This window comes from Yersinia kristensenii (genome assembly GCF_900460525.1).
Lineage (GTDB): Bacteria > Pseudomonadota > Gammaproteobacteria > Enterobacterales > Enterobacteriaceae > Yersinia > Yersinia kristensenii.
The window spans coordinates 173,015-286,570 of sequence record NZ_UHIY01000001.1 but is presented as its reverse complement, the minus strand read 5'-3'; the positions used below and the strand labels follow the sequence as shown (position 1 = coordinate 286,570).

The window sequence follows — 113,556 nt, the reverse complement described above, 5'->3', positions numbered from 1 at the left end:
TCACCACGGGTGGGTTCTATCAGACGATTGAGAAGGCGTACCAGGGTGGATTTACCGGAACCGGATAACCCCATGATGACGAATATCTCGCCTTCTTCAATGGCCAGATTGGCATCTTTAACGCCAACGGACAAACCAGTTTTGGCAAATATCTGCTCTTTATTCTTACCTGATTCAAGTAGTTTAAAAGCTCGATCTGGATGCTCACCAAATATTTTATATAAGTTCTTTACTTCGAGTTTAATTGCCATGCAGCTGGTGTATTCCTCTGTCAATTTTGAATTATTTTTATTCGATCAATATTATCCTGATGAAAAAATAGAGCGCCATATACCCTAACACAATGAGAATCTGAGACAACCCTCAATATCCTTATAATCAATTGTGCGGCCGCCCTCAGCTCAATATATATCTTTTCAACTGGTTAATTTACTTGCGTTAATATTGTGGTTTTTGATTTTTGATGAGTTGGCTAATATTGCTTGTGAGTACAATGGCTAATTTGTCAGTTAATAGTGCGAATATTACCCATATATCGGCAATATATTTCCTATGTTATTAAGGGGGGTATTCCCTTAAAGGATAGCGCTGAATCCCCCTGATACTCTGGCCTGTAGCCCAATGGGGGATTCAATGAGAATTTAGATTTTACTGGTTGAAACTGGCCTGTTCACCACGGCGGAAAATGGGGTTAACTCCCCTTTGTTATGCGAGTGAACAAGGGGGAGAATATGCAAGTTAAGAAAGCTTAGAAATCCCAGTCTTCGTCCTCAGTATTGACCGCTTTACCGATAACATACGATGATCCTGAGCCGGAGAAAAAATCGTGATTTTCATCAGCATTTGGCGATAGTGCCGCTAAAATAGCTGGATTGACATTAGCCTGGTCGGCGGGAAATAAGGCTTCATAACCTAAATTCATTAATGCTTTATTTGCATTGTAATGGAGGAATTTTTTGACATCTTCTGTCCAGCCGACACCATCATAAAGATCGGCGGTATAGCGCACTTCATTGTCATATAAATCTTGCAGCAAATTGTAGGCAAAATTCTTTATCTCCTGACGGCGGCTAATATCAACTTTCTCTAATCCTTTCTGGAATTTATAGCCGATATAATAGCCGTGAACGGCTTCATCACGAATAATTAACCGAATCAGGTCGGCAGTATTGGTTAATCGGGCGCGGCTTGACCAATACATAGGTAAATAGAAGCCGGAATAGAATAGAAATGATTCCAGAAATACACTGGCAATCTTCTTCTTCAGCGGATCGTCATTATTATAATGCTCAAGGATAATATTGGCTTTCTTTTGCAGCGCGATATTTTCTTCACTCCAGCGGTAGGCCTCGTCTACATCAGGTGTTGAACAAAGGGTAGAAAATATAGAGCTATAAGAGCGGGCATGCACCGCCTCCATAAAGCTGATATTGGAAAATACCGCTTCTTCATGGGGAGTGATTGCGTCTTTGATCAGCGCTGGTGCGCCCAAGGTATTTTGAATCGTATCAAGCAGCGTCAGGCCGGTAAAAACGCGGATAGTCAGCTGTTGCTCCTCGGCTGTGAGTTTGGCCCAAGAGGGAATATCATTGGATAGCGGGACTTTTTCCGGCAACCAAAAATTAGCCGTCAGGCGGTTCCAGACTTCCAAGTCTTTATCGTCTTCAATTTTATTCCAATTGATGGCGCTGACGTGTTTTGTCGTTTTTATTGCATTCATAGACAATTCCTTATTAACCCGATTCTGTTTATTCAGTGATGCGTATTACAGTGAGCAGGAAACACACCCTTCAACTTCCGTGCCCTCGAGCGCCATCTGACGCAGTCGGATGTAATAAATAGTTTTAATGCCTTTCTTCCAGGCGTATATCTGCGCTTTATTGATATCGCGGGTCGTGGCGGTATCACGGAAGAACAGGGTCAGTGACAGCCCTTGATCAACATGCTGAGTGGCTTCGGCATAGGTATCGATGATTTTCTCCGGCCCGATCTGATAAGCATCCTGATAATATTCAAGATTATCGTTGGTCATATAAGGCGCAGGGTAATACACGCGGCCAATTTTGCCCTCTTTGCGGATCTCAATCGGGGAGACAATCGGGTGGATACTGGATGTCGAGTGATTGATATACGAAATAGATCCCGTCGGGGGCACCGCCTGCAAGTTCTGATTATAAATCCCGTGTGCCATGACTGACTGACGTAGTGCAACCCAATCTTGTTGATTCGGAACGGAAATTCCGGCCTCTGCAAACAGCGAACGTACTTTGGCTGTTTTAGGCTGCCAGCTCTGTTCTGTATACTTGTTGAAATAGTGGCCCGAAGCATAAGTTGATTGGTCGAAGCCTTTAAAGTGGCTGCCGCGCTCAATAGCCAACTGATTGGAGGCACGAATGGCATGATAGGCCACGGTGTAGAAGTAGATATTAGTGAAATCCAATGCTTCTTCTGAGCCGTAAAAAATACGTTCGCGCGCTAAATAGCCGTGCAAATTCATTTGCCCAAGGCCAATGGCATGGGATTCCTGATTACCTTTTTCAATCGATGGCACTGAGCGGATATTGCTCATATCAGAGACCGCTGTTAGCCCACGAATGGCGGTTTCAATCGATTTACCAAAGTCTGGTGAATCCATGGTTTGGGCGATATTCAGCGAACCAAGGTTACAGGAGATATCCTTACCAATATGGCGATAGCTAAGGTCGTCGTTGTATTCAGTTGGTGAATTCACCTGCAAAATCTCTGAACACAAGTTACTCATATTGATCCGGCCTTTGATCGGGTTGGCGCGGTTCACGGTATCCTCAAACATCATATAGGGATAGCCGGATTCAAACTGGATCTCTGCCAGAATTTGGAAAAACTCACGCGCTTTGATTTTGCTTTTGCGGATGCGCTTGTCATCAACCATTTCGCGGTATTTTTCGCTGACACTGATTTCAGACATAGGGACACCGTAAACCCGCTCGACGTCATAAGGCGAAAACAGGTACATTTCTTCATTATTCTTCGCCAGCTCAAAGGTGATATCCGGAATCACCACCCCCAGAGACAGGGTTTTTATCCGTATTTTTTCATCGGCATTTTCGCGTTTGGTGTCGAGAAAACGTAAAATATCGGGGTGATGAGCATGGAGATAGACCGCCCCAGCACCTTGGCGAGCACCCAGTTGATTGGCATAAGAAAAAGCATCTTCCAGCATTTTCATGATGGGAATCACGCCAGATGACTGATTTTCAATGCGTTTAATCGGCGCACCGACTTCGCGAATATTGGTCAGCAGGAAAGCGACACCGCCGCCGCGTTTAGATAATTGCAGCGCTGAGTTAATGGAACGGCCAATGGATTCCATATTGTCTTCAATGCGCAACAAGAAGCAGGAAACCAGCTCACCGCGCTGTTTCTTACCGCAATTGAGGAAGGTGGGAGTGGCCGGTTGGAAGCGGCCAGAGATTATCTCTTCAACTAAATCCCGTGCAACTTGCTGATTACCGGCAGCTAATGTCAGGGCAACCAGACAAACTCGGTCTTCATAACGCTCCAGATAGCGTTTGCCATCAAAAGTTTTCAGGGTATAGCTGGTGTAGTATTTGAACGCGCCAAGGAAGGTCGGGAAGCGAAACTTTTTACTGTAGGCTTGTTGGAATAAGCTCTTGATAAAGCTGAAATCATACCTCTCCAGTACCTCTTTTTCGTAATATCCTTCTTCAACCAGATAATCGAGTTTCTCCTGTAAATTATGGAAGAACACCGTATTTTGATTAACGTGTTGCAAGAAATATTGTCGTGCAGCCAGGCGGTCTTTATCAAACTGGATCCGTCCGTCAGCATCATAGAGGTTCAACATCGCATTCAGTGAGTGGTAATCAAGCTCACTGTTGGATGGATCGGTGATTTTCAATTTTGTCGTTGCCAAAATTCAGTTACTCCCTTGCGCACGTTGACCACATCTTCTGCTGTACCCAGTAGCTCAAAGCGATACAGATAAGGAACCTGACATTTTTGGGAGATAATTTTCCCTGCCAGGCAATAGGCGTCGCCAAAATTAGTGTTACCCGCAGCAATGACACCGCGAATCAATGAACGGTTATGGGGATCATTCAGAAATCTAATGACCTGAATAGGCACAGCTCCGACTGGGCTGCCACCGCCATAACTGGGTACCAACAAGATATAGGGCTGCTCCAGCCGTAATTTTTCCCGCGCCCCTGCAATGGGAATGCGTATTGCCGGGAGTGCCAACTTTCCGACAAAACGGTGGGTATTTTCCGACGAGCTGGAGAAATACACCAACGGATTCATTGTGTTGCCCTCATCAGGCACCGATCGCCTGAACCAATGCATTTATTTTGTCAGGGCGGAAACCAGACCAATGCTCATCACCCGCGATAATTACCGGAACCTGCTGATAACCCAAAGATTTTACATGGTTTAAAGCTTGTGAATCTTCAGTTAAATCAATGACCTGATAAGTGATTCCTTGTTTGTCCAATGCACGATAGGTGGCATTACACTGGACACAATCGGGTTTACTGTAAATAATAATACTCATGATTCGCATTTACCTTTTGTGTTGAGGAAAGGTGGAATTAGCCAGGTTGTTCGTGTGCAGTGACGACCTGTCCTTGATTATCAACCCCGATTTCATTCTCGCAGGTGATAAATCAAATACTATATCTAGTGTTTGCTTAATTCAACCACACTATATGTAGTTATTTTCGGTGGAGAGAGGAAATTTAGAGACAAGACTGCCAGCACGGGGCTGGCGGCAGAGTTTGATAATAGTCAACAGGATAAAAATATTTATATCGCCGGGTTTGGGGGGGATGGGTGTTCACTGGCGCAGGCTAACGGCTAATCGATTAAAAGCATTCATTATGCTGATAGCGAAAGTTAAGTCAGAAATTTGGGCATCAGAAAAATGCGCTTTCAAAGCATTAAATGTGCTGTCAGGTGTGCCGCTGGTGGTGATGTGAGTCACCGCTTCCGCCCAATCTAATGCGGCGCGCTCAGTTTCACTAAACAGATTGCTGAGTCTCCAACCCGCGATGACATCCATTTTGGCGTTGTCGAAACCATGATCGCGCAAGAACTTGCCATGCATATCCAGGCAAAATGCACAGCCATTAATTTGTGATACTCGCATAAAAATCAATTCAATCAGCGTTTTTGGCAACGAACTTTTATCAAGTGACAGAGAGGCGCTGACTAATGCTTTGTAGGTGGCCGGTGAGAGTTCGGAAAAATAAAGACGTTGTTCAACCATGATATGTACCTGTGATGTTAGCTATTCAATGGATGCTACTCTAACAACACTATGGCCTATACTATAGGGCCATAAATGACTTATTTTGTTGGGCCATGATGAAAGAATTTTCACATTTATTTAAACTGGATCGCCAACACAATGAACCGATATATCGGCAGATTTATCAACGGATTAAAGATGCAATAGTTCAGGGCACATTGTTGCCGGATACGCGCTTGCCGTCAGTGAGAGTGCTGGCCAGTGAGGTGGGGGTCGCACGGGGAACAGTGGAAAATGCCTATGCACAATTAATTGCCGAAGGCTTTTTACAAAGCCGTGGGCAGGGGGGGACTTATATTTCCGCTCAATTACTCGATGCTCCTCTATCACCCCTAAATATTGTAGAACCGTGCGACCCCCCCATAGTGATTAACCATTCTTTATCAGCCGACCGCATGATGGCGCGGCCCTTCCAACTGGGGCTACCGGCGCTGGATGCTTTCCCGCGAGCGCAATGGGGGCGGCTTATGAGCAAACAATTACATAATCTGACCACCCTCTCTCTCGGACACCCTCCCGCAGCTGGATTACCGGCTTTACGTGAGGCCATCGCCCATTATTTGCAGTTATCTCGGGGGATTAGCTGCCAACCGGAACAGGTATTTATTTGCTCGGGTTATCAGTCTGTACTGGATTTGGTGGTCAATACGGTATTGAATCCGGGCGATTGCGGTTGGCTGGAGAACCCGGGATATCCCGCGACTCAGCAATTGATCCGTGAAACTGGGCTGCTGCCGCACCCAGTCAATGTCGACAGTGATGGTATGGATGTGATGGCCGCAATCAATGATTGCCCAAATGCACGTTTCGCTATCATCACTCCGGCGCATCAAAGCCCACTGGGTGTGGCGCTCAGTTTGGCGCGGCGCATTGCTCTCTTGGAGTGGGCCGAGCAACAACAAGCTTGGATCATTGAGGATGATTATGACAGTGAGTTTCGCTATCAGGGGCGGCCACTTCCCCCATTGAAAAGCCTGGATAGACATGGGCGAGTACTTTATGCCGGTACATTCAGTAAAGTGATGTTTCCTGCGCTAAGACTGGCCTATCTGGTGGTGCCGCCTGAACAGGTGGCTGTTTTTAATCACCGTTGCCAACTGCGTAGCTGTGCCAGCCCACCACTGATACAGGCCAGTGTGGCGGAGTTTATTCATCAGGGACATTTTTACCGCCATCTTAAACGCATGCGCCATTTGTATGCTGAGCGCCGTGAAATGCTGGCAGCCAGCCTAATGCGCCAACTGGCGGGGGTGGTCGAGGTTGAGCAGCAGGCGGGCGGAATTCAATTGTTGGCTCGGCTGGAACGGCGTTTTTCCGACAGCATGGTGGCCGCAAATGCACAACGCCAAGGGTTGGCGATTGAAGCAGTATCAGATTGGGCATTACAAAGAAATAGCCGGGTGGATAATGCACTGCTGATGGGGTTTACCAATTTTATTTCTGAAGCAGAAGTTGACAAACAGGTAGCCAACTTGGCGAAAGTGATTTTAGCGGGAGCATAAGATACCGGCGTTATAAAAAACTAGCCCGCCGTGAATATCACTCGGGCCACCGATAAACAAACAGCAAAACCACAGTAGACACAGCAATGAGGGGAGTGGGCTGTTGGTTTATCGGCCAGCAAAGAGATATCAGCGGCGAGTCAGTAGCACACCCAGTACCAAGCCTATCGCAGCACCAATACCGACACCTCGCCAAGGTTTATCATGGACATAATTATCGGCATTACCGGCAACATCACGGGCATGTTGTTTCAAGCTGGTCGAGCCGCTGAAACGTGCTCGGGCATCGCGTAAAACCCCTTCAGCATTGTGGCGCACCTTGGTGAGTTCCTCTTTTGTTTTGTCACCTGATGAGCGCAAAACTTCGTCGAGAGTATCCGCCAGAAGGGTCACATCCTGATCGAGATCTCTTTCCACTTTTTCTGATTTCTTGAACATTTGATTCTCCGTTCTGTTTGATGAACATTAAGCGTAGACCATCACAGCACCGGTAAATCAGCTTCAGGAGTAATCCGAATAGGTAATATACTCATCATTCTTCAAGCTGCATGCGTGTTGGCTGCTCTCTCGCAACCGAATCATTGACTGGCGTCAACTCATCGGGATTAATGGGCCTCATTCTTGAGGCTCACCCTACGGGCTAGCATGAATGCTGTTCAAATCGGTTCCCGACCGATTTGTTACTCGCTTGCCGCCTTCCTGCAACTCGAATTATGTAAAGTATAAATAGCCAGAACATGCTTTGTACATTTGGTTACTCAGCGAAACCAATGACTCACGGAAAGAAAAAATCCATTCCTCTATGATTCTTCCAACGGCCCCACCGGGGGCTTAGCGAAACAAACTCTGAGGATTTTAAAATGAAAAAAGTATTAGCGCTGATCGTTGCTGCAACCATGGGTCTGTCTTCTGTTGCTTTCGCTGCCGAAACAACTGCGGCCGCTACAGCAGCACCAGCTGCAACCAGCACTACTGCTGCTCCAGCTGCAGAAAAAGCGGCACCAGCTAAAGCAACTCATCATAAAAAACACAAAGCAACTAAACAAACTACCGAGCAAAAAGCACAAGCCGCTAAGAAACACGAGAAAAAAGCACCTGTTCAGAAAGCACAGGCCGCTAAAAAACATGTGAAAAAAGCACCTGCTCAGAAAGCACAGGCCGCTAAAAAACATGTGAAAAAAGCACCTGCTCAAAAAGCACAAGCTGCTAAAAAACATCATAAAGCCGCTAAAAAATCAGTAACTGCTCCAGCTGCATAATAACGCCGGAATGCGGGCGACACTGCCCCGCACAGTCGAGCCAATTCCAGACACCCGGTTAATACCGGGTGTCTTTTTTTATAGGCTAACCATCATGATCAATCGCTATTTGTTTGAACTGATTTTCAGTGTGATGACTCTGTGTGGTGTATTACTCGCCTGTGTGCTGTTTCTCACTGATTCTGTCATTTAGTCTCAAGGCAAAATATGCGGCTGGAGGGAGATTATTATTAGCTGAACGGTTCGTTGATGTCATTTCTCTCTTTCAACTGCTGGTATCGCACCGTTCACCTTTATAGTGATTGATGGCTCTGTTGCTCATAGGTTTTTTGGGGGGACATTTCTGATTCAGCCCGCAAGCTTATCAGCGTATGGTGAGAGCACTTTCTTATTTGTTTGAGCCCTGTCTATGTCTGCTGATTCAGCCCCCGTGGTGGCGAATAGTGCGCCATTGAGCACTCGCCAAATCAATAAACGTATTCTCTCGATTGTTATTTTTACTTTCGTCTGTTATCTCACCATTGGCTTACCACTGGCGGTATTACCTGGATTTGTCCATAACCATTTAGGCTACGGATCATTGCTGGCCGGTTTGGTGATTAGCGCACAATATTTTGCCACTCTGGTCAGTCGCCCACATGCCGGGCGATATGCTGATTTATTAGGGCCGAAGAAAGTGGTGTTATTCGGTTTGAGTTGCTGCGGGGTGAGCGGGATATTCTGTGGACTGGCTTTCTGGTTGGATAATTTGCCATTAATCAGTGTGTTGATGCTGGTGATTGGCCGCTTTTTTCTGGGCGTGGGGGAAAGCTTTGCCAGCACAGGATCAACCTTATGGGGCATGGGCGTTGTGGGGTCAATACATACGGCACGGGTTATTTCCTGGAATGGTGTGGCGACTTATGGCGCGATGGCCATAGGTGCTCCGCTCGGCGTGTATCTTAATCTGCATTGGGGATTAGCGGGTATCGCCTGGCTTATCTGCCTGGCAGTGGCCTTGGCGTTGGTGCTCGCCCGCCGTAAAGCAGCAGTTTCGGTGGCAACGGGTAAGCGCATTGCTTTTCGCGCCGTGCTGGGGAAAATCTGGCTTTACGGTCTGGGGCTGGGCTTCGGTACTGTGGGCTTCGGGGTGATTGCGACCTTTATTACCCTATTCTATGCCGACAAAGGGTGGGGCGGTGCCGCATTCTCTCTGACTTTGTTCAGTGTCGCATTTGTCGGAATCCGGTTGTTATTCAGCAATTGTATTGATCGCCATGGGGGCTTGAAAGTCACTTTGGTTTCTTTCCTGATAGAAATCGTCGGTTTGTTGCTGATTGGGGGGGCGGACGCATCTTGGATGGTTCAGCTCGGCGCGTTTTTAGCCGGCGCGGGTTTCTCGTTGGTCTTTCCTGCCTTGGGGGTTGAAGCGGTTAAACAAGTGGAACCGCAGAATCAAGGAACTGCGCTCGGCACTTATTCGGCATTTCTTGATTTGGGGCTGGGGATTACTGGCCCATTGGCGGGGTTGGCCATCGGCCAATTCGGTATATCAGCGATTTATCTGGGGGCAGCATTGATGGTGGCTTTCGGCGTGTTGCTTATATTGCGGTTATTACAGCAACAACAGCGGCGAGATAACGCTATCCGGTTTGATGGGGGGTAGACTATTCTGAAATAGTCGGTTTGAGCCAATAAAGACGTGGTTTCCCTTATTTATTACGGTAAGGTCGCTCAATAGTAGTTAAAAAGAGGGGAAATAAATGTATTTACGGCCAGATGAAGTGGCTAGAGTCTTGGAAAATGCAGGCTTTGAGCGGGATTATACGGTTGATCAAGCTTACGGCTATCGGAAAGCGGAGCATTACGTTTATGTCAACCGGGAAGCCCGCATGGGCAGAACAGCATTGATTATCCACCCGGCGCAAAAAGAGAAAAGTTTGTTGTTTGCCACGCCCACGGCAACACTTCGTATCAGTGATAAGTATCTCGAGTTTCCGCTTTATCTTGCTGGAGAAACGGAAGATCGCTACGGTATTGCCCACGGTTTTAGCTCTAGAGAAATGTTATTGCGCTACCTGAACAGCATGTTCCCGTAAATTTTCCCTATCTTTGCCGCACGCTATTTCAGTGCGCCGTAATGCCATCATCAATGCAGCACGGCGTCTGCTTCTTGGTTAAATTGCAGATTATAATTGCGGCGAAATTGCGCTAATTCAAAGGCATCTAAATCCAGCTCAGCAAAATAGAACAAAGCCGCTTCAGTATGTTCGGCAGTTAGCATGGGGGATATATGCGAGCGAACCAGCGTATTTCGCCACTGCATCACATTTTCGTCGGAAGGGTCTTTGATAAAGGTTTGGTAGATAAAGACCAAATAAGCCGCTTTTCTGACATCTTCGGCATAACCATTGCTGGTGGAGCGAATGAACATTTGTGTTTGGCGCTGCCCCATCTCTTGTAGCATTGATTCAATATAAATCGGTTTTATCTTCAGTAAATTAGCCAGTGTATCCACGGCTTTGCGGGTATCGGAGGTCATTACACGATAACCCACAATAAAAACCACGATTAAAACAGCAATAATTATCCACGTCATGTAGTGTTTCTTTGCGCCCTAAAAGGTGAAGTTGACAACGTAAAATTATCTGGCTGTTAAATCGCCGTCCTCGATAAATCAACGAAGTGATTATTGATTATTACCACTGAAATTATCACTATTTTTCTGCTGATTATTCAGATGGTGGTTAAACGCGGCGGCATCTTTCGCCAGGGCATCCAAGTGAGCACCCAGCATTTTGATCTGCCTCACCAGCGAATGTTGCTCGGGCAAGGTATTCGCGGTGTTAAGCTTTCTCATTAGCATGTCATTCTTAGCCTGCAATGCTGTTTCCCGTGCTTTTGACTGCTCCAGCTCATGTTGCAGCGCGTTGTAACTGGCTTGCCATGTCTGATGTTGCTTCTCAAAAGTTGACTGCAACTCACTCATTGCATTAAGAAACTTGACTTCAATCTCACGCATTGTCATTGCTTTTCCTTTATGACGGCTTCCGATTTTCAGTGGCAGTATAGCGAAATCTGAGCATAACCTCACCCGCTAGAATGTGTCTTGCATTGCAGGTATCAGCAACATAACTGTGATGTTTTATCACAATTTTTTTCAATCTTTCATTAATCCCTGAAATAAATAAGCCTTGCTATTAATATCTTAGCGTGCGTTAATAGCATTATCGGTTTGTAGCACAGACCTATTTATGTAAGCCATTTAAGTAAAGCAGTTCCTAGTTAAAGCGATATTTTTAGACATCACTTCTCCGACGAATTTCCTTCTTTAGTGCCCCCATAAGTAACTCTTGATAAACAGACCTCAATTGCCACGTATTGGCACAAAATAATGAAGGAAATATCTCTATGTCTACTAAAATGACTGGTTTAGTAAAATGGTTTGATGCAGGTAAAGGTTTTGGTTTCATTTCTCCGGCAGACGGCAGCAAAGATGTATTCGTACATTTCTCTGCAATCCAGGGTACTGATTACAAAACTCTTGATGAAGGCCAGAACGTAGAGTTCAGCATCGAGCAAGGCCAGAAAGGCCCTTCAGCTGTAAACGTAGTCGCACTGTAATTTACACTGCTGTAATACACGTTTCGCTGTAATAGAAAGCCATGTTCTTAATTGAATGTGGCTTTTTTATTATTCCGAATATTTAAACTGCCGCCGATAAACTGCGGGTGTGATGCCCACTATTTGGCGAAATGCATTTCTAAAACCTTCAATAGTCTGAAATCCACAATGTTCGGCTATGTCAGCAATATTGATTTGATCCCTTTCCAATAATTCCTTCGCTCTATGCATTCTTTCGTGTTGTAACCAAATTTTAGGGGTTTGACCGGTTGCGACATAAAAACGCCGCAAAAAGGTTCTTTCACTGAGCGCCAACTGTGCTGCCATCTGATTAATTGACCAATTTTTATCCAGTTTTTCGCGTACTTGTTCCATCAACTTTGCTATATCGCGGTGGGTTTCTTTGACGGCCGGCGTGGGTATAAATTGCTGTTGCCCACCGCGGCGTTGTGGGGCCATCACTAACCGCCGTGCCACCTGATTGGCGATTTGGGTGCCAAAATCACGGGTGATCAGATGTAAGCAGGCGTCGATACCGGCGCTGCTACCTGCCGAGGTAATAATTTGCCCTTCATCGACATACAGTACATTTGCATCGACATGAATATCGGGATAATGCTGGGCCAGATACTCGCTATAGCGCCAATGGGTCGTAGCGCTTTTACCTCGCAATAACCCCGCCGCTGCCAGTACAAAGACACCGGAACAGATAGAAATAATACGTGTGCCGCGTGCGAACGCTTGCTGTAATGCATCAATCAGCGCTGGTGATGGGAGAGCATCGGGGCTGCGCCAGCCGGGAATGACAATGGTTTTAGCCTGTTCCAACAACGCTATTCCTGCATCAACTTGAATGTGTAAGCAGCCATTGGCCGTGGAAATATATTTATCAACACCAACGACTTGATGTTGATACCAAGGGAAGTCAAATTCAGGGCGAGCCAGACCGAATATTTCCTGCGCAATACCAAACTCAAACAAGCACAGGCCGTCATAAGCCAAGGTGGCCACCAGACCGGGGGCTTGCTTCACTCGATGGGAAGGGCCATGGGCAGCTAAATGATTCATTTGGCGGATCTCAATGGTTTATTGTCATTTCTGCCACTGTAATTGGCTTACGTCATTTCATAAAGTGATGTTTCAGAATATTTAATGGAGACATCATATGAGCAGTTTAGTGAGCCAGACTTCCCCCGCCTCTCCTGAACGGGCATTGCAGCACTTTTCTCAGCGTTTGGTATTTGAAACTGATTGTTCGGATGTTTACGCCAGCCAGCAACAGGGGACAGTGGACTTTGTTTTGGTCGATGTGCGCAATGAGGCCGCATTTGCGTTGGCACATGTGCCAGACGCCATCAATATTCCCCACCGATTAATGGATGCGGCTTTGCTTTCTCATTACCCAGTGGAAACATTATTTGTCATTTATTGCGCCGGGCCACATTGCAACGGGGTTCACCGTGCGGCAGTCAAGCTTAGCCAATGTGGTTATAGGGTTAAAGAGATGATAGGCGGGGTGACGGGGTGGCGTGATGAGGGGCTGTCTTTGAATGGTTTGGCTGATACAACCGGCGATACGATTAGCTGTGGTTGCCATATCTGAATTTGCCTTTCTTTCCTGTGTATCATTGCTATTACCGCTATTATGCTTGGCACTCATTATGGGGTAGCTGGTAGAGTAGTAGCGGTTTAGTCCATTGCAGGGATTCTGTATGCGTTCTGTTTATCTGTGGGTGGTTGTGGTTGCTATTAGCATCACTGCGCTGGTATCACAATTCAGCTTCTTTTTCATTGAACCTCAGGTGGGTATTAGCGAGGGGAAAGTGTTGGTGCTCAAACGCACCCCAAAAATGAATTTTATTGATAGTCCTCGGGGTTACTGCCAACGCGAATATCCAACTGAAGACTCCAGACGCTGCGAGTCCAGGGGGTTGGCTCCGCTATTGGAAAGTACTCATGCTATTTATGAGCTGCCATTTAGTGATTATTTTTACGAAATGACGTATCAAACTTCACAGTAAGTTTTTCTATCTCTGACCCTGAACCCCATATATTCGCGCTATATTAAGATGCTTAATATGAGCCACTATTAAATAGTTTCATAATGTTAATATTTATTATCAACAGATTAATCCAAGCGAATTACGCGGAGGGAATTGCACACAAATGCCCTCCTTAACTTGGGAGTTTACCCGTCTTCCCAATATTCATACAATCAGAGCCCGCCTTTTGTATTCAGCCGATCGTTTTAATTTCCTGTGAGCAATTACATGGTTGTTTTTTGTTCAATCAAGCGCCGCAAATAAAAGATAATTGCTTTTAGATTAGGCACTAAAGACATCCCTATGCCCAGGAATGTCTACTTAATCACTCTCTTCTCACTCCGGTTATGATAAGTTTCAATTAACGGATAATCGTGTATGACCGGGGGGGGGTTATTATTTTTTGCTCTTGCTGATCATTTTGAATAAATGAGGGTTCCCAAAGGGATTGAAATGTTATTCATCACTGTGATTAAATGCGTTTAATTAGTAAGCAACCTAACTAATAGGTTGAGTCTCTTGGTTGGGAGTGACTAATAGGCAAATATTATTGTTAATCCACAGAGGAAAGATTATTCCTACCCTTTTGATCTCTCTATTTTTTTGTGACTTTTATAGATGTAGATCAATTTTATTTATAATACATTTTATTTCTGTCTTTGTTTTTTTTGATTTTCCTCATCTAAATCTGACATTTGTCACATAAATGCTTTAATACACTAATAAATTAGGTGAAAATCAGTCGTTAATGCTAATTAATGTGTTCGTTACCCATATTAATGTTTAGTGCTACGCTTAATTACTTGTTGAATCTTTGTCTGACAGGCAATGCCCTATATTCGCTAGCTAATTTATCAAAGGATGATTCATGTCTAAACGTCTATGGCTCCGAAATACCTTGCTGACAGCGGCTTTATTAAGTGCTTTTTCTGTTCCAGTCAGTGCCACAACTCACACACTACAACTGGCTATTGGTGACGAGCCGACCGAAGGTTTTGACCCCATGCTCGGCTGGAGCCATGGGAGTTATCTGTTGCTGCATAGCCCGTTACTTAAACAAAATGAAGATCTCAGTTGGAATAGCTTTTTGCTGAGTGACTATCAAACCAGTGATGACGGTAAAACTTGGACACTAACACTTAAACCCGACCTTAAATTCTCCGACGGCTCACCTCTGACAGCCAAAGATGTGGTGTTTACTTACAATAATGCGGCGGCCAGTGGCGGCAAAGTTGATATGGGTAACTTCCTCAGCGCAGAAGAAATTGACCCTCTTAATGTTCGTATTCAACTGAAAGCGCCCCAAAGTACCTTTGTGAATGTTTTGGGTTCGTTGGGTATTGTTTCAGCAGATAAATACAATGCAAAAACCTATGCACAAAAACCTATTGGTGCTGGCCCCTACCGCTTAGTGAGCTTCCAGCCGGGCCAACAAATGATTGTCGAAGCGAACCCTTACTATGCGGGCAACAAAAATGATTTCGATAAGCTGATTTTTGTCTTCCTTGATGAAGATAGTGCTTTTGCCGCAGCTCAAAGTGGACAGTTAGGTGTCGTCCGTATTCCTCCATCCATGGCGGTTGGCCCGGTTAATAATATGAAGTTATGGGTCAGGCCGAGTGTAGAAAATCGGGGCATTGTATTCCCGACCGTACCGGCGGGTAAAAAGGATGCGCACGGTTACCCGATTGGGAATGATGTCACCGCGGATGTCGCGATTCGCCGTGCCATTAACTATGCCATCAACCGCCAACTGTTGGCTGACCAAATCATGGAAGGTCATGCAATCCCCGCCTATACCGGTGTGCAGGGGTTGCCATGGAATAATCCGGATTCTGCCATCAAAGACGGTGATATTGAAAAAGCCAAACAGATATTGGAACAAGCTGGCTGGAAGCTAAACAGTGCGGGTATCAGAGAGAAAAATGGCGTTCCGGCCAAAATAACCCTCTGGTATACCAGTGGGGATACCACTCGCCGCGACTTGGCGCAGGCGATACGTTCCATGCTCAAACCTATCGGTATTGAGGTTGATTTGAAATCCGGTAGTTGGGAAACCGTAGAACGAAATATGCATGCCAATCCTACTCTGTTTGGTTGGGGGAGCCTCGACCCGATGGAGCTGTATCACCATTACAGCAGCAAAGCGGCAGGGGTGGAATATTATAATCCTGGCTACTATCAAAATCCGGTGGTGGATAAACATCTGCAACAAGCGCTGGATGCCCCAACTTGGCAGCAAGCCGTGCCGTTCTGGCAACAAGTGGATTGGGACGGGACGACAGGTGCCGGTATTCGTGGCGATGCGGCATGGGCATGGTTACTGAATATTCAGCATACTTATCTGGCGAATAAATGTGTCGATTTAGGCAAGGGAGCGCCAGAAATTCACGGCTCGTGGTCGCTGCTCAATAGCCTCGATAGCTGGAAATGGACCTGTCAGTAATGAAAGGGGTTTCGTTATTTACTCTGCGTTTAGCTTGCCTACTGTTGGTCACGGCAGTAGGCACCTTTACGCTACTGAGTTTCTCCCCAGTTGACCCAATCCGCGCCTATATTGGTAGTGATTTGCTGCATGTTCCACCGGAGCAGTATCCACTGATTGCTGCACGTTGGGGGCTGGATTTACCTTTGTGGCAGCGTTTCCTGCACTGGTTTACTCAAGTATTACAAGGGGATTTTGGTTATTCGATGTTGTACAACGCGCCGGTTTCACAGGTCATCGGCGAGCGTTTTGCTACCTCGTTCGCATTGCTATTTTCTGCTTGGTTATTCTCTGGCATTGTCGGGTTATTGATGGGGCTGACCGCGGGGCGCTACCTAAACCGCTGGCCGGATCGTGTGCTTTCAAGTCTGTCCTATTTATTAGCATCATTACCCACTTTCTGGATTGGTTTATTACTGTTGTCATTATTTGCAGTAAAACTGAATTGGGCCCCCATTTGCTGTGCATGGACCCCTGGGAGTAATGCGGAAACCGCCAGTTGGAGTGACAAACTGCACCATCTTATTTTGCCGATGTTAGCCTTAGGGCTATTGGGGGTTGGCAATATTGCGCTACATACCCGCGCCAAAGTCGCTGAAGTGATGAACAGCGAGTTTATTCGCTATGCACAAGCACAAGGGGATAAAGGCTGGCCCTTGGTCAATTTCCATATTTTACGCCATGCCATTACCCCGGCGCTGTGTCTGCAATTTGCTTCGGTGGGTGAATTATTGGGCGGTTCTTTATTAGCAGAAAAAGTCTTTGCCTACCCAGGGTTAGGGCAGGCAACCATTGATGCCGGGTTACACGGCGATATTCCGTTATTGATGGGGATTGTTATGTTTTGCGCCATCTTGGTCTTTTGCGGGAACAGCATTGCCAATGCTCTATTACACCGCTTGAATAGGGGGGCTGCGCGGCAATTATGACTTATAACCCAAACCGAGCTTTATTTCGGCTTTTTGTTTCATTGGCACTATTAGCCATTTTAGTTATCTATGGCTGGGCGATATACCCTATTGAAATCCCAATGGATTTAATGGCCCGCCGCCAGCCGCCATCATTGGCCTATTGGTTCGGAACAGACAGCTTAGGTCGTGACCTGTGGTTGCGTTGTTTTCAGGGGATGACCACCAGCCTGCAAATTGGCTTGATTGCTGCCTTTGCCAGTGGCTTGTTGGCGATGATCACTGCCAGTTTATGTTCAATCAATAAAACACTGGATTATCTGATTCGTGGCTTGGTTGACAGTATGTTGGCCTTGCCGCATTTACTGTTACTGGTACTGATTTGTTTCACTTTGGGGGGAGGAAAGCATGGCGTTATTTTGGCGGTGGCATTAACTCACTGGCCGAAACTGGCCTTGATTTTGCGCGCCGAGATTTTGCGTATTCGCGAAACTGATTATGTGATGCTTTCACATCGTTTAGGTAATAGTAATTTCTACCGTTGGCGTCATCATCTGCTACCGTTATTACTACCGCAATGGATTGTTGGCACGTTGCTGATGTTCCCCCATGCAGTGTTGCACAGCGCGGCACTCAGTTTCTTGGGGTTTGGGTTGTCGCCTCATGAGCCGTCATTGGGGATTTTATTGGCCGATGCACTTCGTTATCTGAGCAGCGGAGCATGGTGGCTGGCATTTTTCCCAGGCCTGATTTTGGTTGGGTTGGTACTAATATTTGACCAGTTTGCCCGATCACTGCAACAACTCTGGGTGAGGATAGCCTGATGTTGAGATTTTCAAAATTTGCTATTGATGTTGCCCATTATCGCTGGCTTGGTCGAAAAAGCTGGCATCCTTTATTGAGTAACATTTCTTTGGAGGTGAACCCAGGGGAGTTAGTCGCGCTTGTCGGTGGCAGTGGTGAGGGTAAAAGCTTGCTATTGCAAAGTGCACTGGGGTTGCTGCCGGAAAACATGCGTTGCCATGGCGAGATTATTCTGGATGGAGAAGTCTTGTGCGCTCAAGACAAAATTGAGCGGCGCGGCAAAACATTATGTTATGTTCCTCAAGGTGTTAGTGCCTTGAACCCCCTGATAAAAGTGGGGTCGCAAATGACCCGCGCAGCCCAACTCAGCGGTGTAAAACTGCGGCTGGAAGATGTCGCGATGCAACTGCAAACCTATAATCTCGCACCGGGGTTGATACATGACTTTCCGCGTCAACTCTCCGGCGGTATGGCAAAACGAGTGCTGACCAGTTGTGCCACCCTGACTAATGCTCGCTATATTTTGGCTGATGAAGTGACTTCATGGTTGGATGATGAACACGCCTGCCAGCTACTGACCCATTTACGGGCTTTTTGCCAGCAAGGGCGCGGTATTTTATGGGTCACTCATGATTTGGCGCTGGCAGCACGGTTTGCCGATAAAATTGCGGTGTTACATAAAGGCGAATTACACGAAACATTGAGTGCCGATGAGCTAAAAAATAGCGGCGGCAGCCCGTGGTTGCAATCACTATGGGCGGCATTGCCGGAGCAGCAATTTGTCAGCCAGCCGATATCACCAGCGGAGGTGGCAGAATATGTTTAGTGTCGATAATCTGACTATTGAGCAAGGGGGAAAACGGCTGTGGGATGCGGTCTCATTTTCGTTGAAACCGGGAGAACGATTGGGGATTTCAGCACCCAGTGGTTTTGGCAAAACCACCTTGGGGCGGGTGTTGGCACAATGGCAGTCGGCAATGTCAGGGCAAATCTTAATGAATAATGTCCCCCTGGCTAAAAAGGGCTACTGCCCGGTTCAATTAGTGCCTCAGCATCCCGAACAAAGCTTCAATCCTTATCGGACAACAGGTGAGAGTTTGCATGATGCCTGGTGGCCTGATGCACACTGGCTTGAGCGAATGGTGGTTAATCCGGTTTGGCTAAAACGGAGGCCCGATGAATTATCTGGCGGGGAATTAGCCCGCATTGCCTTGTTAAGAGCGCTGGATCCTCGAACCCGTTATTTGATTGCCGATGAAGTCACCGCGCAATTGGATGCTCATATTCAGGCACAAATTTGGCAAGTCTTATTGGAGGAGGCGACTCGCCGCCCGTTAGGGTTAATTGTGTTCAGTCACAATAAATCTCTATTGGAGAAAGTGTGCTCACGTATCTGGATACCCGAAAGAGAGCATGAAAAACCACGTTATTCGCGGCCAGAACTGAAACCTCATCTCGGTTTGTCCATGATAAAAACAGGTTGAATTTGGTTATAATTAATAGGGAGTAAATAATAAAGGAATAATGGCTGACTGAATAGGTGGTTTTTATAGACATAAGATTATAAAGATTTTGACCAAGGTCATGTTATTTTCAAATAGTTGAAAACTGTTACCTGCCAGAGAGAGGGAATAACTGTTAACATAACGAATGGATAAAGTTTTATCATTGTGGTGATGTGCCGGTGAATATTAATTTGTAATGGGTATAAAATTAATTCAAGATATATCTCAAATGTTGTCATGTGTTTTTATACACCATTTTACAAGGTTGATACCCCTTGTGATTCATTCTGCCTGCTTTTTATCCTAAAGATTTTTTTAGCATAAACCCTCTATTTAAATACCGTAAAATCTTTATTCGCGACAAATATAAACTCACTCACTATTATCTATAACATGTTGATATTATTGCTTTATTTTCAATATCACCTGTGCTTTGTAAGGCCATTTTTATTAAATTTTCAATTAACAATGAATTTTTCAGGTTTTGGTCTATATTGGTTAGAGATGATTTTTTTATAGCAAAATATTGATTTATAGACATCTCTGCTATAAAAAATAGGCCGAAATTTGGTGTTAAATACAGGGATTTAGTAGCTATGATATTAGCTATAGAACGCAAACGATTAATCGATTTCCCTCTATATTTTTTACTGTGGATAAAGGCAGCTATTCTTTTCTGTTTTAGTAAGAAATTATTAATGAACACTCTTTCACTATTGATTGAGATAACTAAAAGCGGTAAAAAATACCTACCCGAACAAATCATCACACAAATAAATCTGACGGGATAACCCCGCTAAACACAGTTGTGATTATCAACTGTACCGCTGAGGTTATTGGTCGTCTTCAGTAGGTTGTTTTTCTCACTTTCACTTTTTTAACACGATACAGGAGGGCTTATGCAGCTCACCCCAAGAGAAGTTGAAAAGCTCATGATCTACACGCTGTCTGATGTGGCGTTCAAACGTAAAGCGCGTGGCTTGAAACTCAATTATCCAGAGGCCGTTTCTATTATCACAGTGACTGCAATGGAAGGGGCCAGAGATGGCAAATCTGTAGAAGATGTGATGAAAGAAGCCAGTAAAGTTCTCACGAAAGATGATGTGATGGACGGCGTGGCTGATCTGATTCCAAATGTTCAGGTTGAAGCAATTTTTACTGACGGTAGCCGTTTGGTCACGGTGCACGACCCAATTAAATGAATGACGGCAGCATGCGAGTAAAACCTGAACTGAATATTGCAGAGGATTAAAGCATGAGCACGAAAACAAATACCACAAAGGCAAGTACCGCCAAGACAACAAGTACAAAGACGAATAGAGGAACGAAATCAAGTACCGCTTATTCAGAACAAAATACCCCTCTCGGTGGCTGCATTTTAGCCGATACGCCGATAACTTTTAATGAGAATAAGCCCGTTACCAAAGTGAAGGTTCGTAATACCGGCGACCGACCAATCCAGATTGGCTCACATTTCCACTTCTTTGAAGTTAACCGCGCTTTGGAGTTTGACCGTGCTGCGGCTTATGGAAAAAGACTGAATATCTCTTCAACCACCGCAATCCGTTTTGAACCCGGTGATGAAACCGAAGTTCCGCTGATCCCGTTCGGTGGCAAGCAAACACTGTATGGCTTTAACAACCTGGTGGATGGTTGGACCGGTGAAGGCGTGGTGCCGAATAGCGAACGCCCGGATAAGCTCGAAGCTATCCGTCGCGCGGCTGAACGCGGTTTCAAATCGTCTAAATGACACCTACTTCAATAAAAATTATCGAAATTCGCATACGTGTAATTAGCTATATAACGACATAGCGATACAACTACACGCACCGGAAAAAGGAGCGACAGATGCCTCAAATTTCTCGGCAAGAATACGCGGGTCTATTTGGCCCAACGACGGGCGATAAAATCCGTTTGGGTGATACCAACCTGTTTATCGAAATCGAAAAAGATCTGCGTGGATATGGTGAAGAGTCGGTTTACGGTGGGGGTAAGTCATTACGTGATGGGATGGGCGCGAATAACCATCTGACTCGCGATAATGGTGTTCTGGATTTAGTGATTACCAACGTCACCATTGTTGATGCCCGTTTAGGGGTTATCAAAGCTGACGTCGGCATCCGCGATGGCAAAATTGCCGGTATTGGTAAAAGCGGCAACCCAGGCGTGATGGACGGAGTTACACCTGGAATGGTGGTGGGTGTCAGTACTGATGCCATTTCTGGTGAGCATTTGATTCTGACCGCCGCCGGTATTGATACTCATATTCACTTAATCTCCCCACAACAGGCTTACCATGCGCTATCTAATGGCGTGGCGACTTTCTTCGGTGGGGGTATTGGCCCAACAGATGGAACCAATGGGACGACGGTAACTCCTGGCCCGTGGAATATTCGCCAGATGCTGCGCTCAATTGAGGGCCTGCCTGTCAACGTGGGTATCTTGGGTAAAGGTAACTCTTACGGCCGTGGTCCATTACTGGAACAGGCGATCGCCGGTGTTGTCGGCTATAAAGTCCATGAAGACTGGGGTGCGACTGCCAATGCCCTGCGCCATTCATTGCGGATGGCGGATGAAATGGATATTCAGGTTTCGGTGCATACCGATAGCCTGAATGAATGTGGTTATGTGGAAGATACCATTGATGCATTTGAAGGCCGTACAATTCACACCTTCCATACCGAGGGTGCGGGTGGGGGCCATGCGCCGGATATTATTCGTGTCGCCAGCCAACCTAACGTACTGCCAAGTTCGACAAACCCAACCCTGCCATACGGTGTTAACAGTCAAGCTGAACTGTTCGACATGATAATGGTGTGCCATAACCTCAACCCGAATGTGCCCGCAGACGTCTCTTTCGCCGAAAGCCGTGTGCGCCCGGAAACTATCGCGGCAGAAAACGTCCTGCACGATATGGGGGTTATCTCCATGTTCTCCAGTGACTCACAAGCCATGGGGCGTGTTGGGGAAAACTGGCTGCGTGTGATGCAAACTGCTAACGCGATGAAAGCGTCACGTGGCAAATTGCCGGAAGATGCGCCGGGCAACGATAACTTCCGCGTCCTGCGTTACGTGGCAAAAATCACTATTAACCCGGCGATTGCGCAAGGTGTTAGTCATGTCATTGGTTCCGTTGAAGTGGGAAAAATGGCTGACCTGGTGCTGTGGGATCCGCGTTTCTTCGGCGCTAAACCTAAAATGGTTATCAAAGGTGGCATGATCAACTGGGCGGCGATGGGTGACCCGAACGCATCATTGCCGACGCCACAACCGGTATTCTACCGCCCAATGTTTGGTGCCATGGGTAAAACCATGCAAGACACCTGCGTCACTTTCGTTTCTCAAGCTGCACTGGATGATGGTGTGAAAGAGAAAGCTGGGCTGGACCGTCAGGTTATGGCGGTTAAAAACTGTCGAACCATCTCTAAGCATGACTTGGTGCGTAATGACCAAACACCAAACATTGAAGTGGATCCTGAAACCTTTGCGGTGAAAGTAGATGGTGTACATGCTACCTGTGAGCCGATTGATACAGCATCAATGAACCAGCGCTACTTCTTTGGTTAATAAGCGTTTTGGTGAATAAAAGCTTTGGCTAACAGATAAGTCTGGACCCCAATACAGTAATTAAGTGTTCAGCTTGCCCAAGGTAAGTGTCATCTGGCCCAAGGATGGGCCGCGAAAATTGCTGGGATGAGTGGCACAGAAATGGATTTTATTACTTTGGGCAACTGGCTTTTGCCAAAAAGACAGGCAAGGAGTCAATAACATGATTTTGATAGAGCACATTCTTGGCAATGTGAAAAAAGATCCGGTTTGGCAGGAGAAACTCAAAGGAGCCACTTTTGATCTCTTAGTCTTGGATCAACGGGAAGCGCAAAAAAGCCGCTGCCGTAAACTCAGCAGTCAGGGGTTGGATCTCGGTATTTCGCTCGACCGACACGTCGTCCTTGCTGATGGTGATGTGCTGGCATGGGATGAAGAAACCCATGTCGCCGTGGTGGTGCAAATCAATTTGCGCGATGTCATGGTGATTGACCTAAGTGAGCTGAAAAGCCGCTCGCCGGATGAATTGATTAAAACTTGCTTTGAGTTGGGCCACGCACTGGGTAACCAGCACTGGAAAGCGGTGACGAAAAATAATGAGGTGTATGTGCCTCTGACGGTGGCCACCACCATGATGGATTCTGTGATGAGAACTCATGGCTTCCAGCATTTACCTTTCCGTTTTGTGAAAGGTGCAGAAATTCTGCCGTTGCTCAGTAATTCTGAAGCGCGCCTGCTATTTGGCGGGGCTGAAGATACCGATACTCATGTTCATGTCGCCAGTCCTTTGGATGACCCCCATGGTTCCGGCTTACATATTCACGCGATTCATTCCCACGGCGATGGGCATTCACATAGCCACGACCATGACCACAGTCATAGCCACGGCGATCATGACCACGACCATAAACACTGATTCACGCAGGGAGGCACCGCAATGAATGCATCAGATCTCATTCGTATCATGCAATTTGGTGATTCTGTTCTGCCGGTCGGGGCCTTTACGTTTTCCAATGGTGTGGAATCTGCCATTCAAACTGGCGTCGTGCATGACGTGGCGACGTTAAAAGGCTTTGTATTGACGGCGCTAAAGCAGGCCGCCAGTTGTGATGGGATGGGGGTTGTTGCTGCCCACCGGGCAGTGGTGGCCGACTCTCGTGACGACATTATCCGTGCTGATTGGGCCGTGAATAACCGTAAATTAAATGAAGAAAGCCGCTTGATGGCAACCCGTATGGGGAAAAAACTGGCGGAGATGTCAATCCACGTGGTGGAGCATCCGCTGATCAGCTGGTGGCTGGAGCAGATAAAAAGTGGCAATACCGCCGGGACTTATCCGGTCACTCAAGCGGTAGTCATGGCCGCACAGGGGATAGGGCAGCGCGAAGTGGTGGTGATGCACCAATATGGCGTGGCGATGACGATATTAAGTGCGGCCATGCGGTTGATGCGCGTAACCCATTTCGACACACAGCATATCTTGTTTGAATTGAACCACGACATCGAGAAGTTCTGTGATATTGCCGAAATTGGCGATATTAACCAAATGTCTTCTTATGTCCCGATTGTGGATGTTCTGGCGGCGGTACACGTGAAAGCGCACGTCCGCTTGTTTAGTAATTAGATTAATAAGTACGAATTCTAAGTACTGGGTTTTTCTGCTGACCGAGTACAGAGCCAAAACCAGATTTAATTGAGAGGATTACCCCGTGAATAGCCATTCAACCGATAAACGCAAAAAGATCACCCGCATTGGTATTGGTGGCCCAGTAGGTTCAGGTAAAACCGCCATTATCGAAGTTATTACCCCGATTCTGATCAAACGCGGTATTAAACCGCTGATCATTACCAATGATATCGTCACCACCGAGGATGCCAAACAGGTGAAACGCACCCTGAAAGGCATTCTGGATGAAGAAAAGATCCTCGGAGTCGAAACCGGTGCTTGCCCACATACTGCGGTACGTGAAGACCCAAGCATGAATATTGCTGCGGTGGAAGAGATGGAAGAGCGCTTCCCAGACAGCGACCTGATTATGATTGAAAGTGGCGGTGACAACCTGACTCTGACTTTCAGCCCGGCACTGGCAGACTTCTATATCTATGTTATTGATGTGGCGGAAGGAGAAAAAATTCCACGTAAAAATGGCCCAGGTTTGGTTCAGGCGGACATCCTGGTTATCAACAAAATTGACCTCGCCCCTTATGTCGGTGCCAGCCTGGATGTGATGGAAAGTGATACCAAAGTGGTGCGTGGCGAGCGCCCTTATATTCTGACCAACTGCAAAACAGGTCAGGGTATTGAAGAGCTGGTGGATATGATTATGCGCGACTTCCTGTTTACTCACGTACAACCACAAGGAGAGCATGCATGACATCGCAGAGCCAGAATATCGTGGAAACTCCTTCACGAGTTCGCGCTCACGCATTAGGTGTTAACGCGCCGGAATTAGCGGAATATCAAGATGAACCGGCGCAAATGCGTAGCGGGGCCGTAGGGAAAAGTGGCTATCTCAAGCTGAGATTTGCCAAACGTGAACATCGCAGTATTTTGGCGGAAATGGAGCGGCGGGTACCGTCGATGGTGCAAAAAGCGCTGTATTGGGATGAAGAAATGCCAGAGCTGCCATGTGTGACTATGATTTCGACCTCTGGGTGCATTTTACAAGGGGACCGGCTGGCCACTGATGTAATTGTGGAGGCGGGGGCGTGTGCTCATGTCACCACCCAGTCGGCGACCAAAGTCCACATGATGAATGCGAACTATGCATCGCAGATACAGAATTTTACTGTGGAGGAGGGCGGTTATCTGGAATTTATGCCGGACCCGCTTATTCCACACCGTAATTCGCGCTTTATTACCGACACCACCATTCATATTCATCCTACGGCGACTGCGATTTATTCGGAGGTGCTGATGTCCGGGCGTAAATATCACCATGCGGATGAGCGCTTTGGCTTTGATGTTTATTCATCCCGAGTGGCGGCACACAATTTGGCGGGTAAAGAGCTATTTGTGGAAAAGTATATCCTGGAGCCGAAGTCAGAAAGTCTGGATGCCATTGGGGTAATGCAATCCTTTGATGCATTTGGCAATGTGATTTTATTAACGCCCAAAGAGCATCACGATCGTATTCTGGCGCGGGTGCCGGCCCATTTTGATATGAAGGGCGGCATTGCCAGTGGAGCAACGCGTTTACCGAATGATTGCGGTCTGGTGTTTAAAGCGCTGGGTATCGACAGTGCTGGTGTTAAGAATGAAATCCGTGAGTTCTGGAAAATAGCTCGAGAGGAAATTCTCGGTATTACATTGCCGGAAAAATTCTTGTGGCGCTAAGAATTTAGGCCGAGTCATCGGCCTCATGCATTTACAGCTTCAAGTCAGAAGGGTAAAAATAATGAATGCAAAAACAGGTCACCAATCCGGCTGGGCACAACTGAGTGCTTCGAATGTTTTCATTGAATTTATCGACACAACGTTGCGCGGTTGTGCGCAAGTCATGTTCCAGAATAACCCACTGACTGGGCTATTCTTCTTTATTGCCATATTTGTCGGAGCTTATGGTGAAGGAAATCCGGCGGTAGCCTATGGTTGTGTGCTGGGTACCGTGGTTGCCACCCTCACAGGGTTAACCATGCGTGACCGTAAATCGTGGCGCTCAGGATTATACGGTTATAACGGGTGTTTGGTGGGTACGGCCTTACCGACATTTTTGGTCGCCACGCCGGTTCTCTGGGCTTGTATTATTTTGGGTAGTATCGTGTCGGTTATTGTCATGGTGTGTATCGCCGATATTTTAAAGACTTGGAAAGTTGCGGCATTAACCGCGCCTTTTGTTCTCACCACCTGGATGATATTACTGGCGAGCTACGCCTTTGCTGGCCTGCATAGTAGTGGGCTACCGACGCCAACACTGCCCCATCAACTGGTTTTAGAGACCAGCGCGGCTGCGGGTGGCAATATCTTCGTCAGCATGTTTAATGGCATTTCGCAGGTATTCTTATTCAGTAGTTTGATTGGCGGTATTCTTTTTATTATCGGGCTGGCGGTAGAATCGCTTTGGGCGGCAGTTTTTGCGCTGGGCGGTTCGCTATTGGCGCTTTTCACCGCAATATTCTTGGGGGCAAACCCCAGCAGTATTGATGCCGGACTTTATGGATTCAGTGCGGTACTGACGGCAATTGCGTTAGGTTCGACATTTAATAAACCCAGTTGGCGGGTTTTGGCTTATACCATTATCGGCGTTATTTTTACGGTTATCGTACAGGGTGCGCTAAATATCTTCTTGGCCCCGATAGGTATTCCTACGTTGACCATGCCTTTTGTTCTCGCTTCATGGTTATTCTTGGTCCCAAATAAAGAAGTGATGCCAGCACATAGACAATAGCGATTTTATTCTGGAGTACTAACATGACGACTGGGATAGAGAAACGGAGTGCTTTTGGCAATCAGCAAACTAAACGCCGAGCCATTTATTTATTAATTGGTTTACTGGTTATTAATGGCTTGGCATGGGTTTGGGCTTTTACTGAATTTAACGATAATGCGGTGTTGATGGGGATGGCATTTCTGGCCTATAGCTTTGGTTTGCGTCATGCCGTTGATGCTGACCATATTGCTGCCATTGATAATGTCACCCGTAAACTGATGCAACAGGGGAAAACGCCGATTGCGGTGGGAACATTTTTCTCCCTCGGTCATTCGACCATTGTTATATTAGCATCACTCGCCATCGCCGCGACGGCGATGGCATTTAAAAACAATATGGCGTGGTTCCACGAAACCGGTGGTTTAATTGGTACACTGGTTTCCTCCCTGTTTTTATTGTTATTTGGTTTCCTCAATTTAACCATCCTGATTTCAGTCTATAAAAAATTTAAACAGGTCAAAGCAGGGTATGTCTATAAAGACGAAGAACTTGATCTGCTGGTGACTAATAATGGGGGATTCTTGGCCAGAATATTCAAGCGTGTGTTTAACATGGTGAATAAAAGTTGGCATATGTACCCCGTTGGTTTTTTATTCGGTTTGGGATTTGATACTGCTACTGAAATTGGGGTTTTAGGGATTTCAGCCGCCAGTGCAACTCATGGTATGAATTTATGGTCAATTATGGTTTTCCCTATTTTATTTGCTTCTGGGATGGCCTTGATCGATTCACTCGATAATTTTGTCATGATAGGTGCTTATGGTTGGGCTTTCTCTAAACCAGTACGGAAATTGTATTACAACATTACTATTACGGCAGCTTCAGTGATCATTGCATTCTTCATTGGGGGGATTGAAGCATTAGGACTCATTGCGGATAAACTTAATCTAACCGGCGGTATTTGGACACCAATAAATAATATCAGTGAAAACTTAGGTGAGATCGGTTACTGGATTATAGGAATGTTTGTACTGTGTTGGATAATTTCTGCAGTTAATTACTATATTCGCGGTTATGATAAATTAAGTATTACTCGGTAGTTATAATTTTATAATATAAAAAGGCGCTTATCAAGCGCCTTTTTTATAAGAAAGATCTTTGCAGATCACATGTGTTTCTTAGCAAAACCTAAAATATCCTGTTTAATTTCAGAAAGTTTACTTTCAGGTGCTTTCTTACAAACTTCCACTACTTTCGGTGTCACGATAGTGTCAGTCTCATGTAAATCAACATAATCACCTTTCTTATATTGAGTATCATCATTTAATACCCAATAAACTACAGGAGTAAATGACTTAGGATTCAGATCCAGGAATTCTTTGCAGGTCATATCACTCGGGGTAGTCGCTGTTGCGCTAGTGGTTGCTGCAAAGGTGGTTGCGGCAGCGGAAAGTAATAAACCAGTCAATGCAATATTACGAAGTGATTTGTAGGACATGCTTATTTCCTTATTTATCTGTTAAATATGATGAAATATTTAAGATATTTAAATTAAGGGTGATAGATATCACTCAAGTCTACGAACTCCGGTATATCTGATATACCGAGGAACCCTTATATTATTAACCAAAATAGTATTAATGCCAACTACGGGTTTATTATTTTTATCATGCTCAAGTATGGATAACTTTACAAAATGTAAAACAAGTCGTGTGATAATGCCATCTATGAAGATGGCCGAATAATCATTTGATTTTGGTCAAAAATAATCATATTTGACCATGATTTTTATCGTTTTTTATCTATACTTAGTTCACCTATAACAATTTTAGTCACTCTATTGATGAAAATATTACAGGAAATTAAGACTAAGGTATCGATACCACTTTTGTTGGCTATTTTGGTAGCCGTTAATGGGTATCTGGTGTTAAGCCCAGTGCTGTTCCGGGCGTTCTCTCATTCAACAGAGGCGATAAACAATTTCAGTACTTGGAAGGAGGCGTTAAGTTTTCTTGAATTATTTGAAATTCCGAGATTTATGATCGGTCTGCTATTGATATTGATGTCATTTTCCGTCGCGATGAAAATCCGTACAGCATGGTTTCTTACGGTATTATTGTTATTTACTATTGTTGCTATCAATATCTTTATTCTGAAAGATCAGAGTAAACTGACGACTTATTCCCTTATTGTTGTTGTCGCTTTACTATTTTATTGGCGTGAGTTTGATCATTATAGTCTCGGAAGTGCAACATTCTTTGCGATCGCGAGTATTTGTTCATTAATCGTCTATAGCATGTTGGGTACATTATACATGGGCGATGAGTTCGCACCGGCAGTGACCGATTTACCCACTGCGTTCTATTTCGCGATTGTTTGTATGTCCACTGTGGGGTTCGGGGATATTATTCCGCATACCACTGTAGCGAGAATGTTCACTCTCACGGTGATTATTGCAGGTATTACTGTCTTTGCGGCTTCGATTGCTTCGATTGCCGGCCCGATAATCAGTAATAATATTAAACGCATAGTTAAAGGTAGGATTTATCACGTGGAACGTAAAAATCATTTTATTATTGTCGGTTCCAATTCTTTGGCACTCAATGTCTATAATGGACTGCGTGACCGGGGTGATGATGTTACTGTTGTTTGCCCGGTTGGTAGCCAACACAGTTTTCCTCCACATGCGGATGTTATCGAGGGCGATCCCTCTTCGGTAGAAACATTAAAACTTGCGGGTGCCGCCAAGGCAAAATATATTATTGCCTTGTGCAACAATGATGCCGACAACACCTTTACTATTCTCGCGGCAAAAGAAATTGCTGGTGAGGGGACGAAAACATTGGCGTTAGTCAATGAAACACAGAATATGAAGAAAGTGAAACGGGTTAATCCTGATATGGTGTTCTCACTGCCATTATTAGGCAGTGAACTGCTGGTCAGAACCTTAAATGGTGATACAATCAATAACTCTCTTATTACCGAAATGTTCTTTGGTAATTGCCAGAAATTAGATTAAATCTATTCGATTATCAGATGTATAAAAACACCCTCATCATGAGGGTGTTTTTGTTCTGCGGATATATCCTTCTGCATCCTCTTTATTCAATAGCAGCTTGTGGGTCTTTGGGTTTATCTTTAGGACCGACCATTAAACCCAATTCGACAGCAATAAAACCAACAATCAAGCTGGCAACTAAATAACAGATTGAAACTAAAATGCCACTCGGGGTTTTCATCATTTCGACAGCACCAAATACGAAACTGGAAAATGTCGATAGACCGCCCATGATACCGGTACCCACCATCAAGTGTACATATTGGTTAATTTTACCTTTTTTAAAGAAGGAGGTCGCTAACCCTAATAAAAATGCGGCGATGATATTGGCGACAAAGATATCCATCGGGAAGCCATCTACCAATCGTGGCACGGACAGCATGATAAATTCACGACACATAGCACCGAAAGCACCCCCGATAAAAACTAAAATAATAAGATTCGGCATAATCATTCTCTCCGATTAATAAATTAATCCTCTGATCAATAAGCCAGCCATGCACCTAATGCGGCCGCAGCTAAACCGACTAATACAGAAATAAGCAGATATCCAGCAGCAATGGCTCTGCCCCGGGTTGTGGACAATTTTGCCGCATCTAATTGCATACTGCTAAAAGTGGTATAGCCACCTAAAATACCGGTTAACACCGCCGCATTAATTAAATCACCATAACGGTCGCGCCAGTCGACACTAAAAAGAATGCTTAGATAGCCAATCACAAATGCACCCGAAATATTAATGAGAAAAGTGCCGAGGGGAAAATTTCCTTGGTATATTTTACCAACACCGAGCCCTATCCACCATCGCAATAGCGAGCCAATCCCTCCACCTAGCCCAACCCACATTACATCGATTGCAGTCATAAAAAGCCCTCCATCGTTATTTTCTAGAGTGGTAATAATTGTAGTACAAATAGACTCTGGAAGTATTCGGATATATGCATTATAGGGTAAGAATTTATGCAGATAGAGGGGGTTTACTTGCAGTGACAAGGGATAGCGTTAAAATAGAAATGCTGTTTCAAAAAAATACAATAAACGGAGATAGAAGCCATCATGCCTTATAACGCAGATCCCTCCCGATACAACCAAATGCAATATCGCTTTTGTGGAAAAAGTGGTTTGCAGCTTCCGGCACTGTCACTTGGACTTTGGCATAATTTTAGTTTTAACAATACATTAGAGTCGCAGCGAACCTTGCTGCGCAAAGCTTTTGATCTGGGGATTACCCATTTCGATTTAGCCAATAATTATGGCCCACCACCGGGGTCAGCAGAACAAAATTTTGGTAAGTTATTGCAAGACGATTTTAAGCCCTATCGTGATGAACTGATAATCTCAACCAAAGCGGGTTATAACATGTGGCCTGGCCCCTATGGTGCTGGCAGCTCACGAAAATATCTGCTTGCCAGCTTGGACCAAAGCTTAAAACGGATGGGGCTGGATTATGTGGATATTTTTTATTCCCATCGTGTTGATGAAAATACGCCGATGGAAGAAACCGCGTCGGCATTAGCTCAGGCAGTACAAAGCGGTAAAGCTTTATATGTCGGGATTTCATCCTATTCATCTGAACGGACTGCCAAAATGGTGGAATTATTGCAGCAATGGAAGATTCCACTGCTCATCCATCAGCCTTCCTATAATATTCTTAATCGCTGGGTTGAGCAGACGAATTTATTAGATACTTTGGGTAAACACGGTGTCGGCTGTATTGCTTTTACACCTCTGGCGCAGGGATTATTAACCGGAAAATATCTCAATGGTATTCCGGATGATTCTCGGATGAAGAAAGAAGCTGGCGGCTCGCTGAAAGAAAACATGTTGTCGGAGAAAAATTTGCTCAGCATCAAGCGATTGAATGAATTAGCCGAACAACGTGGACAGTCATTAGCGCAAATGGCCTTAAGCTGGTTATTGAAAGACAACCGCGTCACGTCAGTTTTAATTGGTGCCAGTCGCCCAGAGCAGCTTGAGGAAAATTGTGCCGCACTCGGTAACTTGAGTTTCAGTGCAGAAGAATTACGTGCGATTGATCAGCATGTTACTGATGGGCAGCTCAATTTGTGGCAAGCTTCTTCGGATCGTTAATCTATCACGATAAATTTTGTCAGTGATAAATACGAAGCCGGAAAACTTTCCGGCTTTTTTAAGGCGAATTTGTGACAAATAAACTAGTTGTTAGCCGAAAGGCCCACTTTTAACAACTTACCATCACTCTCATCCGTTAACAGATAAACATAGCCGTCAGGCCCGATGCGCACATCGCGGATACGTTCGCCGCGATCCCCCAGCAAGCGCTCCTCAGCAATCACTTTATCGCCATCCAGTTGTAAGCGAATTAACTCTTTCTGTGCCAATGCACCGATAAATAGCGAATGTTGCCAGGTAGGGAAGCGGGCGGCGTTATAAAATGCCATCCCACTGATACCTGGAGATTTTTCCCAGTAATAGACGGGTTGTTCAGTTCCCTCGATATGGGTGCCTTTGGCCTCAGGGATGGGCAAACCCGAATAGTTCATTCCGTGCGTTGCCAATGGCCAACCATAGTTTTTCCCAGCCATAGGGATATTGATTTCATCCCCACCTTTAGGGCCATGCTCATTTTCCCACATCACACCGGTCCAAGGATTCAGGGCCAACCCCTGCGGGTTGCGATGACCATAAGACCAGATTTCTGGTCTTGCCGGTGACTGATTGGCGAGGGGATTATCTTTTGGCACTTTACCGTCGAGGGTCAGGCGGACTATTTTGCCTTGATGCAAGCTCAAGTCTTGGGCAGTTAGGCGCTGATTATTTTCGCCTAAGGTAATAAACAGATGGTCTTGTTCATCAAAAGCCAGTTTGCCGCCAAAATGATTGCCGGTTGATAATTTTGGCTGTTGGCGGAAAAAAACAGTGAAGTTTTCAATGGCGGTTCCTTGCGGATTAAGGCGACCATAGCCCACCGCAGTTCCCGCTTTTCCGTCTTTTCCTTCTTCAGCAAAACTGAGGTAGATACGGCGATCTTGGGCAAATTTCGGTGATAATGCCACATCCAATAAACCACCTTGCCCCTTGGCATACACTGCCGGCACCCCTTTTAAGGGCTCTGACAGGTTTTTTCCTGGTTGCCATAACTTTAGTTGCCCGGAACGTTCAGTGATCAAAATTCCCCCGTCATCCGGCAAAAAGGCCAGTGACCAGGGGTGATCTAGCCCATTTTGCAATTCTGTCACTGCGGGGGTTGGTGCGGCTAGGACTGGTACCGAGATAAATACACTCAGTAAGAGTAATTTGAATAATTGTAAACGCAGCCGAAAGGTCGGTGTTTTATTTCCCAATAACGTCATTACTCACTCCATAAATAGGCAAACACCTGTTAACTTTAGAGTATTAACCAGGAATCGGCTATTTTTGCTCCTAAAAGGATATGCATTGGGTCGAATGAGTCAGAAATAGTGGTGACGAACTTCGCTTCACGAATAAAGGTGTCGCACTGAACCCAGGGAAAAAGTGAGAAAGTTTGGATGAAACGATTATCAAACCAATAAGATTCCCTAATTTATCCTTTTGTTGGTTTCAAGAGATTTTATTGTCTTGCTTTGTTGTTTCATTATCTGCCAATAAAAACTAACCATATGAAATGCAAATGAATTAAACTTAATTCGCCGAGCAAAAAAAATAATCATTTTGCGATAACCATCACATTGTAATAACTAAGAAATGTGAAGGCTATCAATATCAAAAGTCAATTAGAGACGATTATTGTTATGCTTGAATTACTGGATTGTCTGTTAACTCCGTATACTGACGACAACCAGAAACAATGGAGCTGGGCAAGAGGCACGATAAAGTTCAGATAAAGGGAATTCACCATTGCACTGGCATATGAATAACTGTGTCTTTTGAACCTCAAAAGGTGTTGGGTATGGAAAAGAAAAAAATTTATCTGTTTTGCTCTGCTGGTATGTCTACCTCGCTACTAGTTTCCAAAATGAAAGTGCAAGCAGAGAAGTATGAAGTGCCAGTGACTATCAATGCTTACCCGGAAGCACTGGCTGCGCAGCATGGCACAGAAGCAGATGTGATCCTATTAGGGCCGCAAATTGCTTACATGTTGCCAGAAATCACCAAAATGTTCCCTAACAAACCTGTCGAAGTGATCGATTCTGCCTTGTACGGCAAAGTTGATGGTTTAGGGGTATTAAAAGCTGCTGTTGCCGCAATAAAAAAATCAAAACAATAAGGGGAGCACTGTGAGCGCATTTATTAATTCTCTGGAAAGGGCCATATTGCCCTTCGCCATTAAAATTGGCAAACAGCAACATATTAATGCCATCAAAAATGGGTTTATCCGGCTGATGCCGTTAACCCTGACGGGTGCCATGTTTGTTCTTATTAATAACGTTTTCTTAAGTTTTGGTGAAGGGTCGTTCTTTTTCTCGATGGGTATTCGTCTGGATGCAGATACCATCACCACGCTCAATGGTTTTAAAGCAATCGGTGGCAACGTTTATAATGGTACCCTCGGGATCATGTCGTTAATGACGCCATTCTTTATCAGCATGGCCCTGGCGGAAGAGAAAAAAATCGATCCTCTGGCTTCGGGACTGTTGGCGATTGCTGCCTTTATGACCGTGACCCCATACAGTGTTGGCGACGCCTATGCGGTGGGCGCTAATTGGTTAGGTGGCGCGAATATCATATCCGGTATCATTATCGGCTTGGTAGTAGCAGAAGTCTTTGCCTTTATCGTGCGCCGTAACTGGGTTATCCGCTTACCCGATAGTGTGCCGACGTCAGTGTCCCGTTCTTTCTCAGCACTGATCCCTGGCTTTATTATTCTGTCCATTATGGGCGTGATTGCTTATACCCTTGGGCTACATGGCACCAACTTCCACCAGATTATTATGGACACCATTTCGACTCCATTGTCTAAAATGGGCAGTGTCGTGGGATGGGTGTATGTGGTAAGCATTTCAATATTGTGGTTCTTCGGGATACACGGTGCGATGGCATTATCTGCACTGGAAAGTGGCATTATGATGCCATTTGCGTTGGAAAACGTGGCGACCTATACCCAATATGGCTCGGTTGCGGCGGCATTGGCTGCTGGCAAAGAATTCCATATGTGGGCCAAACCTTTTGTTGATTCCTATATCTTCCTCGGCGGAACTGGGGCAACACTTGGGCTGGTTATTGCTATCTTTATTGGTTCCCGCCGTGAAGATTATCGTCAGGTGGCAAAACTGGGCGCACCGGCAAGTATTTTCCAAATTAACGAACCGATTCTGTTTGGCTTACCGGTTATTATGAACCCGCTGTTCTTCATTCCGTTTATTCTGGTTCAACCGATATTAGCCATTATTACTTCCATTGCTTATTACACCGGTTTAATTCCACCCATTACCAATATTGCGCCGTGGACCATGCCTGTCGGGTTGGGTGCTTTCTTTAACACCAACGGCAGTATTGCCGCGCTGTTATTAAGTTTGTTCAACCTTGGTGTAGCAACACTGATTTATCTACCGTTTGTGATTATTGCCAATAAAGCGCAAACCGCGATAGACAGTGAAGTTCAAAGCGAAGAAGAAATCGCTGACAGCTTGAAATTCTAATTGTAAAACCCATTTAGCGTATAAGGTTGGAGGCTGGAGTGAAATATCAATTTCCCGAGGATTTTTGGTGGGGTAGTGCCACTTCTGCAACCCAATCTGAAGGGGCGTCATTGCAGGATGGCAAGAGCCAGAATATTTTCGATTATTGGTATGACATGGCACCAGAACGTTTTCATGGCCAAATTGGCCCGGAAAACACCTCCACCTTTTACGATAATTACCGGCAGGATATCTTGCTGTTAAAAGCCTTGGGGCATAACACGTTCAGGACATCGATTTCATGGTCGAGACTGATCCCAAGTGGTGACGGTGAGCTTAATCCCAAAGCCGTCACCTTTTATAATGCGGTCATTGATTCCTTACTGGCGAACGGGATTACGCCGTTTATCAACCTCTACCATTTTGATATGCCACTGTGCATGCAAGAAAAAGGGGGCTGGGAAAGTCGCGCAGTGGTAGATGCCTATGCGCACTATGCCAAAATCTGTTTTACCTTATTTGGTGACCGAGTAAAACACTGGTTTACCTTTAACGAACCCGTGGTGCCAGTTGAAGCAGGCTACCTGAACGACTTACATTATCCTTGCGTGGTAGATTTTGGCCGCGCGGTAACGGTGGCCTACCATAGTGTCTTGGCTCATGCCAAAGCGGTTGAAAAATATAGGGAACTGAAGCAAGGCGGTGAGATTGGTATCATTTTGAACCTCACCCCGACCTATCCTCGTTCCGACAGCGCACCCGACCAGATGGCCGCAAATCGTGCTGATTTATTGCTTAACCGTAGCTTCCTCGATCCCGTCACTAAAGGTGTTTACCCTGACGAACTGATTGCGTTGCTGCGCGAGCACGACTTATTGCCGCAGATTGAATCTGATGATTGCCAACTTATTACTAAGGGTGTCATCGATTTATTAGGGGTTAATTATTACCAGCCAAGGCGGGTCAAAGCAAAAGATATCCCGACTCCTCAGGGGCAGGTGAAAACGCCGGAAGACTTATTTAGTTTTTATGAGATGCCGGGGCGGAAAATTAACCCGCATCGTGGTTGGGAAATTTATGAAAAAGGGCTGTATGACATTCTGACAGACCTGAAACAGAATTATGGCAATATTCCTTGTTATATCTCTGAGAATGGCATGGGTGTTGAGGGCGAAGAGCAATTTATCACTCCATCCGGTCAAGTTGATGATCAATATCGCATCGAGTTTATTCGCGAACATCTAAAATGGTTGCATCAAGCATTACAAGAGGGCAGTCATTGCAAAGGCTATCATCTGTGGACTTTTATTGATTGCTGGTCTTGGCTTAATGCTTATAAAAATCGTTATGGATTAGTGCGATTGAATATCGCAGATCAGTCGCGAGTCATAAAGAAAAGTGGTTATTGGTTTGCGAATGTTGCAAGGCAAAACGGCTTTAATTAACGGCTTTAATTTACGGAGTAGCAACAGTATGTTTGATTTAGATAAAATCGTTGATGATGTTCAACCTACCGATGAACTGGAAGATGTCGTGATGGGGTTGATTATCAACGCAGGGCAGGCCCGGAGTTTGGCCTATAAAGCGTTGAAACAGGCTAAAACAGGTGATTTTGCTCAAGCGGAAGAGCTGATGGCACAATCGCGCATGGCGCTGAACGAAGCCCATTTGGTACAGACTCAGCTTATTGAAGCCGATCAAGGTGAAGGGAAAACCCGAGTCACATTGGTATTGGTGCATGCTCAGGATCATTTAATGAACGCGATGTTAGCTCGTGAGTTAATTGCAGAGTTGATCGAATTACATCAAAAGGTAAGCTGAACCGCGCAAATATCTGTCCGTTTTTCAAATAAGAGAGTGAAGGTAAATAAGATGGAAGTCAGATTAGTACGCGAAAAAGACTTTTTTAACGGAAAAGAGTTCCATCTGTTTATTTATAACAAAACGGAGAGTGCAACCGGCTTACATCAGCATGATTATTATGAATATACCCTGATATTAACTGGCATGTGTTATCAAGACATTAATGGCAAACGTGTCTTTTTAGAGCGTGGCGATTTTGTTTTTATCCCCATGGGTTCCCATCACCAAAGTTTCTATGACTTTGGCGCTACGCGAATTCTAAATGTTGGGATCAGAAAATCTTTCTTTGAAGAGCACTATTTCCATTTGCTCTCCAGACCTATCGTTGCCTCACAAGCCTATCGGCTAAAAGGTGATTTTCTTTCTTATATTGAATCAGCGATTTCTGCGCCGCACTTTAGAGAAGATGAATTAACCGAGTTAGTTGAGCTGCTGACTTTTTATGTCACCAACCGCATTAGTCATTATAAAGAGACTGAGGTTAATGACGATATTCCGCTGTGGTTAAAAACCAGTATCGACAAAATGCATGACAAATCGATGTTTGGCGAAAAAGCACTGGTGAATATGATTGAGCTTTCGGGCAAAACTCAAGAGTACCTGACTCGCGCGACCCGGCGTTATTACCAGAAAACGCCAATGCAAATTATTAATGAAATCAGAGTTAATTTTGCCAAAACCCAGCTTGAAATGACGAATTACTTAGTTTCAGATATTGCCTTTGAAGCAGGTTACAGCGATACCACGTTATTTATTAAAAACTTCAAAAAACTCACCTCTTTTACGCCAGGGAACTACCGCAAAAAATTCAACTGCGTCAGAGATGGTTTATCCGATTAGTTTCCGACCAGATATCTGTTGTTGGAATGGCCTTACAAGGTGCTCTCAATGGAAAAGTTACTTATTGTTAATGCTGATGATTTTGGTCTATGCAAAGGCCAAAGCTACGGGATCATTGAAGCATTTCGGCATGGTATTGTCTCATCAACTACCGCAATGATGAATTGTGCAGATATCTATCATGCAGCAGAACTGAGCCAGCAAAATCCTGCATTACCAGTGGGCATGCATTTTGTGCTGACTTATGGCCGGCCCTTAACGGCGATGCCATCCTTGGTTGATGACAACGGTGAGTTGGGCAAATGGTTGTGGGCGCGGGCTGAAGCGGGCGAGTTGAATCTGGATGAAATTGCCCAAGAATTGGCTGTTCAGTTTGATAAGTTCATTACTGTGTTTGGCCGCCCACCCACTCATATTGACAGTCATCACCATGTCCATATGTTGCCGCAGATTTATCCGTTGATTGAATCTTTTGCTCACGAAAATTCATTGCCATTAAGAGTCGATCGTCAAGATGCGCAACAGCAGAATACTGTGCTTCACCAGCCCCGCAGCACAGAGTGGTTTGATGCCGGTTTTTATGGCGAGAATTTGACGGAACAGTCATTTTTGCAATTGTTAGACTATGCAGACCAAAATACAATTAACTCTGTTGAAGTGATGTGTCACCCGGCGTTTATCGACAAAATCCTAATGACCAGTGGCTATTGTTATCCACGACTGACCGAGTTGGATATTCTTACGTCACCAGCATTAAAACAAACTATTGCCGATCGTGGTTATCGTTTGGGGTCGTATCTGGATTGTTAAATATCATAAATTAACCGTACTGAGCACCTTTTCAAGGCCTCCATTAAGGGGCCTTTTTACTGTGCTTTTCATGGAGAGTTAGGCGAGAATGACATTACCTAACTGATTCAAATAGGGAGATTCAGATGAACATGTCTATTGCGATCCAGAATAGTAATCCTGACAAGACAATATTCAATGCACGGCTATAATGGCGAAATATAGCTTGGAAAAGGTGGCCTGCCGCTGCCCAGCAGACGTTTCCAACGGTCCCAATAATAGCCAGTAACACACTTACAGAAATCACCCAGAGAGCATCTTTCGTATAAGGCAGCACAAAGGTTGATAGTGCTGTAATGCCATACAGAATGATAAAATTGTAGCCAGAAACTGTTTGATAGACCTTTTGGAGATGGAGATGTGGGATCATTTCTCGCACTTTTGGTAGCCGACCAGATAATATAATTGGCCCCAATCAACGTTAACCAGTGTGAAACTGAAGGGATAATGTTGATGAGTGTCCTGTGAACAGAGCGCAAATCAGCATGATAATAAGAAAGCCCACGCTCATTCCTGCCAGTACTCTAGCGCTTCATTTAAAACCGAAAGAATGTGGGTCAATAACTCGTCTATTTTGTGAAGACATCTACTCACCTTTCAGGTTCAACATGATGAGTCTCTGCATGTGATATTCCGCAAAAATAGTAACACCTGCATTAGTAATGTTTTTCATTTTACCTTTTGTACGGCAGATATGAGGGATTACTTCACCTTGATAGTTACTTTATTGACTGGACGACTATCTTGAATTATTGTTCTTCTTTTTTATATGGTTTATAAATTATGATAAGAAGCTTGCAAGCCTTGAGGTTTTATGCTGCGATAACGATTGTTATATATCATGCATGTCGGCAATATAATATTAAGACTGGCTCTTATTACTTAGATCTTTTGTTGAAAGAAAAATTAGCATTTGGTGTTGATATATTTTTCGTTATAAGTGGATTTGTTATTTATTATTCCTTCATTGGTACCAGTAAAAAGTTTTATGATTTTCTTTTTGATAGAATGGTCAGAATTGCTCCAATGTATTGGCTGTCAACTTTGATTTTTAGTGTGATGCTTCTTTTGAATCATTCCCTTTATCCAATAAGTGAAGTGAATATCTATACTTTTATAAAAAGTTTATTTTTTATACCTTTTGCAAATTTACAAGGGACTTACCTCCCGATCCATAGCGTTGGTTGGACGCTGAATTTCGAAGTTATATTCTATGTTTTTTTCTCACTTTCCATTTTAATTACCAGAAGATGGGTTGGATTGTGTTCTTTTTTGTTCATTATTGGCTTGTTCGTTATAAGTGAATATGTTCCGGCTATGACATTTTACCATAATACAATTGTGTTTGAATTCGCACTTGGGATGTTTGTGGCATTTTTAAGAAAACGTTATACCAAAGAGTATAGCACTAATACGTTATATATCTGCGCTGTGTTGGGGCTATGTTTATCTGTCATGCTATTTGGCAATATAGTGGATCGTCTGCTTTTCTGGGGTATTCCCGCATTTATTATGGTCCTGACATTGGTGTTTTTCGATAAACAGATAAAAACAAGTGCTTTATTGATGTTATTGGGGGCATCTTCATACTCCCTGTATCTACTCCATAGAATAGTTATTTCCATGATGATTTGGGCCTTTGGTTTTTCTAGTTATTCCTGGCTGTTCATAATTTTTTCTATAGCGTTAAGTTTGTTGGTTTCTATTTATAGTTTTAAGTACATTGAAAAAAATATAACTATTAAATTAAAAAATAAATATTATAAAAGAACTATATTAAGGTCGAATTAATATTAAATAGTGATATTTCAAGCTTTAAAAAATCTGCACCGCACGAGTGTTATAAAATTAGTCGCGTGCAGATGTGAAATAATTTATGAATTGTTCGTAAATAAGCTTTACAAGAAAAATTATTGATTACCCCATAACTTGATATGTAGCGTAAATACAATCATCATACAGGGTAAGGTCTTTATCTATGGTTTTCGCTTTTTGTACTTCGGTGTGAGTGAGGGGGCGTGTAGTCCGCGCCATGCAAGGTTCTTCCCTGTAATTGGTATACGTTTATTGGTATACATCTTACCGTATACCAATTCGTATACCAATAGACGCCGGTTTCAGGCGGATACCCTCGGACTATTACAGACACAAAAAAGCCCGCAAGGCTGGTTCCATGCGGGCTTAGTAGACTTTACTATACTTCGGTAAAACTAAAAGTGCTGGGGGAGTCTGAATTGGTGTTGTAATTCATTGAAATAACTTAGGTAACCTCTAATTCAACTTTTCTTTGGTGCCTATACAGGTGCCTAAAAGTTTTTTCACCCCTTTTTGATGAGAAAAATAAAGCGAGATAGGGAGAAAGACTTGCGCTATTTATGTGTGCACTAATCCGGTAGCTCGCCTGGCTCTGAGTAAATCGATAGTAGTCAGGAATGGTGTCTGCTCTTGCCAGGTGAATCCTTTACGGTCGATGCGCACCAGTTCATAGCGTTCCACCAGGAAATTCACCGCATCAGCAAGTGTGATACCCGCCTCGATATGTTCCTGGATGGCTGAATCATCATGGAATGGTGTGTCGTTGAGCGTAAGACCGTAATGGTGTTCCAGTAGGTACGTTAACAGTTGCTGCCAGACCTGAACGGGCGACAGGCGTGGCGAAACCGGCACCGTGGCCGGTACAGTTGAAATATGCATGAGTTGAGTCCCTGATAAAGGAAGAGGAAGGTGTTACCTGGTTACGGCTGACTGGGGATAAATAGCGATGTAAACGTAACCATGAGAGCCGAGAGTGTCAGCTTCACAGGTGAGTCCATTGTGATGCAGAGTGACGCAGTGTTGACAGCGGGGATCAAGCTCTCCAGTGGTGAGCATCCGCTCTAGCTGTTTCATCATCAGTGGAAACACCTGGTCCAGACGCAATGCTTCATCGTCACTGAATGAGCCATCAAACCCAGCCCGATCAGTCAGAAAGTAGAGACGGTTGCCTTCCTGTACCAGTCGAGCGCCGAAGCACGGCGTGATATTACGTTTTAATCCCCACTGAAGGCAGGATGCGTTCTCCGCTGATGAGCCGGATAAGGTGGTCGATTGCATTAACATATTCCTTAATGACTGAGAGAAGTGATTAATTCATCGTCACGCTGCGAAGGATGGCATATGGGCCTGCGCGATCCTGACGACGCTCAACAAAAACAGCGAGTACACCGCTGATATCCTGAACTTCACGTCCGTAGTAATGGCAGACACTGCCATGCCACTGGTAGTGACCTGTACAGAAGGCAGATAACCGGGATTCGGGATGCTGACGATAAATATGCATCGCCTGGCGCTTACTGATGATTTTCATTCTGCACCTCACAACCAACCACATTCAGCAAAAGACACCACTTCGTTCCCAACAACCAAATGATCCAGCACTCGCACTTCTACCAGTGCTAACGCTTTCATTATTCGCTGGGTGATGTGTTTATCCTGCTGACTGATTTCTGTCGTACCAGACGGATGGTTATGCGCCAGAATTACTGCAGCGGCGTTGTGCTTCAGGGCTGACTTCACCACTTCGCGCGGATGTACTTCGATATGGCTAAGCGTGCCGGTAAACAGCGTTTCTCGCTCCAGCAAACAATGCTGATTGTCGAGATACATCACGATGAAGACTTCCCGCTCCAGGTGAGCCATCTGCAGTTGCAACCAGGTTTTTGTGAGGCTGGTGGAGGTAAATGACTCACTCGGTTGACGCTGGTATTTCTCCAACAGACGTAATGCTCGCCGGATGACTCGCTGCTCGTTTGCTGGAAATACGGGGGATAAATTGATCGCAGGCATGACTGCTCCTTAGAAGAAAAAGCTCTTCCTAATCTTCGGAAAGGCGTTAAGAGAAAATAGAGGAAGGATTCATAAAGCAAGCTGCAGCATATTCTCGGCCATCACCCAAAGGGCACGATTGAGTTTCACATCACCGTCGATACCTTTAACGGCGCGTGTATGTGCCCGTTTACCTTTGGTAGTTCGCCCAGACAGTCCACCTTTAATCAGGTTTTCCTGAATACGCTGGTAAGTGGTCCAGAGATCGTTACTTTCATCCTGCCAGCGGCGCGGAGATAGTATCTGCGATTCCGTCACCGGCTGATGTTCTTCACCAAAGCGATAGGTTAATGCTGCTTTCGCCATTGCCTGCTGTGCCGGTGGCGGTAACAAAAGCGACTGCATGGCATCGCGCTTCTCTTCCACCCGGTCAAAAATCCCCAGTACTTCGTAAGCCCCTTCAATGACTTTCTCCACCACGTTACCTTTATGCGGCACGCGTACTTCCCCAAACGACTCACCACAAATCAAACCATTCTGACAAACTGAACGAAATAATCCCGGTAGCATCTGGTATGAACTGGAGCCGTCGTGGCTATTAAGGAGGATGATTTCTGGCACCTGTTTGCCAGTGATCTGGCCTTCGCGACGCAGGCGCAGCATGTGTTTGGTGTGATCTCGCTTGCTCTGGTCCCGAACTCGGGTCTGGCAGGCAAAGAATGGCTGGAAGCCTTCGCGTTGTAGGTTATCGAGCAGGGAAATAGTCGGGATATAGGTGTACCTGTCACTGCGGGATTCATGTTTATCTTCGCTGAAGACACTCGGCACATAGTGTGCCAGTTCGTCACGGGTTAACGGGCGGTCGCGGCGAACAAGATTGACTGAGCCGAAGCGGCTGGCTAAACGGGTCATAAAAACTCCTGTAGAGAATGGGCATAAAAAAAGCCACCCCGAAGGATGGCCCTGTCTGTTATTAATGAGTCTGATTAGGTCGCTGGCGGTAACGTTGGTTGTAGCGCAGGTGGCACTGTTCTGCTGAGTCGTGTCTTTCGGCCCGGTAGAGCTGGAGTTGCGCCAGTAACGGGGCTTTCCGTGACTGGAGATAAGCCAGGCACCATTCCCTTCTGACAACCAGTCTGACCGGTACGGGCAGAAGCTCATAAGCCTTACTGAACACCGACTCGATAAATACATCGTCACTGAGTTTATCTTCAGCAATGTTCAGCAAGCCGTTGATAACGATAATTTCGAGCAATCGCTTATATCGTGTAGTACGGGATTCTGGCACTTCTGTCGTTTGCTCACTGACACTTTCTTCAACCCGCTCAACCGGATTATCAGTGGAGGAAACATTTCGCCGTATACTGAATTTCTCTTTCAGTCCTTTGAGTTTCCCCTGGGTATTTTCAGACATATAACTTTGATCCTCTGAGCGCTCAGAAAGGGTGATCAGGCGAGTGTGGCGAGTTTTTTAATGATGCGTATCAGACTCAGTGTGGTGAGGCTGGCTCCCAGAGCTTTAACCGCAACAGAATTGCTGCGCATCAATGTCACACCGGCAACACTCAAAACAAGCTGCCAGGTACAGTCCACGGTTGGTGGCGTTTCCTGCTGTAATGTTTTTCCCACTGAACCTCCATTAGCTGAATGCCGAATAAAAAGTTATCTCACTGATAAGGTTATTTATAACCATTGGGAACCCAATGGCCCTGCTTACGGATATCAGTAATGATGTCTCCCTGGTTGATCGAAATAGTGCGCCAGCCCGGCTCGTTGGCGGACGGATTACCGTAGGTATACCCCACTGACATAGTGAATGCTTCACCCGTCGTGGTGGTTAAATCTGCTTCATATGCCGCTTCGGTATTTTGTTTACGGATGAAACGCACGGTATTAATGGCACGACAACGCAAAGTACTTTTGGCATGTTCAAATGAGTTATCCGCCATCTGGCAACCTTCAGATTTAATTTCATCCGTCAGGCTTGTCGAAGCATTAAAGTTTTTAGGGGCAGGAACGAAATTAGCCATATCGCTGCGCATTGTTGGCGGATCTGTCTGAAGCACAAGATAAACAGGACAATCTGATTTTCCGACTTCACAGGCTTTTGCGACGTAATCACGTACCAGCCAGCCTTTATTGCCGAAATATTCAGCACCGCTCTCGTCTTTACATTGTGACCACGTGGCTTTTTGTCCCATCATCACGCCGTCTACCAGGACGCAGGTAACGGCTTTTACAGGCTTCCCGTCCCAGCGAACAGCGTCAAAGGGTTGAATGCCGGTATGATTCACATCAAGCGTATAAGCCTGCGGGTTCTTCGCTATCCTGTCATTTGCCTGTTTCAGTTGATTACTGCCTTCCTGAGTCAGAAAGAAGGTATAGCGTTCGGGATGTATGTCGCCGTGAATTGTCATTGCAGACGAGACCAAAGGAATAAACAGTGCTGCGGAGCTGAGAGATAAAATAACGAGTTTACGCATAAGGTTTCCTTTCAGTTTATTAATGATTAATACAGTCCTGCCAGGTGGCATCAGCCAGCGCCTCATTCAGCCCTTTGGCGATGAATTGTTTAGATATAGCGGCATTCATAGAGGTCATTTTTATAACGTCTTTTTCACTTGTCGCTTTTAGCGCAGTAAAGGCCGTTTCATCCAAAGGATGGTTCGTACCATTGATACTGACTCCAGGTTCAGAAAGTCCTGTTTGTGACGAGACGCGGTAATCCTCTGCAGGCATGCTGTAAGCAGCAGACAGCTTTCCGCTTGTGCAGGTCAGTGTGAGTACTTCACCTGAAGCATTTTGAGTATTGAGTTCAAACTCCATGGCACTGATGTTTCCGTACCAGTCACCCCATTGCTGGTCACCCTGTACGGCGCTGGCACTGTGGCTCAGCAGCAGTAACCCAGCCAGAGTTGCGTAATGGTTTCTGAGCATTCAGTTTCCTTTCCTGATGATTTACATACAAAAAAGCCCGCTTCCGTTTTAAGGGGAGCAGGCTGATCGTATTGATTAAATGATGCTGCGGATAATCGTTAATACAGATCAGTTTCCAGGAATTGATCGTTATCATCTATTAAAATATCGATCAATCAATCTTTATCAATAGGTTTAAGCTATCTAATGTTGAGTATCGATCGGTGCGACAGATCAACAAGTTGCAGCAACCGAATGACATTAGTCAGACTGATTCATTTGGGTGATATAGGTTTGAAATGATCTGTAATACAATTTTATCCGTCGAATAAATCACAAATCATCATAATGCTGATTACTCATTTTAAAGTATCTAACTTCAGAGTGATTATTGACTATATTATGTAAGTTAATTGATGTTATTAAGTGTTTCTTTCTTCTATAGCAAAAATGCCTGTCGGTTAATATTACATGTCTGATTGGTATTATAATAATAAAGATGACTTAATACAGTTAAGTCAATAACATTGACTATTTCCTAAAATGTAAATTTGAATGTATTAATTAACTCTTCTTGCAGATTGTATTGAGATGAATAACACAAGGATTGAAGTATGAGCAACGATATGGGTTACAATCAGCATCACATCAACCGTATTCATGAAACACTGCAGAATTCCTTACGTGAGTACCCAAGGACGTTTATCCTGAATATTATTCTGAGGTTTCCTGATGCTAATTACGAAAGTTATAAGACAGATCATCAATTGATAACCCGCTTTATGGAGTCGTTAAAATCACAGATTAAACAAACGCAGAAGAGAAAGGTAAAACAGGGTAAACGAGTTCATCCCCGTAACGTTCGTTATGTATGGGCGAGAGAGTTCGGTGAAGAAAAAGGAAAGAAGCATTATCATGTGGCATTGATGCTGAATAACGATGCCTATTACAGTGCCGGTACCTATTATCCGATACAGGGACATTACGTTCACTGTCTGGGATTGATGATTATGGAGGCATGGATCAGAACGTTGAACCTTCACGCATATCAGGAGTATCAAAAAAAATATTATCCCCTGATAGAGTTTGTACATGAAGGTGATTTTAATTTGAATGCAAATGGGGAACATTTTGCCTGGCATTACGATACTATCATGAGAAGACTGTCTTATCTGGCTAAGCGATTTAGCAAAGATAATTCTGACAAACACAGGAATTTTGGTTGCAGCCAGTCCTGAATCATTGAGAGGTCCAATCAAAACCACAATCTGACACGGCTGTAGCAGCGCTGTAGCGACACAGGCTATAACAATAGAGCAACTTGTCTGAGCTGTAATGCTTCCTCGCTAAACTGTGTTGAAGTGATTCCGTCTGTCCCGTGCTGGGTGATTTGTGAGCAAAAGAGCAGGTTTCATTTGCGGGTACTTTCCAGAATGCCGCTACAGTTCGCTACAGTAGCGGTTGTAGCAGAGGAGCAATGTATCACTGTGTATTTTTCAGATGGATAAGGCTCGCGATCTCCTCCGGACCACGAGCCTGTGTATTGTTGCGTTATCCAAAAAAATAGTGCTCAGGTATGAGGTAGCTATTCTGGCTAAGTAGGGTTCTGAGGCGAAGGTGGCTGTTTATCATCATAAAATGGCATATAGCGACCATCGTTCATGCGCCAGGTAATATAAATCGCCGGGTTTTCAGGGGATTTAACAATATAAGCGAAAACACCTGTGTTCATGATGGCATTCAGCAATGGTTCCAGTCTTTCGCTGCGGCGAAATTTGTTCGGACCATATTTAATGACATCGTTCTTTTTGAACGGTAAGCCATTAGTGGACCTGAATTTATGATAGATCCACTGAGTCAGTATTTGCACGTCCTGCTGGAATTTATACTCATCCGTGAACTGATAAAACCAGGCCGCGGTATGATTGAGATACCAGTTCATCATCGCTGATGCCCGCGAAATAACATCAAGAGTAATAATGTCGTCGTCTTGGTTGGCGAAGTAATTCAGCAACGCAGCGATACGCAACGCATTCGTACTGGCTTTAAGTACCATGGGTTTGATATATGACCAGGCACCACCCGGGAGTATGTATCTCAGCCAGTTTTCACGCATCGTCTCCCAGTGGACTTCAGCTTCAGGTGAAAGCTTGAGAACCTTTTTCTTACCTTCACCTGAATTAATTTGTTTAAGCTGTTGCCCGAGTAATTTACCAATCAGGTCGTGAAAGCAGGTTAAAGCACTTTCATCACGGTAAGCGGTAGCCGGACGATAATGGTGGCTCAACACACAGGAACTCAGTGTGTTGTTTGGGGTGATATTTGAAAAGAGAAAGCGGGATAAAAAACCGCTCTCTAATGCTTTATCACCATCCTTTTTCATGTAATCGAAAAAAAGCGAAGGCTGTAACATCAATGACACCGTCAGCGTGGGTTTAAAGCACTGGGTGGCACGCTGATGACGATTATGCTCATACACATCGCCATCCCAGGCTTTATTGAAGAACGCCAGATTATCTTTAAGACGTGCGTCAAAGAAGTTGCTTGCTTCATCAGAAATCAGACCTGCGCAGGGATAGGCATTCAGGCCAGCGATGAGCGCGGCAAGCGAGGTGTCATTGTAGACCAGCGTCGAAAGTAGAGGCTTGACGGGTTCAACCGATGCGTGAGATTTCAGGGCTGCCTGGGCCTCGTCTGTACACTGGTCTTTTTTAACTGCATCGCGCAGCTTACTTTCCAGCGCCTTCAAACTGGTTTTCCAGACGACATAATCTTCGCGCCAGACAACCATGTTTACCCGATGCGATTCGGCCAACTCAGCCCTGAAAGCATCAAAGGGTTTCATTACCTGTTTGCTGACGGACGATTTGCCCGTTCCTGAATCAGCGAGCGTCAGGATGTTGAGTGAACAATGCTCCTCCGTGCCCGTGTAGGGATTGAGTACATTGATATGCGAATGGCAGGCCAGCGATACTGCCGCTAAAACAGCGTTCACGGCCAGTACAGTCGGTACTTTTCCACCATCCTGAAGATAGTTGATGGCGTTTTGCATTATCAATGGCAATGCATCAACGGGGAAGGGACTGGCAGAATTAACCAGTGGAAGTGCAGGGGGTAAATATGACATTTCAATTTCCTTTTTTTCAATCCAAATAACGCAGGGATGACATCACCGATGCGACTAACCCTGCCGGGTAAGGGCATGCGGTGAATGTTTTTTTATGTGGTATTTCAGGATGCTCCTTCGACAGTCGCCTGCAGAGGAGAGAGAAGATCAGAGCAGTGCGTGTTTGCGCTGCAAAACCCAATCGTCAAGTTCGGATTCGAGCCAGCCAACTGATTGTTTACCTAGAGGGTAGGGTTTCGGGAATGCTGGGTCATGACGTGGGGATTTGGCATTGAGCCAGTCATAGATGGTGGAACGAGCGATGCCGAGTTTGGCCGCAACTGCTCGCATGCGCAGGATTTTTACCGTCCGGGTGTAGGTGGTCATCTTTCTACCTCATTGAACTGTAAGGATGTAAGTTATTTGTTTAATAACGGCTCTCCGTTATTCAATACCTGAGCCGACTGGCTGGTATACGATGGATTGTAATGAAGTCGAATGGTGTCTAAAATTGGCAATTACCACTTACTTTTTTTGACACTAACTTATGCCAGCCACAACATCTGTACAGAAAGCAGCGTTTGATGCTATCGACAGTCTTCACTTTAGTCAGGTGGTGATGAGTCTCATATGCGCAGACCCCGTTGCAGAAGAGTGGTATCGCCGTATTTTTCGCAGAATCAACAGTATCCTTCAGAAGGCAGGGATCACTGGAAAACAGGCCCAGATAGCCAGGCATTATTTGCTGGGTGCTCTTGAAATCCACTTGTCTATTGATAGCAACTATTTTTCGGATAAAGTTGAGCACAATAATAAAGGTGTTGATGGTGGTGCACCTTATAACAGAGAACTTCACGAGAAATTTGTTGAACACAACCGAAATTATAGTATCGCTATACTTTGCAATATTGCTGATTTTAATGGTGTCGACAGAGAGTTCTTTTTTCAGGCAACGGAGGAGTTATTTAATGATAAGATATTATCTACCATGCCGCGTTTTATCAGATATCGTCTTACCGAATGTTGCTATGCGCTGGAATATCCTGATGCTCCTCTCTTTTTTTATCGGGAGTTGGTGACTCTGGGTATTGTTTTATGTGGAAAATACTCACATCATCGTGACCGGTTTGTGAAGAAGTCTGATTCAGAATTATCACATTTGTTCATTCGTGCAGGCTTACTTTTTGAGTTTAAGATGCTGCAAAGAGCAGTGCAGGTGATAACCTCCCTCAATAAAAATGGTACTCTTGTTTTACCCGCTGCAGATCTCCGAATGTCCTTTACAGAGCGAAAGAATATTGCTGATTACTATAAAAGACTTGTTGATGTTTGGTTGCTGGAAGATAAGCCTGGTTCATTTGTTTTTTTTCAGTGTAAAAGTGATGTTTCGGATTTAGATGTTAAAATACTTCTTAAAAATATGAGCAGATTTTATTTTCATAAACGAATGTTTGATGGTACGCAGGGAAGCTGGCTGGGAACACTGGGAGCATTTGATATTGAGGTTAGCCGTTGGGTAGAACCAGAGCTTGCGATTTATTACGAGGGTAATAATAGTCTTACAATTTCAGAAGAAATTAGATCTAAGTTTATGGAGTTTGGTTTTAGTGTATCAGCTAGAAATTTGTATTTGCGGCATAAAGCGGTAAGAAAAAATAGTTACTCTAAAATCCGATATTATTATGCCCTCTTATTGAATCAGCCATGCATCTTCCCTTGGTATCTTAATGACAATAGTTGTTACGACATGGCTCTGGGGTTTGATGGTTCTGAAGACTTTGTTGAATAAATAAAATTTAAGGCGAGTTCCCTGTAACAGATCATCGTTCTTGCAATACGCACGCTTTCTGGCATCTCCGCCTTAGTCATTTCGTTCAGCGCACACTCCATACCCAAAAACCTCTGCAACCTGACCGTCGTAGTCACGCAACGTCAGTGTTCCGCCGAACAACTGTTTTATGTGTCTGCTGGTACTTTATCAGCGCCTTCTGGCGCTGGGATAGGATCACTCTCAGGAAGGATTTATATTTGAACATAGTTCTTGAACAAGTGGGTTTACGTCATTACGCAAATCTATAGGCCATGCCGATTGCTAACCCTATGCCCAAAAACACTGTGACATGAATCAGTTAGAGTATATTTAAGGATTGGCATTTTTTAGCGAAGCGGTAATATGACTTGCCGTGTCAATTCTTTCTAATTGTGCCTCAAGAGCATCAAGGTTGAAGGACTCGGGCTTGCGGCGTGGCGCTAAGCTGCTACAGGTTGGCGCATCCCTATACGGATTGAGAGGAGCCACAATGTCAGCAGCAGACGCCACTACATCATTATCTGGGCAGATATCCCTTCGGTTTGTTGAGCTTTGCCAGTTCCGCCGACTTGGTAAGGTCCAGCTTGAGATTGATCCTAAGACTACTATTCTCGTCGGTGCTAATAATAGCGGCAAAACATCAATTCTGGCAGCGCTGCGCCACTTCCTCGCAGATGGCTCGTCATTTGGTGCTTTCGACATCAGTGTTTCTCAATGGCCAAAATTGCGGGAACTTGGAAGAGCTTGGGACGCATTAGAAGAAGACCCATCTACGTCTGGCGCATCCGAAGGTGAATGGGAAGAGCAACTCGGAACCTTACTTTCGGCGATGCCAACGCTAGATCTATGGTTCGATGCTAAGGCCGGTATGTTCCACTATGTCTCCCCGTTCTTGTCAAAATTCAGTTGGAAGGGGGGTGGGGTAGGTGTCCGATTGCGTCTGGAACCTGCTACGAACATTGAGGAGCTGAAGCAGTTGGCTTGGAAGTATCACCTGACGAGAATACCTGTGAAGGATATGGGAAAGGATTCGCTTGCGTGGCCGATTGATCTTCTTGATTTTTGGCTGCGAGAACCTTCTCAACTCGGCCAGGTTCGGGCCTATAAGTTAGATGCCGATAACAACCCTTTGGACGGAATAAAGACCTACGTTAGCCAGGTACTGGATGCTGACTCTAGCCCAATTGATCGTAAGCACCTGCAGAAACTTATAAAAGTAGACTTTGTGGCTGCACAGCGTGGCCTTGGTAGTGAGGAAGCTGATTCCCGATCTGCTTCTGGCCCCCATCGCATAGGTTTATTCTCCAACCAGCTTCTCAAATTTGCTCGACAGCACCTAAATGTGGCTGCAACAGGTCATGGGCACCGAGCTGACCTCATAAAAGCTGTTGCTGAGGCGCAGCAGGAACTAGATAAAAAGATCCATGAGGCTATAGGACCTTCGGTAGAAGAGGTTAAAGAGCTTGGGTATCCAGGCTTGCATGATCCCCAAGAGATTCGTTTCCGAACGCGCATACAGACAGCTGATTTACTCGACCATGGAACCGCTGTTCAATACAGCATGCAGAAGGATTCGTTAGAAGAGCTTCTCCCGGAATATTCCATTGGTCTCGGTTATCAGAATTTACAATCGCTTAGTTACCAACTTGTTTCTTTCAAAGCTGCTCGCCTAAATCCTGAAAAGGGCGCTCCAGTACCTGTTCACCTGGTTATGATTGAGGAGCCCGAGGCTCATTTGCACGTCCAGGTACAACGTATATTTCCTGGCAAGGCACATAAGTTAATAAGCCCTAACGGTAGCGATGAGTTAGGACTTAAAAGCCAATTGATTATCAGTACTCATTCTAGCCATCTAGCACATGCTGAGAATTTTGACCGGCTACGATATGTTCGCCGCATTGCTAAGAGTGATGAACAAACCATGCCTACCACTGAGGTGGTCAATCTTGGGCAAGTTTTTGGTGATGATAAAACGACCCGTCAATTCGCTGAGCGTTATTTTCGCGTTCAGCACACAGATCTTTTATTCGCCAATGCTGCAATCTTTGTCGAGGGGGTTGCTGAGCGTATGCTGTTGCCTCTTTTCATTGAAAGAGATTTTGCAATACTCAACAGTCGCTATCTGTCCTTCCTTGATATTGGTGGTAGCCATGCTCATCGGCTAAGGTCTCTCGTTGAAAGACTCCGTATTCCTACTGTAATTATTACAGATATCGATCCTGTTGAAGAAAAACTTGGTAAACCTAAAAAAAATGGTGAACCAGCTAGAACCTTGGTTGCTGTGGCTAATACAGGACAGCCCGGGCTGCAATGCGGAAACCCGACTCTTCGTGGATGGCATCCTAAGCTGCAACAGCTTGAAGATTTCAAGAATCCGAAAGATGAGCATCTTGTCTGGAACGAAATTGCCGAATGTTCTGTCCGATTCGCATGGCAATTGCCTGTAGCCGAAGCCGATAGTCAGTGGCCGAGTACTTTTGAGGATTCGCTTATCCTAAGAAATATTCCTTGGTTTAAGGAGTTGATGAATGAAAAGGTCGATGACGAAGGCAAGCAAATAACGCCGCCGAAAGGCGCGCTGGGCTCAGTAGCAAGACAGGTTGCTGAAAATGATAATATTCCAGAACTGCTCGCGGCCCTGCATAAATTAATGCATGGGTCTTTTAATAAAGGAGACTTTGCCGCAAGCATCTTTGAAAAGGTCGCTGCGGAAGAGCCGATTGTCTGTCCTAAATATATCGTGGATGCATTGGAATGGCTCCAGACACAGCTTGAGCCAAGCAAGGAGGTGATACCATGACTAACTCACCAATCCTTGACAGCAATGATCGCGATGCAGGGGTAGTAGAAGAAATTTGTGGCTATCTTACAGATATTCCACCTCGTAACTACTTCCTTTTTGCAGGGGCTGGTTCTGGTAAAACACGAACATTGGTGGAAGTTTTACGTCGCCTTACTGGTGTGTCCAAGCATGAGAAAGGGGGGCAATTAGCACGGTCCCTGAAGATGTATGGGCGTTCGATTAGAGTTGTGACCTACACCAAGAATGCTGTCTCTGTAATCAACGGACGTCTTGGGGACAATAATTTAGTCAGTGTGTCTACCATCCATTCGTTTTGCTGGGAATTGATTAACGGGTTTAACGATGACATTCGTGAGGCTCTTATTGCATTAAAAGAAGCGCAACTTGCTAGAGACACTGCAGAGGCGGAAGCAAAACCGAGAGGTATAACTCCAGCTAAACAACGCGCTCTCGACGAAATTATAGATGAAATCGAAATTCTGCGAGCGACAGAAGTATTCATATACCATCCCGACCGTAATACGTATGGTCCGGGTGCTTTACCACACAATTACGTACTGGACGCGACTGCATGGTTGCTTCGGAATAAACCGACACTTCAAAGTATTCTCAAAGATCGACATCCAATCATACTTATTGATGAGTCGCAGGACACGATGAAAGGTGTACTGGACTCATTGATGTTACTTGCCGAAAAGCGGGAGCGAGATTTGACTCTTGGTTTGCTGGGAGATCATCGACAACGAATTTATACAGATGGTCATGCGGATCTTCCAAGCATTGTTCCGGAAAACTGGGCAACGCCTGAGTTACAAATGAATCATCGTAGTCAGCGACGGATAGTCACACTGATTAATAAAATCTGGGAAACTGAACTGGAAGGCAGGACGCAACCAACAAAGGGTTCAGCACAACATCCCCGAACGGAAAAAGCTGGTGGAACGGTTCGGCTCTTCTTGGGGGATACATCACGAAGTCCAGAAGATAAAGTGCTTAGTGAACGCTGGTGCGCTGAGCGAATGTTTGAAATTAGTGGCTTAGCAGATTGGAATCAAGGGCAATATCAGTTGCTTGCGCTTGAGCATAAGCTTGTTGCCACTCGTGGCTCGTTTCTTGATGTTTATGAGGCAATGGTTCTGTTAGATCCTCATGCAGCAGCGCCATCTGGCAGTGGTGATAATAAGGGGCCTTCATCTGTACAAACATTGCTTAATGAACTGGCACACTTGGAAGCCTGTATAAGCAATGACGGGATTCTAAATGAGTTCATGGCAACTGAGGTTTTTAGACGATATGGCAGGTTAGATAATATTCCTCAAGACTATGAAGCAAGAGCCGCACGTACTGACGAAATACTCAAGGCGGTAAATATATTTGCGGCGGCTTGCGCTCAACCAGAGTCAACGGTTGCTGATGTGTTAGCGCCAGTCTTGTGTGCAAGCTTGTTCGAGATAGATCATCGCCTTCAGGAGGCTTATGCCGATAAGTCACCAACCCCCCCAGCTCCTGGACGAGGTGAGGATGAGTCAAAACAAACAAGAAGGCGCCGTGGATGGTGTGCACTGTTTGCTGCTCCATGGAAACAACTTAAGTGCTATCGGAATTACCTTGCTGGGATTTCAGAGCTTGCAACACATCAGGTAGTTAAAGGCTCTGAGTTCAAGCACGTCATGGTTGTAATGGATGATGAGCTTGCCGGAGGGTTCCTCATTAAATACGACAAGGTTTTTGGCGGTATGGAGCTAAGTAAACGGGACAAAGATAATGCTGAAGCTGGCAAAGAGACAACCATCGACCGGACTTTACGATTACTGTACGTAACTTGCAGCCGTGCGCAAGAATCGCTCGCCTTAGTGCTTTGGTCGTCCGATCCAGCTGCAGCAATGGCTCGAATCGAGGAAAGTCAGTGGTTTGCAGAAGACGAGGTACAAATCATCCCATAGCATCGCTTAATCACATTCACAATGTCATTCAGTTTTTAGGTCGTCGGTGTTGCTGATGAATGTTAATATTACTCTAAATTTTCAGTGCATTGTTTGTATCGGTTATTAAATGTTAAGGCTACGCCTTTCCCAACTGATGACCTGCACTTCAATCGGCGTGACGACATAGCTCATGTGGTACGGTTTAGCCGCATCGTCAATAGCTAGATACACAATAGAGAGAAAAATTTCAGTGTCCAGACTGACTGATTTGCTTGCCAAAGCAAAAGCTAAAGATCCGGCATTAGGGGCTGAACTAGATCGAGAGTTCAAAATTTTGTCGGCGCGCCTCCCCTTCGGGCTGAACTTCGAGCGACATAGCCCTGAAGCTGTTGAGTTACCATTACGACCTGTCCGAAAAGGTGACAAGGTGCGTATTCTGCCGGAGCGTGGATCGATCAAGAAAGGTGATCAGCGGCTTTGGCAGGTAAAGACTGTTAACAGGGCCAACAAGACTGCATTATTAGAACTTTTGGATACTGCCGAAGCCGAAACTAAGGCTGTAGGGCTGGGTTTTCTGGTCGTGGTAGCTGAGTTTCGCGATACTATCTATCCGGGACTAATTAGTACCGGCAAAGTGCTCCGAGGTGGCCATAAGCCATGCCATACAATCATCAATGGTGAGAACTATCACGTTCTCAAAGCATTAACCTACACTCATCGCGGCAAGGTAAATGCGATCTACATTGACCCACCATACAACACAGGGGCAAAGGACTGGAAGTACAACAACGATTATGTTGCTGGTGATGATCTGTATCGGCATAGTAAATGGCTCGCGATGATGGAGCGTCGCCTTTTATTAGCTAAAGAGCTATTGAATCCTGCGGATTCAGTGCTGATTGCTACCATTGACGAAAAAGAGTACTTGAGGCTCGGGTTGCTTTTGGAACAGGTGTTTCCTGAAGCACAAATAGAAATGGTTACAAGCATTATCAGTGCAAAGGGTGTAGCGCGGGTTGGTCAGTTCTCTCGGGTCGAGGAATTCATTTATTTCGTAAGGTTGGGGGGCTCCAGCGTCCAGCTTGGCGAACAAAATATGCTAGATGATTCTCGCTCAGCCGCTGCACAAATCGGGCGTGATATTGATTGGCTTGGGCTTCGCCGCCGCGAACCGACTGCTAAGCGAGGTGCTCGTCCAAATCAGTTTTACCCTATATTTATTGACGAAGTATCAGGCTTTATTGATTCCATTGGCGAGCCACTCACTGATGATGTGGATCGCATGACGGTACAGCCTCCAAAAGGAACAATTCCCATCTGGCCTTTAAGACCGAAAGGCGGCGAAGGACTTTGGGGCATTACTCCTGAAACAGCCAAAAAATATCTTCGGAATGGCTTTATACGTGCACGAAACTACAAGCCGGAAAGCGGACAAGTTGCAATTCATTATTTACCAAGTGGTACTGTCGATGCTATTCGGGATGGACGAATTGATATCATTGGGCATGATCCAGATGGCGCTGTAAGGGCGGTCCATCGAGAGCGTAAGGGAGTAATTCCTAAGCGAGTGTGGAACATGGCCTCCCACAATGCAGAGAATGGCGGATCGTTGATTTTATCCAAATTAATTCCTGAACGCCGTTTTCCTTTCCCAAAATCTCTGTATGCAGTTGAAGATGCTCTCAGATTCTTTGTTGCCGACAAGCCTGAAGCTGTAGTTGTGGACTTTTTCTCTGGCTCTGGAACTACAGTACACGCCGTTATGCGTTTGAACCGGCAGGACGGAGGTCGTCGCCAGTGTATAAGTATTACCAACAATGAAGTTAGCGCGGATGAACAAAAAAAGCTTAGAGAGTTAGGTTTAAGGCCGGGTGACCAAGAGTGGGAAAAATGGGGCATCTGTGATCACATTACCAAGCCTCGTGTTGCTGCTGCTATTACGGGTAAAACTCCAGATGGTGAACTGATAAAAGGGGACTATAAATTTACTGATGAATTCCCGATGTCTGAAGGCTTTGAGGAAAATGCTGAGTTTTTCACCCTTACCTACGAAACCCCGGTATCTATAAGTTATAACCTAGCATTTAATCGGATCGCGCCGCTGCTATGGCTTCGTGCTGGTGCTAAGGGAATTCTTATAGACAAACTGCCGGATGATGGTTGGGCTATAGCTGATACTTATGGATTGCTAAGTAATATTGACGCTGCTACGCCGTTTATCAGGGCTTTGTGTGGGAGAACCGAATTAATCATTGCCTATATCGTTACTAACGATGACCGTCGCTTTCAGGCGATTGCTAAACGTTTGCCAGATAGCGTCGAGGCAGTCCGCCTTTATGAATCGTATCTCACCAATTTTAGCTTCACCAATGGGGAATAACGGATGAAGTTCACCCTCAAAGATTATCAACGCGACGCAGTCCGTGAATCCTTAAATAATTTGGGCAAAGCTCGCCGATTATGGCATAGCGAATTCGACAGGACCGCGTTCTCACTAACTGCCGTAACCGGTGCAGGTAAGACAGTCATGGCTGCTGCTACGTTTGAAGCGCTGTTTCACGGTGACGATGAGTTCAGTTTTGACGCTGATCCTGGTGCAGTAGTTATTTGGTTCAGTGATGACCCTTCTTTGAATGAGCAGACTCGTTTTCGCTTTATCGAAGCCAGCGATCGTATAAATTACACAGATCTCGTGGTAGTTGAAAATACATTCAATAGGCCTAAGTTTCAGCCGGGGAAAATCTATTTTCTCAACACCCAGAAGTTGAGTAAGAACAGCTTGTTGGTTCGAGGTCATGACCCTGCAGAAATGGCTGCCAAGTTAGATGAGACGTTCCCTGAAATGCGACCTGACCTGCGGGCATACACGATTTGGGACACAATCCAGAATACTATTGAAGACCCAGATTTAACGCTCTACTTGGTACTGGATGAGGCGCATCGTGGTATGGGCGCGCAGACTACTGCCAGCCAGAATGCCAAAAGTACTATCGTCCAACGGCTTATCAATGGTGTAGGTAGCGTACCCGGTATTCCAGCGGTATGGGGTATTTCAGCTACAGTGGAGCGGTTCAACAAGGCGATTGAGTCGGCTGGAAAGCATATTAAGCTGCCCAATGTGGAAGTAGATGCGGCGAAAGTACAGGAGTCTGGACTTATCAAAGATACCATCTTGCTTGATATCCCTGACAATATTGGCGATTTCGATACCGTACTGGTGCGTCGTGCGACCGATAAATTGAAGGAGTCCAGCCTTGCCTGGAGCACATACTCCAAGCAACAGCAGGAAGCGTATATTGTTGTTCCTTTGATGGTCTTGCAAGTACCGAATACACCTGACCCAGATGAGATCGGGAGGGCATTGGATACTATCTTTGAGCGTTATCCCGAGCTGTCTCCTGCCAGTGTGGCACATGTTTTCGGGGAGCATACCACACAGCGATTTGGTAACCGCGACGTGCCCTACATAGAGCCGCAACGGGTTGAAGAATCAACGTGGGTGCGGGTATTAATTGCTAAGGACGCTATAAGTACTGGGTGGGACTGTCCACGTGCCGAGGTTATGATTTCTTTCCGCGCAGCCAGCGACAAGACTCATATCACACAGTTATTGGGGCGTCTTGTACGTTCGCCTCTTGCTCGTCGTATCCCAGGTAATGATCGTTTGAACGCGGTAGATTGTCTATTGCCAAAGTTCAATCGTAAGGCTGTGGAGCAGGTAGTTGATGAATTGACGACCGGTAGCGAAGCGGCAACGCCAGGGCGCGTCTTGACAGATTACATTGAAGTGCTGCCGAATCCTGCTGTTTCATCTACCGTGTGGGATGCATTTGAAATTTTACCGTCGCAAACGCGCCCCCAGCGTGGTGCTAAGTCAGCGGTCAGGTTGACGGCGTTGGCTCATGAATTGGCGTCCGACGATATTTTATCCGGTGCAGGAACGCTTGCTCATGCCGCAATGCATGCCATTCTGGATAAGTTTCAGTACGAAAATGAGGACAAAATTAAGATCAAGCGGAAGTCTGTATTGGTTGTAGATGGCAAGACAGTGAAGGCAGATATGCTAGGGCAGGGGCGTAGCCTGGAACAATTCTGGGAAGATGCTGATGTGGCTGTGATCGATGATGCATACCGCCGAGCTGCACGTATCTTTAGCCCAGCTATTGCCCATTCGTATGTTGATCATTTGGCTAGTCAGGTAGCCGATCGCAAAAATGATCCAGAAGCATTTCTAGAAGCAATTATTGAAGGACGTGTAACAGTTGCTGGTTTGGGACTGGTGATGGAAGTACAGGCTTATTTCGATACCGAGGCCGAAAAGCTTGCGAGGAATTGGCTGTCAAAATATGACCAACAGATCAAGACGCTAAGCGATGATCGTAGGGAATCCTATCGACAGATCATCGAAATGAGTACAGAGCCACAGGATGTTGGATTGCTGAAGCCTGAGGCCCGTTATGAGGCGACTAAGGCGAACGAAAATGGAAATGTGAAAGTGCTGCCTGTTTGGGATAACCACTTGTTGTGTGGGCTCGATAGAAAATACCCGGCTGAGCTGAATGAATGGGAGCGAACGGTTGTTGAGACTGAGTCCGGAAGAGCTGAATTCTGTTACTGGTATCGTAACCCGCAGCAGCCAGGACAATCTTCGCTTGGTATTGCCTACGAAAAAGCCGGGCAATATGGGATTGTTCGCCCTGATTTCCTGTTTTTTTCCGAACAAGATGGCTCTCTCGTTGTAGACCTGGTTGACCCGCATGGACTGCACTTGAGTGATGCGCTTGCTAAGTTACAAGGTTTGGCGCTGTACGCCGCAAGCCATCCCAACGTATATAGACGGATTGAGTCCATTGCTCAGGTGAAAAACAACGGAAAATTACGTGTCCTCAACTTGAAGAGGCAGGAAGTGCAAGACTCAATTGCTGCCGCTCAAGATGCTGAGGCTTTATTCAGTAGCGGGCTTGCAGATGACTATATATGAGAAGGATTTGAGCGATAGACCTGAGTTTCCGTACTGGGACAGTTATTCTCGATTCGCACGCTACGTTAGCACGGTCAATCGTTACATCTTAAGTGAAGAACAGAGAACATTCCTTGATACGGTTCTTGCGACGATTAAGGGGCGTGACGGTGAGCTGAAAGAAGGGCATGTGTTCTATCGTGCTCAGCTTGGGATAGATCTGTGCGACCGGACCGATAGTGACGGTAACTGGATTGGCGAGGATATATGGGGTTTCGGAGCTTCACGTATGAAGCCTCTTACTGACCGAGCCATCGAAGGACGTGCAAATTCCTCGGGTATCCCGGTGCTATATGTAGGTACAACAGTGAAGACTGCGATTTCCGAGGTGCGGCCTTGGATTGGTGCTGATGTGTCGGTTGCTGTGTGCAAGCTCTCGCGTCCATTGCGGACTCTTGATCTTTCACTAGGACATGGTCAGTCATCACTTTCTGGGCCTATCTTAAGGCACGTGCTGGGCGGACGGGAGCCAACAGCACAGGAGAAAGAGAAAGCTGTCTGGATTGAGATAGATAATGCATTTTCAACTCCTGTCACACAGTCGGATGACCGCGCCGATTATGCGCCGACTCAGATACTGGCTGAACTGTTTCGTAGCGTTGGATATGATGCAATTGCATATAAGAGTCACTTCGGAGACGATGATAAGCAGTTGGGCTATAACATCGCGATCTTTGATCCAAGTGCGATCGAAATTGTCAGCTGCGCTCCCTTTGAGGTAAAAGTAATCAATATTGATGCCTGGCAGAAAGGTAATCCGTGGTTCAAATCTTCTTAAGCCTAGCTCGTGCTCTGTTAAAATTATCAGTGATTGCTGGTTACTACTCTTCTTCGTTAACCGCTACCTCAACCTATTAATAAAATATTGGCACTGAGCTCCCTCCCACATGATTTAGGGCGGCATCGAGCGGACGTTGGGGCGTTCCGCTCACGGTCAGGGCATCTAAAGATGTCTACAGATATGGGGTGATTTCGATTTGTAGTGAAGGATAAGTAGATAAGAAAAGTTATTGCTTTTCTTGGCTTAACTATTCCTTTACATAAAGAGTAAGAGAATAATTCCCTTTCCTACTTTTGTAAGAATTACCAAGTTTCGAAAAACCAAATTGGTTAAACAAATATTGCATCGCGGTATTATTTTCACGAGTGGTAGCAAAGCATGGCTTGTCAGACAACAGTTGACAAATTGACTCCATCAGAATGCGCCCATAACCTTTACCTCTTGCTGCGTTTGCAACATACAACCAGCCCGCCTCAAATTCATACCCTCCTTGCTCAGAAGTGCCAGACTTTTCAAAAACGCTTGATTTATATCCTGCATTTGGATGTTTAATTGCTCCAACTGCAACAACCACGTTATTGTTATCATTGATAAAGACAAGCTGCTCGGCGCGCAGAATTCTTTCTCGAAGGCCCGCCAATTCGACTTCCCCACCCTCGATCACTAGTGCTTCAAATGATGCGATCTCAACAACACTGCAGCTTTTGGGGCTTTTGACTATTTTTTCCATGTTCATAACTCTTCTTTAAACACAGGCTGACCACCTATCAGCCTTAGCATTAGGCATTTCTATATAAGAAGTCAAATACCATAGACAACGTTCACTTCTGGAGCATACATGACTGTCAGATGGGGTCATGGTCATATTAACTATTGGTCCACAAGCATCATCCTACGAGCCGCATTCCTTTCATCCCCCCTTCAATAATACTGCCACTATCTGCCGCGTTAACAAAATCTGCCCACCACTGCATCATCGGACGACGTTGCTCAAGATAGTCGCTGCGGTTATAAGCGCGACGTACCTCATTCTTATCCACATGGGCCAATGCCGCTTCAATAACGTCAGGTGGAAAACCCTGTTCATTAAGGGCCGTACTAGCAATAGATCGCAGTCCGTGTGAAACAAGCACCCCACCAAAACCTGCACGTTTTAGCGATGCGTTAACGGTCTGGCTATTCATTGGCTGGTTGGGTTTGATACGGCTAGGAAAGATAAACTCCCGGTTGCCGCTTAACGGCTTCATCATTTCCAGAACAGCCATTGCTTCATCTGACAATGGAACAGTATGGTCGCGGTTCATTTTCATGCGTGCTGCAGGAATCTTCCACTCTCGCGCTTCTAAGTCTACCTCTTCCCAGCGGGCTTCAGCTGCTTCAGCAGGGCGGGTGATAGTAAGAAGTTGCCACATAAACAGGCATCGTGTTGGTAGGATAATGTTGGCGGTACGCATTGTCTGCATGAGTTGTGGTAGCTGGTCTGGACGGATACTTGGCATGTTCTTTTTCTGAGGCTTCTCGAATGCCTTGCCAATATTGACGCTGGGGACAGCATCAATCAGGCCTGTGTTTTGAGCATAAACCATGACCTCATTGATTCGTTGGCACAGGCGACGGACGGTTTCCAGAGCTCCTCTGGCCTGAACCGGTTGAACGGCCTGAACCAGTGTATGAGCTTTAATATCTGTAATACTGATATCGCCAATCGCTGGTAAAACGTCTCTCTCCAGCGAGCGCCAGATATCCTCTGCGTAGTCCTTGGTCACACTGGCTTTCTTCACATTCCACCAACGTTCAGCTACGAGTTGGAAAGTGTTGGTTTTGGCTTCAAGCGAACTGCGCAGCTGTTCTTGGTGATGCTCCTGCGGATCGATTTGTTTTGCGAGGAGAACGCGAGCCTCTGCCCGGTAGCTTCGAGCATCGGCAAGTGTGACTGACGGATAGGGGCCGATGCTCTTCTTCGCACGCTTCTTGGTGACTGGGCGTATGTAGCGAAACTGCCAGATTTTACTGCCACTTGATTTGATGAGTAGCTCAAGGCCATCGCCATCATAGAGAACGTAGTCCGCTTCCTTGGGTTTGGCGGATTCGATTTCTTTGACGGATAAAGGTTTGGTTTGTCTTGCCATTGCCGGATTTCCATAGTTTTAGGCACCTCAAAAACAATAATGCTTTATGAGGTGCCTAACAAGGTGCCTAAAAGGTTCGGATTTAATTAGTTTGCTTCAGACTTCCCAGGACAAATTGCAGGCACAAAAAAGCCCGCAGGGCTTATGCCATGCGGGCTCTTTAGACTTTATCGGATGACTCTGGTAATCATCGATTGAAGATTTTGGTGGAGCTGGGGGGATTTGAACCCGCGTCCGTAATCTCTTAACTTATTGTTAGAGAATGCTTATTTTTATTATTTTTCTGGCGCGTATCCTGTGCGGCTCCTTTGGTGTACTTCCTCAGTCATCCCACTGTATTCCTTCAGGAACGAACCATAATGCCTGAAAAGCATCTCCGGCCCCTTGTGGCCCATTTGTCCTGCTAACCAGAATAAATTCGCGCCCTGGCTAATATGCATCGTGGCAAATGTATGTCTGGTCTGATAGGGATTCCGGTACCGGACGCCAGCCCTTTTTAAAGTTGGTATCCATGCTTTTTTTCTGATCGCATCAGCACCGGTCCAAGCCTCATTCGTTTTCGGATCATGGAAAACATACTTGTTGAGCATAAATGTAAATGGTTTTTGATTTTTGACAGCTAATAATGCATCAGAATCTAATTCTATTTTTCTTCGCCCCGCCTTAGTCTTCGTTCCCTTAATTACCCCTTCAACACTGGCCGTTATTACATGGGCTGTATTGCCGACGAGATCGAGATCTTGCCACCGTATCGCGCAGAGTTCTGAACTTCTCATTCCAGTATGCAAAGCAAATCTAAAAAGGTTTTCCCATTGAGCATTCATCGCCGTGGATAGAATGGCTTTCGCTTCATCAGGTGAAAGCGGATCAACCACATATTCACTTTCTGATCTGACATCTTCGCCCTGGTAGCGGGATGCTGAAACAAGAGAAACAGGGTTAGCTGGCAGCAAGCCATCCGTTACCGCTTCATCTATTGCAGAGCCTAAAAATGATAATCTATTGCGGATAGTTTTCAGCGCTACCTTTTGCCCTTGTATCCAATTTTTAACAATTGCGGGCGTAAGATCAGAGACATTAACTTCATGTAGGCTGGATAGGGCGCTCAAGCACTTCTTATAACCGGCGATCGTAGCAGGTGATAATTTGCGGCTTTCACAAATTGAAATGTATTCGTCTAAATATTTTTTAATGTGCTTTGAGCTTTGGTTATTACCGAATACGTTTAATCGGACAGAACGGGGAAATTGGTCGGCATAATTAAATGTGCCTCGTTCTATTCTGTTATGTATTTCACCCAACAGCCTTTCTGCATATTTGATATTTTTTGGTGTTACTTCGATATTAGAAAGGGGTTCACGGCACTTAACCCCTTTATATGTAAAAGTGATATTGATTGTCTGCCCAGTCTTGTGACTACGAACAGTTATGCCCCTTGGGAGCTTTGCCGATCCCCTCTCGCCCACTTTGAAACCTCCGTAAGATCAATCCAACGTTCTTTAACACCACCAACTTTTAAAACCTGCTTGCCCTCACGCCAGACTCCACGCTGAACCCGCTTATTGATGGCTTCAACCGTCTCCCCGGTGGTAATGCAATACGCACTAATGGGGATGCAATCGAGACTAATCATACGAACCTCCACACTGTTTTAAAGGCCCGCCGCACACAGGCCGTGATTAAAATCATTCTGTTGCTGGTGGATCACACTGCACCGGCTCAGCGATAACGCCATGACGGTTTAATACACTAATAATTAATTCCCGCTTACAGCCGATCGCTGGTATATCGCGCAATTCATTTACCAGCATTGAGTAAATATGGCGTGGTATTTCTGCTGGCTTGGCTGCTGTGAATAGCAAGGTGCCCTCTGGCGCGTCATTAATCCAACCGAGGGTTTTATTGCCGTTACAGCTAATAACTTGGCCGGTGGGTTTCTGCTGTTTCAGAGCCGCAAGTTGCTGTGCCAACTCCTTGCTATGAGCAAACAACTCTTGTGCTGTCATTCCGTTATAAGTAGGCTCCAGCTCCAATATAGCGACTCGCTCACGCAGTGATAGCAGTTGTCGTGCTATCTCCGCCTCTCGACCAACAGGGTAAAACTCCGTCATATTATTTTCGAAAGCGGTAATCAGGTACCGGAGCTGCTCGTCAGTTATCTCCGTTGGATATTTCAGCTTATCTTTACTCAGCATATGCATCCCCCAGCACCGCTCGTTTAGCGGCAATTGCTATTCCAGCTCGTGAGCCATACGGATCAATGGCTGTGTTATGAATTCCGCGCAAAACCTCTTTCATATCTTTTATCTGTGCTTCTGCTGCTGCCAGTTGATCTATCAAATTTTCACCTGGTTTTTGAAAGCACACCCAGTTTGTATTTGCTCGCTTACCCGATGGATGTCCAAATATTGGCGGTACCGGCGACAGTTTAATAATGTCGCGGGTAGGGATATGCACTTCATTCCACTTAAAAATGAGAGCCCCCCCGGCACGTAATACGCGGAACGCCTCAGCAAAGCCTTTGGTAAGGTCATCTTTCCATGACTTATGAGGATGCCGTATTTCTTCCCCTGCCAACCCTCTGGCCCACAATGGGTAAGGTGAGGTGGGTCGAAGACAACGATCTGGAAAGTATTATCGGCAAACGGTAACTGACGAAAATCAGCAATAAGGTCTGGTGCAATCTCCAGCTTACGGCCATCACATAAAGTGTGACTTTCGGCACGGATATCTACGAATACAGCGCGCGGATCGGCACGGTCAAACCAGAACATGCGGGAGCCGCAGCACATATCTAAAATCGACTTATCCATCATGGCTCCTGCTTACGGAGTGAACCTTTGTATTCAGGCTCTGGTTTAAAACTAGGCTTGCGGATGATGTTCTTTAAAATCTCCGTCCAATTCTTGCGGCAGTTCACCACCCAGCGGCCATCATCAGTATCAAAGAACCCCTTTCTCACTGGTTCAGCCAACTGCTCTAATACCTCACACGGAATGGCGATAGCGCTACAACCGCAATTGTAATAGCCAAGGTTAGAAAGAATTTTTTCTTCAGAGTACCGGCCCGCTGATTCAATTCGGCCTCGATAACCTGAGTCATTTTCAGCCCATAAAATAACGTATGAATCGCTCCGCTGATTGTGGTTAAGGCTGATAACAAAATATTCCTGATTAGGTTTCTTCATTGGTTTCTACCTTATCGCCTAGTGGCCACACGCAGACGTTCAAAAATTGCTGCTGCAAAAAATCTTTCTTCGCCAACATCACATGCCGCAAAATATTCATGTGCTGCTGTTACTGCTGCTTGATGCTTAGTGAGAAGCACCATTTTTAATGCTTCAAGATGGCTGCGATCTTGGTGGGCTGCTAACGCTTCCGGATCGAATTCGATAGAGCGTAACCAGTAGCAAACTGGCCCGTCCTCAGTGTCATGAATTGAAGCCAAAAACCAACCATCTCCCGCAGGTGGTTTGGGTTGCCACAAACTGACATCACAGCCAACGGAGTCGAATGCCGCCTGCAGCTCTTCTGCATTTTCTTCGTTTTCCATCCAGCTCATCGCGCCAGTAACACGGTTACGCATTTTCCACGCATAGAATTCACCTTCAACGCCGAACTCATTACCATTTGCTGGCTCAAAGAAATCTGGATGAGTCCAGAAACCCAATGCATCACGGGAGACTTGTACCGCTGTAATTGTCTTGATCATCACTGTTTCCTCGCATAGAGAACGCCATCCACCGGAAGGCATTCATATTCAGGTGGTAGACCTTGTTGCTGGATGTCTGCCATGCAATTCTTATCATCTGGATAGACATAGCCCTGAGGCTCGTATTGGCACGGCTGGAATGTGTAGCAGACGAGTAGAAATAGCCCGTACATCATGATGCTATGACCCCGGTTAGCTCATTGAAACGCGCCAAGAAAGCGATCCGCGCATCCCGTGGAGACATTGGCACTATTGCCATTTCTGCCGGGGGAATACCGGCCAACATTGGCCACTCTTTATCATCATTGATTTCCAGCTCCTGCCGTTCAGTGGCTAACATGACCAGATCGCAGTAGTGAACAACCTCGGACATTTCGGCGGGTAAGCCAAATGCTTCACGAACGACGATATCAACCTGCTGCTCAATTGCCTGGTAATCAGGTAGTAGCCGCTTAAGAGGTGAGGGGATATCTTTGCAATATGCCTCGGTTGCATCGTGCAGCAGGGCTTCAAGTGCAAATTCTTCCGGCACAATCTGGCTTATTAACAAGCAGTGCTGGGCTACAGAGTAGAAATTAGGTAGGTGACCAGCAAAACGGCATTCATGTGATAACGCCTGAGCGATATCTTCAATACAAATGCTGCTGGCCAGTGGTTTTAAATAATCAAAGTCCAGCCCTGAATAAGTCGTAATATAGGACATAAATATACTCCACACGGTTTTTAGGTAATACCCCGCAAAATACCCCATTGCTGGGATATTTGAAGTGATACTCTTTAATTAAGGCTTAATTAATTACGCTTTGAATTTACCAATAAAGGTTTCAACTTCGACGCCTTTAAATTTAGCAGTAAGCAATTCAAGAAACTCTACGGCAATCTTTTCTTCTTCCGCTTCTAATTGAACAATACGCAATACTAAAACGGGAACATTGCCACCAGTGAGAATGCTATAGCGTAATTTAAAACGGCGTTCGCTTAATCCCTCATAGGGAATACATTTAAATTCAAATGCTGCGGGCATGACATCTTTGCTTTTGGCTTCAACACTTTCCATTACAGATCGTTTAGCGCTGAAATCTTGGTCTTCATGATCAGCAGAGCTGGTTTGTTCGATGGTAATGCGTCGAACTGCACCAACAGCTTTCTTTATATCCAGTACCACGCCATCAGCATCAAAGGCCAGCAGGAACTCACGGTAATCTTCCAACCATTCAGCAAGTTCTTTCTGAGTCTGTTTGCGACCATCAATATTAAGCAGTTCACGGAATGGGGCGGTTTTCTTGAGAGACAGGCTGGCGGTGTTATCGGCATGGCCGGGATTTTCCAGCGTGCCAATATTGAAGATGGTTTCTGCGCGCATTTCATCTGCATCAATAAAGCAGCGAACACCGTCACCCGCATAGCCAGATGAATATTTTACATACTCATCAATACTGCTGGTTTCCATTACACCACGAAAGCGGTAACGCTCTAGATTAAATTGCTCAAGACTTTTAACGGCAACACCAGCAGGTAATGCAATGGTATCGCAAGCTGTGGAAGATAATTGTTTTTCAATAATTGAAGTTAAAACCATATCGCGAATTTGGGTGATGGCTGATGAATCTAATTGTTGAGACATATAAAGTCCTTAAAAAATATAATTTGGTGATGGCGATTAAATTAATTAACGGTCTTTAGTTTTCCGTCAGTCTCGCCCTGAATTGTGAATAACTGGCCCTGATCTTCCTGCATAATTGCCAGCTTACCGCCTTTGCCAACATACATAGGCGTTTCGGTTGTATCTTCTTCGGATGATTTACCGCGTGGCGTTGGGGTGGTGAATTTAAGTTTATGGGAGATCATAACGCGCTTTTCGTCTTTTGAATTACTCATGCGAGATAAATCAAACTTAATAGTTACCTCTCCTTTACCGCCATTATTTAGAACGCCTAGCGCGGCAGCATTTAAAGCAGCAGATATTTTATTTTCGAAAATACCGGCATCCAGTTCACCAAGAAATTCCGGTACCACGGTTTTTCTTTCTTCACTCATTGGGGTGATCCTCAGTAATGCAGTTTGCACTGCGTTGTTTACTCCACACACAGAGAAGCACTCCGATCCGGGGGCTTTATACTGTACAGGTTTAAAGGAAAACCCGTCCGGAGCACTTCTCTCTGTGTGAAAAGGGCGGCTGGCCTAATCTGGTGTTGGCAGGCGCAGCCGCTAAAGACACAGCACTGATTAACAACAACGGTAAGAGCACTCAAAACCTGCCGCCGATCTGCCCACAAATACGGTTTGTACCAGTTCCCTGTTTTAGCGTCCTGCTTTGGGCACTTCCCCAGCCACTGGTATTCGTAAGTTCTATGCGGGTTCCATCAATGCTCTTACCGTTGCATCCGATTCAGCCCTTAGTGGCCATCTTGATAAATTCAGCTTCATACTTCACGAACGGCACATAGAAGATTGTCAATTCACCGGGCTTATCACTTTGTTCGTAACCAGCGGGTGAGAAGATTTTGTCGAACTTAACCGCGGCTTCCCGCACTGCTTGTTCTTCACCTTCGAGGCACATCAAGACGCGCATTTTGCCGATTGTTATTCCTTTGGTGTCGCCTTGGTATCTGTAGCCTTTCATGCCTGTTACTCCACACTGTTAACCCTACGAATAAGTGCCGGGATTTTTAACCACGCCCGGCGCGTGGTATCTTGGTGGTGCTTAATCAACCAAGAAGGAACTTTTATGAACTCTGAAGACAGTCAGACGATCAACCACTTACTTATTGAAATTAAAAAGCTGAAAGAGCAAGTTGCAGACCTTCAATTTCGCGCTGATAAATCATTTAACGAAGAGATTGCATTAATGATGGTTCTCTCCGCTACTGCCTACGCGTTAGATAACAACGCTAAAGAAAGGGCTAAACTTGCTTTCGAATCGATAAAGAAAAGCAGTGCTGACAAACCCGATCCGGTTGAGATTGCTTCGGCGTACGCTCAGCTTCTATTCGCCGATCAACCCAATCCTTCACATAACTAGCAAGCTTTTCAAAACCATCAAGGGTAACTTGGTCTATCGGTTGCCCTTTCTCAAATCGAACCGTTATTGTCTTCTGTGAAATTTCCCGATCAAAATTAACAATTTCAGACTTTTCGGCGGTATTCTGATTCGCCTTATCAGCAATTATTTTCACAGATAAGGCGATGCAATCAGAACATATCGCTGCGAACTTACTCGCTACCAGATAGGTGAGTTCTTCGCTGGGCTTTTCGCAGAAAGAGCAAAAGACTTTCGCATTACCTTTTTCATTCACTCCGCCAATGTCCATCAAGCCACCTCGTTGTGTGTTCGCTGTTGATGAATCAAATCATGCTACTTAAAGTAGTTAAAATCAACTACAAAAAGTAGAAATAATGAAAGTTTTCAATGTAAATAAGCTTACTACCTGATTTTTAGGCATAAAAAAACCGGCATAAGCCGGTTTTTATTTGAAAGGGAGGGAATTCTAAGAGAAGTCGTTAAACTTGAGGGGTAAGTGCTTTATAAGTTTACCGAAAAAATAAAGTTCATTCATTTCATTGGCTTCAATGAAAAAAGGTGGATATTTGTCGTTATCAGAAAGAACTGATAATCGTCTCCCTTTCACCTTTTGCAGTCGCTTGACGAATGTTGAGTCTTCGAAATTGAACACATAAACACCATCACCATTGAAGTGATCTATTTTTGTGTCAATAAACAGTAAATCGCGTGGGTGCAGAGTTGGCATCATACTGTCACCATCAACATTCATTAAATGTATTCCATCCAATGACTTACGGCCAAATAGCTCATATATTTTATCTTCAGGTATTTCAATAGAGCTTATCACTGCGGGAAATTCATTGTTGATATAGCCATGACCAGCTGAGGCGAAAACTTCAAGTTGCCTTAGTTTTACTACTTTCGAGTCAGCTTCTGTATCTCTCCCAGTCATGGTTCCGTAATCTAGGAACGCTGGAGAAACGTTCAAGTGATCCGCAATCTTCAGCATCTTCTCATCTCGCGGCTTAGCGGTACCCAAGGTATAGCGCCGCGCCATCTCATAAGAGACACCACTTAGCTTTGCCAGGCTACTGACGCTGATTTCATGCTTGCTCATCAGTGAGTTCAGACGTGCCGCGAAATCATCGTACTTAGTTTCATTTTCTACCATGAGTAGAAGATTACAACCGCTACTAATATTAGTCATTTCTATTTTCGGTTGTTGATTTTAGCTACTTTAAGTAGCATTATCCCTTTTGTGGAAACTATAGGAGGGCGTAATGTCCAGTAAATGCAAAAACATCACTGACCGGGCAATTAGAGCTGTTGGCTCATTGTCTCGCGTATCTCGGGCTTTCGAGTTCAAGTCTGTTCAGTCCGTCGCTAATTGGATTATCAATAACCAAGTACCTGCTGACCGGGTAATCCAACTCTGCGCCATGGGAAAGTGGGAAGTGACACCTCATGAATTGCGCCCAGATATCTATCCAAATCCTCGTGATGGTATGCCGCAGACGGATGCAGCTTAACCAATTTATTTAATCGGCATCACCACCAAAGAGAGAGAAACATTGTGGATAACAAAGACTTTCCAACTCAGCCGGATATTAGCGACGCGATACACCAGCTGATCACTCAGACGCCGGGCAAGTATGGCGCGATGGCTAAACAGTTATGTCCACTGTCCGGTACCGAGAATGCGCTTCGTAACCGGGTACGGCAGCTGGCGGGGCAGGTAGTGCCGCTGGGGATGGCAGTAGAAATGGAATCAATCTCTGGCCGTTCCGACATTACCGAAGCCATGTGCAAGCGAGCTGGTGGTGTGTTTGTGAAGCTGCCGGAAGTGAATGACATTGGCAACGACGAGCTACTGATCAAATTTAACGATCTGCTGGTGGCTTTGGGAGATTTTGGCCGTGCTCATAACGAATTTACATCAGATGGCATTTTAGATCGTGATGAAACTAAGCGGCTGAAAGCTAAGGGGTATAAAGCGCAGTCGATTATTGCAGAGATTGTGGCGGTGACGGTGATGTTATGGGGTGACGCCCCAGTGTGCGGCACTGAGGCGTCGGGTGCATTAACTAAACGTGTGGAGTAACTAACGCATGAACATTGTAACTGCTAAACGATCCACCCCGCAACTACGCTGCTTGCCTTTGGTTGGGATGTCTCCGTTTCGTTATGTGCTGAGAATACCGGGCAGTTGGCATCCTGTCACCCACAGCGCGGTTACTTATGTTGTGGATACATTTCAATTTTTGGCGCTGCCTGCGCCAAAGGCCTTGATATGAGCCGGATATTTGATGTTATTCAGGCTCTCTCTGGGCAAAAGAATGTCATTGTCATTCCTGCACCTTATTTGGATTTTTTCAAAGGTGATCAGCAGGCCCACATGTTAGGGGCAATTTTAAACCAGTTGGTTTATTGGTCTGGCATACCATCTAGCCTCAACGATGGTTGGTTTTATAAGAGCTATGACGAATTAGCTGGAGAGATTAGGGGCGTTACTGCTGATCAGGTTCGCAAGGCAACAAACAAGCTCATCAGCAACTACCTCCCCGGTGTTATCGAAACTGCAACGCGTAAGGTAAACGGCACGCCGAAAAAACATTATCGACTTGATGGCGATGTATTAATTGCCAAGATATTCCCGCCAGCCGTGGAAGTGGCAGCATTGCCGAATGGAAACGGCAGTATCGACGAATCAAAACGGCAGAACAGCCAAATAGATTCGGCAGAAAAGCCACTCGGAAACGGCAATGAAGCCGAATCTTATCTCTATACAGATCAGTACACAGATCACTACTTACAGATCAACAAGACTATTGGTCAGTCGCCTGCGGCAACCGACCCACAGCAAGTTGATTCTTTAAAAATCGATTATTCAGCGGTGTTGGAGGCTTACCACGCAACGCTGCCAGAAATGCCTGGAGTGCTGGATATGACGAAAGACCGTCAAACAAAGCTTCGTGCTCTCTGGAAAAAATACGATCTCAATCTGGAAAAATGGTCTGCCTATCTGCGTTACATCTCAAAGAAATGCCGTTGGATGCTGGAGGACCGCCCTGACACATCATCGGGTAAGACGTGGCGCCGCAAGAACTTTGATTATCTGATTACTGAAAAATGCTATCTGGCCGTGAAAGAAGTGCGGGCAGATGATCTACCAAAAGTGCCGAAGATGGACACGGTTACTAGGCAAGAAGCGTTTGACCGCCTGATATTACGCCACGGCAAGGCACAAAACACAGTAGAGAAAACAGCACTTTCCATGGCTGGCGGTCTTGGTCGTATGAATGAAACCTCAGCACGAATTGAATGGAACGGCATCTGGGCCAAGGCACTTGATCAGGTCAGTGAGAACGAACTTCGGAGGCTTGCATCATGACATATCAAATTATTTATGCAGATCCGCCGTGGACTTACCGTGACAAAGCTAATAGCGGTAAGCGTGGTGTAGATTTCAAATATCAGACCATGGATCTTGCTGATATCTGCCGTTTGCCTGTGTGGGAGCTGGCGGGTGATAGTTGTTTGTTGGCTATGTGGTGGGTACCGACTCAACCACTTGAGGCTTTAAAGGTTGTTGAGGCCTGGGGTTTTAGGTTGATGACTATGAAAGGCTTCACCTGGCACAAGACCAACAAATTAAAAGGGAACAGCGCTATCGGAATGGGCCATATGACCCGCGCCAACAGTGAAGACATGCTATTTGCAGTAAAAGGGCGGTTGCCTGAGCGTTTGAATGCGGCAATTTGCCAGCACCAGACCGCGCCACGTGGTGAGCATAGCGCTAAACCCGATATTTTCCGCGATCTGCTTGTTTCTTTGTTGGGTGATGTTCCCCGCATTGAACTGTTTGCCAGAACACAGGCCGAGGGCTGGGATAGTTGGGGTAATGAGTGCATCAATAGTCTGGAATTAACTCCTGCCACTATTCTGACTGCACCACAAAACCAGCCACAAAATATTCCTGAAATTATTCCGGTACCGGAAACCGGCAACACCGTCTGGCCGGTCGAAGTGAATCTGTATTTCAGCAAAGTGCCTGGTGCTGTCGCATTACCCACTGACCTACAACATAAAATCTTAGGCAATATCAATCGCATGAAATTAGACGGTATTCCGTCTGACGCCATCATTGCCGCCGCCACAACACTCACCGCCGCTATGGGAGCAACAGCATGAAAGAAATCATCGTAGATAATTTTGCCGGTGGCGGTGGTGCTTCTACCGGGATCGAAATGGCAACCGGCCGCAGTGTTGATATCGCCATCAATCATGACCCGAACGCTATTGCTATGCACACCACCAATCACCCCGACACGCTGCATTACTGCGAATCAGTATTTGATATAGACCCAATAGCAGCGACCGCCGGCCAGCCAGTTGGTCTTGCGTGGTTCAGTCCTGATTGCCGCCATTTCAGCAAGGCCAAGGGCAGTAAGCCCGTTAAAAAAGAGATTCGTGGCTTAGCGTGGATTGTCGTGCGCTGGGCTTTGTCGAAAAAGCCTCGAGTAGTGATGCTGGAAAATGTCGAAGAGTTTAAAACGTGGGGGCCGCTGATTACTGCTGAAGATGGTACTGAACACCCTGATCCGGCCCACGCTGGTGAAACATTCGCTGCATTCGTTGGCATGCTGACCACGGGCATTGATGCCGATCACCCAGCGTTATTGGAGTGTTGTGAAGTATTAGGTTTTGATATCAATAGTATAGATGCTAAACGACTGCAGTCTGGTTTGGGATACGTCGTTGATCACAAAGAACTTCGGGCCAGTGATTATGGTGCACCGACCATTCGTAAACGCTTCTTTATGGTTATGCGCTGTGACGGGAAACCCGTGGTATGGCCGGAGCCAACTCATGGTGATCCCAAATCTCTGGACGTTCAAAGCGGACACCGCGCACCGTGGCGAACCGCCGCTGAGTGTATTGATTGGTCAATTCCTTGCCCGAGTATTTTTGAGCGTAAGAAGCCGCTGGCCGAGAATACTTTGAAGCGTATCGCGCGCGGCATTCAGCGTTTTGTTATCGATAACCCCACGCCGTTTATCGTGAAGTGCAACCATACCAGCAGTAAAACTACCTATGACTGTTTCCGGGGGCAGGCGCTGGATCAGCCATTGCAGACCATTACTAAAACTCATGGTTATGCGGTTGTGACCCCTCATATCACTAAATTCCGCTCTGGCGCCACAGGGCAGGAATGCGACGAACCACTGCCAACAATCACCGCTGGTAGTTCTATTCGCCCTGGTGGTAATGGTCATGCGCTGGGAATGGTTGAAGCAAAGCTGACCCCGTTCATTGCCCGCATTGGTCAGACTGGATTTGGTGGCGATCGCATGGTGTATGAAGCGGGTAAACCACTGACGACAATCACAAGCAAGGCTGAGCATCTCCTTGTTGCCCCAATCATTGCCCGTGAGTTTGGCAATAGCGTGGGGCATGCGGTTGATGAGCCAAGCGGCACTATTACGGCGGGCGGCGGTGGCAAGTCTCGTCTTGTTTCTGCGTTCTTAGCTAAACACTTCGGCGGCAACTATACAGGCTCAGGCGCTGATCTGAATCAGCCAGCCCACACGGTAACAACTGTTGATCATCATGCTTTGGTCACATCCAATCTCATTAAGATGCGCGGTACAAATACAGGTCAAAAAGTTACAGAACCGCTTCAGACTGTCACGGCCGGTGGGAATCATTTTGGGGAGGTTCGCGCCTTTTTACTGAAATATTACGGCAACGAGAAAGATGGAGTTAGCCTGGGTGATCCCCTGCATACTGTTACGACCAATGACCGGTTCGGGTTGGTCACGGTTGAGGGTATTGATTATCAGATCGTCGATATTGGCATGCGTATGCTGCAACCCCATGAGTTATACGCCGCGCAGGGCTTCCCGACCTGGTACATCATCGACCGCGATTACACAGGTAATAAATATGCAAAAGACAAGCAGGTTGCCCGCTGTGGTAATGCGGTGCCACCGCCGTTTGCTGATGCGCTGGTTCGTGCCAACTTGCCAGAAATGTGCGTAGAACGTAAAGAGGTGGCGGCATGAGGGCGCTATTAACTCCATTCATTCAGCGGGAGCTGGGCGTGGTGATATTGAAGCCTGGAGTTGATTTATTGCCGTATATGTCCGGGCGCTTGCTGGTGGCCACCGAGCCGGAAGAATTTAAATCTCTTCCCTCTGGGGCGCTGCCGGTAGCCATTCAACAGTTAGCTAATGATCCGCGACTGTTACCATTCTTTGAGCATGAACGGGTTATCAATGCTGCTGGTGGACATCGATTGCTGGCGACGTGGGTTAAGCAGCTGAAAGAGTGCCAATGGCATGATCCGGATGATACCCACGTTCAAAATCTTACGACATTGAGTTATGGCCAGCGTTCAATTCGTCTTTGTTGGCATCATGATAATAAGTTGAGAGAGCATACACTCCCACGATTAGAACAGTTAGCAACCAGCAATCTCATCAGCTGGATAATATCGACAATATGTAGTCATTTTCGGCTTCCCGAGGGCCACCAGCTAACAATGCCTGAGCTGTGTTGGTGGGCTGTCGTTAATGAGGTTTCCGACCAGCTCCCTGACTCAATTGCTCGAGCAAGTTTGCGGATGCTGCCAGCGGTGATGAAATCAGGGCCAACGAGGGAGAGTGATATCACTTGGACGCCAAACCCGACACAAATCATTGAAAACAAAGTTGAGCAGGTTAAGAAAGTACTGGCACTGAAAATTGATGATGAGCCACCAGCAAGCTTTATGCGTATTCCTAAGCGGTACCGGTGGGAAAGCGCCAAGTGGCTCAAGTGGGTTAAATCCCAGCAATGCTGTGGGTGTGGTAGTTCTGCTGACGATCCCCATCACATCATCGGTCACGGTCAGGGTCAGGGTGGTATGGGTACCAAGGCTCACGACCTATTTACCATCCCTTTATGCCGTCTCTGTCATGACGCACTGCATGCTGATATGCATACGTGGGAAGCGGAGCACGGTAGCCAGGTTGTGTTGTGGTTTCATTTTATGGATCGGTCTATATCGATCGGGGCAATGGCCTAATGGTCTTAATTGTGTGGAGTAAAACTATGAATTCAGTAAACGGTATGCGGACCGGTTACAGCAGTTTGGAGACGTTAGCATGAGAGATATTTCTATAGTATTAGAGCGTTGGGGCGGCTGGGCTGCCAGTGATAACAGTGGGGTAGATTACTCTCATATTGCTGCGGGTTTTAAAGGCTTATTGCCATCAAAGTCACCGAGTAGGCTTTCATGCTGTGACGATGATGGAATCATCATTGATAGCTGTGTTGCAAGGCTTAATAAATTCAAACCAGACGAGTATGAGTTGCTAGTTATGCACTATCTATACAATGTATCACTCAGGTCGATTGCACGTAAGCGTAAGTGCTCAGATGGCACTATCAGAAAAGAGATGCAATTAGCCGAAGGGTTTATTGGTGGGTGTTTAGCTATGCTGGAGATAACTCTCAACCTAGATATCTAAGTGTCGGTTGTCTCAGTAATGGAAGGTGAGGCTATTCTTATTTTTCCTGAGTTATAGTCTTGCCTTAGAGTGGCAATTTGCATTCTTGTTGCAGAGTATATTTTTGTAGCATTCGCTCTAGTTTCCTCATCAGCATACTTATCATTTATAATGGATTTTTGCTCTTTCATATCACGCTTGAGTCCCGCCCTTAGTTGTAAAACTTCATGTGGCTCAATTAATCGACAATAAAGCTGCATATAAATAAAAGAAATTAGCGAGCTAATTATTGGGACTAATAATGTAACCACTTCTTGTTGAGGGCTATCGAGAAATCTAGTAAGTCCAATTAATACAGAACCTACAGCAGCAGTACCCAATACGCCATTCCGAACGCTAGTTGCAGTTTTATCGCCTAGGTTAGAGTTCAAGCCTTTCTCCTAGATATTTCGTCAAGTTGTTGAACTATTGGAGTATTAGAAGAAAGGTCTAAAGTTATTTCGCTAACAACCTCGCTGTTATGTATGTGTTTCACAATCAAAATCTGGTTTTTTCTCAATTTTCCCGTGAGGTAGTATGCGAAAGCATTCGCTAATTTCCACAAAAAAGGGGATAGGATGAGTAACCCTACCCACGTCATTGCTTGAAATAAAATGCTAATTGCTTCGCTTTCGCTCACTTAAACCATTTTCCTATCATGTGACACCCTGTGTCGAATTACGCGGGTGATAATGTATTCTGTTCGTTGCGATCTAGCCGTATTCTTAGTAACTATAGATAGTGCAACCTCAAACATATCACCTTTGGTAAAGCTTTTTTCACTATCGTTAACTCTAGACATGAAAGATGCATCTTCCATTTTCACAGCTAGTTCTTTTCCATCGTATAGCATTTTCCAGCCACGATTTGAATCAAAGTTTACTTGCGTCAATAAAATATTGGTAGTGATGTTTTCAATTTTTTCATTTGATAATGAGGCTCTTGGCAATGGCGTAAACTCTTGAGTTTCATCACCTTTTACTTCGAATGTTTCTTTTCCATCCATTTCGATTTTAAACGTTGGTTTTTTCTCTGAATTTAATGGTTGGGTGATGATTTCATTCATAGCTTGTCTAATCACAGGGTCAGAAACCAGACGAGCCACTGTTCTATTACAGACAATCTCTTCATTATCAAGAATTAGAGTTGACTCATCTGAGCTGGATTCGGTTCGTATCTCTAAAATACGCTTATCTTTAAGTTTTCTTGCTACGCCGAATGCTGAACCGTGAGCTACAGCTATAGATGCTGCACTGATACCTAAATATTTTAGGACTTCCAGAGCACCAGAACTTTTTATAAGTAATGCGAATTCTATGATTAAAGAGCCTGCTTTAGCTGGGGCTCTAACTTCAAGTTCGAGAGTGCTTTCATTATTAATTAAATCATCTGCACGATTAACCATTTTAGCGAATTCAACTATAGACATGCCCAAATCATAGGCATTCATTTTATGCTTACTTAAATCTGAGTCTTTATCTGCTCCGTAATGCACACTAAAGTTTTTAAAGTCTTGCTGCTCAGTCATTTGTGGTTTCCTTTTCACCATTTTATTTTTGGATGCCTTAACCGACAGCAAAATCCAATACTCAGCATGTCAGCCGTTTATCCCAGAGACTTAACTAATATTTAAGTAAAAGAAGAATACAAAAAAGCTAACGCGTACGCAAAAATGATTGTACTGTGATAAGGATAGTTACTTTGTTACGCAGCTTACATAATTATAAAAGACCTCGCTTCGGCGGGTTTTTGTCATTTATGGAGAGTGAATTAGTCGCTTTTAGGGATAATAAAAGCTGTAAACTAACTAGCGGCATGAACTGAGCAAGGAAACGGCATATGGACTTCAAAGATGTGATAACACCGTTAGTGACGTTAGCTGCTGTTTGGTTGGCAGCAAATTTCACTTTACGCAATGAGCTACGAAAAAAAGAACTCGAAATCAGTGCAGCGCATCTGGAAAAATTGTCAGAAAATTGTGATAGCACACTGCGTCAGTGGGTCCATTATGCCGGTTGCATTGCCTGTACGCTTGATGCGCATATGCTTATCACTCCGGGCAATGAACCATTCAGAATTAATGTTTTAAATGATCTGTTAACTCAAATTGACGATAGTTCGCATGGCTTAGATCTAGAAAAAATACAGTGGTGTCGTCATGGATTAGAGTTCCACAGAGAAAATGAGTGGAAACGCTGGAAAGATGTTGTACCACCGCTCAAGGATAGAATTTATGACTTTTTCATGATTACAACCCCTGGCAATGAAAATCTAGTGATGCTTGATAAAAACCGTACAAGGGCTGAAATTGCAGAATTTACAGCAGATCTACGGGTTCGAATAAAAGACTTAGATGTGCAGCGCAAAGAGATTGTATCGGCTATGGCTAATGATTTCCGCCTGTTAACTCAACCTGCCCCAAGTAATATATACGATTTGGTATTTAAATGCCGAAAACGTCTATTAGACTTTTTTAAGCGATAGTTTCTAAATTTAATTATTTATTCAAGGCTCACTTCGGTGGGCCTTTTTCCGTTTTAGCCCACCAGTCACCCAATCAACTCCACACACATTACTGCTAATGAGTGGCTGCACTGGTGGGCTAAATACCAGCAACTAACAGAGGCCGAATAAGATGGATGGTAATGCAGAAAAACCACTCAGGGTCTACGCCATAGCCTTTACCAAGAAAGCTATAACGTTATCAACCGATGACCGCGAGGATTTTTGGCTAGAAATCACAGGCGGCATCGGCTGGATAAAGTTTGAAAAATTGCGTAATGAGAATGAATTTACGAAGAATGGAGCGCTGTTTGTAGCCAAAGGGCTGCGTTCGGTAGCTGATTCAGCCCCTTGCCCAGTAGTTCAAGCACAATGTGTTTTGTGGCGTCAGCGGGAAGCTCTTTTATCCGCTGCAAATAGCCTTTCCTTTCTTCTGGGTCAGTCACGTTCTGATTGATAAAATCTCTGATAACGGCAAGGGAATCATCATGCAACTTCACCGTAACAACTTTCAACGATGCAGAAATGCTACCTTCTTCACTTAATAGATTTACCGCATCTTTGGTGGCTGTAATGAGTTCAATTACTGGTATTTTCCCAGCCAACAGTTGCATTACTCCACCAGAAATCAAGCCTTCTTCGTTCAAGTAAGCGATGTTCTGGAGTAATTTTCGCTCGTCAGTTTCTAGCAGGTTTTCAGGGATATATCTTTTATCTATTGAGTCAGGGTAGTGGTTTACAGCCAGCTCTAGTAATTGCAGCTGTAGCTCTCTGTCGAAGTTGGACATTAATTAGATTTCCTTCTTGGTTGATTAAGCGCCACCAAGATACCACCATCACCTGAGGTGGATAAGTAACAGGCAAATAATTGTGAGGCTGCGCTACTGCGTGGCCTTTTCTATTTATAACCCCCGACAATGCCGGGAATAATATTCCCCATTGGGGAGGTGGTATGAGAATGCATAACGAACTGCATACATGGGCAGACTGGATAGAACTGTTTAATGCCTGGTGGCGCGGCGATGTCCCCATGGGGGGGGTGTTGCTATCAGTAGTAATGGCTGCTTTACGTGTGGCGTATACCGGTGGTGGATGGAAGAAAACGTTCTTAGAGGGGCTGACTTGTGGCGCGTTAACGCTTACCGCAGTAAGTACTCTGGAATACTTCGACCTGCCACAGCAACTTACCTTAGCCACTGGTGGGTTAATTGGCTTCATTGGCGTTGAGCAGATACGTGCGTTGGCGCTTCGTTTTGTTGGCAACCGTATTGGCGGCACTGACGACAATAAACCTCAGGTATAAACCATGACCCCTTATCAATTCAGAATGGCGGCTAACATCAGCGTCGATTGCGCTGCGCGTTGGATTCAGCCTATTACCCAAGCAATGAAAGAGTTTGGCATTACCACTACCGTACAACAGGCGATGTTTATTGCTCAAGTTGGCCATGAGTCAGCCAGTTTCGCGTTGCTGGGAGAATCGTTCAATTACAGCATTAACGGTTTGATTGCGACGTTCGGCAAGCGCCTATCTGCGGATCAGGCTTCAGCATTGGGGCGAAAACCGTGTGAAGTAGCGGTACCACTTAATCGGCAACGAGCCATTGCCAATCTGGTTTATTCGGGCCGGATGGGTAATAAGGCTGTAGATGATGGCTGGAAGTATCGCGGTCGCGGCTTAATTCAGATTACTGGCTTAGATAACTACCGGGCATGTGGTACCGCGCTGAAATTGGATTTAATCAGTAACCCTGACCAACTACTGACGGATTTAAATGCCGCTCGTTCTGCCGCATGGTTCTGGCAATCCCGCAATTGTGGTCAATATGCTGATGATATTCAGCGTGTGACACAGCTTATCAATGGCGGCAATAACGGGATTAATGACCGCAAAGCTCGGTTTGAATTGGCTAAGCGGGAATTGCAGCTATGACCACTTTGCGTACGGCGCTGGTGGCTTTGATCGGTACCGCGTTCCTTTTTCTGCTTCTTAACCGTAATCACTTGGCTAATAAGGTGGATAAAACGGAAGCGGAGCTGGTGGCCGAGCAAGCAACAAACACGGCATTGGGTAACATCATTGATGCTTACGGTGCTAACGATTCAGCCAACCGCGCCGCAACCGCCCGCCAGTTGGAGAACGAAAGGAAACTACGCAATGAAAGTGATGAACGGCTTAAGCGGTTTCTGGCGGTCTCGTCAGATGATAAGTGTGCTATTCAGCGCATGCCTGACGCTAGCATTAACATCATGCGCGAGTAAGTCGGTATCACGGCCACCAGCTAGTTGCCCCGTATTACTACCGCCTGAATCAGCATTAACTGAATGCGAAGTACCAGAATTTGTCGGTACCACTTGGGGCGATAGTGGGCTGTATGCACTAGCCCTTAAGCGTGAGTTGCGGATCTGTAAGGGTCGACTCGATGAAATCATTAGCTGGCGGCAGAAAGCGGGGAGAAAAACGTAATGTATAACTTACCGGGTTCAGGGGCTTTTATTGTTCTTGGCTGCATCTGCGCCGTTGCTGGCTGGGGAGTGATTGAAGTCGTAGTTTGGCTATTTAGTCACATTAATATTGCTTGGGGCTAAGTATGGTGCGTGAAAGGTACATGCTTAACCCGACATATTAAGAAATACTTCATTATAACTAATGATATCGATCAAATAACTTTCATCTGATTGTCTCTTGTATCAACCCATCTGGCAGTATTGAAATTGCTGAATAGTCAGCATACCTGATGGGAATTAATAATAATGACTAAGTATTATGTGAACAAAAATAAGCAAGACAATGGCGATAATGAAGTACATACAGAGACATGTAATTATTTACCTACGATTCTAAATAGAGTGTATTTGGGTTCATTTGATACTTGCACGCCCGCTGTAAGTGAAGCAAAGCGTCAGGGGTATAAGGAGGCAAATGGCTGCTATTACTGCAGTAGGCCTTGCCACACATCGTAAGATGATTAAATCTTAATCCTAAAGGTCACTTCGGTGGCCTTTTTTATTACCAGAAGCAGGAGAATAAGTATGCTTACAGTAAAAGTAATGTCACCCAATGGCGGTGAAGAGATTCATTGTGGTTTAAGTGTTGGGTTTAACCCTAATCAACAATCAATATCGGTTGCCGGGTTGGAGAGAAATATCGTTCTGCATCCTAATGATGTTGCATACGTTATGAATAGTAACGGGAAGACAGTATCTCAGTACCGCCATATGACCCGCAGCCAATAGCATTACAGGTGGCATTCATTGAGTGCCATCGATAATGCACAACCTAAGCCACTGGCCCTATAAGCCGGTGGCTTTTCTATTGGAGCTACACAATGAAATGTAAGCAAACTGGCTCGATTTACACATCTTCAATGCAAATTGGCATTAATACAGATACCAGTCAGATCGATGCTTTGATTGTAAAGCTTGAGCGAGCTGTTGAATTGCAAAAGCAGTTAACGCAAGAGCCACAGCAAAGCAAGAAAGTTACAGTGCCTGACGTTATTCATGTTACCTCCGGCAGGTTTGGTGTTGTTGTTAGTTGGAATGTTTGGTGGCCCGGAGCGGTTCGTGTTCACAGCGAATATCGAAAAGGCGATGGAACAATACAGATGCTCAGTCAGCCTATCTCGAAATCATGGCAGAGCTATTTAGTTAATGGCCTGCGTGCGGGGCAAGACATTGAGTGTCATGTGCGCTTCTATGATAACGATGGTAAAGAAGTATTCCGCAGCACCACAGTAACGGGCAAGTCTAGCGCTGATGCCTGTGAAATCCTTAATGCAGCTCCCACTGGCGGTTATGTTGGCAAAGGCGAAACGTACAACATTCGGATGAGTATAGGTGTTGATGATTGCCTGGTTAGTGGAGCGATTCCGGCCGCAAAGATTGAACCGTCACTAATCAGTAATGAGCAGTTGAAGAAAGATGTCGCGGCGATTATCAGCACTGTAATTGAGAATCAGAAATGCATTGAGCGTGTAAACCATCAGCGCGAGAAAGACTTTGTTGCTTTATCAAAAGCTGTGCGGGCAGTAGAGGAAAGTATCACTATGCTCAGCCACCGTGACTCATTCATCAGGTAACCCAAACACATTAAATGATAACGATTATCAAATAAGTCAATGTGAGCCCCGAAATGGTGCATAAAAATACAAATGAGAACCATTATCGAAAGGTACTCCCGGAGGGGGGCCCTACCACGGGGAGTGGGACTCGCGGAAAACGGCTAGTTTTTCAGTTTTCATGGTGACAGCAGCAGATGTCCTATCTTCATGAAAATTAAAATAAAACTCAACTTTCAGGTGACAAAATCAAAAGCGCACTGTCATCTGACCAGATTGTAATCATTTGAATTTATTAAATAAATACCAGTTTCACCTGACAGGATGAGGTGTCAATGTCCAATATCAGCAATCTGGGGGACGCTTACAACTGGAGCGTAGCGAAGATTGCTGAGGCTTTTGGGCTGAATCGCGGAACGGTGAGAAAGCGGCTTCTCGATGCCAATACGCCAATCGCTGACACAGTGAGAGGCAACCCCGTTTATGCACTGAAAGATGTCGGCCCTATTTTGTTTGGCGAGATTGAACCTGTCGATCCTGACGGTTTTCAAAATCCTCAGAAAATGGGACCTAAAGATCGTAAGGATTGGTATCAGTCGGAAAATGAGCGAGTGAAGTTGGAAGCAAGCTTGCGTCAACTTATCCCTGTTAGTGAAGTTCATACTGAAATGGCTTTGTTAGTGAAGTCTGTCGCCCAACTTCTGGATACCTGGCCGGATGTGCTTGAGCGTAAAAAGAGCTGGTCACCTGAACTGGTGAATGAAGCGCAATCGCTGGCTGATGAGCTAAGGGACTTAATGGCCTCATCGGTTTCACTGGCAGAAACTGAGGATGAGCATTAATGAGTTATGCATCAGCGGCAGCTATACGGCGTGATGTTTCTGCCCTACTAAAAGCCCCCCGGCGCATTCCGGTTGCCGAGGCCGTGCAAAAGTATATGCGTGTTCCAAAGGGCGGGGGTAATTCAGTGCCTTGGGACCCATCCATGACTCCTTATATCATTGAGCCCATGAACTGCCTGGCTTCACGTGAGTATGACGCAGTTATTTTTGTCGGCCCTGCGCGAACGGGTAAAACCATTGGGCTAATTGATGGTTGGTGTGTCTATTCTATTGTCTGCGATCCCGCTGATTTTCTGTTGGTGCAAATGACAGAGGAAAAGGCGAGAGAACACTCAAAGAAACGCCTCTCCCGAACCTTTCGGGTTAGTCCGGAAGTTGCAAAGCGCCTCAGTACGAATCCCAATGATAATAACGTCCACGATATTATTTTTCGTGCAGGTAATTATCTGAAGATAGGCTGGCCCTCAATCAATATCCTGTCATCGTCAGATTACCGGTTTGTTGCGCTGACTGATTATGACCGCTGGGTAGAAGATATTGGTGGGGAAGGTGATGGTTTTACACTGGCCTCAAAGCGTACTACCACATTTATGAGTTCCGGTATGACGCTGGTGGAAAGTTCGCCAGGCAGGGACATTCGTGATACTAAATGGCGGCGAACATCTCCTCATGAGGCTCCCCCGGCAACCGGTATTCTTTCGTTGTATAACCGTGGGGACAGGCGGCGTTGGTACTGGCCCTGCCCTCATTGCGGCGAATACTTTCAGCCTAGTATGCAAGCGATGAATGGGTTTCGTGACACACCTGACCCTGTAAAAGCCAGCAGAGAAGCGCACTTGGCTTGCCCATCTTGCCAGGGAGTTATCACATCAAACTTAAAAGATGAGCTAAATAAAAAGGGTATTTGGTTGCGCGAGGGGGAACACTCCGATTCTGATGGAGTGATTACCGGAACCCCGCGACAATCGCGCATTGCTTCATTTTGGATGGAAGGCCCCGCCGCAGGTTATCAAACCTGGGCACAAATGATATTCCGGTTACTGACGGCAGAGCAGGAGTTTGAGGCTACCGGTAGCGAAGAAACCCTGAAAGCCGTCACCAATACTGACTGTGGTATTCCATATCTTCCCCGATCCAGCACCGAGCAACGCAAGTCTGAAACCTTAATGGCCCGCGCCAGTAAGGTGACGAAGCGAACTGTGCCGGATGGGGTGCTATTCCTTGTGGCTACTGTGGATGTTCAAGGGGGGAAAAATCGCCGCTTTGTGGTCCAGATAGTGGGCTATGGTGCGCATGGCGAACGCTGGATAGTTGACCGCTATAACATCCGTCAGTCGATGCGAACGGGGACTAACGGTGAAAGTCTGCCAATTAACCCCGCAGCTTATCTGGAGGATTGGGATCTGCTGCGTACTGATGTTCTGGATAAATGCTGGCCGATGGATGCCAATCCATCCATCACCCTGCCGGTCTTGGCAATGGCTGTGGATTCCGGTGGTGAAGATGGCGTTACCGGTAATGCTTATGAGTTCTGGCGGCAATGCCGCCGCGATGGTGTCCACAAGCGTGTGTACCTTTTCAAAGGGGATAGCCAGTCTCGCGGTAAGTTGATCACTAAAAGCTTCCCCGACAATACCGATCGTCCCAATCGACGAGCGGAGGCGCGGGGTGACGTTCCTCTGTATCTCTTGCAAACAAACCTATTAAAAGACCGGATCAGTAACGCGTTATCGCGTGAGACGCCGGGGCCTAACTATGTTCACTTTCCTGACTGGCTGGGGGAGTGGTTTTACGACGAACTCACATATGAAGAGCGGGGGCAGGATGGCAAATGGAGCAAACCCGGCAAGGGCGCAAATGAGGCATTCGATTTAATGGTGTATGCCCATGCACTGGTAATACTGCGAGGTTACGAGAAAATTAACTGGGAAAAACCGCCGCCATGGGCTCAGCCTGTTGAATCCAAACCTCCGTTATCTGTGACTGAAAGACCGCCACCCCAAACATCCCGAACTAAGACAACAAAACCTAAGAAATCACCAGCCCAGCAGGAGGGCAGTACCTCTGCATGGGCGTCATCTACATCCGGAGGCTGGTTGTGAATCAGGCAGAGATTGAAAACATGCTCCAGCAATATCTAACCGCTGAAAAAACGGTATTGGAGGGTAAATCCATCACCTTTAATGGCCAGTCAATGACGATGGAAAATTTGAGTGAGATTCGCAAGGGCAGAGAAGCATGGGAACGCCGTCTCGCTAATCTTCTGGCAACTCAGCGTGGACGCCCTATGTATAAAGTGGCGAGGTTTCCATAATGGGTATTTTTGATGATGCTATTGGCCTGTTTTCTCCGGGCTGGAAAGCCGCCCGTTTAAAGTCTCGCGTGGCTATACGTGCTTATGAAGCGGTATTACCCACTCGCACACACCGCGCCAAGCGTGAAAACCGTAATGCTAACCAACTCAGCCAGATCGGGGGACGTTCGCTGAGGGAGCAGGCGCGGTGGCTGGATAACAATCATGACCTTGTGATCGGACTGCTGGATAAACTGGAAGAGCGCATCATTGGTGCCAAGGGAATTATTGTCGATCCCCAGCCTATTCTCCGTACCGGGTTAGTAGCTGATGATCTGGCAAAGAAAATCAGGGCTGCATGGGCGGAGTGGTCTGTCTCACCTGATGTGACCGGGCAATTTACCCGCCCCGTACTGGAGCGCCTCATGGCCCGCACCTGGCTCCGTGATGGTGAAGTGTTTGGGCAATTTGTCAGTGGAACTGCTCAGGGGTTAACGGCAACAGCCAGTATTCCTTTTTGGATTGAGGCGCTGGAACCTGACTTTGTACCGCTGGAAATGAACGATACCGGAAAAAATGTTTGTCAGGGTATTTATCTAAATGGCTGGGGGCGACCCACTAAATATGTTGTGTATAAATCCCTCGTCACGACAGGCATTGCGTTGGGTAACACGAAAGAAATAGCGGCTGATGACATGATGCACCTGAAATTTATGCGTCGCCTGCATCAGGTCCGTGGCAACAGCTTATTGTCTGGCATCCTGATCCGGTTGAGTGCGCTCAAAGAGTACGAGGATTCTGAGCTAACCGCCGCACGCATTGCTGCTGCATTAGGTATGTATATCAAAAAAGGGGATGGTCAAACTTTTGACGACACGAATACCAGCAGTGGCAGAGAGTTAAACATTGTTCCTGGTATGTTGTTTGACGAACTTCAACCCGGTGAAGAAATCGGCATGATCAAGTCAGACCGACCCAATCCCAACCTTGAAAATTTCCGTAACGGCCAACTAAGAGCTGTTGCTGCTGGGAGCCGAGGCAGTTATTCCAGCATCTCCCGCAACTATGACGGCACATACAGTGCCCAGCGACAGGAACTGGTGGAATCTTTTGAGGGCTACAGCATATTGCAGGATGCCTTTATTGCAGCAGTCACCCGTCCCATGTACCGCAATTGGCTGAAACAGGCCATTGCCGCTGGCGTTATTAATGTTCCGCCTGATGTTGACCCGGCTACATTGCTGAATGCGGTATACAGCGGGCCAGTTATGCCATGGATTGACCCGTTGAAAGAGGCTAACTCATGGCGCGTGCTAATTCGCGGTGGAGCGGCAACAGAAGCTGACTGGATCAGAGCTCGCGGCGCTAATCCGGGGGATGTGAAACGCCGTCGCAAGGCGGAGATAGACGAAAATAATGAATTGGATCTCAGGTTTGATACTGATCCGGCTAATGATAAAGGAGATGCCCGTGGGCAAGAGCAGCAGAAAGAAACTGATTGAGGCACCGCAGGCGTCTGGCGGAGATAAAAGCTGGTTCCGCATGAAGGCGAGTGGTGAAAAGAGCGCGGATATTTATATTTACGAGGAGATCGGTTACTGGGGGGTTACCGCTCGCCAGTTCGCCAGCAGCCTGAAAGCGTTGGGTGATATCGACCATATTAACCTGCGCATTCATTCTCCGGGCGGTGATGTATTTGAAGGCATTGCTATCTACAACCTGTTAAATAGTCACCCCGCTAGTAAAACGGTCTATATCGATGGACTGGCCGCGTCTATGGCCTCGGTGATTGCGATGGTCGGCAACCCTGTCATCATGCCGGAAAACGCGATGATGATGATCCACAAACCCTGGGGCATTACCGGTGGCGACGCTAATGATATGCGCGACTATGCCGACCTGCTCGATAAAGTGGAGGGTGTGCTCATTCCCTCTTATGCCAAAAAAACCGGTAAAACCCCGGAAGAACTGGCCGTCATGCTCGGTGAAGAAACCTGGTTAACAGCACAAGAATGTGTTGAGCACGGTTTTGCCGATCAACTACTTCCGTCGATGCAGGCTATGGCCCGCATCAATTCAAAACGTATTGAGGAATTCGATTCTATGCCAGCCTCTCTGAAGAATATGATTATCACACCCAAAGCGACCGTTACGCAGCCTGTCGCACCCACTAATCCGATAGCACCCGCAGCAACGCTGGATGACAATGCTATTCGTGCACAGGAGCGCGAGTCACAAAAACAACGCATCAACGGGATTAAAGATCTGTTTTCTATGTTCGGTGGACGCTATCAGGAACTGCAGTCCGCGTGCGTCGAAGATATTGATTGCACTCTTGAACAATCCCGAGAAAAGTTGCTGGCATTGATGGGCAGAGATGCCACGCCATCGAATAAAACCCCTCTTGCCAGCCAACATATCTATGCCGGTAATGGTAACTTTACTGGGGATGGTATTCGTCAGGCGTTGATGGTGCGTGCGGGATATGAAGAGCGCCAAAAAGACAACGCATATAACAGTATGACGTTGCGTGAATTGGCCCGGATGTCCCTGACTGAGCGGGGCGTTGGTGTTGCATCTTACAACCCAATGCAGATGGTGGGCATGGCCTTTACTCACAGCACTTCTGATTTTGGCAATATCCTGATCGATGTGAGTAATAAATCCATCCTGCAGGGCTGGGAGGAAGCACCGGAAACGTTCGAAGAATGGACCCGCAAAGGTCAACTTTCTGATTTTAAAACGGCACACCGTGTTGGGATGGGCGGTTTTCAATCGCTGCGCAAGGTCCGTGAGGGTGCAGAATATAAGTATGTGACGACTGGCGACAAGCAGGCCACCATCGCGTTGGCAACTTACGGTGAGTTATTCTCTATCACCCGTCAGGCTATTATTAATGATGACCTGAACATGCTGACAGATATTCCAATGAAGTTGGGGCGGGCGGCGAAAGCCACCATTGCGGATCTGGTTTATCTCATTCTGACGACTAACCCCAAGATGACAACCGACAACACCCCTCTGTTTGATAGTAAGCATGGCAATCTTACGAGCGGCGGGATTGACGTGGCTAATCTTGATAAAGCCCGTCAAATGATGCGCACACAGAAAGAGGGTGAGCGTCACCTGAACATTCGTCCGGCATTTATTCTTGTTCCAACCAGTTTGGAGTCTACGACTAACCAGGTCATTCGCTCATCCAGTGTCAAGGGGGCGGATATTAACGCGGGCATCATCAACCCGGTTAAAGATTTTGCCACCGTCATTGCCGAACCTCGTCTTGATGATGCCAGCACCAAAGCTTGGTATCTCGCGGCGGCACAGGGAACCGATACGATTGAAGTTGCGTATTTATCCGGTATGGACACACCATACATTGATCAGCAGGAAGGCTTCACATCAGACGGTGTAACGACCAAGGTCCGCATTGATGCGGGTGTTGCACCTGTTGATCATCGTGGCTTGGTGAAGTCCAGCGGCGAATGATCGCGACATTTTATTAATCCGGCCCTGTTGGGCTTTTTTTATACCTAAAATTCGGCCCCTCGGGGTCGTAGGGATAATTCAAATGGCTAAAAATTATGTTCAGGAAGGCATGACTATTCCAATCACCAACTCTGGTGCGGAGGTTATCACCAGCGGAGATCCTGTTGTTATTGGCGATATTGTTGCCGTGGCGCTGGTTGATATTGGCCCTGCAGTCACCGGCGATGGCTTGGCCGAGGGGGTTTTCCTATTGCCTAAATTGGCTGCTGATATCATTCCAGCAGGAAAAAAGGTTTTCCTGAAAGCGGGCAAGATTCAACTTGCGTCCACTGACGCAGTTGCTGCGGGTTGTGCCTGGGCCTCAGCAGCAGCGAGTGAGACCGTGATTGCGGTAAAAATTAATGGCTAACGCCTTTGAACGGCTGGTGGAAAAAATGGATCGGGCAACGCTGGACAGGATGGGAAAACCAGTCCTGATTAATGACGTGGGGTTTGTTGCCGTTGAAAGTCATCTTATTCCTGAAATGGGTCCTTTGACTGGAGACGGCATATCACTAGTCATTTTCTCTTCTGACTATAAACCACGTCGTAACGACCAGACTGTCTGGGATGGAAAATCCTATATTGTCACCCGCTACCAGTCTTTTAATGGCAAACCGCAGATCTGGTTGGAATAACGGGAGACGCCATGAAAGTTCAAGGTTTGGATCAGTTAATTAGTAATCTTACTGAACTCAGTAAAACGGCGGTGCCTCGAGCCACCTCGCAAGCGGTTAACCGGGTTGCTGCGCGGGCAATTAGCCGCAGCAGCTCTAAAGTTTCAAAGGGTACGAGAGTACCGTTAAAACTGGTACGTGGGCGGGCTAAACTGAAAAAGGCCAGCCCCGGACGTCCGATAGCCACAATTCGCGTGAAACGAGGTGATTTACCCGTCATTAACCTTGGTTCGGTGCGCATGCAGTTATCTCGTCGTGGCGGGGATCAGGGCGGTGCAGGTAGCGTGTTAAAAGTAGGGCGCCTCTCATTTTCAGGGGCATTCTTACAGCAACTCAGTAATGGGCGATGGCAAGTGATGCGTCGAACGACAAAAGCCCGCTACCCGATCGAGGTTATCAAGATACCGATGGCCGCGCCGCTGACTCAGGCATTTCATGATGAAACAAAATCCCTTCTGAATAGTGACTTACCCAAAGAGTTGTCTGCTGCGCTGAATAATCAATTACGCCTGGTAATTAAACGATGAATAGACATACCGCGATACGCATGGCGGTGCTGGATGCACTGAAAAAATCCATTAATGATCCCAATGTCACTTTTTTTGACGGCAGGCCGGGCTTTCTTGATGTAAAAGATTTACCTGCAGTGGCCGTTTATCTGACTGATTCTGAGTCCACGGGAGAATATATCGATGGTGACCACTGGCGGGCAGTCTTGCACGTGGAGGTTTTTTTAAAAGCACAAAGTCCTGACTCAGCGCTTGATGAGTGGATGGAAACAAAGATTTATCCCGTGATGGCAGATATCCCGCCATTATCTCAGTTGGTCGAAAGCCTTTCGCCGCTCGGCTATGACTATCGACGCGATGATGAGGCACTGACCTGGGGATCATCAGATATCAATTATTCCGTAACGTATTTTAAATAACGTTTTCCCTTTATTGCACCCGCCACTGAGCGGGTTTTTTTATGCCTGGAGTCAATATATGACCAGTATTTATGAAAAAACGCAGGGCACAGTATTTAGCATTTCTGCTGCGGTAGCGACCGAAGCAAACCCGGCAAATGCTACCTGGCTGTCAGCATCGTGTTCAACAAAAGAGCTGAGTTTCACCGGAGGGCAGAAAGATGACATTGAAGTGACGACACTTTGTTCGACCGAAAAAGAAATGACGAATGGACTTTCATCACCAGCCGAAATGAGCATCAATCGAAACTGGAGTGCTGGCGAGTTGGCGCAAGAGTCTTTAATGGAAGCCTATGAAACGGATGAGCGCCGCGCTATCAGGGTTGTATTCCCATCGGGTAACGGATTTGCCTATCTTGCTGAGGTTCGGCAAAACAGCTGGAGTGCCGGGACGTCAGGTGTGGTTTCCGCTTCTTATACTCTGCGCATTATTGGTAAGCCTGTCCGCATTATGGCTTCTGATGTCGTTCCCGTCACTGGCGTAACCCTGACGCCGACTAGTGGCAGCGTGGCTGCGGGTGGGACAGCGACATTTAACGTCAATATTACCCCGTCAAATGCGACAAACAAAGGCTTCACTTTACTCTCATCCGTTCCGGCCCGAGCGACAGCGATGGCCAGCGGTATGACGGTGACAGTAACAGCCCCTACCGGGGCAACTGCAGGATCAGCCAGCATTACGGTTACGACTTCCGATGGCAACAAAACCGCGACTTACACAGCTAACGTCACCGCTTAACAGGAGAGCACTAAAACATGTCAGTCAAAAAGAAGTTTGATCTCAAATCACTGGTATCTGCAGCACATGCTGGATTTCGTACTAAAACGGTATCAGTCAGCGAGTGGGATGGGGTGAGTGTCGTACTACGAGAACCCTCTTTAGAGGGATGGGGCCGGTGGCGCGAGATTATGGCATCACCGGAAATAAAGGAGGGGGGAGTCCAGCTTTCTATCTCAGAAGAAACCCAGCGCAATATTCGTGCTGATGCTGTGATGTTTATTGATGCGTTATTGGACGAAGACCTGCAGCCAGTTTTTGCAGTGAGCGAATTGGAAACCGTGATTTCATTTTACGGCCCAGTGCATGCCCGTCTTTTGAGGATCGCGATGGGGTTGGCAACATCTTCAGAGGATGCTGAAAAAAAGTCATAGAACCCGGCACCCAATTCATGATGAAACTCGCACTTCGTCTGGGTAGGACATTGGGTGAACTCCAACAAACGATCGGGATGAGTGAACTTCGCTTGTGGGCTGCATATGACCGTATCAGCCCGATCGGTGATGAGCGGGGAGATTTTCAAGCAGCACAAATCACGGCAGCGGCCTATAACGCACAAGGGGGGAGAAATCAGCTCAGTATTGAAGATGTGTTATTGGGCTGGGGTAAGTCGGAAAATAAAATTGACGACGACGGATCAGAACTTGAAGCGTTTTTAGGTCAGTTGGCTGAGTAATTCACCCGCTTCGGCGGGTTTCTGGGAGGAACTATGACAGTTCTGGGTGATCTGATCGTCAACCTGTCGGCTAACTCAAGTTCATTTCAAACCGAGATTGCAAGAGCTTCTCGTCTGGGTGCTGAATATTACAAAACAATGGAGGGCGGCTCTCGCAAGGTAGAAGCGGCTACGCGTCAGAGCAAACGCGCATTATCCGAACTTAACAATGAGTTGGCCACCATAAGAGAATCAGCACGCGCCATGGTGGGTGTGCTTGCCGGTTCGTTCGCGGTGAGTAGTCTCATCAACACGGCTGACCAATACGGGCAAATTTCATCACGCATCAAAATGGCTACCGGCTCACAAGAAGAATATAACAGCGTTCAGCAACGCTTGATGGAAATTAGTGACCGCACCTATAAAAGTATCGAGGAGCAATCCGAGCTTTATATTCGCAGTGCCAATTCCATGAAAGAGCTGGGCTTCTCCACCGCCAGTACCATTGATTTTATTGATTCAATTTCCAGCGCGTTAACTATTAATGCCGCAAGTGCAGAAAAGGGCGAAAGCGCGATTAATGCGCTGTCAAAATCCATGGTGAATGGCAAAGTTGCCGGTGATCAGTGGCATGCCGTCATGGAGATTATGCCGACTGTTATCGGTGATATTGCCCGTTATTTGGGTACCACTGAACTTGAGGTGAAAAAACTTGGCGCGGCTGGAAAGTTATCAATGGATACCTTTTCCAAGGCGGTAATTGCGGCAAAAGACCGTAACGCTGAACTTGCCGAAGCGATGCCGACCACGGTCGGGGATGCCATCACTAAGCTGTCAAACCACTGGAAAGCCTATATCGGTGATGCCAACACTGCAATGGGTGTGACGGCAGCAATTTCCGGTGTGATTGGTACTGCTGCGGATAATATCGATGTACTAGTTGCTGCCGGTACCGGGCTGGTTGGGCTTGGTTTGGCGCGCTATTTCGGCGGATTGGCCAGCAGCGTTAGCAGCGCGACCGGCAATCTGATTACCGCAACCCGTGCACAACTTTCCCTGGCTGCGGCACAGGTTGAAGGTGTTCAGGCTTCATTGTTACAGATCCGGACTGAGCGAGAATCAGCGGTAGCAGTCCAGAAATCGTTAGTTGCTCAACTACAGCTGGCGCAAACAGAAAAGGCTCGCGCTGTTATTCGTGCACAGTTGGCAACCAACTCCGCTGCTGTTGCGGCGGCATCACGCGCCGAAGTCGCTGCAACAGATGCTCTTGCGGCGGCGCAGGGGCGCTTAAATATCGCTTCCGGGCTGGCAAGTAAGGCGCTGGGCTTGGTGGGTGGCCCTGTGGGGGCCGCAATGCTAGCAGCCGGAGCAATTTATTATTTCTACGAAAAATCAGAACAGGCCAAACGGTCAGCGACAGAGCTGGCGGGTGGAATCGGTGGTCTGATTGATAAAATGCGGGAGATGGGGAATGTTCAGTTAGCCGCAGAAATCGGCAAGCTGAATAACTCATTACCGGCACTTTCTTCCGTTGTTGCTGATGCGCAAAAGAATTACGACAAAGCCACTGAAGCCGTTGAGCGCAACAGTCGCCAGATTTATTTATGGGGGAAAGGCTCTGTAATTGGGAAGCAAGCAGCTGAAGAACTGAAAACCTCGATTAATAATCAAGCCATTGCACTCAAAGAGTTAACGGATGCGGAAGAGAATAAAAGCAGGGCGGTAAACGGTGCTAATGTCCTGAGCGCTCAGCTAAATGGAACGCTTAAAGAGGGTGTAGGCATCCTCAAACTGGAACAAGTAGAGATAGGTGTCGCAGCCGGAATGATGGCTCACTTCACCAACTCTATAAATGTAGCGACTCAAGCCAAAGCCGCTTTTAACTCGACCAGTCTGATTATTCCTGTCAGCGAAGAGCTTAAAAACGCGCAAAAAGTGCAGGATGATAAGCTCGCTATATTAAAGCTATCGGGCAGGGCGCAGGCGACTGAAATCGCCAGGCAGGAAGCTGAACGGCTCAAAATCACCGATCCCACTGAGGTATCAAAGTTCGTAAGCGGTGAACTCAGGAACTACGATCAGTCCGAGCAGAATAAGGCAGATGAACAGGCTAAAAGCAAAGCGGCCAGTGCCACTAAAACGGCTGAAAGCGCAACAAAAGCCTATGAGCAAACCATTGCCAACCTGAATAAAGAGATTCAGGTTGAGTCTGTTCGACTCAAACAAGGTGAAGCGGCTGCGTCATTATTTGCCGCATCAATTGAAACCGGCGCGAAATATACCGATGGCCAACGTGTTGAACTGGAACGGCTGAATAAAACCCTCGCAGAGTCAAAGCAGCGCTGGGAAGATCATAATGCAGCGATTGCGTCAGACCCTTACCGCAGCGCCGCTGAGTCACAACGTCAGGCACAGGAGCAGCTACAACGGCAGATTGCCGGGGGTGAGATACAAAGCGCCGAGGAACTTTCCCGCCGTAAACAACAGATCCACACGGACTATCTGACGGCGCTGGCCGACGCTAACCAACGTTACGCCGTCAGTGCCAATGATGAGTTAGCCGGTAACGTCGATCCGGTGCAAAACCTCAGTAACCAATTGGCAAAGCGTCAGGCGCTTATTGAGACTTATGCGGCGGCAGGTGTTATCACCGAACAGCGAAAAAACCAGCTTATTCTTGCTTCCGAGACAGAAACCCGCGAACAGCAGTATCAGGCATCATTGCAATTATTCGCCTCGCAAGGCGACCTGCAGCGCATGGCTGTTGATCTGTTTCAGGACTCACAAGACCGGTTATCCAATATGCTGACTGGGTTAGTGAATGGCACTCAGTCCACTAAAGAGGCGATGTCTAATTTATTCGCGTCATTGTCTCAGTCGATAATCAAAAACCTTGTTGATATGGCCGCGCAAGCCCTTATCACCAGTACGATCATGCAGACGATTACGGGCGTCTCTGGCGGGTTGTTGGGGGGCTTTATGGGCGGCGGAGGTGCGGCAAGCAACGCATTCTCCGGGGGCGCTTATAGCGGATTGTCATTTAATGCCAAGGGCGGTGTTTATGACTCGCCGAGTCTGAGCGCTTACAGTGGCCAAGTTGTCAGTTCGCCCACCTTTTTTGCATTTGCAAAAGGAGCTGGTGTGATGGGGGAGGCGGGGCCAGAAGCCATTATGCCACTGACTCGATCAGCCGATGGTTCGCTAGGTGTTCGTGCCTTAACAACCCGCCAACCTGAGATTTCATCAACTGCGGGTGGCGGAGCGCCACAGGTTTACATTGAGATAAATGACAGTGGTACCAGCTCACAGTCTTCATCTGGATACGAGCAGTTTGGCAGTGAAATTGGCCGTTTCGTCGAAAATAAATACAGAGAGTTGATACAAAAAGATTTAGGTCAGCGAGGCGCTATTACAACTGCCATCCAAGGGGGTAGATAGTGATAAAGGTATTCACGTTCTGCCCCCGGGTAGAGGCTACGGCAAAAACCGAGTTTCGAACCCGAGAGATTCAGTTTGGTGACGGGTATATCCAGCGGGCCGGTGATGGGATAAACACCAAATCAACGGAATGGACACTCCAGTTTGTTGGGGATTGGGACTACATCAAGCCAATCCTCGATTTTCTGGATGAGCATCAGGGACACACCGCTTTTGAATGGACTAACCCCATGGGTGAGCTGGGCCTTTATGTTTGCAAGGCATATGACCCGACAGCAAAAGGTAAAAACTCAGCCGGTAAACCGATGTTTCAGCTCAATGTCCCCCTCGAAATTGCTTATCATCCGTAAGGTTTAATATGGGTATAAAACACGATTATCAAACGCTAGACCCCGGCAACGAGGTATGGCTTTATGCGGTTGATTGCTCGGACTTTAATGGTCCTGAACTTTTTTTCCATAATCATAAAATACCGTACACCTCTCAAGAATTACGAGCGGCAGACGGGGATATCACCAAACTTCCAGTAAAGTCTCTCTGGTGGCAAGGGATTGAATACTTACCGTGGCCAGTGGAATTGACCGGAATAGAAATAGCCGGTGACGGCACAGCTCCCAGGCCTTCACTCAGGGTGGGAAATATTGATGGCACAATCAGTGCGATGTGTCTCGCATATCAAGATCTGGCACAGGCCAAAATTAAGGTACACAAAACCTTTTCTCATTATCTTGATGCTCGAAATTTTTTAGAGGGCAACCCCTCAGCCAGCCCAGATGATGAAACTCTTTATATCTACTTCATTGATCGTAAATCTGGCGAAGGCACTGATGGTATCCAGTTCGATTTATCCGGCCCTTACAATCTGCAAGGTATTAAAATTCCCCGAGAGCAAATTCAGGGGAGCGTTTGCCGTCATTGTATGCGGGGCTGGTATCGAACGGGGCGGGGCTGCGACTATGCTGGATCGCTGTACTTTGATGAAGATGATAACCCAACCGATGATCCAAGTCGTGACGAATGTAGCGGATCGCTTCGGGCCTGCAAACTTCGCCATGGTACTGAACCTTTGCCTTATGGTGCGGAGCCGGGTTCGTCGCTCTTAAGGAGATAAGTATGCAGAAGAAAACCCAGGCAGCGATTTTTGCGCATGCTGAGAAAGACTACCCCCGCGAGGCTTGCGGTTTAATTTGTCGCAAGGGGCGGACGGAGAAATACTTTCCGTGCCGCAATCAGTCCACTGAGCCACGCGAAAATTTCATTTTGCACCCGGAAGATTACGCCGCAGCCGAGGGCTGGGGGCGTGTCACCCATATTGTTCACAGTCACCCTGATGCAACAACCCAACCCAGTAATGTTGATCATGCCCAGTGTGACATGTCCGAGTTACTCTGGGTTATTGTCAGTTGGCCGGAAGGTGACTTACGAATAGTTGAGCCGATTATAGGGCCGCGACCACTCGAGGGGCGTCCGTTCGTGCATGGGGTGTGGGACTGCTTCAGCATTATTCGCGACTGGTACAAGCTGGAACGAGGTATTGATCTCCCCAATTTTGAACGCTCACCCTGCTGGTGGGAATCCGGTACCGAAAATTTGTACATGGATAATTATAGCAACGCGGGGTTTGTGGAGATTGACGGCGAGTTATTGCCTGGTGATGTCATTATCATGCAAGTAAGCGCGCCAGTTCCGAACCATGCAGCAATCTATATCGGCGATGGGATGATGATTCATCACATGTACGGGCATATGAGTAAAAGGGTGCCATTTGGCGGGTATTATCAAGATCGCACTACAGTAAAGTTGCGACATAAAGCCCTGATGTTATGATTATCAGTAATTAACTGATGAGTGTAACGATATGAAAAATATATTTATGGTAATTCTTTTGTTGGGGCTATCGGGCTGCGCTACAACCGCTGTTAAACCAAGCAATGCGCTACAAGCACCCAAGGAAAGAGTATTTTTATATCAAAACTTGCTACCAGGTGCCTCGCAACTGACAGTGGTCAGAGATAGTGGTTTCCTTGGTGGTGGATGCTATGCGGCAGTATTCCTTAATGGAAAGAAGGCCGCAAGTTTAAATCCCGGCGAAAAAGTTAGTTTTTATTTGTTGCCTGGGGAGTGGATGATTGGGTTTCAGGGAGAAGGTAAAGTCTGTATCGCTGACGAACTCCCAACAGAACAGGAGATTAATTTAAAAGCAGGACAAAGCAAAGGGGTTAGGCTGTTTTCTGACCCAAGCGGAAACTTAGATATAAAACCCATAAGTTTGAATTGAAACTAAGCCGCCGAGAGGCGGTTTTTTTGTGCGTGGAGTAATAAATGCGAAGAAAAATAACTCTCGGTGGAGTTTTAGGTAAGAAATTCGGGCGGGAATATAACTGGGATGTATCCAACCATAAAGAAGCAATAGAAGCTCTAAGTTTACAAATTAAGGGATTTAGGCAGTTTCTGCTTGATAGTGAATCCAAGGGGCTTACATTTGCGGTCTTTAATGGGAAACGGAATATTGGTGAGAATGAATTAAGTCTTAACGGTAAAGAACCTATCCGTATTATCCCCGTTATTATTGGTAGTAAGAAAGCAGGTGTATTCCAAACAATACTTGGAGCAGTTCTTGTCGCCGTGGGTGCGGTTATGACTTGGATGTCTGGTGGTACTGCAAGCCCTTTAGCCGCTGGTTTTTTTAAAGTCGGTGCAGCAATGATGCTCGGTGGTGTGGTGCAAATGTTATCACCGCAACAGGGCGGACTTGCATCAAGGCAATCAGCAGAGAACACCCCAAGCTATGCGTTTGGTGGGCCTGTGAATACAGTGGCGCAGGGAAACCCTATCCCCATCGGTTACGGTGAGCGAATTATCGGCGGTGCCATTATTTCAGCCGGTATCTATACCGAAGATCAGATGTAACTACTAACTTTAATATTGAACCGCCTCCGGGCGGTTTTTTTTCGCCTGGAGAAAAGTATGTCGGCAATTGTTGGTAAAAAGGCGGGTGGTTCAGACAGTCATACTCCGGTTGAATCACCGGATTCATTAATTGCTACTTCATTTGCAAAGATGCTGCTGGTATTGGGCCATGGTGAGTGGGTTGGTGGGCTGGATAATACTCGTATTTTTCTGGATGGGACGCCAATCGGCAATGCGGACGGCAGTGTCAATTTTCCCGGTGTGCAGTGGGAGTTTCGCCCTGGAACCCAGCATCAAACTTATATTCAGGGAATGCCAGATGTTCAGAATGACATTGCTGTGGGCGTTGAGCTGAAATATGAAACTCCATGGGTTAAGGCAATCACCAATACTGATCTCTCTGCCGTGCGCGTTCGCCTGTCATGGCCGGTATTGCAGCAACAGCTCGATAATGGCGATGTTGTTGGATATCGAGTGGAGTACGCGATTGATTTAGCAACCGGTGGCGGGGCTTACAATGAGGTTTTACGGTCTGCGGTCGATGGTAAATCAACAACGGGGTACCCACGCTCTCACCGTATTGATTTGCCCGCGTCAACAGAGGGTTGGCAGATCCGCGTTCGGAGGATAACACCAAATACTACAAATACAGCCCGGGTTGCCGATCGGATGTTAGTTGATGCCGTCGTCGAAATTGTTGACGCAAAATTGCGCTACCCGAATCTGGCGTTGCTGTATATCCAGTTTGATGCAAAACAGTTCCAGAACATCCCGACAATAACGTGCAAACCAAAAATGGACATAATTCGCGTCCCATCAAATTATGATCCTATTAACAGAACTTATTCCGGTGTTTGGGATGGCACATTTAAATGGGCATGGACCAATAACCCAGCCTGGATTTTCTATGACCTCTGCATTAATGAGGAATATGGGCTGGGCCAATGGATTAAGGCAAATAATCTCTCAACCTCAAAATGGGAATTGTACGAGATAGCAAAATATTGTGATCAGCTTGTCCCTGACGGTCGCGGCGGTACCGAGCCTCGCCACCTATGTGATGTTTATATCCAAGGGCAAGAAGATGCAATTAACGTTCTGAGTGACATCATTAGTATATTTTCTGGCATGTTCTATTGGGCTGGCGGCGAGATCAGGGCGCTGGCCGATATGAGCCGTCCGGTTGATATGGTTTACTCTCGCGCTAATGTGAAAGATGGTTTTCAGTATAGCTCGGCCAGTGAGCGAACCCATTACAGCCAGGCTATGGTGTCATATTCAAACCCTGACAACCGTTATCAGGATGATATTGAACCTGTCGTCGTTCGGTCCCTAGTTAGGCGTTACGGTACTTTAAATGCTGACATAACGGCAATAGGCTGTACTCGGCGCAGTGAGGCTATTCGCCGGGGTAAGTGGGTTCTCTATACCAATGAAAAGGATAGGGCGGTTTCGTTCACTGTGGGGCTTGAGGGCCGCATTCCCTTGCCGGGTTGGGTTGTTGGGGTTGCAGATCAGCTATTGGCTGGGCGAGTGCTTGGAGGGCGCATAAGTAGCGCAGTCGGGCGCAATGTTACCCTTGATCGCAAGCCTGACGCAAAGCCAGGGGATCGCCTTATTGTTAACCTTCCGAGCGGGGTGGCGCAGGCGAGAACGGTGCAATCAGTGAATGATAAAGTAGTCACTGTTAGTGTTGCATACAGTGAATTACCTGCCGCTGAATGTGCCTGGAGTGTTGATGCCGATGATCTGGCAGTACAGCTCTATCGCGTTGTTGGCATCAAGGACGCATCAACAGAGAAGGATATAGCCTATGAAATTAATGCTATTGAGTACGATGAAAATAAATGGGCCAAGATAGAAAGCGGCGCAATTATTGAAGATCGCCCGATTAGCGTAATCCCACCAGGTGTTCAGCCGCCACCAAAAAACATTGAAATAACCAGTTTTTCTGCAATAGCCCAAGGGCTTGCTGTCACCACCTTGCATGTAGAATGGGATGCCGCTGAAAGTGCAATTGCTTACGAGGCCGAGTGGCGGCGCGATAATGGCAACTGGATCGCCGCCCCGCGCACGTCTACACGTAGCTTTGATGTTACGGGTATTTACGCCGGGCGCTATCAGTGCAGAGTCAGGGCTATCAATGCGGCTGAGATATCAAGTATCTGGGCCAACGCCACTGAAACAGCCTTAAACGGTAAAGAGGGAAACCCTCCTATGCCTGTGGGCTTTGCGGCCACAAGCATCATATTCGGCATAACATTGAATTGGGGCTATCCGGCTGGCGCGGAAGATGCCCTAAAAACAGAGATTCAATACAGTCTGTCAGCAAATGGCACTGATGCCATGCTGTTGAGTGATGTGCCGCATCCGCAGCGCAACTACACAATGCAGGGATTAAGGGCGGGGCAGGTATTCTATTTCCGCGCCCGGATAGTAGATAAATCCGGAAACCAGTCACCGTGGACGGGCTGGATTCAAGGCATGTCAAGCGCGGACGCTGGGCCGATTCTAGAAGCCATTGGCGATGAGTTTCTTTCTAGCGAAACCGGAAAAGAATTAACAAGTAAGATTGAAAGTAATACAGATGCAATTATCGAAAACTCATTAGCTAATAGCGAAGATGCAATAACAAAATGGGCTCATTACGGTGAGAATAGAGCAGGGATAATTGAAGTTCGCAGGGTTCAGGCTGATGCTGAAAAATCATTTGCTGAATATCAATTAGCCGTTATTACGTCATTTGACGGTGTTAATTCATCAATAACAGACATAAGGACGGCTCAATCTGATGCTGAAAGAGCATTCTCTGAATTCAAAACTCAAACTTCTGTTAAATTTGGCGAACAAGACGCGGTAATACAGACCAAAGCAACTACGGTGTTTAACTCAACGGGAGGTAGTGCCCTTTATAGTATTAAGGCGGGCGTTAATTATAACGGAAGATACTATGATGCTGGGATGGTTATCGGCGTTGAAGTGTCTAATGGTGTTGTTAAGTCTCAAATTGGATTTAATGCGGACAGCTTCATTCTCTTAAGCGGGCCAGAGGGCAATAAATTTTCACCGTGGGCAGTCGTCAACGGACAGACATATATTGCTGCGGCATTTATACAAGACGGAACTGTTAGTAACGCGAAAATTGGTCAGTATATTATGTCCAATAATTACGTTGTTGGCATGCTGGGCTGGATAATAGATAAATCTGGTAATGCTGAATTTAATAACGTTACTATTCGCGGAACGGTATACGCAACAGCGGGTAAATTTAGCGGAACAATTGAGAGTAATGATGGGTATTTTGGTGGCACTATTTATGCACGAAAAATCATTGGTGATGTTGTACAGGGAACGCATTTAAAAGGATATATAACATCAACTGGAGTAGTGACGGGAAGTGTCACGGAACGGGTGCCAAGCGGCGTATTATGGAGCGTTTTTTCTTTTGATTCTGCGGATTTTGATAGAACATTAATTATAAATGGAGATGTAACTTGGGGATCCATTTATGGCGGTAACGATTTGGGCGTTTATGTAAATGGAATTAATTTACTTAATTTTGTAACCGGAGGGTCTGCAACTCCGGCTCAAACAGTCGGTGGTGTTTCTTTTAATATACCATCTACAAATGTGGGTGGTCGTGATGTTTTAAGCATTAGATATAATAATTTTAGCGGGGGAAGTTCTAATGTTCCGCCATTATTTAATGCAACGGTATTAGTCTGCAAAAAAGGAAGTGGTGGAGTTCGTGTTGGCCCGAACAATGTGGCTACATAAATTCAATATACGAACTCCAAAAACTTAATGGCAACTGGACTAGTTAATTACAAATAATAGTGAGAACAATTTATGGCTTGGTATAGAGCAGGAACAATTACAAGCGCCGGTAATGTGATTACTGGTGTTGGAACAAAGTGGCTAGATAATAAGATGGGTATCGGGGCTGGGCAGATGTTATTAGTGCCGGGCGACGGCCCAGTTAAGATGTATGAAATATTAGCTGTTGATAGTGATACTAAATTAAGACTTGTCACAATACCATCCCCCGCCTTATCCGGTGCATATGCAATAGTTTCATTTTACAATGATTCATTTCCTGATTTCGCAAGAAGATTAGCTGCACAGTTAAGTTATTATCAATCTCAGATGGATGGCTGGCAAAAGATAATGACAGGCACCGGCAATGTAACAATAATTGCACCGGATGGGACAAGTGTAGTTATACCGTCTTTTTCAAGCTTAGTAACAAAACAGCAGTTTGATACATTGAGCAATGATGCATTCACAGCAAGCAAGATTGTTAATACGCAGTGGATTAATCTCACTCTACTAAACGGGTGGATATTGCCCGTGGGGTTCGCCGCCCGCGCTGTATATCGAAAAGTTTTGGGTTTGATTTTCATTGAAATGTATATATCTGGTGGCGCGGCAGCATCTATTGCGTTCACGTTGCCAGCAGGTTATAGACCGACTAAAGCAACTTTTGTAACGAGTATCGCAGGAACTCCATCGAACCCGGCAACTTCTGTTCCGCGATTAACAATCGGAACGAATGGTAATGGCACCATATACGACGTAGCCCCTGGCTCCGTTGCCGGTGTTAGCTTATGTTTTTCTTTAGAGTGATATATCTATGAAAATAAACAAATTAGATAATGCCGGTTTTTATTTAGAAGACCACGTTCAAGGCGATTTACCATCCAATTGGACAAAGGATTTAGTGGGTGATGGCTATTACAAAGCTCAATATCAAAACGCAGCAAAAAATCTAGAAACGGGGGAGTGGTATGGCGGTAAGTGGGTCGAAACAGATGGCCCGACGGCTGCTGATATTGAGCACGCTAAAGCATTTCATATTGCAGCAGCTAACACAGAAAAATCGACTATCATGTCTCATGCATCAAACATGATTGATGCGCTGTCAGATGAAATTGAAGCACTGGAAGAGGGCGGTGATGATGTGCCGGTGCAACTTCGTTCAGACTTGAAAATATGGAAGCAATATCGAGTGAAAGTGAAAAGCATCAACGTTTCACTATCGCCGGATATCGAGTGGCCAGTCGTTCCTGAATAAATCTTCTTAGTAGATCCAGCGTCTTAGTTAAAACTATCAAAACCTCACTTCACAAGAAAAATCTCATTGATTACACTGTATGCATATACAGTTAATTATAGATGTGGATGATGATTTTTTACAATCTTTCTCAGCTTCGTGAAATCGTTCTTATCCCGTTGTTTAACGAGACAATTCCTGCTGGCTTTCCCAGCCCAGCCGCGGATTATGTCGAGCGACCATTGGATCTGAATGAGCTATGTATTGCTCACCCGGCCGCAACTTACTTTGTGCGGGTGTCGGGCAATTCAATGACCGGGGCCGGTATCTATGACGGCTCACTGCTTGTTGTCGATCGGAGTGTCACGGCACAACATGGCGATATTATTATTGCGGCCGTTGGTGGAGAGTTCACAGTGAAAAAGCTGTGCTTACATCCGGTTGTACAGCTGGAAGCGATGAACCCAGACTATGCACCCATTGTTTTGAGTGACGGAGGTGACGATTTAGAAACTTTCGGTGTGGTGAAATACGTTATTAACGATGCTGCAAATGTTTGCCCTCGCTGATGTGAATTCGTTTTATGCGTCCTGTGAGTCTGTTTTCCGGCCGGACTTGCAGGGAAAGCCGATTGTTGTACTTTCGAACAACGATGGCTGTGTGATAGCTCGCAGCCGCGAAGCAAAACTTGTTGGCATAAGAATGGGCGAACCCTATTTCAAGATAAAAGGGTTAATTCAACAGCACGGTGTTGTGACGTTTAGCAGTAATTATGAACTTTATGCTGATATGTCTAACCGGGTCATGACGGTACTGGAAACCATGTCACCGGCTACGGAAATATACTCAATTGATGAAGCGTTTCTCAATGTAACTGGCATCAATAATTGTATGAGCCTGGATAAGTTTGGGCGTAATATCCGACAGCGCGTATTGCAGTGGACAGGGCTTACTGTTGGGGTTGGTATCGCACAAACCAAAACCCTCGCTAAATTGGCTAATCACGCAGCTAAGCAGTGGACTCGAACCGGTGGTGTGCTGGATTTATCAGATCCTGATAGGCAGCGTAAGTTACTCGCAATAACGCCGGTTCAAGATATCTGGGGAATTGGCCGGAGGATTGGCAAAAAGCTAAATCTACTGGGCATTAACACAGCGTTACAGCTAGCAGATACAAACTCTCAATTTGTGCGTAAAAATTTCAATGTGGTGTTAGAAAGAACGGTCAGAGAGCTCAACGGTGAGCAATGCCTGGAGCTTGAAGAGTTCGCACCTACCAAACAGCAGATTGTTTGCAGTCGGTCTTTCGGGGAGCGGATCACGGATTATCAGGATATGCGTGAGGCCATCTGTGGGTATGCTGGCCGTGCTGCTGAGAAGTTGCGCGGCGAGCATCAATACTGCCGACACATATCAGCTTTTATCAAAACCAGCCCTTTTGCATTGAATGAGCTTTACTACGGGAACATGGTGAGCACTAAGCTTCATATCCCCACGCAGGACTCGCGTGACATCATTGCCGCCGCTGTCGGCTGTCTCGATGCGATCTGGAAAGACGGCTATCGCTATCAAAAGGGTGGAGTGATGCTGGGTGATTTTTACAGTCAGGGTATAGCTCAACTGGGATTGTTCGATGATAACCGGCCAAAGGTTAACAGCGCCGCGTTAATGGCAGTTCTGGACGATATCAATAAATCAGGCAAAGGAAAGGTGTGGTTTGCGGCGCAGGGCATACAGAAAGCATGGCAGATGAAACGAGAGATGCTATCGCCAGCTTACACGACTCGCTGGTCTGAGTTACCTGTAGTTAGATGAATGATAAAATAGAGCATCTAACAGTTGAGTAAGTTCAGGGCAATATAGGCGAAAAAAAACCTCTGGGTTAGCAGAGGTTTTTTAATCGTCAAAGGAGCCGCGTATCTTTTGCGTATCCTTTTTGGTCCAAACTAGGTCAGTGCTTCGTCCGGTCATTTATCATAAGTTACTGGTTTATATGATACTGTCCGGTCACTGTCCTATCAAAAGTGGTGGAGCTGGGGGGATTTGAACCCCCGTCCGAAATTACTACGCCGTCGGCACTACATGCTTAGTCCAGTCATTACATTCGCCGGTTAGCTGCGGACGGACACGCTACTAACAAACTATCCTGATTGGGTTTAACGCTTTCACCCCAGGCAAGGTGTCCACGCGATCTCTTTTAGGTTTGACCTCTCTTGATCCCCGTCCTAAGAGCGGAGGCTAGGGAGAGAGGGAATCTTCAGTTTCTTAGGCTGATTAAGCTGCTAAAGCAGCAGATTCGTATTGCGAGTCGTTTGCAATTATTTTTTTTGCGGTTTTTTACGAGGCCTCCGCACCTCGGCATGCACCTTGGGTTTCGCGAATCCCGTCGAATCCAGAATCAGCCCCAAAGAACTTCGCTAGTATAACAGAACTATGTCCTGTTAAGCCAGTCACTTAACGATTTGCGTGCTTCATGATGCGGGCTTTGTCTAACTTCCACTCACGATCTTTAATATCATCGCGTTTATCGTGATCTTTTTTACCTTTGGCGACACCGATTTTAACTTTAACCCAAGCGTTTTTCCAATATACGGAAAGAGCAACAACGGTAAAACCGTCGCGATTAACTTTACCAATCAGTGAGTCCAGCTCGCGTTTGTTGAGTAGCAGTTTACGGGTACGCATTGGCTCACAGACAACATGCGTCGATGCCACGTTTAACGGCGTAATTGTGGCACCAAACAAAAATGCCTCACCGTTTCTAAAGGTTACGTAGCTATCACTAATGTTGGCTTTTCCAGCACGCAGAGATTTTACTTCCCAACCTTGCAGTGAAAGACCTGCCTCGAACTCTTCTTCAATGAAGTATTCATGGCGGGCGCGTTTATTTTGCGCAATGGTTGCGGAACCGGGTTTGTATGCTTTTTTCTTTGTCATAGTATTGATCATTATACTGTATGCGGAGGCGAATGAAATCCTTTCCCGCAGGATGCCTGTGCATTTTGTCTCATTTGTTGTGAAGAATGCCTGGCAGATTTTTTGTCTGGCGGTAGATAAATGGTATTATAAGTACGTTTTATGTCTCACAGGAAATGTTATGCCACAGATTAGCCGCTCTGCGTTGGTTCCATTTAGCGTAGAACAGATGTATCAACTGGTTAATGATGTTCACTCTTATCCAGAATTTTTACCGGGTTGTACTGGAAGCCGGGTCCTTGATGCTACCGAAAATGAAATGACGGCTGCTGTCGATGTTGCTAAAGCCGGAATAAGTAAAACTTTCACGACACGTAATACATTAACTGATAACCAGAGTATCGATATGCAACTGGTGGATGGACCGTTTCGTAAGTTAATGGGAGGGTGGTATTTTACTCCACTGAGTGCAGATGCCTGTAAAGTTGAATTGCACCTTGATTTTGAATTTACTAATAAGCTGATTGAGTTAGCTTTTGGTAGAGTATTCAAGGAACTAGCTGGTAATATGGTGCAAGCATTCACCCAAAGGGCTAAAGAGGTTTACAGTGTCTGATATTCGCGTTGAGGTAGTTTATGCCTTACCTGAACGCCAATATTTGCGGGTTGTTTCTCTTGACGGAGGAAGCACCGTTGAGGAGGCAATCAGAGCTTCAGGTCTGCTTGAATTGCGACCAGATATTGATCTAACAAAAAATAAAGTGGGTATTTATAGTCGTCCGGTTAAGCTTGGCGATAAGCTTAATGATGGTGATAGAGTCGAGATATATCGCCCATTAATTGCGGATCCTAAAGAGTTGCGACGGCAGCGTGCTGAACAAGCAAAAAAATAAGGCACAATCTGCGCCTTATTTTTTGTTGTAGCCCTGGACTGCCATTGAAGAATAACCTGAACCATTGTGTGGCTGCGTAAGCATTAATAGGTTTTTGTACCTAAAACCCTAATCAGTAATCCTTTCCTCAACCTGTTCTGCAATCGTCGGATAAATCAATTTGCTACTAGCGTTGGTTCATTTTTGATATCAGTTAGCACACCACTGCTATCAAAGGTCAACGTTAATGTTTGTTGCGTAACTTTTTCGTGACCAGGTTGCTGACGGAATACATAAAACCACGTTTTAGTTCCAAACGGATCCTGCAACATTGGGGTACCTAAGGTATATGCCACTTGTTGCTGGGTCATACCCTTATGAATTTTGGACGCATCATTAGGTGATAAATAGTTACCCTGATTAATATCAGGCCGGTAGACCACCTTCTCCAGCGTTGAACAACCCGCAGTAAGCATTGCAAGCATCACAGCGGTGGCAGTCAGCATTTTACAGCGCATAGTAATCACATTCCTTTAGGGCGTAGGATGACGATGATAATAGACCTTGCAGCAGTTGGAAACCTTTACAGGGCACCTGTATGACCTCTAGAAAGGAAAAAAGTTAATCTTTTCTATGCTGCGAGCAATTCTTTTGCATTTGCCAAGGTGTTTTTCGTCACTTCACTACCGCCCAGAAGGCGCGCCAACTCTTGCAAGCGGGCTTTTTTATCTAACCGATGCATATGGGTTTCGGTTTCAGTGCCGTCAGTTTGTTTACTCACAAAGAAATGTTGATGGCCACAACCTGCAACTTGGGGGAGATGAGTCACACACATCACTTGAGTAGATTCGCCTAACTGGCGCAATAGGCGGCCTACTATGGCTGCTGTTGGCCCACTAATACCCACATCAACTTCATCAAAGATTAGTGCAGGAGTATCCATTTTACGCGCAGTAATGACCTGAATAGCCAATGCAATGCGCGAAAGCTCACCACCTGAAGCAACCTTAGCCAGCGGTTGCAGTGGTTGACCTGGGTTAGTGGTGACGCCGAATTCAATTCGGGTAGCACCTTCCGCACTCAGGTGCTCCGGTTCAAATAGGGTTTCAATGGCGAATTTGCCGTGTGGCATGGATAGTTCGCGCATACTCTCAGTAATCAGCATGGCCAATTCGTCAGCATAATGCTGGCGTTCTTCATGTAAGCGTTTGGCGATGGCCAATGCATGCTGATAGTGAGTATTGACTACATGGCTGAGTTGTTCGTGATCATTTTCTTGTTGTGATAGCTGTTCTTGCTCATCGAGCAATTGTTGATGAAATTGTGGTAAATCTTCCGGCGCAACATGGTGCTTACGGGCCAGATTTAATTGGCGAGATAATCGCTGTTCCAGTTCATACAAACGATTTGGGTCCATATCAAACTGTTCGGCATAGTGGCGTAATTCATCACTGGCTTCACTGATTTGGATTGAAGCCTCTTCAAGCATATTCAACAGATTATTAAATTGTTCATCCATTCCTGCCAGTTCTGTTAACTGACTCTTGGCTGAGTAAAGTTGGCTGAGAATATTATTATGTTCGTCATCTGACAGCAGCTGCAATGTCTGTTGGCTGAGAGACAACAACTGCCCACTGTTAGCCAGGCGTTTATATTCGACATCAATTTGTTCATATTCCCCAGCTTGTGGGGCAAATGAATTTAATTCTTTTAACTGATAATGCAATAGCTCGTGGCGAGCATTACGTTCCAGCGATTGTTGCTGATGCAGTGCCAACGCGCGGCAGCTTTGATGCCAGCTTTGATAAGCCGCTTTCATTTCTGCCAATAAGGTAGATTGGCCTGCGTAGGCATCCAATAATTGCTTTTGATGGTCAGGTTTTAGCAATAATTGATGGGCATGCTGGCCGTGAATTTGGATCAAATGTTGGCCCAGTTCCCTCAATTGGGATAAAGGCACCGCGGTTCCGTTAATAAATCCCCTTGAGCGGCCATCAGTGCCGATAGCGCGGCGTAGCAAGCATTCATTGCTATCATCAAGGTGGTTGTTTTCTAACCACTGACGGGCAGATGGAGTATCTGCCAGTGAGAAACGAGCACAAATATCGGCACGAGTTGCCCCTAAACGTACCATACTGCCGTCTGAACGGCTGCCAAGGCACAGCCCCAATGCATCTATAGCTATGGATTTACCCGCCCCTGTTTCACCAGTAATTGCCGTCATTCCGGGCTGAAAATCAATTTCTAACTCACGTACAATTGCAAAATTACTAATGGTTAATTGGGCCAGCATGGTAAATCTCCTGTACATAAACACATGTCTGTATTTGAATACAGTATAGACTGGTTTTATATACAGTAAAGACCCTGAGGCACTTTTCAGAATAATTTTTTTGACCACCCCAACTTTGTACTTAACGTATTGAAATAGCTGTAGTCCTTAGGATGAATAAGATTGAGATGGAAATCACTGCGCCGAATTAAAACTTCCTCACCCTCCTGAATTGGCAGTGCTATCTGGCTGTCACAACTAATTTCCAGGTCACTGGTGATTTGGGAAAATTTAAGGCGGATGGTACTGCTACTATTAATGACGAGTGGGCGAGCGGTTAGAGTATGTGGGAACATGGGAACCAAAACGATAGCATCCAGTGTTGGTGTCAATATAGGGCCTCCTGCTGAGAGGGAATAAGCGGTTGAACCGGTGGGAGTGGCAATGATCAGGCCATCAGAACGTTGAGAAAATGCAAAGCGATCATCGATATATACTTCGAATTCGATCATATGGGCTACTTTGCCTGGGTGCAAAACGACCTCATTGATTGCGGTACTTATCCGGCTTTGCTGGTCTGTTCGCGTGACTTGTGCTTCTAGTAAGAAACGTTGTTCGTTGAGGTATTCACCTTCCAGCACATCGGAAAGTTGTTGTTGCGCATTATCGGGGTCTAAATCGGTCAAAAAGCCCAGATTGCCTCGGTTGACACCGATCACTTTGATATCATAGCGGGCAAGTACCCGAGCGGCACCCAGCATATTGCCATCACCCCCGACCACGACGGCTAAGTCAGCTTTTTGGCCAATATCCGCCAAACTACCTGTAACGGCATCGGTTAAATTGAGATCGTTAGCAATCTGTTGTTCAACCATCACGTCATATCCCCTGGCGATTAACCAGTGGTAGAGCATTTCATGGGTGGCAAGTGCAGCCGGGTGGCGTGGGTGACCGACGATACCAATACAATTGAATCTTTTATTATTCATTGCCGTGATTTTCCTCACAGGGGTGTCTTTTACCCCACATTATGACCGGTTCCCTTGAATCCCCGGTTTTGATCCCCATAATAAGCCAAGTAGCGAGATTAATGCTAAAACGCGGAGATATCCATGAGTAGTAAAGAACAGAAAGCCCCAAACGAGCAAGTCTCGGAAGAAATGGAAAATGCAGCAGAGCAGCAAGTGGAAGCAACACAAGAGACGGGTGAAGGTTTAGATCCGCGTGTTGCCGAGCTTGAAGTGCAGTTGGCTGCGGCCTTACAGCGTGAGCGAGAAAGTTTGCTACGTGCCAAGGCTGAAGTTGAGAATATCCGTCGTCGCACTGAACAGGATGTTGAAAAGGCGCATAAATTTGCATTGGAAAAATTCTCATCTGAATTATTGCCAGTGATCGACAATCTAGAGCGCGCTCTGGATACTGCTGACAAAACCAATGAGGAATTGACTGCGATGATAGAAGGTGTCGAACTGACCCTAAAATCATTGCTTGATGCCGTAGGTAAATACGGTATTCAAGTTGTCAGCGAGACAAATGTACCGTTTAACCCTGAAGTTCATCAGGCTATGACGATGCTTGAATCTGCTGATCACGAACCAAACCACGTGATGATGGTGATGCAGAAAGGCTATACGCTGAATGGCCGCTTGTTACGCCCGGCGATGGTCGCGGTATCTAAAGCAAAAGCTTAAGGTGTTCTGATAGATAAAAGGCACCTTTATGGGTGCCTTTTT

General features: G+C 46.0%; 126 protein-coding genes, 1 other RNA gene and 5 pseudogenes (1 of these 132 running past the window's edge). 81 read left to right on the top strand and 51 right to left on the bottom strand.

Annotation, left to right across the window (positions count from 1 at the left end):
- From proV to DX162_RS01360, 6 genes are all read right to left on the bottom strand, one after another.
- Positions 1-251, bottom strand: the 5' end (the start) of a protein-coding gene (proV, locus tag DX162_RS01385; protein ID WP_004390368.1) for a glycine betaine/L-proline ABC transporter ATP-binding protein ProV. 949 nt of this gene lie to the left of the window's left edge; the window shows 251 of its 1,200 coding nt (coding positions 1-251); it begins with the start codon at positions 249-251; its stop codon lies beyond the left edge, outside the window.
- A gap of 497 nt (positions 252-748) precedes the next feature.
- A complete protein-coding gene (gene nrdF, locus DX162_RS01380) occupies positions 749-1,720 on the bottom strand; it encodes a class 1b ribonucleoside-diphosphate reductase subunit beta (RefSeq protein WP_004390370.1) in 972 nt (323 codons plus the stop codon).
- Between the two features lie 45 nt (positions 1,721-1,765).
- Entirely contained in the window at positions 1,766-3,916 is a 2,151-nt protein-coding gene (nrdE, locus tag DX162_RS01375) for a class 1b ribonucleoside-diphosphate reductase subunit alpha (protein WP_032819773.1), read from the bottom strand.
- The gene (gene nrdI, locus DX162_RS01370; protein ID WP_004390372.1) at positions 3,898-4,302 is read right to left on the bottom strand and encodes a class Ib ribonucleoside-diphosphate reductase assembly flavoprotein NrdI; all 405 of its coding nucleotides are present in this window, start codon (positions 4,300-4,302) and stop codon (positions 3,898-3,900) included. Before nrdI ends, nrdE begins: the two co-directional genes overlap by 19 nt.
- Before the next feature lie 13 nt (positions 4,303-4,315).
- Positions 4,316-4,552 carry a redoxin NrdH gene (locus DX162_RS01365; protein ID WP_004390373.1) on the bottom strand — a complete coding sequence of 79 codons (237 nt, stop codon included), beginning with the start codon at positions 4,550-4,552 and terminating at the stop codon, positions 4,316-4,318.
- A gap of 282 nt (positions 4,553-4,834) precedes the next feature.
- Entirely contained in the window at positions 4,835-5,266 is a 432-nt protein-coding gene (locus tag DX162_RS01360; protein WP_004390374.1) for a carboxymuconolactone decarboxylase family protein, read from the bottom strand.
- Positions 5,267-5,361: 95 nt separating this feature from the next.
- On the opposite strand from DX162_RS01360, the gene pdxR reads away from it, so the two are divergent.
- A complete protein-coding gene (pdxR, locus tag DX162_RS01355) occupies positions 5,362-6,810 on the top strand; it encodes a MocR-like pyridoxine biosynthesis transcription factor PdxR (protein WP_004390375.1) in 1,449 nt (482 codons plus the stop codon).
- A 129-nt stretch (positions 6,811-6,939) separates the two neighbouring features.
- On the opposite strand, the gene DX162_RS01350 is transcribed toward pdxR, so the two are convergent.
- A complete protein-coding gene (locus DX162_RS01350; protein WP_004390377.1) occupies positions 6,940-7,248 on the bottom strand; it encodes an ElaB/YgaM/YqjD family protein in 309 nt (102 codons plus the stop codon).
- A gap of 422 nt (positions 7,249-7,670) precedes the next feature.
- Between DX162_RS01350 and asr the strand changes: the two genes are divergently transcribed.
- From asr to DX162_RS01335, 3 genes are all read left to right on the top strand, one after another.
- Positions 7,671-8,069 carry an acid resistance repetitive basic protein Asr gene (gene asr, locus DX162_RS01345; protein ID WP_004390378.1) on the top strand — a complete coding sequence of 133 codons (399 nt, stop codon included), beginning with the start codon at positions 7,671-7,673 and terminating at the stop codon, positions 8,067-8,069.
- A 409-nt stretch (positions 8,070-8,478) separates the two neighbouring features.
- Complete coding sequence (locus tag DX162_RS01340; protein ID WP_004390380.1) at positions 8,479-9,714, top strand: MFS transporter; 1,236 nt, start codon at positions 8,479-8,481, stop codon at positions 9,712-9,714.
- Between the two features lie 97 nt (positions 9,715-9,811).
- Positions 9,812-10,147: a DUF2002 family protein gene (locus tag DX162_RS01335; protein ID WP_004390381.1), complete on the top strand. Its 336-nt coding sequence runs from the start codon at positions 9,812-9,814 to the stop codon at positions 10,145-10,147.
- Between the two features lie 50 nt (positions 10,148-10,197).
- On the opposite strand, the gene DX162_RS01330 is transcribed toward DX162_RS01335, so the two are convergent.
- Together DX162_RS01330 and DX162_RS01325 are read right to left on the bottom strand one after the other, a co-directional pair.
- Entirely contained in the window at positions 10,198-10,647 is a 450-nt protein-coding gene (locus DX162_RS01330; protein ID WP_004390382.1) for a DUF1198 domain-containing protein, read from the bottom strand.
- A 90-nt stretch (positions 10,648-10,737) separates the two neighbouring features.
- Complete coding sequence (locus DX162_RS01325; protein ID WP_032819774.1) at positions 10,738-11,076, bottom strand: MbeD/MobD family mobilization/exclusion family protein; 339 nt, start codon at positions 11,074-11,076, stop codon at positions 10,738-10,740.
- Between the two features lie 383 nt (positions 11,077-11,459).
- Here DX162_RS01325 and cspE point away from each other — a divergent pair, with 383 nt between their 5' ends.
- Positions 11,460-11,672, top strand: coding sequence for a transcription antiterminator/RNA stability regulator CspE (gene cspE, locus DX162_RS01320; RefSeq protein ID WP_032816455.1), 213 nt, complete (start codon positions 11,460-11,462; stop codon positions 11,670-11,672).
- 69 nt (positions 11,673-11,741) lie between these two features.
- On the opposite strand, the gene ftrA is transcribed toward cspE, so the two are convergent.
- Positions 11,742-12,740 (bottom strand): transcriptional regulator FtrA, encoded by a 999-nt coding sequence (ftrA, locus tag DX162_RS01315; RefSeq protein ID WP_004390385.1) that lies wholly within the window; start codon positions 12,738-12,740, stop codon positions 11,742-11,744.
- 97 nt (positions 12,741-12,837) lie between these two features.
- On the opposite strand from ftrA, the gene DX162_RS01310 reads away from it, so the two are divergent.
- The 7 genes from DX162_RS01310 to DX162_RS01280 all read left to right on the top strand — a co-directional run bounded on the left by DX162_RS01310 (position 12,838) and on the right by DX162_RS01280 (position 19,395).
- On the top strand, positions 12,838-13,275 hold the full coding sequence (locus tag DX162_RS01310) for a rhodanese-like domain-containing protein (protein WP_004390386.1): 438 nt from the start codon (positions 12,838-12,840) through the stop codon (positions 13,273-13,275).
- 109 nt (positions 13,276-13,384) lie between these two features.
- Positions 13,385-13,693: a hypothetical protein gene (locus DX162_RS01305; protein ID WP_004390387.1), complete on the top strand. Its 309-nt coding sequence runs from the start codon at positions 13,385-13,387 to the stop codon at positions 13,691-13,693.
- 889 nt (positions 13,694-14,582) lie between these two features.
- Positions 14,583-16,160: an ABC transporter substrate-binding protein gene (locus tag DX162_RS01300; RefSeq protein WP_032819775.1), complete on the top strand. Its 1,578-nt coding sequence runs from the start codon at positions 14,583-14,585 to the stop codon at positions 16,158-16,160.
- Positions 16,160-17,128: an ABC transporter permease gene (locus DX162_RS01295; RefSeq protein ID WP_072076328.1), complete on the top strand. Its 969-nt coding sequence runs from the start codon at positions 16,160-16,162 to the stop codon at positions 17,126-17,128. Before DX162_RS01300 ends, DX162_RS01295 begins: the two co-directional genes overlap by 1 nt.
- Positions 17,125-17,931: an ABC transporter permease gene (locus tag DX162_RS01290; RefSeq protein ID WP_032819777.1), complete on the top strand. Its 807-nt coding sequence runs from the start codon at positions 17,125-17,127 to the stop codon at positions 17,929-17,931. Before DX162_RS01295 ends, DX162_RS01290 begins: the two co-directional genes overlap by 4 nt.
- On the top strand, positions 17,931-18,737 hold the full coding sequence (locus tag DX162_RS01285) for an ATP-binding cassette domain-containing protein (protein WP_004390389.1): 807 nt from the start codon (positions 17,931-17,933) through the stop codon (positions 18,735-18,737). The genes DX162_RS01290 and DX162_RS01285 overlap by 1 nt, the downstream gene beginning before the upstream one ends.
- Positions 18,730-19,395, top strand: a complete 666-nt coding sequence (locus DX162_RS01280) for an ATP-binding cassette domain-containing protein (RefSeq protein WP_115155827.1) — start codon at positions 18,730-18,732, stop codon at positions 19,393-19,395. Before DX162_RS01285 ends, DX162_RS01280 begins: the two co-directional genes overlap by 8 nt.
- A 403-nt stretch (positions 19,396-19,798) precedes the next feature.
- Here DX162_RS01280 and DX162_RS22245 read toward each other — a convergent pair whose 3' ends face one another.
- Positions 19,799-20,122: a hypothetical protein gene (locus DX162_RS22245; protein ID WP_157132444.1), complete on the bottom strand. Its 324-nt coding sequence runs from the start codon at positions 20,120-20,122 to the stop codon at positions 19,799-19,801.
- 193 nt (positions 20,123-20,315) lie between these two features.
- Between DX162_RS22245 and DX162_RS01270 the strand changes: the two genes are divergently transcribed.
- From DX162_RS01270 to DX162_RS01230, 9 genes are all read left to right on the top strand, one after another.
- On the top strand, positions 20,316-20,618 hold the full coding sequence (locus DX162_RS01270) for an urease subunit gamma (RefSeq protein WP_002215288.1): 303 nt from the start codon (positions 20,316-20,318) through the stop codon (positions 20,616-20,618).
- A gap of 53 nt (positions 20,619-20,671) precedes the next feature.
- Positions 20,672-21,166: an urease subunit beta gene (gene ureB, locus DX162_RS01265; RefSeq protein ID WP_032819780.1), complete on the top strand. Its 495-nt coding sequence runs from the start codon at positions 20,672-20,674 to the stop codon at positions 21,164-21,166.
- 98 nt (positions 21,167-21,264) lie between these two features.
- Positions 21,265-22,983, top strand: a complete 1,719-nt coding sequence (locus DX162_RS01260) for an urease subunit alpha (RefSeq protein ID WP_004390396.1) — start codon at positions 21,265-21,267, stop codon at positions 22,981-22,983.
- Between the two features lie 202 nt (positions 22,984-23,185).
- Complete coding sequence (ureE, locus tag DX162_RS01255; protein ID WP_032819781.1) at positions 23,186-23,878, top strand: urease accessory protein UreE; 693 nt, start codon at positions 23,186-23,188, stop codon at positions 23,876-23,878.
- Between the two features lie 21 nt (positions 23,879-23,899).
- Entirely contained in the window at positions 23,900-24,586 is a 687-nt protein-coding gene (locus DX162_RS01250) for an urease accessory protein UreF (protein WP_004390398.1), read from the top strand.
- Between the two features lie 85 nt (positions 24,587-24,671).
- Positions 24,672-25,337 (top strand): urease accessory protein UreG, encoded by a 666-nt coding sequence (gene ureG / locus DX162_RS01245; RefSeq protein WP_004390399.1) that lies wholly within the window; start codon positions 24,672-24,674, stop codon positions 25,335-25,337.
- Positions 25,334-26,299 (top strand): urease accessory protein UreD, encoded by a 966-nt coding sequence (locus tag DX162_RS01240; RefSeq protein ID WP_032819782.1) that lies wholly within the window; start codon positions 25,334-25,336, stop codon positions 26,297-26,299. The genes ureG and DX162_RS01240 overlap by 4 nt, the downstream gene beginning before the upstream one ends.
- A 61-nt stretch (positions 26,300-26,360) precedes the next feature.
- On the top strand, positions 26,361-27,350 hold the full coding sequence (yut, locus tag DX162_RS01235; protein ID WP_004390401.1) for an urea transporter: 990 nt from the start codon (positions 26,361-26,363) through the stop codon (positions 27,348-27,350).
- A gap of 23 nt (positions 27,351-27,373) precedes the next feature.
- Positions 27,374-28,432 carry a HoxN/HupN/NixA family nickel/cobalt transporter gene (locus DX162_RS01230; RefSeq protein WP_004390402.1) on the top strand — a complete coding sequence of 353 codons (1,059 nt, stop codon included), beginning with the start codon at positions 27,374-27,376 and terminating at the stop codon, positions 28,430-28,432.
- Positions 28,433-28,497: 65 nt separating this feature from the next.
- On the opposite strand, the gene hdeB is transcribed toward DX162_RS01230, so the two are convergent.
- Positions 28,498-28,830, bottom strand: coding sequence for an acid-activated periplasmic chaperone HdeB (gene hdeB, locus DX162_RS01225; RefSeq protein ID WP_004390403.1), 333 nt, complete (start codon positions 28,828-28,830; stop codon positions 28,498-28,500).
- 345 nt (positions 28,831-29,175) lie between these two features.
- Here hdeB and kch point away from each other — a divergent pair, with 345 nt between their 5' ends.
- Positions 29,176-30,351, top strand: a complete 1,176-nt coding sequence (gene kch / locus DX162_RS01220) for a voltage-gated potassium channel protein (protein ID WP_032819783.1) — start codon at positions 29,176-29,178, stop codon at positions 30,349-30,351.
- Positions 30,352-30,433: 82 nt separating this feature from the next.
- Here kch and crcB read toward each other — a convergent pair whose 3' ends face one another.
- Positions 30,434-30,838, bottom strand: a complete 405-nt coding sequence (gene crcB / locus DX162_RS01215) for a fluoride efflux transporter CrcB (protein ID WP_032819836.1) — start codon at positions 30,836-30,838, stop codon at positions 30,434-30,436.
- Positions 30,839-30,873: 35 nt separating this feature from the next.
- On the bottom strand, positions 30,874-31,254 hold the full coding sequence (locus DX162_RS01210; protein WP_032819784.1) for a fluoride efflux transporter FluC: 381 nt from the start codon (positions 31,252-31,254) through the stop codon (positions 30,874-30,876).
- 192 nt (positions 31,255-31,446) lie between these two features.
- Here DX162_RS01210 and mgrA point away from each other — a divergent pair, with 192 nt between their 5' ends.
- Positions 31,447-32,481, top strand: a complete 1,035-nt coding sequence (mgrA, locus tag DX162_RS01205) for an L-glyceraldehyde 3-phosphate reductase (protein ID WP_032819785.1) — start codon at positions 31,447-31,449, stop codon at positions 32,479-32,481.
- Between the two features lie 83 nt (positions 32,482-32,564).
- Here mgrA and DX162_RS01200 read toward each other — a convergent pair whose 3' ends face one another.
- Entirely contained in the window at positions 32,565-33,722 is a 1,158-nt protein-coding gene (locus DX162_RS01200) for a PQQ-dependent sugar dehydrogenase (protein WP_004390408.1), read from the bottom strand.
- A gap of 578 nt (positions 33,723-34,300) precedes the next feature.
- On the opposite strand from DX162_RS01200, the gene DX162_RS01195 reads away from it, so the two are divergent.
- The 7 genes from DX162_RS01195 to DX162_RS01160 all read left to right on the top strand — a co-directional run bounded on the left by DX162_RS01195 (position 34,301) and on the right by DX162_RS01160 (position 41,312).
- Positions 34,301-34,618, top strand: a complete 318-nt coding sequence (locus DX162_RS01195; RefSeq protein ID WP_032819786.1) for a PTS sugar transporter subunit IIB — start codon at positions 34,301-34,303, stop codon at positions 34,616-34,618.
- 10 nt (positions 34,619-34,628) lie between these two features.
- Positions 34,629-35,990, top strand: coding sequence for a PTS N,N'-diacetylchitobiose transporter subunit IIC (chbC, locus tag DX162_RS01190; RefSeq protein ID WP_004390410.1), 1,362 nt, complete (start codon positions 34,629-34,631; stop codon positions 35,988-35,990).
- A 38-nt stretch (positions 35,991-36,028) separates the two neighbouring features.
- The gene (locus DX162_RS01185) at positions 36,029-37,414 is read left to right on the top strand and encodes a glycoside hydrolase family 1 protein (RefSeq protein WP_004390411.1); all 1,386 of its coding nucleotides are present in this window, start codon (positions 36,029-36,031) and stop codon (positions 37,412-37,414) included.
- Between the two features lie 28 nt (positions 37,415-37,442).
- Complete coding sequence (gene chbA / locus DX162_RS01180; protein WP_004390412.1) at positions 37,443-37,790, top strand: PTS N,N'-diacetylchitobiose transporter subunit IIA; 348 nt, start codon at positions 37,443-37,445, stop codon at positions 37,788-37,790.
- Between the two features lie 36 nt (positions 37,791-37,826).
- A complete protein-coding gene (gene chbR / locus DX162_RS01175) occupies positions 37,827-38,672 on the top strand; it encodes a transcriptional regulator ChbR (RefSeq protein ID WP_227744189.1) in 846 nt (281 codons plus the stop codon).
- A 48-nt stretch (positions 38,673-38,720) separates the two neighbouring features.
- Positions 38,721-39,482, top strand: coding sequence for a chitin disaccharide deacetylase (gene chbG, locus DX162_RS01170; protein ID WP_004390414.1), 762 nt, complete (start codon positions 38,721-38,723; stop codon positions 39,480-39,482).
- A gap of 822 nt (positions 39,483-40,304) precedes the next feature.
- Positions 40,305-41,312 (top strand): acyltransferase family protein, encoded by a 1,008-nt coding sequence (locus tag DX162_RS01160; RefSeq protein WP_004390415.1) that lies wholly within the window; start codon positions 40,305-40,307, stop codon positions 41,310-41,312.
- Positions 41,313-41,474: 162 nt separating this feature from the next.
- Here DX162_RS01160 and DX162_RS22180 read toward each other — a convergent pair.
- From DX162_RS22180 to DX162_RS01115, 10 genes and pseudogenes are all read right to left on the bottom strand, one after another.
- Positions 41,475-41,555, bottom strand: a pseudogene (locus DX162_RS22180) (integrase arm-type DNA-binding domain-containing protein); the annotation flags it as partial.
- A 339-nt stretch (positions 41,556-41,894) separates the two neighbouring features.
- Positions 41,895-42,215, bottom strand: coding sequence for a TA system toxin CbtA family protein (locus tag DX162_RS01155; RefSeq protein WP_004390416.1), 321 nt, complete (start codon positions 42,213-42,215; stop codon positions 41,895-41,897).
- 33 nt (positions 42,216-42,248) lie between these two features.
- Positions 42,249-42,614 carry a type IV toxin-antitoxin system YeeU family antitoxin gene (locus tag DX162_RS01150; RefSeq protein ID WP_032819787.1) on the bottom strand — a complete coding sequence of 122 codons (366 nt, stop codon included), beginning with the start codon at positions 42,612-42,614 and terminating at the stop codon, positions 42,249-42,251.
- A 31-nt stretch (positions 42,615-42,645) separates the two neighbouring features.
- Entirely contained in the window at positions 42,646-42,867 is a 222-nt protein-coding gene (locus DX162_RS01145; protein WP_004390417.1) for a DUF987 domain-containing protein, read from the bottom strand.
- An 8-nt stretch (positions 42,868-42,875) separates the two neighbouring features.
- Positions 42,876-43,346 (bottom strand): RadC family protein, encoded by a 471-nt coding sequence (gene radC / locus DX162_RS01140; RefSeq protein ID WP_004390418.1) that lies wholly within the window; start codon positions 43,344-43,346, stop codon positions 42,876-42,878.
- 69 nt (positions 43,347-43,415) lie between these two features.
- Positions 43,416-44,237, bottom strand: a complete 822-nt coding sequence (locus DX162_RS01135; RefSeq protein ID WP_004390419.1) for a DUF932 domain-containing protein — start codon at positions 44,235-44,237, stop codon at positions 43,416-43,418.
- Positions 44,238-44,298: 61 nt separating this feature from the next.
- Positions 44,299-44,739, bottom strand: coding sequence for a hypothetical protein (locus DX162_RS01130; RefSeq protein ID WP_004390420.1), 441 nt, complete (start codon positions 44,737-44,739; stop codon positions 44,299-44,301).
- A gap of 35 nt (positions 44,740-44,774) precedes the next feature.
- Positions 44,775-44,954 carry a hypothetical protein gene (locus DX162_RS01125; protein ID WP_004390421.1) on the bottom strand — a complete coding sequence of 60 codons (180 nt, stop codon included), beginning with the start codon at positions 44,952-44,954 and terminating at the stop codon, positions 44,775-44,777.
- Between the two features lie 50 nt (positions 44,955-45,004).
- On the bottom strand, positions 45,005-45,808 hold the full coding sequence (locus DX162_RS01120; RefSeq protein ID WP_004390422.1) for a hypothetical protein: 804 nt from the start codon (positions 45,806-45,808) through the stop codon (positions 45,005-45,007).
- A gap of 19 nt (positions 45,809-45,827) precedes the next feature.
- Positions 45,828-46,262 (bottom strand): hypothetical protein, encoded by a 435-nt coding sequence (locus DX162_RS01115; RefSeq protein ID WP_004390423.1) that lies wholly within the window; start codon positions 46,260-46,262, stop codon positions 45,828-45,830.
- A gap of 593 nt (positions 46,263-46,855) precedes the next feature.
- On the opposite strand from DX162_RS01115, the gene DX162_RS01110 reads away from it, so the two are divergent.
- Entirely contained in the window at positions 46,856-47,479 is a 624-nt protein-coding gene (locus DX162_RS01110) for an inovirus Gp2 family protein (RefSeq protein ID WP_032819788.1), read from the top strand.
- A gap of 356 nt (positions 47,480-47,835) precedes the next feature.
- On the opposite strand, the gene DX162_RS01105 is transcribed toward DX162_RS01110, so the two are convergent.
- Together DX162_RS01105 and DX162_RS01100 are read right to left on the bottom strand one after the other, a co-directional pair.
- Positions 47,836-49,368, bottom strand: a complete 1,533-nt coding sequence (locus DX162_RS01105) for a YfjI family protein (RefSeq protein WP_004390424.1) — start codon at positions 49,366-49,368, stop codon at positions 47,836-47,838.
- 147 nt (positions 49,369-49,515) lie between these two features.
- Positions 49,516-49,734 (bottom strand): helix-turn-helix transcriptional regulator, encoded by a 219-nt coding sequence (locus DX162_RS01100; RefSeq protein ID WP_004390425.1) that lies wholly within the window; start codon positions 49,732-49,734, stop codon positions 49,516-49,518.
- Between the two features lie 160 nt (positions 49,735-49,894).
- Here DX162_RS01100 and DX162_RS01095 point away from each other — a divergent pair, with 160 nt between their 5' ends.
- Complete coding sequence (locus tag DX162_RS01095) at positions 49,895-51,136, top strand: hypothetical protein (RefSeq protein ID WP_004390426.1); 1,242 nt, start codon at positions 49,895-49,897, stop codon at positions 51,134-51,136.
- A 41-nt stretch (positions 51,137-51,177) separates the two neighbouring features.
- On the opposite strand, the pseudogene DX162_RS22500 reads toward DX162_RS01095, so the two are convergent.
- A pseudogene (locus tag DX162_RS22500) lies at positions 51,178-51,307 on the bottom strand (IS5/IS1182 family transposase); the annotation flags it as partial.
- Positions 51,308-51,647: 340 nt separating this feature from the next.
- Between DX162_RS22500 and DX162_RS01085 the strand changes: the two are divergent.
- The 5 genes from DX162_RS01085 to DX162_RS01065 all read left to right on the top strand — a co-directional run bounded on the left by DX162_RS01085 (position 51,648) and on the right by DX162_RS01065 (position 61,683).
- Positions 51,648-53,957, top strand: a complete 2,310-nt coding sequence (locus DX162_RS01085) for an AAA family ATPase (RefSeq protein ID WP_032819789.1) — start codon at positions 51,648-51,650, stop codon at positions 53,955-53,957.
- Entirely contained in the window at positions 53,954-55,903 is a 1,950-nt protein-coding gene (locus DX162_RS01080; RefSeq protein ID WP_032819790.1) for a UvrD-helicase domain-containing protein, read from the top strand. The genes DX162_RS01085 and DX162_RS01080 overlap by 4 nt, the downstream gene beginning before the upstream one ends.
- Before the next feature lie 232 nt (positions 55,904-56,135).
- Entirely contained in the window at positions 56,136-58,265 is a 2,130-nt protein-coding gene (locus tag DX162_RS01075; RefSeq protein ID WP_032819837.1) for a site-specific DNA-methyltransferase, read from the top strand.
- Positions 58,266-58,268: 3 nt separating this feature from the next.
- Positions 58,269-60,866: a DEAD/DEAH box helicase gene (locus tag DX162_RS01070; RefSeq protein ID WP_004390432.1), complete on the top strand. Its 2,598-nt coding sequence runs from the start codon at positions 58,269-58,271 to the stop codon at positions 60,864-60,866.
- Entirely contained in the window at positions 60,853-61,683 is an 831-nt protein-coding gene (locus DX162_RS01065; protein WP_050413800.1) for an RES family NAD+ phosphorylase, read from the top strand. The genes DX162_RS01070 and DX162_RS01065 overlap by 14 nt, the downstream gene beginning before the upstream one ends.
- 250 nt (positions 61,684-61,933) lie before the next feature.
- On the opposite strand, the gene DX162_RS01060 is transcribed toward DX162_RS01065, so the two are convergent.
- The 13 genes and pseudogenes from DX162_RS01060 to DX162_RS01005 all read right to left on the bottom strand — a co-directional run bounded on the left by DX162_RS01060 (position 61,934) and on the right by DX162_RS01005 (position 70,149).
- On the bottom strand, positions 61,934-62,416 hold the full coding sequence (locus DX162_RS01060) for a GNAT family N-acetyltransferase (RefSeq protein ID WP_004390434.1): 483 nt from the start codon (positions 62,414-62,416) through the stop codon (positions 61,934-61,936).
- Positions 62,417-62,573: 157 nt separating this feature from the next.
- Positions 62,574-63,815, bottom strand: coding sequence for an integrase (locus DX162_RS01055; RefSeq protein WP_004390435.1), 1,242 nt, complete (start codon positions 63,813-63,815; stop codon positions 62,574-62,576).
- 275 nt (positions 63,816-64,090) lie between these two features.
- Positions 64,091-65,281, bottom strand: a complete 1,191-nt coding sequence (locus DX162_RS01050) for a site-specific integrase (protein ID WP_004390436.1) — start codon at positions 65,279-65,281, stop codon at positions 64,091-64,093.
- Entirely contained in the window at positions 65,242-65,448 is a 207-nt protein-coding gene (locus DX162_RS22495) for an excisionase (protein ID WP_071777604.1), read from the bottom strand. Before DX162_RS22495 ends, DX162_RS01050 begins: the two co-directional genes overlap by 40 nt.
- A 52-nt stretch (positions 65,449-65,500) precedes the next feature.
- Positions 65,501-66,010, bottom strand: coding sequence for a polyphosphate kinase (locus DX162_RS01040; RefSeq protein WP_227744188.1), 510 nt, complete (start codon positions 66,008-66,010; stop codon positions 65,501-65,503).
- Complete coding sequence (locus tag DX162_RS22490) at positions 66,000-66,155, bottom strand: hypothetical protein (protein ID WP_227744221.1); 156 nt, start codon at positions 66,153-66,155, stop codon at positions 66,000-66,002. The genes DX162_RS01040 and DX162_RS22490 overlap by 11 nt, the downstream gene beginning before the upstream one ends.
- Before the next feature lie 12 nt (positions 66,156-66,167).
- Positions 66,168-66,631, bottom strand: a pseudogene (locus tag DX162_RS01035) (class I SAM-dependent methyltransferase); the annotation flags it as partial.
- The gene (locus tag DX162_RS01030; protein ID WP_032819791.1) at positions 66,628-67,002 is read right to left on the bottom strand and encodes a hypothetical protein; all 375 of its coding nucleotides are present in this window, start codon (positions 67,000-67,002) and stop codon (positions 66,628-66,630) included. The gene DX162_RS01030 and the pseudogene DX162_RS01035, both read right to left, overlap by 4 nt.
- An 11-nt stretch (positions 67,003-67,013) precedes the next feature.
- Positions 67,014-67,526 (bottom strand): hypothetical protein, encoded by a 513-nt coding sequence (locus DX162_RS01025; protein WP_004390441.1) that lies wholly within the window; start codon positions 67,524-67,526, stop codon positions 67,014-67,016.
- Between the two features lie 172 nt (positions 67,527-67,698).
- On the bottom strand, positions 67,699-68,229 hold the full coding sequence (locus tag DX162_RS01020; protein WP_004390444.1) for a hypothetical protein: 531 nt from the start codon (positions 68,227-68,229) through the stop codon (positions 67,699-67,701).
- A gap of 93 nt (positions 68,230-68,322) precedes the next feature.
- Positions 68,323-69,150: a YfdQ family protein gene (locus tag DX162_RS01015; protein ID WP_004390445.1), complete on the bottom strand. Its 828-nt coding sequence runs from the start codon at positions 69,148-69,150 to the stop codon at positions 68,323-68,325.
- A 41-nt stretch (positions 69,151-69,191) separates the two neighbouring features.
- Complete coding sequence (locus tag DX162_RS01010; protein WP_032819792.1) at positions 69,192-69,563, bottom strand: hypothetical protein; 372 nt, start codon at positions 69,561-69,563, stop codon at positions 69,192-69,194.
- Positions 69,564-69,915: 352 nt separating this feature from the next.
- Entirely contained in the window at positions 69,916-70,149 is a 234-nt protein-coding gene (locus DX162_RS01005; RefSeq protein WP_032819793.1) for a hypothetical protein, read from the bottom strand.
- A gap of 105 nt (positions 70,150-70,254) precedes the next feature.
- On the opposite strand from DX162_RS01005, the gene DX162_RS22240 reads away from it, so the two are divergent.
- On the top strand, positions 70,255-70,548 hold the full coding sequence (locus DX162_RS22240; protein ID WP_004390448.1) for a hypothetical protein: 294 nt from the start codon (positions 70,255-70,257) through the stop codon (positions 70,546-70,548).
- On the opposite strand, the gene DX162_RS22885 is transcribed toward DX162_RS22240, so the two are convergent.
- Positions 70,430-70,837, bottom strand: a complete 408-nt coding sequence (locus tag DX162_RS22885) for a ClpX C4-type zinc finger protein (protein WP_071777606.1) — start codon at positions 70,835-70,837, stop codon at positions 70,430-70,432. The genes DX162_RS22240 and DX162_RS22885 overlap by 119 nt on opposite strands.
- A gap of 177 nt (positions 70,838-71,014) precedes the next feature.
- Complete coding sequence (locus DX162_RS00995; protein WP_004390449.1) at positions 71,015-71,737, bottom strand: LexA family transcriptional regulator; 723 nt, start codon at positions 71,735-71,737, stop codon at positions 71,015-71,017.
- A 73-nt stretch (positions 71,738-71,810) separates the two neighbouring features.
- Between DX162_RS00995 and DX162_RS00990 the strand changes: the two genes are divergently transcribed.
- The 8 genes and pseudogenes from DX162_RS00990 to DX162_RS00955 all read left to right on the top strand — a co-directional run bounded on the left by DX162_RS00990 (position 71,811) and on the right by DX162_RS00955 (position 78,044).
- Entirely contained in the window at positions 71,811-72,059 is a 249-nt protein-coding gene (locus tag DX162_RS00990; protein WP_004390451.1) for a transcriptional regulator, read from the top strand.
- Between the two features lie 44 nt (positions 72,060-72,103).
- The gene (locus tag DX162_RS00985) at positions 72,104-72,631 is read left to right on the top strand and encodes a YmfL family putative regulatory protein (protein ID WP_004390453.1); all 528 of its coding nucleotides are present in this window, start codon (positions 72,104-72,106) and stop codon (positions 72,629-72,631) included.
- 7 nt (positions 72,632-72,638) lie between these two features.
- Positions 72,639-72,824 carry a hypothetical protein gene (locus DX162_RS00980; RefSeq protein ID WP_032819794.1) on the top strand — a complete coding sequence of 62 codons (186 nt, stop codon included), beginning with the start codon at positions 72,639-72,641 and terminating at the stop codon, positions 72,822-72,824.
- A complete protein-coding gene (locus DX162_RS00975; RefSeq protein ID WP_004390455.1) occupies positions 72,821-73,921 on the top strand; it encodes a hypothetical protein in 1,101 nt (366 codons plus the stop codon). Before DX162_RS00980 ends, DX162_RS00975 begins: the two co-directional genes overlap by 4 nt.
- Positions 73,918-74,460, top strand: a pseudogene (locus DX162_RS00970) (MT-A70 family methyltransferase); the annotation flags it as partial. The gene DX162_RS00975 and the pseudogene DX162_RS00970, both read left to right, overlap by 4 nt.
- Positions 74,461-74,717: 257 nt before the next feature.
- On the top strand, positions 74,718-76,595 hold the full coding sequence (locus DX162_RS00965) for a DNA cytosine methyltransferase (protein ID WP_032819795.1): 1,878 nt from the start codon (positions 74,718-74,720) through the stop codon (positions 76,593-76,595).
- Positions 76,592-77,599 (top strand): DUF968 domain-containing protein, encoded by a 1,008-nt coding sequence (locus tag DX162_RS00960; RefSeq protein ID WP_032819796.1) that lies wholly within the window; start codon positions 76,592-76,594, stop codon positions 77,597-77,599. The genes DX162_RS00965 and DX162_RS00960 overlap by 4 nt, the downstream gene beginning before the upstream one ends.
- A 79-nt stretch (positions 77,600-77,678) precedes the next feature.
- Positions 77,679-78,044, top strand: coding sequence for an antiterminator Q family protein (locus tag DX162_RS00955; protein WP_032819797.1), 366 nt, complete (start codon positions 77,679-77,681; stop codon positions 78,042-78,044).
- Here DX162_RS00955 and DX162_RS00950 read toward each other — a convergent pair.
- Both DX162_RS00950 and DX162_RS00940 read right to left on the bottom strand, forming a co-directional pair.
- Positions 78,041-78,454: a hypothetical protein gene (locus DX162_RS00950; protein WP_032819798.1), complete on the bottom strand. Its 414-nt coding sequence runs from the start codon at positions 78,452-78,454 to the stop codon at positions 78,041-78,043. The two genes, DX162_RS00955 and DX162_RS00950, sit on opposite strands and share 4 nt — an antisense overlap.
- A 248-nt stretch (positions 78,455-78,702) precedes the next feature.
- On the bottom strand, positions 78,703-79,590 hold the full coding sequence (locus DX162_RS00940; RefSeq protein ID WP_115155826.1) for an LAPAL motif-containing putative phage structural protein: 888 nt from the start codon (positions 79,588-79,590) through the stop codon (positions 78,703-78,705).
- A 311-nt stretch (positions 79,591-79,901) separates the two neighbouring features.
- Here DX162_RS00940 and DX162_RS00935 point away from each other — a divergent pair, with 311 nt between their 5' ends.
- Positions 79,902-80,546, top strand: coding sequence for a hypothetical protein (locus DX162_RS00935; protein WP_004390460.1), 645 nt, complete (start codon positions 79,902-79,904; stop codon positions 80,544-80,546).
- Between the two features lie 308 nt (positions 80,547-80,854).
- On the opposite strand, the gene DX162_RS00930 is transcribed toward DX162_RS00935, so the two are convergent.
- Complete coding sequence (locus DX162_RS00930) at positions 80,855-81,352, bottom strand: hypothetical protein (RefSeq protein ID WP_032819800.1); 498 nt, start codon at positions 81,350-81,352, stop codon at positions 80,855-80,857.
- Positions 81,353-81,516: 164 nt separating this feature from the next.
- Between DX162_RS00930 and DX162_RS00925 the strand changes: the two genes are divergently transcribed.
- The 31 genes and pseudogenes from DX162_RS00925 to DX162_RS00780 all read left to right on the top strand — a co-directional run bounded on the left by DX162_RS00925 (position 81,517) and on the right by DX162_RS00780 (position 107,578).
- Positions 81,517-81,867 carry a phage holin, lambda family gene (locus DX162_RS00925; protein WP_032819801.1) on the top strand — a complete coding sequence of 117 codons (351 nt, stop codon included), beginning with the start codon at positions 81,517-81,519 and terminating at the stop codon, positions 81,865-81,867.
- Positions 81,868-81,870: 3 nt separating this feature from the next.
- On the top strand, positions 81,871-82,497 hold the full coding sequence (locus tag DX162_RS00920; RefSeq protein WP_004390463.1) for a glycoside hydrolase family 19 protein: 627 nt from the start codon (positions 81,871-81,873) through the stop codon (positions 82,495-82,497).
- Entirely contained in the window at positions 82,494-82,826 is a 333-nt protein-coding gene (locus DX162_RS00915) for a DUF2570 domain-containing protein (protein ID WP_032819802.1), read from the top strand. The genes DX162_RS00920 and DX162_RS00915 overlap by 4 nt, the downstream gene beginning before the upstream one ends.
- A complete protein-coding gene (gene lysC, locus DX162_RS22880) occupies positions 82,723-83,031 on the top strand; it encodes an Rz1-like lysis system protein LysC (RefSeq protein WP_422108583.1) in 309 nt (102 codons plus the stop codon). The genes DX162_RS00915 and lysC overlap by 104 nt, the downstream gene beginning before the upstream one ends.
- Complete coding sequence (locus tag DX162_RS22750) at positions 83,031-83,153, top strand: hypothetical protein (RefSeq protein ID WP_004390465.1); 123 nt, start codon at positions 83,031-83,033, stop codon at positions 83,151-83,153. Before lysC ends, DX162_RS22750 begins: the two co-directional genes overlap by 1 nt.
- Before the next feature lie 444 nt (positions 83,154-83,597).
- A complete protein-coding gene (locus DX162_RS00900; protein ID WP_004390466.1) occupies positions 83,598-83,801 on the top strand; it encodes a hypothetical protein in 204 nt (67 codons plus the stop codon).
- Positions 83,802-83,893: 92 nt separating this feature from the next.
- Positions 83,894-84,646 (top strand): hypothetical protein, encoded by a 753-nt coding sequence (locus DX162_RS00895; RefSeq protein WP_032819804.1) that lies wholly within the window; start codon positions 83,894-83,896, stop codon positions 84,644-84,646.
- 314 nt (positions 84,647-84,960) lie between these two features.
- Positions 84,961-85,467 carry a DUF1441 family protein gene (locus tag DX162_RS00890; protein WP_032819805.1) on the top strand — a complete coding sequence of 169 codons (507 nt, stop codon included), beginning with the start codon at positions 84,961-84,963 and terminating at the stop codon, positions 85,465-85,467.
- A complete protein-coding gene (locus tag DX162_RS00885) occupies positions 85,467-87,569 on the top strand; it encodes a phage terminase large subunit family protein (protein WP_004390470.1) in 2,103 nt (700 codons plus the stop codon). The genes DX162_RS00890 and DX162_RS00885 overlap by 1 nt, the downstream gene beginning before the upstream one ends.
- A complete protein-coding gene (locus DX162_RS00880; RefSeq protein ID WP_032819806.1) occupies positions 87,566-87,781 on the top strand; it encodes a hypothetical protein in 216 nt (71 codons plus the stop codon). The genes DX162_RS00885 and DX162_RS00880 overlap by 4 nt, the downstream gene beginning before the upstream one ends.
- Complete coding sequence (locus tag DX162_RS00875) at positions 87,781-89,262, top strand: phage portal protein (RefSeq protein ID WP_004390471.1); 1,482 nt, start codon at positions 87,781-87,783, stop codon at positions 89,260-89,262. Before DX162_RS00880 ends, DX162_RS00875 begins: the two co-directional genes overlap by 1 nt.
- Positions 89,263-89,302: 40 nt before the next feature.
- The gene (locus tag DX162_RS00870) at positions 89,303-91,246 is read left to right on the top strand and encodes a ClpP-like prohead protease/major capsid protein fusion protein (protein WP_004390474.1); all 1,944 of its coding nucleotides are present in this window, start codon (positions 89,303-89,305) and stop codon (positions 91,244-91,246) included.
- Between the two features lie 82 nt (positions 91,247-91,328).
- Positions 91,329-91,655, top strand: coding sequence for a DUF2190 family protein (locus tag DX162_RS00865; protein ID WP_098080972.1), 327 nt, complete (start codon positions 91,329-91,331; stop codon positions 91,653-91,655).
- Positions 91,648-91,923: a hypothetical protein gene (locus tag DX162_RS00860; RefSeq protein WP_032819808.1), complete on the top strand. Its 276-nt coding sequence runs from the start codon at positions 91,648-91,650 to the stop codon at positions 91,921-91,923. Before DX162_RS00865 ends, DX162_RS00860 begins: the two co-directional genes overlap by 8 nt.
- Before the next feature lie 11 nt (positions 91,924-91,934).
- Entirely contained in the window at positions 91,935-92,489 is a 555-nt protein-coding gene (locus tag DX162_RS00855; protein ID WP_004390477.1) for a phage tail protein, read from the top strand.
- Complete coding sequence (locus DX162_RS00850; RefSeq protein WP_032819809.1) at positions 92,486-92,890, top strand: phage minor tail U family protein; 405 nt, start codon at positions 92,486-92,488, stop codon at positions 92,888-92,890. Before DX162_RS00855 ends, DX162_RS00850 begins: the two co-directional genes overlap by 4 nt.
- Before the next feature lie 58 nt (positions 92,891-92,948).
- A pseudogene (locus DX162_RS22830) lies at positions 92,949-93,383 on the top strand (phage tail tube protein); the annotation flags it as partial.
- Complete coding sequence (locus tag DX162_RS22825; protein ID WP_321572391.1) at positions 93,381-93,668, top strand: Ig-like domain-containing protein; 288 nt, start codon at positions 93,381-93,383, stop codon at positions 93,666-93,668. The pseudogene DX162_RS22830 and the gene DX162_RS22825, both read left to right, overlap by 3 nt.
- A gap of 17 nt (positions 93,669-93,685) precedes the next feature.
- The gene (locus DX162_RS00840) at positions 93,686-94,081 is read left to right on the top strand and encodes a phage tail assembly chaperone (protein WP_032819810.1); all 396 of its coding nucleotides are present in this window, start codon (positions 93,686-93,688) and stop codon (positions 94,079-94,081) included.
- A gap of 17 nt (positions 94,082-94,098) precedes the next feature.
- Positions 94,099-94,383, top strand: a complete 285-nt coding sequence (locus DX162_RS00835; RefSeq protein ID WP_408642837.1) for a phage tail assembly protein T — start codon at positions 94,099-94,101, stop codon at positions 94,381-94,383.
- Between the two features lie 33 nt (positions 94,384-94,416).
- Positions 94,417-97,800, top strand: coding sequence for a tape measure protein (locus DX162_RS00830; RefSeq protein ID WP_004390482.1), 3,384 nt, complete (start codon positions 94,417-94,419; stop codon positions 97,798-97,800).
- On the top strand, positions 97,800-98,150 hold the full coding sequence (locus DX162_RS00825) for a phage tail protein (RefSeq protein WP_408642836.1): 351 nt from the start codon (positions 97,800-97,802) through the stop codon (positions 98,148-98,150). Before DX162_RS00830 ends, DX162_RS00825 begins: the two co-directional genes overlap by 1 nt.
- Positions 98,151-98,158: 8 nt before the next feature.
- A complete protein-coding gene (locus DX162_RS00820; protein ID WP_004390484.1) occupies positions 98,159-98,911 on the top strand; it encodes a phage minor tail protein L in 753 nt (250 codons plus the stop codon).
- Between the two features lie 2 nt (positions 98,912-98,913).
- Positions 98,914-99,627: a C40 family peptidase gene (locus tag DX162_RS00815; RefSeq protein WP_004390485.1), complete on the top strand. Its 714-nt coding sequence runs from the start codon at positions 98,914-98,916 to the stop codon at positions 99,625-99,627.
- 31 nt (positions 99,628-99,658) lie between these two features.
- Entirely contained in the window at positions 99,659-100,078 is a 420-nt protein-coding gene (locus DX162_RS00810) for a hypothetical protein (RefSeq protein WP_004390486.1), read from the top strand.
- Positions 100,079-100,122: 44 nt separating this feature from the next.
- Positions 100,123-100,710 (top strand): tail assembly protein, encoded by a 588-nt coding sequence (locus tag DX162_RS00805; protein WP_098080969.1) that lies wholly within the window; start codon positions 100,123-100,125, stop codon positions 100,708-100,710.
- A 57-nt stretch (positions 100,711-100,767) separates the two neighbouring features.
- Positions 100,768-104,487, top strand: coding sequence for a TipJ family phage tail tip protein (locus DX162_RS00800; protein ID WP_098080966.1), 3,720 nt, complete (start codon positions 100,768-100,770; stop codon positions 104,485-104,487).
- Positions 104,488-104,559: 72 nt separating this feature from the next.
- The gene (locus DX162_RS00795) at positions 104,560-105,336 is read left to right on the top strand and encodes a hypothetical protein (RefSeq protein WP_004390489.1); all 777 of its coding nucleotides are present in this window, start codon (positions 104,560-104,562) and stop codon (positions 105,334-105,336) included.
- Between the two features lie 7 nt (positions 105,337-105,343).
- Positions 105,344-105,784, top strand: coding sequence for a tail fiber assembly protein (locus tag DX162_RS00790; RefSeq protein WP_004390490.1), 441 nt, complete (start codon positions 105,344-105,346; stop codon positions 105,782-105,784).
- Positions 105,785-105,894: 110 nt separating this feature from the next.
- Positions 105,895-106,332, top strand: a complete 438-nt coding sequence (umuD, locus tag DX162_RS00785) for a translesion error-prone DNA polymerase V autoproteolytic subunit (RefSeq protein WP_032819812.1) — start codon at positions 105,895-105,897, stop codon at positions 106,330-106,332.
- A complete protein-coding gene (locus DX162_RS00780; protein ID WP_032819813.1) occupies positions 106,316-107,578 on the top strand; it encodes a Y-family DNA polymerase in 1,263 nt (420 codons plus the stop codon). The genes umuD and DX162_RS00780 overlap by 17 nt, the downstream gene beginning before the upstream one ends.
- Before the next feature lie 210 nt (positions 107,579-107,788).
- Here the strand turns inward: DX162_RS00780 and ssrA are convergent.
- Positions 107,789-108,169: a transfer-messenger RNA gene (ssrA, locus tag DX162_RS00775) on the bottom strand.
- A 48-nt stretch (positions 108,170-108,217) separates the two neighbouring features.
- Positions 108,218-108,700, bottom strand: coding sequence for an SsrA-binding protein SmpB (smpB, locus tag DX162_RS00770; protein WP_005166313.1), 483 nt, complete (start codon positions 108,698-108,700; stop codon positions 108,218-108,220).
- A gap of 160 nt (positions 108,701-108,860) precedes the next feature.
- Here smpB and DX162_RS00765 point away from each other — a divergent pair, with 160 nt between their 5' ends.
- A complete protein-coding gene (locus tag DX162_RS00765) occupies positions 108,861-109,295 on the top strand; it encodes a type II toxin-antitoxin system RatA family toxin (RefSeq protein ID WP_032819814.1) in 435 nt (144 codons plus the stop codon).
- The gene (locus DX162_RS00760; RefSeq protein WP_032819815.1) at positions 109,288-109,572 is read left to right on the top strand and encodes an RnfH family protein; all 285 of its coding nucleotides are present in this window, start codon (positions 109,288-109,290) and stop codon (positions 109,570-109,572) included. Before DX162_RS00765 ends, DX162_RS00760 begins: the two co-directional genes overlap by 8 nt.
- 155 nt (positions 109,573-109,727) lie before the next feature.
- On the opposite strand, the gene bamE is transcribed toward DX162_RS00760, so the two are convergent.
- From bamE to nadK, 3 genes are all read right to left on the bottom strand, one after another.
- Positions 109,728-110,069, bottom strand: coding sequence for an outer membrane protein assembly factor BamE (bamE, locus tag DX162_RS00755; RefSeq protein WP_032819816.1), 342 nt, complete (start codon positions 110,067-110,069; stop codon positions 109,728-109,730).
- 113 nt (positions 110,070-110,182) lie between these two features.
- Entirely contained in the window at positions 110,183-111,844 is a 1,662-nt protein-coding gene (gene recN, locus DX162_RS00750) for a DNA repair protein RecN (RefSeq protein WP_004390497.1), read from the bottom strand.
- 86 nt (positions 111,845-111,930) lie between these two features.
- Entirely contained in the window at positions 111,931-112,812 is an 882-nt protein-coding gene (gene nadK / locus DX162_RS00745) for an NAD(+) kinase (RefSeq protein ID WP_032819817.1), read from the bottom strand.
- Positions 112,813-112,935: 123 nt separating this feature from the next.
- Between nadK and grpE the strand changes: the two genes are divergently transcribed.
- Entirely contained in the window at positions 112,936-113,514 is a 579-nt protein-coding gene (gene grpE / locus DX162_RS00740; protein ID WP_004390499.1) for a nucleotide exchange factor GrpE, read from the top strand.
- Positions 113,515-113,556: the final 42 nt, after the last annotated feature.

What these genes read in the sequence shown, in the direction of transcription:
- DX162_RS22885 (WP_071777606.1), bottom strand. Translation starts at nt 70,837, where the DNA reads ATGGACATTGGCGGAGTGAATGAAAAAGGTAATGCGAAAGTCTTTTGC.
- DX162_RS01290 (WP_032819777.1), top strand. Translation starts at nt 17,125, where the DNA reads ATGACTTATAACCCAAACCGAGCTTTATTTCGGCTTTTTGTTTCATTG.
- DX162_RS00925 (WP_032819801.1), top strand. Translation starts at nt 81,517, where the DNA reads ATGAGAATGCATAACGAACTGCATACATGGGCAGACTGGATAGAACTG.
- DX162_RS01195 (WP_032819786.1), top strand. Translation starts at nt 34,301, where the DNA reads ATGGAAAAGAAAAAAATTTATCTGTTTTGCTCTGCTGGTATGTCTACC.
- DX162_RS01080 (WP_032819790.1), top strand. Translation starts at nt 53,954, where the DNA reads ATGACTAACTCACCAATCCTTGACAGCAATGATCGCGATGCAGGGGTA.
- DX162_RS01150 (WP_032819787.1), bottom strand. Translation starts at nt 42,614, where the DNA reads ATGCAATCGACCACCTTATCCGGCTCATCAGCGGAGAACGCATCCTGC.
- DX162_RS01230 (WP_004390402.1), top strand. Translation starts at nt 27,374, where the DNA reads ATGACGACTGGGATAGAGAAACGGAGTGCTTTTGGCAATCAGCAAACT.
- DX162_RS01100 (WP_004390425.1), bottom strand. Translation starts at nt 49,734, where the DNA reads ATGACCACCTACACCCGGACGGTAAAAATCCTGCGCATGCGAGCAGTT.
- DX162_RS01300 (WP_032819775.1), top strand. Translation starts at nt 14,583, where the DNA reads ATGTCTAAACGTCTATGGCTCCGAAATACCTTGCTGACAGCGGCTTTA.
- DX162_RS00870 (WP_004390474.1), top strand. Translation starts at nt 89,303, where the DNA reads ATGAAGGCGAGTGGTGAAAAGAGCGCGGATATTTATATTTACGAGGAG.
- DX162_RS01055 (WP_004390435.1), bottom strand. Translation starts at nt 63,815, where the DNA reads ATGGCAAGACAAACCAAACCTTTATCCGTCAAAGAAATCGAATCCGCC.
- DX162_RS00995 (WP_004390449.1), bottom strand. Translation starts at nt 71,737, where the DNA reads ATGACTAATATTAGTAGCGGTTGTAATCTTCTACTCATGGTAGAAAAT.
- DX162_RS01285 (WP_004390389.1), top strand. Translation starts at nt 17,931, where the DNA reads ATGTTGAGATTTTCAAAATTTGCTATTGATGTTGCCCATTATCGCTGG.
- DX162_RS00835 (WP_408642837.1), top strand. Translation starts at nt 94,099, where the DNA reads ATGATGAAACTCGCACTTCGTCTGGGTAGGACATTGGGTGAACTCCAA.
- DX162_RS01295 (WP_072076328.1), top strand. Translation starts at nt 16,160, where the DNA reads ATGAAAGGGGTTTCGTTATTTACTCTGCGTTTAGCTTGCCTACTGTTG.
- DX162_RS00975 (WP_004390455.1), top strand. Translation starts at nt 72,821, where the DNA reads ATGAGCCGGATATTTGATGTTATTCAGGCTCTCTCTGGGCAAAAGAAT.
- DX162_RS01330 (WP_004390382.1), bottom strand. Translation starts at nt 10,647, where the DNA reads ATGACGTGGATAATTATTGCTGTTTTAATCGTGGTTTTTATTGTGGGT.
- DX162_RS00920 (WP_004390463.1), top strand. Translation starts at nt 81,871, where the DNA reads ATGACCCCTTATCAATTCAGAATGGCGGCTAACATCAGCGTCGATTGC.
- DX162_RS01305 (WP_004390387.1), top strand. Translation starts at nt 13,385, where the DNA reads ATGCGTTCTGTTTATCTGTGGGTGGTTGTGGTTGCTATTAGCATCACT.
- DX162_RS01070 (WP_004390432.1), top strand. Translation starts at nt 58,269, where the DNA reads ATGAAGTTCACCCTCAAAGATTATCAACGCGACGCAGTCCGTGAATCC.
- DX162_RS00990 (WP_004390451.1), top strand. Translation starts at nt 71,811, where the DNA reads ATGTCCAGTAAATGCAAAAACATCACTGACCGGGCAATTAGAGCTGTT.
- umuD (WP_032819812.1), top strand. Translation starts at nt 105,895, where the DNA reads ATGATTTTTTACAATCTTTCTCAGCTTCGTGAAATCGTTCTTATCCCG.
- DX162_RS01360 (WP_004390374.1), bottom strand. Translation starts at nt 5,266, where the DNA reads ATGGTTGAACAACGTCTTTATTTTTCCGAACTCTCACCGGCCACCTAC.
- DX162_RS00800 (WP_098080966.1), top strand. Translation starts at nt 100,768, where the DNA reads ATGTCGGCAATTGTTGGTAAAAAGGCGGGTGGTTCAGACAGTCATACT.
- DX162_RS01340 (WP_004390380.1), top strand. Translation starts at nt 8,479, where the DNA reads ATGTCTGCTGATTCAGCCCCCGTGGTGGCGAATAGTGCGCCATTGAGC.
- DX162_RS01325 (WP_032819774.1), bottom strand. Translation starts at nt 11,076, where the DNA reads ATGACAATGCGTGAGATTGAAGTCAAGTTTCTTAATGCAATGAGTGAG.
- DX162_RS00895 (WP_032819804.1), top strand. Translation starts at nt 83,894, where the DNA reads ATGAAATGTAAGCAAACTGGCTCGATTTACACATCTTCAATGCAAATT.
- DX162_RS00865 (WP_098080972.1), top strand. Translation starts at nt 91,329, where the DNA reads ATGGCTAAAAATTATGTTCAGGAAGGCATGACTATTCCAATCACCAAC.
- ureB (WP_032819780.1), top strand. Translation starts at nt 20,672, where the DNA reads ATGAGCACGAAAACAAATACCACAAAGGCAAGTACCGCCAAGACAACA.
- asr (WP_004390378.1), top strand. Translation starts at nt 7,671, where the DNA reads ATGAAAAAAGTATTAGCGCTGATCGTTGCTGCAACCATGGGTCTGTCT.
- DX162_RS01310 (WP_004390386.1), top strand. Translation starts at nt 12,838, where the DNA reads ATGAGCAGTTTAGTGAGCCAGACTTCCCCCGCCTCTCCTGAACGGGCA.
- DX162_RS01350 (WP_004390377.1), bottom strand. Translation starts at nt 7,248, where the DNA reads ATGTTCAAGAAATCAGAAAAAGTGGAAAGAGATCTCGATCAGGATGTG.
- DX162_RS01105 (WP_004390424.1), bottom strand. Translation starts at nt 49,368, where the DNA reads ATGTCATATTTACCCCCTGCACTTCCACTGGTTAATTCTGCCAGTCCC.
- DX162_RS01365 (WP_004390373.1), bottom strand. Translation starts at nt 4,552, where the DNA reads ATGAGTATTATTATTTACAGTAAACCCGATTGTGTCCAGTGTAATGCC.
- DX162_RS00810 (WP_004390486.1), top strand. Translation starts at nt 99,659, where the DNA reads ATGAAAAATATATTTATGGTAATTCTTTTGTTGGGGCTATCGGGCTGC.
- DX162_RS00815 (WP_004390485.1), top strand. Translation starts at nt 98,914, where the DNA reads ATGCAGAAGAAAACCCAGGCAGCGATTTTTGCGCATGCTGAGAAAGAC.
- DX162_RS00885 (WP_004390470.1), top strand. Translation starts at nt 85,467, where the DNA reads ATGAGTTATGCATCAGCGGCAGCTATACGGCGTGATGTTTCTGCCCTA.
- DX162_RS01160 (WP_004390415.1), top strand. Translation starts at nt 40,305, where the DNA reads ATGATAAGAAGCTTGCAAGCCTTGAGGTTTTATGCTGCGATAACGATT.
- mgrA (WP_032819785.1), top strand. Translation starts at nt 31,447, where the DNA reads ATGCCTTATAACGCAGATCCCTCCCGATACAACCAAATGCAATATCGC.
- DX162_RS01110 (WP_032819788.1), top strand. Translation starts at nt 46,856, where the DNA reads ATGAGCAACGATATGGGTTACAATCAGCATCACATCAACCGTATTCAT.
- DX162_RS22495 (WP_071777604.1), bottom strand. Translation starts at nt 65,448, where the DNA reads ATGATTAGTCTCGATTGCATCCCCATTAGTGCGTATTGCATTACCACC.
- grpE (WP_004390499.1), top strand. Translation starts at nt 112,936, where the DNA reads ATGAGTAGTAAAGAACAGAAAGCCCCAAACGAGCAAGTCTCGGAAGAA.
- DX162_RS01005 (WP_032819793.1), bottom strand. Translation starts at nt 70,149, where the DNA reads ATGAAAGGCTACAGATACCAAGGCGACACCAAAGGAATAACAATCGGC.
- DX162_RS01200 (WP_004390408.1), bottom strand. Translation starts at nt 33,722, where the DNA reads ATGACGTTATTGGGAAATAAAACACCGACCTTTCGGCTGCGTTTACAA.
- DX162_RS01335 (WP_004390381.1), top strand. Translation starts at nt 9,812, where the DNA reads ATGTATTTACGGCCAGATGAAGTGGCTAGAGTCTTGGAAAATGCAGGC.
- DX162_RS01060 (WP_004390434.1), bottom strand. Translation starts at nt 62,416, where the DNA reads ATGGAAAAAATAGTCAAAAGCCCCAAAAGCTGCAGTGTTGTTGAGATC.
- bamE (WP_032819816.1), bottom strand. Translation starts at nt 110,069, where the DNA reads ATGCGCTGTAAAATGCTGACTGCCACCGCTGTGATGCTTGCAATGCTT.
- DX162_RS01015 (WP_004390445.1), bottom strand. Translation starts at nt 69,150, where the DNA reads ATGTCTCAACAATTAGATTCATCAGCCATCACCCAAATTCGCGATATG.
- DX162_RS00965 (WP_032819795.1), top strand. Translation starts at nt 74,718, where the DNA reads ATGAAAGAAATCATCGTAGATAATTTTGCCGGTGGCGGTGGTGCTTCT.
- hdeB (WP_004390403.1), bottom strand. Translation starts at nt 28,830, where the DNA reads ATGTCCTACAAATCACTTCGTAATATTGCATTGACTGGTTTATTACTT.
- DX162_RS01280 (WP_115155827.1), top strand. Translation starts at nt 18,730, where the DNA reads ATGTTTAGTGTCGATAATCTGACTATTGAGCAAGGGGGAAAACGGCTG.
- DX162_RS00900 (WP_004390466.1), top strand. Translation starts at nt 83,598, where the DNA reads ATGCTTACAGTAAAAGTAATGTCACCCAATGGCGGTGAAGAGATTCAT.
- DX162_RS01145 (WP_004390417.1), bottom strand. Translation starts at nt 42,867, where the DNA reads ATGAAAATCATCAGTAAGCGCCAGGCGATGCATATTTATCGTCAGCAT.
- DX162_RS22750 (WP_004390465.1), top strand. Translation starts at nt 83,031, where the DNA reads ATGTATAACTTACCGGGTTCAGGGGCTTTTATTGTTCTTGGCTGCATC.
- DX162_RS01270 (WP_002215288.1), top strand. Translation starts at nt 20,316, where the DNA reads ATGCAGCTCACCCCAAGAGAAGTTGAAAAGCTCATGATCTACACGCTG.
- DX162_RS00860 (WP_032819808.1), top strand. Translation starts at nt 91,648, where the DNA reads ATGGCTAACGCCTTTGAACGGCTGGTGGAAAAAATGGATCGGGCAACG.
- DX162_RS01020 (WP_004390444.1), bottom strand. Translation starts at nt 68,229, where the DNA reads ATGTCCTATATTACGACTTATTCAGGGCTGGACTTTGATTATTTAAAA.
- ftrA (WP_004390385.1), bottom strand. Translation starts at nt 12,740, where the DNA reads ATGAATCATTTAGCTGCCCATGGCCCTTCCCATCGAGTGAAGCAAGCC.
- DX162_RS00780 (WP_032819813.1), top strand. Translation starts at nt 106,316, where the DNA reads ATGTTTGCCCTCGCTGATGTGAATTCGTTTTATGCGTCCTGTGAGTCT.
- chbA (WP_004390412.1), top strand. Translation starts at nt 37,443, where the DNA reads ATGTTTGATTTAGATAAAATCGTTGATGATGTTCAACCTACCGATGAA.
- DX162_RS00955 (WP_032819797.1), top strand. Translation starts at nt 77,679, where the DNA reads ATGAGAGATATTTCTATAGTATTAGAGCGTTGGGGCGGCTGGGCTGCC.
- DX162_RS01085 (WP_032819789.1), top strand. Translation starts at nt 51,648, where the DNA reads ATGTCAGCAGCAGACGCCACTACATCATTATCTGGGCAGATATCCCTT.
- cspE (WP_032816455.1), top strand. Translation starts at nt 11,460, where the DNA reads ATGTCTACTAAAATGACTGGTTTAGTAAAATGGTTTGATGCAGGTAAA.
- DX162_RS00820 (WP_004390484.1), top strand. Translation starts at nt 98,159, where the DNA reads ATGGGTATAAAACACGATTATCAAACGCTAGACCCCGGCAACGAGGTA.
- DX162_RS00790 (WP_004390490.1), top strand. Translation starts at nt 105,344, where the DNA reads ATGAAAATAAACAAATTAGATAATGCCGGTTTTTATTTAGAAGACCAC.
- DX162_RS00875 (WP_004390471.1), top strand. Translation starts at nt 87,781, where the DNA reads ATGGGTATTTTTGATGATGCTATTGGCCTGTTTTCTCCGGGCTGGAAA.
- DX162_RS01025 (WP_004390441.1), bottom strand. Translation starts at nt 67,526, where the DNA reads ATGATCAAGACAATTACAGCGGTACAAGTCTCCCGTGATGCATTGGGT.
- DX162_RS01250 (WP_004390398.1), top strand. Translation starts at nt 23,900, where the DNA reads ATGAATGCATCAGATCTCATTCGTATCATGCAATTTGGTGATTCTGTT.
- DX162_RS00960 (WP_032819796.1), top strand. Translation starts at nt 76,592, where the DNA reads ATGAGGGCGCTATTAACTCCATTCATTCAGCGGGAGCTGGGCGTGGTG.
- DX162_RS00980 (WP_032819794.1), top strand. Translation starts at nt 72,639, where the DNA reads ATGAACATTGTAACTGCTAAACGATCCACCCCGCAACTACGCTGCTTG.
- DX162_RS01240 (WP_032819782.1), top strand. Translation starts at nt 25,334, where the DNA reads ATGACATCGCAGAGCCAGAATATCGTGGAAACTCCTTCACGAGTTCGC.
- DX162_RS00940 (WP_115155826.1), bottom strand. Translation starts at nt 79,590, where the DNA reads ATGACTGAGCAGCAAGACTTTAAAAACTTTAGTGTGCATTACGGAGCA.
- DX162_RS00890 (WP_032819805.1), top strand. Translation starts at nt 84,961, where the DNA reads ATGTCCAATATCAGCAATCTGGGGGACGCTTACAACTGGAGCGTAGCG.
- DX162_RS00930 (WP_032819800.1), bottom strand. Translation starts at nt 81,352, where the DNA reads ATGTCCAACTTCGACAGAGAGCTACAGCTGCAATTACTAGAGCTGGCT.
- DX162_RS00855 (WP_004390477.1), top strand. Translation starts at nt 91,935, where the DNA reads ATGAAAGTTCAAGGTTTGGATCAGTTAATTAGTAATCTTACTGAACTC.
- recN (WP_004390497.1), bottom strand. Translation starts at nt 111,844, where the DNA reads ATGCTGGCCCAATTAACCATTAGTAATTTTGCAATTGTACGTGAGTTA.
- DX162_RS01040 (WP_227744188.1), bottom strand. Translation starts at nt 66,010, where the DNA reads ATGCTGAGTAAAGATAAGCTGAAATATCCAACGGAGATAACTGACGAG.
- DX162_RS01095 (WP_004390426.1), top strand. Translation starts at nt 49,895, where the DNA reads ATGCCAGCCACAACATCTGTACAGAAAGCAGCGTTTGATGCTATCGAC.
- DX162_RS01065 (WP_050413800.1), top strand. Translation starts at nt 60,853, where the DNA reads ATGACTATATATGAGAAGGATTTGAGCGATAGACCTGAGTTTCCGTAC.
- DX162_RS00840 (WP_032819810.1), top strand. Translation starts at nt 93,686, where the DNA reads ATGTCAGTCAAAAAGAAGTTTGATCTCAAATCACTGGTATCTGCAGCA.
- DX162_RS01210 (WP_032819784.1), bottom strand. Translation starts at nt 31,254, where the DNA reads ATGACTGCAATCGATGTAATGTGGGTTGGGCTAGGTGGAGGGATTGGC.
- DX162_RS00765 (WP_032819814.1), top strand. Translation starts at nt 108,861, where the DNA reads ATGCCACAGATTAGCCGCTCTGCGTTGGTTCCATTTAGCGTAGAACAG.
- radC (WP_004390418.1), bottom strand. Translation starts at nt 43,346, where the DNA reads ATGCCTGCGATCAATTTATCCCCCGTATTTCCAGCAAACGAGCAGCGA.
- smpB (WP_005166313.1), bottom strand. Translation starts at nt 108,700, where the DNA reads ATGACAAAGAAAAAAGCATACAAACCCGGTTCCGCAACCATTGCGCAA.
- crcB (WP_032819836.1), bottom strand. Translation starts at nt 30,838, where the DNA reads ATGCCGAATCTTATTATTTTAGTTTTTATCGGGGGTGCTTTCGGTGCT.
- DX162_RS01130 (WP_004390420.1), bottom strand. Translation starts at nt 44,739, where the DNA reads ATGTCTGAAAATACCCAGGGGAAACTCAAAGGACTGAAAGAGAAATTC.
- pdxR (WP_004390375.1), top strand. Translation starts at nt 5,362, where the DNA reads ATGATGAAAGAATTTTCACATTTATTTAAACTGGATCGCCAACACAAT.
- DX162_RS01115 (WP_004390423.1), bottom strand. Translation starts at nt 46,262, where the DNA reads ATGCTCAGAAACCATTACGCAACTCTGGCTGGGTTACTGCTGCTGAGC.
- DX162_RS00915 (WP_032819802.1), top strand. Translation starts at nt 82,494, where the DNA reads ATGACCACTTTGCGTACGGCGCTGGTGGCTTTGATCGGTACCGCGTTC.
- DX162_RS00795 (WP_004390489.1), top strand. Translation starts at nt 104,560, where the DNA reads ATGGCTTGGTATAGAGCAGGAACAATTACAAGCGCCGGTAATGTGATT.
- DX162_RS01120 (WP_004390422.1), bottom strand. Translation starts at nt 45,808, where the DNA reads ATGCGTAAACTCGTTATTTTATCTCTCAGCTCCGCAGCACTGTTTATT.
- nrdI (WP_004390372.1), bottom strand. Translation starts at nt 4,302, where the DNA reads ATGAATCCGTTGGTGTATTTCTCCAGCTCGTCGGAAAATACCCACCGT.
- nrdF (WP_004390370.1), bottom strand. Translation starts at nt 1,720, where the DNA reads ATGAATGCAATAAAAACGACAAAACACGTCAGCGCCATCAATTGGAAT.
- DX162_RS00850 (WP_032819809.1), top strand. Translation starts at nt 92,486, where the DNA reads ATGAATAGACATACCGCGATACGCATGGCGGTGCTGGATGCACTGAAA.
- DX162_RS00805 (WP_098080969.1), top strand. Translation starts at nt 100,123, where the DNA reads ATGCGAAGAAAAATAACTCTCGGTGGAGTTTTAGGTAAGAAATTCGGG.
- DX162_RS00935 (WP_004390460.1), top strand. Translation starts at nt 79,902, where the DNA reads ATGGACTTCAAAGATGTGATAACACCGTTAGTGACGTTAGCTGCTGTT.
- chbG (WP_004390414.1), top strand. Translation starts at nt 38,721, where the DNA reads ATGGAAAAGTTACTTATTGTTAATGCTGATGATTTTGGTCTATGCAAA.
- DX162_RS01135 (WP_004390419.1), bottom strand. Translation starts at nt 44,237, where the DNA reads ATGACCCGTTTAGCCAGCCGCTTCGGCTCAGTCAATCTTGTTCGCCGC.
- DX162_RS22825 (WP_321572391.1), top strand. Translation starts at nt 93,381, where the DNA reads ATGGCTTCTGATGTCGTTCCCGTCACTGGCGTAACCCTGACGCCGACT.
- DX162_RS22240 (WP_004390448.1), top strand. Translation starts at nt 70,255, where the DNA reads ATGAACTCTGAAGACAGTCAGACGATCAACCACTTACTTATTGAAATT.
- ureE (WP_032819781.1), top strand. Translation starts at nt 23,186, where the DNA reads ATGATTTTGATAGAGCACATTCTTGGCAATGTGAAAAAAGATCCGGTT.
- DX162_RS00830 (WP_004390482.1), top strand. Translation starts at nt 94,417, where the DNA reads ATGACAGTTCTGGGTGATCTGATCGTCAACCTGTCGGCTAACTCAAGT.
- DX162_RS01030 (WP_032819791.1), bottom strand. Translation starts at nt 67,002, where the DNA reads ATGAAGAAACCTAATCAGGAATATTTTGTTATCAGCCTTAACCACAAT.
- DX162_RS01260 (WP_004390396.1), top strand. Translation starts at nt 21,265, where the DNA reads ATGCCTCAAATTTCTCGGCAAGAATACGCGGGTCTATTTGGCCCAACG.
- DX162_RS01155 (WP_004390416.1), bottom strand. Translation starts at nt 42,215, where the DNA reads ATGCATATTTCAACTGTACCGGCCACGGTGCCGGTTTCGCCACGCCTG.
- DX162_RS01010 (WP_032819792.1), bottom strand. Translation starts at nt 69,563, where the DNA reads ATGAGTGAAGAAAGAAAAACCGTGGTACCGGAATTTCTTGGTGAACTG.
- lysC (WP_422108583.1), top strand. Translation starts at nt 82,723, where the DNA reads ATGAAAGTGATGAACGGCTTAAGCGGTTTCTGGCGGTCTCGTCAGATG.
- yut (WP_004390401.1), top strand. Translation starts at nt 26,361, where the DNA reads ATGAATGCAAAAACAGGTCACCAATCCGGCTGGGCACAACTGAGTGCT.
- nadK (WP_032819817.1), bottom strand. Translation starts at nt 112,812, where the DNA reads ATGAATAATAAAAGATTCAATTGTATTGGTATCGTCGGTCACCCACGC.
- kch (WP_032819783.1), top strand. Translation starts at nt 29,176, where the DNA reads ATGAAAATATTACAGGAAATTAAGACTAAGGTATCGATACCACTTTTG.